We start from the raw sequence: 110,682 nt of genomic DNA on the forward strand, positions 1-110,682 counted from the left end.
TATGAATATGGAGCCCCAAGCAAAGACTAGGAAAGCCAGAGCGCCTGCGTCCATCTTCATCACCTCAGACCTTTATGAGCACCTCGTTCTTTGCAAGCTCCTCGCCGTACTTCTTCTTGATGGCCATGTATGCCTCGATGGCACCGATGATGAGGATTATGAGGATCACTATCCTCGCCCTGGTGATGAGGCTGACGACCTCAGGTGTGTAGTCGTAGCCGAGAACCTGCGTAACGTAGGCCTCTGAGACGCTGAATGCACCCATCTTGGCGTAGTTCCAGGTGTTTCCTCCAAGGAGGAACAGCATGAAGAGCGGCGCTATGTAGACCATGATTGGCTTGTACCATTCCGGCACTTTCATGAAGGCACCCTTGTGGAGCTCCTCCCAGAAGTTGTCGGGCTTGAAGAGCCAGACTGCAACGATGACGTCGAAGAGACCGAGGATGACGAGGAAGTAGCTGCCGACCCACATGTCAAGCTCGCTGAGGTATGCGAGGGTGCTGTCAAGGGCAACCGGCAGTCCGAGCAGGAACAGGAATCCAAAGACCGCCCAGGTGCCTATCTTCCTGTCGAGGTGGATGTCCTCCTCCAGCATTGCCACGAGGTAGTTGTAGGTTGCGATGGCCGAAGTGAAGCCCGCGAACCAGAGGAGCAGGAACCACATTGCGCCGAATATCCTTCCACCAGCCATGTTCATGAAGACGTTCGGCAGGGCCATGTAGGCCAGACCGACACCGGCCTTGGTGGCGGCGTCCGGACCCATGTAGGCAAAGGCTATCGGGATGGCGAGCGAGCCACCGAGAATGACCTCAGCAAACTCGTTGAGTGAGACCGTTGCGAGACCGCTGAGGGCGACGTCATCCTCGGGACCGAGGTAGCTGGCGTAGTTGTGGATGATACCCATACCGAGGGACAGCGTGAAGAATATCTGTCCTGCCGCCGCCAGGCTGATCTTGAAGAAGTTCTGGCTTAGGGCTTGGAAGTTTGGCTTCCAGATGTACTCCAGACCTTTGAGGGCGCTCCACTCGGGCTTGACCGGTGAACCAAGGGTCAGGGCCCTGATCACGAGGAGTATAGCAAACACGTAGAGGAGCGGCATCATGACCTTGACCCAGCGCTCGATACCCTTGCTGACGCCCTGTCCGACCGCTATTCCGAGGAAGAGCATCGTCAATCCCCAGAAGAACAGCACTGACTTGGTGTCAGCGACGTAGTTGAGGAAGAACTGCACCGTGTCCTTGCCGAAGTAGGCCCCCGTAAGGCTGTAGTAGGTGTACGCTGCCGACCAACCGATGATCTGGTAGTAGTATGAGCTCAGCAGCGAAGCGACCGAGAACGCCAGCATTCCGCCGATAACGCCGAATATCAATGCGGTCTTGGGCTTGACGCTCTCCCTTGCCATGAGGTAGAACATTGGGCCAATTGTACCGTGACCGTACTTACCACCGTAGCGACCGGTGGTCCACTCAACCCACATCACAGGGATTCCCAGCAGTACGAGCGCCAGGAAATATGGTATCATGAACGCTCCGCCACCGTTGCTGGCGAGCTGGTACGGGAACCTCCAGAAGTTACCAAGACCGATGGCGTTACCTGCCATCGCTAAAATCAAACCAATCTTTGTAGCCCATTGATCTCTTTGTTCCACACAATTCACCCCCGTTCTTAAATGTATGGGCTTTAGCACCCCGTGTACTGCGGCGGGGCATTATGTATAAGACAAGGCATTCTATAAAAAGCTTTCTAATAGCTTTTTTCGACAAAAGACGATTTACTCAAGCGTTAAACCCTGGTAGTCACTCTCTCGTCATTTTTTTAATACGTTAAAAAAGCGTAAGCCCCTTCTTGGCATTGTGACAATTTAACGCCTAAAATGATGCAAAATGACGAATCTTCGCCCGTTCATAATCATCAAAGTATTTAACCAAAGGCGGTTACAGTTGTAACGGTGCCCGATGATTGGAACGAGAGTGATCTGAGGGGATGATGACCGACTTCTCGCTGAGGGCGCTCGTTTCAACATCCTTTCATGCATTTATATTCAATGGTGTTTTTTTATGTGCGTCAATGTATAAAAAATCTTGGATGTACAGCCCTGTTTTTGTCCCGAAATTTCGGGAGGATTTTTCTTTTCGTCGAAAATTTCCGTACATAACTTTTTGTTTGAAATCAACCGTTCTCCTGCCTCCTTTATCGAAAGGTTTATATATGCAAATGCCTAAGAGCCTATCGCAAATTACCGAAACCCGAGGTGGTAAAGATGGTCGAGATTGACCCGTTTGAGATGGCCGTTCAGCAGCTCGAGAGGGCTGCCCAGTTCATGGACATAAGTGAAGAGGCCCTTGAGTGGCTCAAGAAGCCCATGAGGATTGTTGAGGTCAGCGTTCCGCTTGAAATGGACGATGGTTCTGTTAAGGTTTTCACCGGTTTCCGCGTTCAGCACAACTGGGCCCGCGGTCCGACCAAGGGTGGTATCAGGTGGCACCCGGCCGAGACCCTCAGCACCGTTAAGGCCCTCGCCACCTGGATGACCTGGAAGGTCGCCGTTGTTGACCTCCCCTACGGTGGAGGTAAGGGCGGTATCATCGTCAACCCGAAGGAGCTCAGCGAGAGAGAGAAGGAGAGGCTCGCCAGGAACTACATAAGGGCCATCTACGACGTCATCAGCCCGTGGACCGACATTCCGGCCCCGGACGTTTACACCAACCCGCAGATCATGGCCTGGATGATGGATGAGTACGAGGTCATCAGCAGGAGGAAGGGCCCGAGCTTCGGTATCATCACCGGCAAGCCGCCCGGAGTTGGCGGTATCGTCGCCAGGATGGACGCCACCGCCAGGGGTGCCAGCTTCACCGTCAGGGAAGCCGCCAAGGCCCTCGGCATGGACCTCAAGGGCAAGACCATCGCCATCCAGGGTTACGGTAACGCCGGCTACTACATGGCCAAGATCATGAGCGAGGAGTACGGCATGAAGGTCGTCGCCGTCAGCGACAGCAAGGGCGGCATCTACAACCCGGACGGCCTCAACGCCGACGAGGTTCTCAAGTGGAAGCAGGAGCACGGCAGCGTTAAGGACTTCCCAGGCGCCCAGAACATCACCAACGAGGAGCTCCTTGAGCTTGAGGTCGACGTCCTCGCCCCGAGCGCCATCGAGGGTGTCATCACCAAGGACAACGCCGACAAGATCAAGGCCAAGATCGTCGCCGAGCTCGCCAACGGCCCGACCACCCCGGAGGCCGACGAGATCCTCCACGAGAAGGGCGTCCTCATCATACCGGACTTCCTCTGTAACGCCGGCGGTGTTACCGTCAGCTACTTTGAGTGGGTCCAGAACATCAACGGCTTCTACTGGACCGTCGAGGAGACCAGGAAGAGGCTCGACGACAAGATGACCAAGGCCTTCTGGGACGTCTACAACACCCACAAGGAGAAGAACATCCCGATGAGGGATGCCGCCTACGTTGTCTCCGTCCAGAGGGTCTACGACGCCATGAAGCACCGCGGATGGGTGAAGAAGTGATTTCTTCTCCCCCTTTTCTATTCGTTCCTGCTCTTCTAATGAAATGCTGGAGAACGTTCTAGAGCTTTTTGCCCCGTTCCTGGTAGAGCCTCGATATCGCCTGCATCGCGGCCGCGACCATTATTCCCGTCATTATCATTCCCAGTATCGGCAGTACGAAGGCGCAGAGGAGCTTTGATATCGGTGTTGTGGGGGTTATGTCCCCGTAGCCGACGGTGAAGGCGGAGATGAAGGCGAAGTAGATTCCGTTGCCAATTTTTAGGGACTCCTGAAATGCGAGCACCACGCCAAAAGTGACTATCAGGGTAAAGAGGCCGAGGAGAATGCTTTTGACGTAGTAAAGAACCTTCAAAAATTCGTGAAGGAAGGTGCGAAAGCCTATGAGCTCGATTTCGAGTCCTTCCTCCGTCTCCTTCTCCATTCCGTCACACCTTCGCCCAGTACTCCTTCTCCTCGACCATCGCCCTTATCATCTCGTCCTCGTCCTTGAACATCGTCCTCCGCGATGGGTTCTGCATGCCGTAGAACTCCATGAACGGGCTCGGGCGGCGCTTGAACGGGTAGTAGAGATATATTGCCGCCAGCGTCCTGTACGCCTCGGCCATCTCGCTGATAACGCCGGCGGAAACGCCTTCCGCGTAGTGGTAAACCGCTATGGCCTTGCTGACGTCGACGAGGTTGAAGTCCCTCTCTACGAGCTGGCGCCTCAGTATGTCCGTGGCCTGCTCTATGTCCCCCCTGTCGAGCTCCTCCACCTGTTCCCCATCCAGGAGGTGTTTGATTTTGATGCGCGTTATCGAGGGGTCTCTGTTGACCTGCGCGTCGTACTCTGCAACCACCCACCAGTCGTCCAGTGCCCCGGGATCGAGAACCGTGAAGTGCCCGCTCAGCTTGTTGTAGAAGTCCCTCACCCTGTGGTAGTACTCCTCCTCGTGGCCGGTCATCGGGTAGCTGAGATAAACCAGCGGCTTCTCGGCCTCGTGGAATATCAGGTCGAGGAAGACCTCGTAGGGGTGCCTTATGCCGAACTGGAGGATGTAGCGAACCTCGATGCCTTCTTTCTTCAGCTCGTGTATCAGGGTCTTGACGTGGTTTATGGCGTCCTCGCGCCACATGACGAGGGTGGTGAGCTTTATGTTCTCCTGGTTCTCGCCGAAGCGCTCGAACCATTCCGGGTCGTTGATGATGCGCCTCCTGACCGAGAGGACGTCATCGAGGACTATTATCACGCGGTTCGGCCTCAGAAGCTTCAGATTGCTGGTCGTGAAGCCTATAACGCTTCCGCTTCCCCAGCGGAAGAGGCTCGGCGTTGAAACGAGATGGAACTTTTCCTCGCTTTCATCTATCTCATTTCTTATTCTATTGAAAGCCTCGTCCCGTATCTCGTTCATCAAATCCTGGTGGTTTATGGCGAAGTCGAGAACGTTCTTCCTCGTTATCTTGACGCCCAGCTCCTTTCCGACCTCCCGGATGTAGTCGAAGACGTGGTAGTAGGCGTGGCTCTCTCCGTCGGCGAGTTTCAGCGCCTCGGTTATGTACTCATCGCGCCCGTTGAGCGGCGGCCCTGTGAGCAGGATAACTTCCTTCATCGTACCACCCCACTGCGTCTAAACGTAGGCTTCGGACGAAACCTTTAAATACTATTCCCCTAAACTGGCGTTGTAGAAGTTCTTCTATTCTAAAAACATACCAGCAGGGGTGTTGTAATTGGCTGAAAAGCTAAAGGGAACGACTACGGTCGGCATTGTATGTAAGGACGGCGTCGTCCTAGCGGCGGACAGGAGGGCATCGCTCGGCAACATGGTGCTTTCAGAGAGCGTTACCAAGGTCTTCCAGATAGACGACCATCTGGCCTTGGCCGGTGCTGGGAGCGTTGGAGACATACTCTCGCTCGTTAGGCTTCTGAGGGCTGAGGCCAAGCTGTACAGGGCGAAGGTTGGGTATGAAATGAGCGTGAAAGCCCTTGCTACGCTGACTTCTAACATCCTTCACGGCAACAGGTTCATGCCGTACTTCGGGTGGTTTCTCATAGCCGGCCACGACGAGAAGCCCGGACTGTACTCGATAGACATGGCCGGGGGTATTACCGAGGATAAGTTCACCGCCGCGGGCTCTGGGATGGAGTTTGCCTTCGCGGTACTGGAGGATAGCTACACCGAGGACATTAAGCTGGAAGAGGGCGTAAAACTTGCCCTCCGGGCGATAAAAGCCGCCACAAGGCGCGATGTTTTCACGGGGGATGGAATAACCCTTGTTACTGTGACAAAAGATGGCTACCGGGAGCTGAGCAAGGAGGAGATGAAGGCTCTTCTAAAGTGAGGTGGTGACTTTGATAAGGAGAGAAACTTTCGTTGATGACATCTTACGGGACATAAAGGCTGTGATAAGCCAGATGGTTCCCAGGGAGGCTAGGATAACCGACGTCGAGTTCGAAGGGCCGGAGCTGGTCATATACGTCAAGAACCCTGAGGCCATAATGCAGGACGGAGAGCTCATCAAGAACCTTGCCAAGGTGCTCAAGAAGCGCATCAGCGTTCGCCCTGACCCGGAGGTTCTTCTCCCTCCGGAGAGGGCCGAGGAGATGATAAAGCAGCTCGTTCCGCCTGAGGCAGAGATAACCAACGTTAGCTTTGACCCATCCGTTGGGGAGGTTCTCATAGAGGCCAAGAAGCCCGGCCTCGTCATAGGAAAGAACGGCGAAACCCTGAGACTCATAACCCAGAGGGTTCACTGGGCGCCGCGCGTCATAAGGACTCCCCCGCTCCAGAGCCAGACCATCTACTCCATAAGGCAGATACTCCAGGCCGAGGCGAAGGACAGGAGGAAGTTCCTCAGACAGGTTGGGAGGAACATCTACCGCAAGCCCGAGCTGAAGAGCGAGTGGATTAGAATTACCGGCCTTGGGGGCTTCCGCGAGGTTGGAAGGAGCGCGCTCCTTGTCCAAACCAACGAGAGCTATGTTCTGGTTGACTTCGGCGTTAACATAGCCGCGCTGAGGGACCCCAAGAAGGCTTTTCCACACTTTGAGGCGCCGGAGTTCAGGTACGTCCTCGATGCCGGCCTGCTCGACGCCATCATCATAACCCACGCTCACCTCGACCACAGCGGAATGCTGCCGTACCTCTTCCGCTACAAGCTCTTCGACGGGCCGATATACACCACCCCCCCGACCAGGGACCTGATGGTACTCCTCCAGCAGGACTTCATCGAGATACAGCAGATGAACGGTGTTGAGCCGTTGTACCGCCCGAGGGACATCAAGGAGGTCATCAAGCACACCATAACCCTAGACTACGGTGAGGTCAGGGACATAGCCCCGGACATGAGGCTTACCCTCCACAACGCCGGCCACATCCTCGGCTCGTCCATCGTCCACCTCCACATAGGCAACGGTCTCCACAACATAGCCATAACCGGCGACTTCAAGTTCATCCCAACGAGGCTCTTCGAGCCCGCTGTGAGCAGATTCCCGAGGCTTGAGACGCTCGTCATGGAGTCCACATACGGTGGAAGCAACGACTACCAGATGCCTCGCGAAGAAGCCGAGAAGCGCCTGATAGAAGTCATCCACCAGACGATAAGGAGAAAGGGCAAAGTCCTGATTCCGGCGATGGCGGTCGGTAGGGCACAGGAGATAATGATGGTCTTGGAGGAGTACGCCCGCGTTGGCGGCATAGAAGTGCCCATATACCTCGATGGAATGATATGGGAAGCTACTGCAATCCACACGGCCTACCCTGAGTACCTCAGCAAGCACCTGCGCGAGCAGATATTCCACGAGGGCTACAACCCGTTCCTCAACCCGATATTCAAGAGCGTCGCCAACAGCAGGGAGAGGCAGGACATTATAGACTCCGGCGAGCCGGCCATAATCATAGCGACCTCGGGCATGCTCGTCGGCGGTCCGAGCGTGGAGTACTTCAAACAGCTCGCCCCGGATCCGAAGAACAGCATGGTGTTCGTCAGCTACCAGGCCGAAGGAACCCTCGGAAGGCAGGTTCAGAGGGGACTCCGCGAGATACCGCTGGTCGGAGAGGGCGGAAAGACGGAGGTAGTCAAGGTCAACATGGAGGTACACACCATAGACGGCTTCTCCGGTCACGCCGACAGGCGGGAGCTGATAAGCTACATAGCGAGGCTGAGACCGAGGCCGGAGCGCGTCATAACGGTTCACGGCGAGCCCCACAAGTGCCTTGACCTGAGCACCAGCATCCACAAGAAGTTCGGCCTGTCGACGAGGGCTCCCAACAACCTCGACGCCATAAGGCTGAAGTGATGTCCGATGCAGGTTCGCTGTCCGAGCTGCGGGAGGCTCCACTCCTCCCTTATTCCCTTGACCTGCTCCTGCGGTGAACCCCTTGGAATAACCTACGACTACGAGGGTGTGAACGTTTCTGCCTGGAGGGACAGGAAACCCGGTGTCTGGAGGTATCGGGAGCTTCTTCCCGATGTAAAGCAGATCATCAGCCTGAACGAGGGCGGAACGCCCCTGCTGAGAGCCAAGCTCGGCGAGGAACTCGGTCTGAACGTGTTCATCAAGGACGAGACCCGGAACCCCACGGGCTCATTCCGCGACAGGCTCATCACCGTTGCCCTCTCTTACGGCCTCCCCCATGCCGAGAACGGTTTCGTGGTTGCGAGCAACGGGAACGCGGCAGCTTCCCTTGCCGCTTACTCCGCGAGGGCAGGGGTCGATGCCTACACGGTCGTGCCCAGGCTGATAGAGTCCGGAAAGCTCAACCAGATAGTGGCCTTCGGTGCCAAGGTTATACGCTACGGCGAGAGCGTTGATGAGGGCATAAGCTACGCGGAGGGACTGGCTGAGGGGAAGGGGCTCTACAACGTAACGCCCGAGAGCAACATCATTGGCCTTGAGGGGCAGAAAACGCTCGCCTTTGAACTCTGGGAGGAGCTGAATCCAACCCACGTGGTGGTCCCAACCGGCAGCGGAAGCAACCTCTACAGCATCTACAAGGGGTTCGTTGAGCTCATGGAGGTGGGCGCCATTGAGGAGATGCCCAGGCTCATAGCGGTGCAGGCCGAAAAGTGCTCCCCCATAGCGAGCGAAATCTTGGGCGTTGAGCCGAGGGCGGAGCCGACCAAGGCCCTGGCGCTCTACGTGAAGAACCCCGTGATGAAGGAGCTCGCACTTCGGGCCATACACGAGACCGGCGGAACCGCGGTGATGGTAGGCGAGGATGAACTCGACCTCGGGCAGAGACTGCTCGCCGGCGAGGGGGTCTTCGCGGAGTACGCTTCGGCGGTAATAGTTCCCGCCCTGCTCAAGCTGGCGGAGGAGAACTACTTTGAGAGGGACGACAGGATAGCGCTCATCGTGACCAGCTCGGGCCTCAAAGGGCACTACTCCGAAACCAGGGAGAAGTTCAGCATAGGCGGGACGAAGCTCGACATCCTGAGGCTCCTCAGCGGGAAGGTGATGTACGGCTACGAGATATGGGAGGCCCTTGAGAGGCCCCTGAAGTATCAGGCCGTATACCAGCACCTCCGCGAGCTTGAGAGCCTGGGTCTGATAGGTGAATCCCACAGAAAGGGCAGACGCGTCTACTACCGGCTGACGGATAAGGGCCGCAGGTTCCTGGAGACACTGTCCGGATAGCGGAAAGGTTTTAAAAGGTCTTTTTAAAGCTAAGCGTAGGTGAAGAACGTGGAGCTGGCAATTGAACATAAGTTTTCACTCTCAGTTTACCTGTGGGGACTCATCTGTGGGCTCGCGAGTGGCGTAGCCGCCGCGAAGTTTCAGTACGGTTGGATGATAGGTATTGCCATGTTCTTGGTCACCGATAAGGTAGTCATGGCCATCATAAAGGAGCTACCGCCCGACATTGAGGAAGAGCGTCTGATACTCAGGAAAGCCTTCTGGGGCTGGTTCATGTTCTGGCTGTACTTCACGATGTTCAGCTACACCCTGATGGTCAACTTCCAGCCCCAGTTCTATTCAAACCAGAGCCTGCTGTATCAGCTCACACAGAACGGAACGGTGATGGGGTGATCCCATGGAGGAGTTCAAAAGGGCCGTCGCGAGGGAGGCGCTGAAGTTCATCGAGGACGATATGATAGTCGGCCTCGGCACCGGCTCAACCACCGCCTACTTCATCGAGTACCTCGGCAAGCTCATCATGGAGGAGGAGCTTGAGATTTACGGTGTTCCCACCTCCTACCAGGCCAGACTCCTGGCCATTGAGAACGGTGTGCCCGTTGTCGGCCTGGACGAAGTCGATGCGATTGACATCGCCGTTGACGGCGCCGATGAGGTTGACCCGCACCTCAACCTCATCAAGGGCCGCGGTGCGGCGCTCACCATGGAGAAGATAATCGAGTACAGAGCAGGAACTTTCCTCGTCCTCGTTGACGAGAGCAAGCTTGTCGAGAGGCTCGGCCAGAAGATGCCGGTTCCCATCGAGGTCATCCCGGCAGCCTGGCGCGCCATAGCCGAGGAGATAGAGGTCTTCAACGCCACCGCTGAGCTGAGGATGGCGAGCAAGAAGGACGGGCCGGTTGTTACGGACAACGGCAACTTCATCCTCGACGCCAGGTTCCACCGCATAGACGACCCGCTCGACCTTGAGATAGAGCTCAACAACATCCCAGGCGTCGTTGAGAACGGCATCTTCGCGGACATAGCAGACATAGTCCTCGTCGGCACCAAGGACGGAGTTAAGAGGATGGAGCGGTGAATTTGCCTTTCTTCCCTTTGGATTTCCCTGAGTTAAATTTATAAGCCTGCCCTGGGTTACTATTCTCGAACATCCAGCGCGGGGGTTGCCGAGCCTGGTCAAAGGCGGTGGACTCAAGATAGGCTTTTTTCGCCGAATGAAGGCCTCTCCAGTCAGAATGACAACAAAGAAGAGCCACGCGCCGATAACGTTTTTACAGGAAAGGCTTTGATAGACTCAACGGCCAAGATCCATTATGGTCGTGATAGACAGAAATACGTCGAATGGGTGAAGCGGCGCACGCCGAGCATGGCCAGGAAGTACATTCCCATGCTGGATAAGTTCCTCTGGGGGAAGAAGGCCAATACTCCCGAAGAGCTTCGCCGGATTGTTGAGTCAATTCCTCCGACTAGGAACGGCCTTCCCAACCGGCACGCTTACCTCGCGATACGGAGTTACATCAACTTCTTGGTGGATACAGGGAAGATTAGGAAGAGTGAGGCCATTGACCTGCAATGAGTTAATGAGGCTGAAGTATTTACTGATGAGGTATCAGCCAATGGACGAGAGAACGCTGTCCTTAGCGGTTTATGCTGTCGGGATGCTTGTCGGATATCGGTGTTTTAAGTCCTGATTCTTCTCTTTTTCGTCGCTTGTCGTTCTAGGCGTCACGGTCCTGGTCGAGATCTCGAAAGGACCAGAGCAAAAAGAAGGCACGAGAAGGCTTTTTTAGTGCTCAAAAAAGAGCGTTACGACAGGCGTCGAGGCTTTAGCTTATCCCGTATTTCTCCCTGATGTGCTTCAGGAACTCTCCGGCAGTGAGAATGTAAAACCAGTGTCTCTTGAGGTTGAACCTGAGCGTCTTTTCATTCCTCAGGCTCACTAAGTGCTCCGTGTTCATACTGATTAGATAGCGAGCCTTGGAGGCGTAAACTACGTTGAGGAACTTGACGTCGTCCAAGTGGCCGACGGCCTTGACTATCTTAGGATCTTCCTCGAACTTCACGCGGGGAGAAACCTTCTTAGTGTGGTTTTGGACGAGGTTGTAAATGGCCTTGGCCTTCTCAGGTTTCCCAACAAGGAGTCCAATGATTGCAAGGGTTTCCTTCATCTCCCTCAGGGTCTCCTTTGAACCGTAATTTTGAAGGGTTGAGGCCCTAAGAAGCTCAAGAATCCTGATGGCTGGACTTCGAGAGGGGTCCTTGGTCTTCAGAGCACTGATTAGAATTGAGGTGTCGAGGACGACCTTGAGCTGGACCATTCAAATCACTCCGAGTTTTTTCAGCTTCCGCTCGATGCGGTGGAACTTTTTAAGCTCTCTCCTGGCCAGTTCAAGGAGTTCCATAGTGCTTAAGTTTGCGGTTCTTTTGTCTTTCAGGATTATCTTCCAGGCCTTTTCGTCGCTCATGGGTTTGTCCATTTCACTCATTAATTCTCTCACTTGAAAGAACCAGATGATGTCCTCTGGCTTTTCCTTCGTGGCCTTGGCGAGGCCGTCAATTACTGACTCGAAGACTCGCCTATCAACGGCTTTTACCGCCATGCTCTCACCGGGTTATAGTTCGTGAGGGGATAGATTAACTTTGTGGTGGTTTCTGGCCGATTCTCCAGGGTGTCGGGGGGAAGGGTTTTTAGGCCAAAAATTTATAAAGTCTGTTGGGTGTTTTCGTCATGGTAAAATCGGGTGGTGTGTACGTACACTCCCAAGCGATCGAGAAGGAGCAGGTCGGAGCAGGGAAGCGGAGGCGTCCGAGGCGCCTTTCCCCGCGTCTGTACATTACGCTACCGCCAGAAATCTATCGGAAGGCCAAGGAGCGCTGGGATAACGTGAGCCGAATCATTGCGAGCCTGCTTGAGGTGGCTTTGTCAGAGGATTTGACGGTCGAGGAGGTCGTGACGGCCGTAACGCTCCTTAGGAGTGGCGCTTTGGTGGTGAATTCGCCTGTTGGCGCGGGGGTTGCCGAGCCTGGTCAAAGGCGGTGGACTCAAGATCCACTCCCGCAGGGGTTCAGGGGTTCAAATCCCCTCCCCCGCACCAGAGACTCTGTTTTCCCGTATTTATAACTCGGGTCAATTGGTCCTTGTGAATTTTTTAGAATTTCTGGAGGGCTGAGAAAAATAATAAAAAATCGCCGCCATATCAAACCTTAATCGGCGCGCCGAAGGCCCTGTCGCCGGCGTCTCCAAGGCCGGGAAGGATGTACCCGTGGTCGTTGAGCTCCCTATCTATGGCCGCTACGAACATCTCGACGTCCGGGTGGGCTTCCTTTATCCTGCTTATTCCCTCCGGAGCCGCGAGAACGCCAACTATGACGTAGCGCTTGGCCTTCCCGTACTTCTTGACCTCTTCGAGAACCTTGATGAGCGTTGAGCCGGTTGCTATCATCGGGTCAGCTACGATGACGGTGTCCTCCTCCCTTATCTGCGGTACCTTGACGTACCTCATCTCTATCTCGAACTTCGGTGCCTTTCCGCGGGAGGCCGAAACGATGCCAACGCGGGCATGGTCGAGAACCTTGATGAGGCCCTCCATGAGGGGTATCGCCGCGCGGAGAACGGTGATTATGACGACGTTGCGCCTGTCCTTGACTATCGTTCCGGTGGTCTCCTCAAGCGGCGTCTTTATCGGAACCTTCTCGACCTCCATCGTCTTTGTCAGCTCGTAGGCCATGTAGCGGCCGAGCTTGACGAGACCCTTTCTGAAGGCTATCGGCCCCGTTCTCTCGTCCCTCAGCTCCGTCAGAATCTCCATGATGAACGGGGAGTCTTCAAAGGAGTAGACACCTTTCCACCGCTTGTCCTCTATCATCGCTCTCACCGGTGGTTGGTCTGGGGAAGGGTTTATTAGCCTTCCGGCTGTCAAGCCGTGGCCTTCTCGGGCTCGGTTTTTGCCTTCTCTTCGATTATCCGCCTCATCCACGTTCCGCGCAGGAACCAGGCGAGGGCGACTATCGCGGCTATAAAGTTGCTCATTCCCATGCCAAAGAACACTCCCCTGCTCGTGAAGTCGAAGAGTTCCGCGAGGGGAATTCTAACCGAGATGACCCTGTGGACAACAGGTACCATCATGGAGAAAGCCAGGGCTGGAATGTAGCCGAAGGCGTAGCTGAGCGGAATCCTCAGACCCCAGAGACGGAATATGCCGAGGGCCATGCTCTTCTTGGTGTGGCCGGCGGAGCTGAAGGTTCTGTTCACGACTATGAAGATACCGTTGAAGAACGGCACCGATATGAGGAAGTACTTCATAACGACTCCGCTCTCCTTAATAACGGCTGGATCGTTGAGGAACACGCGGAATATTTCGACGCGGAAGACCCCGATCAGCAGTATCGCGAGGCTCGCTATGGCGAAGTTTATGACCATCGTCCTCTCGGCTATCCTCTTGGCCCTTTCGTAGTTCTCCGCCCCAACGTTCTGGGCTATCATTGTGCCCATGGCCATGCTTATACCGCGCGAAATGCTCGTTAGGAAGTTCACCAGTCTGGTGGTTATAACGTAGGCGGCGTAGGTGACATCGCCGAAGCCGAAGATTATCCTCGTGAGGATGACGAACCCAAAGCTGTTCGCCGACTGGCCAATGCTCGAAGGCAGGCCCACCTTGAATATCCTCCGGTAGAACTCGAAGTCGGGCTTAAGGCTCTCAAGGCTCAAGCTCAGTCCAACCCTATCGGTGAACAGGAGGTAGAGTCCGATGAGGGCTCCCACTAAGTTGGCAAAAACCGTCGCTATGGCCGCTCCGGCGACGCCCAGCTCTGGGAAGCCGAGCCATCCGAATATGAGTATCGGGTCGAGGATTATGTTTACCGCCACCGTGAGGAGGGTTATCTTGACGGGCGTTTTCGTGTCTCCCGTCGCCCTTACGAGGGCTCCGAAGGCCATGAACGTAAAGGAGAACGGGATGCCGAGGAATATTATCGTCGCGTAGGTGAGCGAGTACGGATAGACGTTCTCGCTGACCTTCATGAAATGCAGGGCGTACGGCAGGAGGAGCGTCCCGATTACGGCAGTCGCCGTCGCGAAGAACAGCATGAGCGAGTAGAGGGCTCCGGCAGAGCGGTTGGCCTTCCCGTACTCCCCCGCCCCGATGTACTGCCCGACGAAGGCGAAGCCCGCCGTCGTGAAGCCCATACCCAGGGCCATGAGGGTTCCTATTATCGGCCAGGTGACGCCCGGGGCTGAGAGCGCTTCCCTCCCGAGTTTCCCGAGCCAGAAGGTGTCCGTGATGTTATAAACAACCTGGACTAGGTTGTTGACGATAAGCGGGCCCGCCAGAACGAGGAGTGTCTTTTCTATGGGCCCGTTCAGTATCTCCTCACGCATCCTCTGGATTTTCTCGTCCCTCATGTCCAATCAGACCGCAATCGAAACGGTGATATATAAAGCTACCCCTTCTCCTCTATGATGCGGCTCATCCAGCTCCCGGTCAGGAACCACGCGAGCGCGACAACCGCGCCGAGAACGTTGCTCAGACCCATTCCCAGCCACATCCCGGCCGTGTCCTTCACGAGGATTCCGAGGCCGTAGCTGAGGGGAAGTCTCAGCACCCATAGGCGGAGCATGCTCAGCACCATGCTCTTCTTGGTGTGGCCGGAGCTCTGAAAGACGTTGTTTACCGCCGAGAATATTCCGAAGAACGGCAGCGACGCGGAGAAGTACTTGACGACCTTTGCGCTTTCCGCTATTATCGCGGGGTCGTTGATGAAGAAGCTGAATATTTCCACACGGAAGAATGCGAAGAGGAGCGTTCCGACGCTCAGGATGGCGAAGTTTATCGCCATCGTCTTCTCGGCTATGGTTTTGGCCCTCTCGTAGAGCCTTGCCCCAACGGTCTGGCCGACCATCGTGCCCATAGCCATGCTTATTCCGTCCGAAAAGGCGAACATGAAGTTGGTGAGCCTGTTGGTTATCGAATACGTAGCGAAGGCCACATCCGCCTCGCCGAACTGACCGCCAAGGGTGAAGATTATCCTGGCGAGTATGACGAAACCAAGGGCGGTGGTCGATGAACCAACGCTTGAGGGTATGCCAACGCGGAAGATGCGCTTGTAAAAGGGCCAGTCCGGCTTCAGGCCCTCAACCGTGAGGTGTATTCCCACCTTCCCCTTGAAGAGGAGGTATCCGCCAACGAGTGAGCCAAGGCTGTTGGAGAGCATCGTGGCTACGGCAGCACCGACGACTCCGAGCTCCGGAAAGCCCGCCCAGCCAAAGATGAAGAACGGGTCCAGGACTAGGTTGAGGAGTACGGTGGCTATGTTTATCTTAACGGGCGTTTTGGTGTCTCCTATGGCCCTCAGGAGGAAGTTGAAGGCGAAGAGCGTGAAGGCGAAGGGTATCCCTGCGAAGATGACGCGGGTGTAGTCGAGTGCGTAGGGGTAAACGGTCTCGCTCACGTTCATGAACTGGAGGAGGTACGGGGCGGAGATAACGCCGAATATCCCAACGCCGATGGCGAAGAACATCATGAGGGAGTAGAGCGCCCCCGCGGCACGGTTTGCCTTTTCGTACTCCCTTGCCCCGACGTACTGGCTGACGAAGGCGAAGCCCGCCGTGGCGAACCCCATTCCAATGGCCATGAAGAACCAGACGAGGGGCCACGCCGTCCCAGGTGCCGCAAGCTCCTCCCTTCCAAGCTTTCCAAGCCAGTACGTGTCGGTGAGGTTGTATAGAACCTGCACGAGCTGATTTATGATTAAAGGATAGGCTAACAGGATGAGCGTTTTAACTATCGGCCCGTTGAGTATCTGTTCGCGCATGGCATCTACTTTCTCGCCCTTCATTGAGACGGCTATCGAAACGTTGGTATAAAAAGTTTATTGTGGATAAAAGAACCATCTCAGGGAAGAACGTGAACGTCGAGATTCAGGAAATGTCTATCAAATGTGTAGATTTCGTTGATGCCCAGTTCCTTCATCTTCAAATAAGCCAGGGCGTCGTTTACGCTGATTCTCCTCTTGGATGCCACGAGGGTGGCTTTTAAGTAGTCCTCCGGAGTGACTGAAAGAATATGAACGTTGTCCGCCGTGAGCAACTCTTCAATGAAAGCCAGTGCTGTGGATAGGTTTACTTTGGCTTCTATTATGTTGGCAACCTCACTTAGATGCACAACAGTGGTAGCTACCTCCTCCCCGTCTTCAATTCTCCTCAGGATCCTCATTGCCCGCGTTTTTCTTTCAAGAACCTCTTCTGGAAGGTTCGGCCTTGACCTCAACAGGGCGTACAGGAAGACGTTGGCGTCTATGAACCTCATCCTGACACCTCAGTAGAGGCTTTCCAGGAGCTCTTTTTCAACGTCGGTTCCTTTAATCTCGGCATCAATTATGTTAAAAAACTTGGAGAGCCTTGGTTTCTTCCGGGGGATTATCTCGATCCTGTCATCAAGCTCAATTAGAATGACCTCATTTCCCCACCTCTCACGCCAGCTCTTTGGCAGGACAAGTCTTCCCTGGGGATCAATTTTTTTGACTTCCACAGTGGTCATGTAATCACCATTAGCTTATACAAACTGGGACAAAATAAGGCTTTTGGTATGGAGGAAAACTTCAACCTCAAAAACGAATGAAGAGAAAAGGGAAGAAGGCTTCACTCGAAGAGGGCCTTCCTGGCGGCCTCAAGCCTGAGCCTGGCCTCTTCCCTGGCAACGGTCTTCCTGACAAGCTCGACGGCGTCCGGGTTGGCGCTGACGCTGTCGATGCCGAGCCTGACGAGGAGCTTGACCATCCTCGGGTCGCTGCCGGCCTGGCCGCAGATGCTGGTCTCGACGCCGTACTTCTTGCAGGTCTTGATGACGTTCTCGATGAGCTTGAGCACTGCCGGGTGCTTCTCGTCGTAGAGCTTAAACACTCTCTCGTTGTCCCTGTCGATGGCGAGGGTGTACTGGGTGAGGTCGTTGGTACCGAAGCTGATGAAGTCGATGCCCTCCTTGATGAGGTCCTCGATGATGAGGGCGCTGGCCGGGGTCTCGATCATGACGCCCCACTCGACGTCCTTGTGCGGAACGAGGCCGACCTCAAGGGCGATCTCCTTGGCCTTCCTAATCTGCTCCGGGTGGCTGACGAGCGGGAGCATGACGCCGATGTTGTCGTAGCCCTCGTCGACGAGCCTCTTGATGGCCTTGAACTCGGCCCTGAGGAGCTCCGGCTGGTCGAGACCGCGCCTGATGCCTCTCCAGCCGAGCATCGGGTTCCTCTCGTCCGGCTCCTCCTCTCCGCCCGGAAGCTCGCGGAACTCGTTGGTTGGGGCGTCGAGGGTCCTGTACCAGACGCGCCTCGGGTAGAAGGCCTCGACGACGGTCCTGATGCCCTCGACGAGCTTCTCGACGAGCTCCTCCTCCTTGCCCTCCCTGATGAACTTGATCGGGTGGGCACCGATGCCGAGGATCATGTGCTCGGCCCTGAGGAGACCGACACCGTCGGCGCCGGTGGCTGCAGCGCGCTCAGCGACCTCCGGCATGGAGACGTTGACCTTGACCTCGGTGGCGGTGACGAGCGGGGCACCGGCAACGACGACCTGGCCTCCGGCCTTCTCTTCCTCCTCCTTCTTGACGAGGCTCTTGACTATGCCCTCGTAGACGACACCCCTGGTACCGTCGACGGTGACGAGCATGCCGTCCTTGAGGAGCTTGGTGGCCTCCTTGGTACCGACGACGGCCGGGATGCCGAGCTCCCTACTAACGATGGCGGCGTGGCAGGTCCTTCCGCCCTCGTCGGTGACGATTGCGCTGGCCCTCTTCATGGCCGGAACCATGTCCGGGTTGGTCATGGTGGTGACGAGAACGTCGCCCTCCTTGACCTTGTCGATCTCGCTTGCCTCGAATATGACGACAACCTTACCGGCACCAACGCCGGGTGAAGCTCCAAGACCCTTGAGAAGGACGTTCATCTCCTCGGTCATCTCAGCCTCCTCCGTCTTGACCTCCTCCTTAAGGGTGGTGATCGGCCTGCTCTGAACGATGTAGAGCTTGCCGTCGTCCTTGTCGTAGGCCCACTCGATGTCCTGCGGCCAGCCGTAGTGCTCCTCGATCTTGGCACCGATCTTGGCAACCTCGATGATCTGCTCCTCGGTGAGAACCTGCTTCTCAACCCACTCCGGGCCGAGGAAGTCGGCGACCTTGACGTAGATGGTGCCCTTGCCGGTCTCCGGGTTGCGGACGACCATGACCTCCTTCTTGGCGATGTACTTCTCCTTTATCTTCCAGGTGCCCTTCTCGACGATGTACTCGTCCGGGGAAACGCTGCCGCTGACGACGGCCTCACCGAGGCCCCAAGCGGCGTTGATCATTATCTCGCTCCTGTCGTTGGTGACCGGGTTGGCGGTGAACATGACACCGCTGGTCTCACTGTTGACCATCTTCTGGACGACGGCGCTGAGGTAGACCTTGCTGTGGTCGAAGCCCTGCTTGGCCCTGTAGAAGGTGGCTCTAGCCGTCCAGAGGCTGGCCCAGCACTTCTTGACCTTGTCTATAACGTCGTCAACACCGTAGACGTCGAGGTAGGTCTCCTGCTGGCCGGCGAAGCTGGCCTCGGGGAGGTCCTCAGCGGTGGCAGAAGAGCGAACGGCAACGTAAACGGCATCCTTGCTGAACCTCTGGGAAAGCTCCTTGTAAGCCTTCTCAATCTCTTCGGCGATCTCCGGGAGCATCGGAAGCTCGATTATCTTCTGTCTGATCTTAGCGGTGTTCTCCTGGAGCTGTTTGGAGTCATCAACGTTGGTCTCGGCGATGACGCCCATAATCCACTCCTGGAGGGTCTTACCATCCTCAAGCTTGACGTTCTCAACGAAGTACTTGTATGCCTCGGCGGTAACACAGAAGCCGGGCGGAACCGGAATACCGGCGTTGGTCATTTCCCCAAGGTTGGCACCCTTTCCGCCAACAAGAGCGACGTCGCCCTTTCCGAGTTCCTCAAACCATCTTATAAATTTGTATTCGCTCATGCGAATCCCTCCACAATCTTTTACTGCGGGTGATATATCGAGGGTTCATATTTAAAATTAACTATCCAAGGCTGTTCTCTGGCGTACATGAATGAAAAAGAAGGCAAATGTGTCCATTAGTAGAATAAGGTTACCCTAAAACTTTCTGACATAAACAATAAAGTTCCCGTTTTGGAATTCCTTTGCAATCCGATAGTTGCCGCTGCTCTCTATGTTGAGTTCTGGATCAGATTTCACGCGGACTATGACATCATAGCGGCCCTCTGAGATGCGCTCCCGCACCTGCGGGACGTCCATTATCACCTGAATGGTGGCGTCCGGATAGTAGAGGCCTGCCATTGTGTACATCTTCTGCGAGACGAGCAGCCAGTCCGCGGGATAGTTCTTGGAGGCGTACTCAAAAACCTCCACGTAGATTGCTCCCTGCTTGTCCCAATCGTCCTTGAGGGCCGAGGCGTCCCCCCAGATGGGCACTAGGAAGAGCACTAGGAGCAGGACGGCAACGTGCTTTTTGTATTCCCCTGCTCTGGTGGCTTCTGAGAGGACATTTGAGATTCCCCACAGCCCATGGGCAGCCAGGAGCGCCAGCGCAGGCGAGAGGAATGTTATGAACCTCTCCTCCTTGTGGGTCACAGTCATTATGCCGAGCAGGCCCACGAAGAGCCAGCTAATCAGGAGCCAGCCCTCTTCGTCTTTCTTGAGCAGGACGAAGCCTATGGCCGCAAGGAGGGCGATTACTCCTATGGTGTTGATGAGCATCCCGATATAGTCAAAGGCCGATACGGGGGGTGCGTTGGTCACGTACTGGGTTGCAACGCTGAAGGGTTTGAAGGCTCCGCCGTAGTGGATGTGTCCCATGTACAGCCAGGGAAGGAGCGTTATCGCCAGCAGGGCGAAGCCGATGGGGTACTCCCTCTTCTTTACCCATTCCCAGTGCTCGGTCAGGTACAGGTACGCCACCGTAACCCCGATTATTGACAGACCGGTGTACCTGGTGAGTATCGCTATTCCCGCCACGATGAAGGAGAGGTATAACCTCCAGGTGGAACCGTTTTTCCTGCCGGTGTACAGGAGGTAGATGGACAGGGTGTAGAAGAAGGTGAACTCGCTGTGGACGAGTTCCCTGGTTCCCATAGCGAACGCCAGGGGGTTGAAGATGTAGAGTGCAGCCGCCAGAATGGCCTTCACTTCATCGTTCCACATCCTGAGGGCGAAGAGGTAGGTGAGGCCGGCCGTAAGCGAGTAGAAAACTGCCGACACCAGCCGGGCGAGGGTCACGTGATGTTCCGGCGAGAAAAACCTGAAGAGTACGGTGAGGGTGTAGACGTAAACGGGCGGGCGGTACATCATGTAAACGCCCTGGTACGTGTAGTTTGTTATTCCGTGGAGGAGGTTTCTGGCAATGTCGATGTAGAGTGCTCCGTCGTAGGTTATGGTCTTTGAGGGGAGCGCTATAACTGCCAGAATTAGGGTGAAGAGTGATATCCCTGCGCTTACTAAAAACTCTCGGTTTCCCGAAATTCTCCTCATGTCAACCCCTGTTACTCATACGGGTGTTGCTATTTAAACATTTCGAAATTTAAAAAGTTAAAAGGATCAGTTAAACCTCGGCATGGGGTGGGCACTGAGGAGTTCGTTCAGCATGTCTATAGCGTCCTCCTTCCCGTAGGCGTAGCCGAAGTAGCGGTACATTGTGAGCACCGCGTCAAGGGGATGAACCTCCCTGTTGGGGTCGAACGTATCCTCAATGAACCTGAGCGTCTTCTCTTCGGCTTCCGTGAGTCCGGCCACGTGGTAGATGTAAACCATCTGAGCGTAGGTCGCCCTGGAATACGCGTATTCGTATTTCTCTGCCTTGAGCTTTCCGTTCTCCTCCTGCTCTCCAGTCATCCACTGGGCTGCCTTTTTAACGGAGTCCAGAACGCTTTCGTTGCCCGTCAGCTGATAGTACCTCGCCAGGCTGGAGGCGACCGCTATGGTTGTGCCGAGGTTGTCGTTCCAGCTCCCGTCCCCCCTCTGCTCCTTCAGCAGCTGGTTGACGATGTTCTTCTCCGTCGTGGCGTTCAATATGCCGAGATCCTTGTAAACTGGAAGCATGAGGGCGTTCGTTACCATTCCCCCGTGCTGGTCCTTGGGGGTCGTCATAAAGAAGTCTCCGCGTTCCCTGTCCTTCAGCAGCTTGAGCGACCTCTCCTTTCCGTCGAAGTTAACGTCCTTCAGGGGTTCGAGGGTGTACGAGGTGTACAGCGTGAAGTCGTTGGGTGGAACCCCCCAGGGGAACGCTCCGTTCTCCATCTCCTTGTACGAAAGCCAGCGAAGGAGCCAGTCCCTTCTTGCCTTGAAGCTCTCATCGCCGGTCTTCTTGTAAAGGCGCGAGTACAGGTCAACCATCCACGCGTTGAGGTTGAAGTACGCCTTGTATCTGCTGTCGAAGTCCGCGTAGTTGTAACCGGTCCAGAACTTCTCCAAGAAGTTCACCAGCGGGGAGTATTCGCCTGTGTAGTTAACTGGAAGCGGCTGCTCGATCCGTAGATCCGGCTCCGGGATGAAGCGGTATATAACGGAATTTCCGTTGCAGAACTCCAGCTTGAAGTGGGTGTCGTAGGGGGCGTACTCCATGAGGCCGTAGCGGATGAGGCCGTATGAATAGCGCCTCCTATCAACGAAGATGTAGCTCACGTTGTATTTTTTCATGAGGTAGTACGCCCATTCCCTCTGGTTTGAGCTGAACATCACGACGTGGTCAAAGTACGCCTGTGTGGCCTCCCGCACCGTCGGAGCCTCGCCGAAGAAGCCCTGGTAGACCTTCTTCCAGATAACGACGTCCTTCCTCTTTGTGTTGCCTATAAGCAGATACCCCATGTCCCACCAGACCAGTATCGTGGCGTTTTCCGGCGTGTTCTGGGTTATCCACTCGTAGGCCTCTTTATCGCTCACCGTGGGTGCTTCAACGTATTTATAGGCTCCGTAAACGCCCTGGGCGAGGGGGGAGACCAGAATTAGCAGAATTATGAACGAGGTGAGCCACCTCTTCTTTGACACATCCCGTATCCACTCCGCACCGAAGCCCCTGACGCCCTCGAAGGCTTTTCTGAGCGTTGGACCTATGGCAGGGAATATGACATCGATGAGGTACTCGGCGGCCATTGCGGAGAGGGGTATGGCCGCGTAGGGGTCACGGAAGCGGAAGGAGATTCCGCCGGCGAATATGAACCCCCACGCCCACAGAACAAAGCCACGTCTTATGCCCCCTCGCCTGAAGTAGTACGGACTCGCTATTGCCCCGAAAACGAGCTGAACAACTCCTATCCATTTGAAGTATCCGAGGAAGCTGACCTCGCTCCTCTGGAGCCTCAGAGCGAGCTCTCCCAGCGTGGAGTGTATGAAAGAGACCTGTGTGTACGCCAGGACCGCAACCACCGCGAGGGCCACGAAGTAGTGGAGATGCCTCTTTATGAAATCCCACCAGTACGAGACGAGCACGAGGAGCGCGGCTAGAACGAAGAATATCCATCCCCTGTGGGTTATCATGTACAAGGCAAAGACCAGGGCCAGCGGGATTAGGTCCCGGATTTTCTTCGATTTAAGGAGCCTTATCCCAAAGAGCATGCTGAGGGAGAACAGGAACAGTCCCAGGTTCTCGGGTATGTACAGGCTCGTTCTGTAGATGAAGTTCGGAGCGAACGCCAGAAGGGTCACGGCGAGGAGTGCACGCTTTTTGTCCTCCATGAGCTCCTTGAAGGCGAGATAGAAGCCCAGAACGGCCAGGGTGCCGTAGACCGCTGGGAGAACGAAGAACAGGTAGTCCGAGGGGAAAATCTTGTAGAACGCGGCCCCGATTATGTGGAACATGGGGGGGTAGCTGTATGCCCGGAGGCCGAGCAGGGATGGGATATCCTTGGATATTGAGCCCAGGCCGTAGTGGACGATTCTCAGGGTTATATCCTTGTGGAGGTATTCATCGTAAGTGGCAAGCAGGAGCGTCCTGTGAGGTATCATCCTGATGATGAAGGACGCGATAAGAAGCAGCGGGAGGTAGAGGCTCTCCTTTTTCATTCCACGACACCCCTCAAGTTTTTAAGTCCTTCTCTTAACATTAATTGGTGGTAAAGTGAGGGGGTTAAAAATCTTTAGCCTTGCCTTCTTTTCGTACCTCGCCATTTCACTGTACGCCAACTATTTCGACGGGGAGCTTGCAAGGGTCATATACTCTCGCGGTTTGGAGCCTTCAATGCTCCTTCTGGGGGCGGTTTACGCCGTTGCGTTCTTCTCGGTATTTGCTCTGGGATACGTTTCCCAGATAAAGCTCAGCCCGGCTTTTTTAGCGGTACTCTTCCTGGTGCTTTCCTTCCATGACTTTCCCGTGATTCCAGCCCTGGCGGCCCTGATTTTGACTGCCTACCGGTTGGGGATAAGCCCCTTTCGGGTGTTTCCTCACATATCCCTCCTCGTTGCCCTGCTGATTCCCATCAGCCTCTATGCTGTAATCGGCGTTCCGTTCTTCGAGCGTGCCCTCAGGTACGAGCTCGTCGGCCCCCTGGTGCTGGCCGCCATTCTGGCCGTCATAGGGATGGCGTACTCCAGGGTTTCCCTTCGATGGAAGACCATCCTGATGGTAGTTTATTCTACCCTGTTCTTTCTGGGCACGTTCCGTTCCCTCGTCCTCCTGGTGTACATCTCATACTTTCTGGTGGTCTACCTGGACTATCCAGAGCTCAGGAGATGGCTGGCTGCCCTCAGCGCGGTCCCCGTTCTCTTGATACTCTGCATGAGTGGGGGTTTGGGGGGGATGTTAATACGCATTGGTTTTACCTTCATGACTTTTCACAACCTCGTTCGCCTTTCGCTTCCCTGGGGCTTCTTCCATGGCTCGCTGCTCTTCAGCGATAACCCCCGCCATCTGGTGGCTTCCCTGTTCGGCGCTTCCACCAATTATACGTACTTCTTTTTTGGCCAGCCTATAGCGGATTTTGGCATACTGGGGATTTTGGAGGCGTTTCTGCTCGGAACCCTTCTCTACAACAGTGAACGGAGCAAAGAAAGCTTCGTGGTGGTGTTATCTCTGATGCTGTACTCCCTGGATCCCGGGGTGGACGCGTTTGTGTTACTGTTTGTAGTGGGTATCCTTTTGTTTTCGGAACTTGATAAGCGGTTAAAAGTTAATGTCGAGTAACGTCGCCTGGCGTCCTAAAACATTCTCCCTAGGTAGCCCATGTAGTGTATGGGTTGCTGCATAACTCCGCGGTGCGAAACATTTATATCGATGCCCCCGGTAGAATAAGGATGAACATTACGACCCGGAGGTGGCAGGATGAATAGGAAGGCCTTGAGTCTTTTGATTGTAGTAGTGATGTTGTTGGCAGTAGTTCCAGCGGCACTTTCAACGAGTATCCCAACACCGCCAGTTAATGCATTGAATCCTTCACTTGGAGAACAGGTTTCAGTTGATGTCCCTGGACTTCACAAGACCGGTTTAATCTGGGTATCCCCCGAGAAGTATGCTAAAGTTACGGGCATCAACTTCAAAACCCTCGATGCTAGAGCTTTTGAGGAAGCCCTCAGGAATGCTCCGTTCTATCCCGGAAAAACCGCTCCTTTGGCGGAAGGTGGCAGCCTTGCCCTGCCCGCCCAGTCTCTGCCCCCGAGGACTTTTAACAGCCTGTATCTTCCCCCAATTGGGAATCAAGGAGGCGTCGGTTCCTGTAATGCCTGGAGCTCCACGTACTACGTCTGGACGTACATGCTAAACTGGTGGAGAAACAACCCGTATCCGAGTTCCTTTGATGTCATAATGAACCCGACGTTCACTTACAACCTAATAAACGGTGGCTATGACGATGGAAGTATCCCCTACGATGCTATGAATCTAATATCCACCGTCGGTGCCGTGCCATATAACGAGTTTCCAGTTTACACCGGTGGTCCTGGGGTTGACCCAGATAACTACGCTTGGGTCTGGCCAAACCTCAGCCAGTGGATGATGGCGCCCCACAACAGCGCTGATTCTTACACATACTTGGGAGGTCATTACATTAATGTTCCGGGAGACTGGTACGTAATTGACCTGAGCAATGACACTCAGTGGGAATACTTGAAGGGACTTCTAGCCTCTGGCTACGTGGTTCAGTTTGCTTATCCAGTAAACCTCGTGTTCTACATTGCTACGGATATGGACGCCTCGTCATTTCTCAGGTGGCTCAACACACTAGCGAACAGGACTGGAAACCAGACATTTGTTGAATATGTTAAAGAGCACTTCACAGAGAATCAGACATTTGTTCAGGAGGCAAACTACTACTTCAGCTATGATAAGTACACTATAACGAACTCTATGGTGGACTGGGCATTCGATACTTGGTTTGACGTATGGGAAAAGTATTATAAAATTAAATACAACAAAACCGCCCCATTTGTCTTTGGCGGCCACGCCGTTACGATTGTTGGTTACGACGACAGTAAACAGACAACCGATGGGAATGGAGTCCTAATAATTGCCAACTCGTGGGGTTCTGACTGGGGTGACCATGGATACTTCTACATAAGCTATGATGCTGCTAGGTTTGGTAGTGCATACAGGAATTCCAACGGGAGGGCGTGGGTCTATGTTCCCAAGGCTGCAGATTACACCCCAAGTCTCATGGCCGTCGTTGGAATAGAGCACCCGATTAGGGGAGAGACCTTTGATGGGGTGACGATATTTGACGACAATGCAAGCGCTGGTTATCCTGTACTAGCAGTTCCTAAGCGTACTGGTCTTCCAGTTGGAGTTATGGTTGACGGGGAGAACTATTACATTCCGTTCATGGACTTCATGATTAATGAGTTCTGGTTCCCTATTCAGTTGCTTCCACAGGGCTTTAACTACACCAACTATACACTACTTAGCCAGTATCTCGTTGCGTTCACTCGTGCATATGCCCAGCAGAAGAATATGACTTACGAGGAGGCTCTGGAGGACCTTTGGTATCCCCATGCTCACCCCTACCCTGACAGTCCTATGGCGTTCGACGTCACTGACTTGCTGGATTACATCAGGTATCTAGTTTCGAATTCGGATGTCGCCCCAATGTATGCCACATTTTATGTTAACGTTAGTGATGGACTTCCGGACGATATTGCAGGGGATGTCTACAACTTCACGTTGCTCATTAACATCAACAACCACTATGTTCCAATTGCATCACTAAACCAGACGATCTCAATTCCAGATGGTGGAAACACCTTGGTCGCACTGAGGGTCCCGGTCGTCAAGTATGAAAACGCTCCAACCAATGTCACTGTCAACTACGGTTCCTTTGACGTTAGTGTCTTCAGCCTTGTCCCACTCCAGAATGCCACGGTCGTCATCGATGATAAGAGCTACCCGCTCAGCGCCGAGGATGGTGGCTACTACTACTACGCCACTGGAATCGCTCAGAAGCTTAAACTTCCTGCCGGAACTTACAACTACACCGTCGTCGTTACCTACCCGAACGGCAAGGAGGTTACCCTTCCACAGAGAACGGTTACCATTAAGGAGCCAGTTGTTTACATCCAGTCCCCAGAACCTAACGTGTACAACACCAGTGAGATTACGGTCTCCGTTAAAGTAGTCGATGCCCTCAACGTAGAGAACGTCACCGCTGAAGTCAATGGCAGGGAATATTCCCTCACGTACAACGCTACCCTCGGTCTTTACACCGGAATTCTGAACCTTACCAATGGTTCATACACTATGACAGTCACGGCCGTTGATGAGGAAGGTAACAGCGGTGTTGCTACTGTCCACTTTGTCATCCACACCGAAGCAAAGATCGAGGAAATCTCTGTTAACAATGAAACCAACGTAACCGTTGGAGTCGTTGGTGGAAGTGCCGACGTCAGTGTCAAAGACGGCACCATCGTCGCTGACGTCGCCACTTCAGAGGGAAGCGTTCAGGTCGAAGTTCCTGTGGTGAACAATGCCCCATCCGTGATGGTCAATGTAACCGCGGTTAACAAAGTGGCAAGTGGCGAGAGCAATGTCAGCCTTGTGGCTGGCTGGAACACCAGTGTTGAAGTATTCGAGCCCGAAGAAGAGTTCGTTAAGACCGAGGACAACAAGAAGATATACTCCGTAACCCTGAGAGCCAACGTTAGCCTTGGAGAGAACGGTGTCGCCGTTATTGCGCTGAGAGACATAAACATAAGCAAGGTGTATGTCCTGAAGAACGGTCAGAAGATTCAGCTCACCACGGACAGGGACAACCCACTTGGATATTACTACGTCCAGAATGGCATCGTTTTCGTCGTACTCAAGCAGGACCCGGTGATCGAGGCTGATGGCACTAAAGTCGTACCCGTTCCAAGGCAGGAGCAGGGAATCTCCCTGGCCGCTCTCAACTTCCTTGGCTACCGCTGGTACCACATGTACCGCGAGCAGTTCGAGGAGCTCTACAACAAGTCCCTTGAGCTGAACATCAGCAACGAAACCCTTGCCGAGGCCCTCAAGCTCCACAACGAAGCGGCGGAGTACTACAAGCAGGTGCTCGACCTCATAGGCAGCGACAACGTTTTCGACCACCTCATGGACATAAGAATCCTCTCACCACTCAGAAAAGCCTACCTGGCGGAGATAAAAGCTGTGAAGCTACTGAAAGAAGCCATTGAAGAGGCAGAGGGCTCTTGAGCCTTTTTGATTTTTTCTTTCCCCAACACTTTTAAACCATCGGACGTTTCTCCCTCCGGTGTCGCTCCATGATATACGTCAAGGTGTACAGGGTTCAGGGGGAAGTCCTCCTGGCTGCATGCGACGAGGAACTCCTGGGAAGGACCTTCAGGGAGGGCGAACTGAAGCTTGAGGTGAAGGAGCGCTTCTATAAAGGCGAACTTATTGATGAGGATGTCCTTGGCTCATTGCTTGAGGAGGCCACGATAGCAAACCTGACGGGGGAAAGGTGTGTCTCCAAGGCGATGGAGCTGGGTTACGTGGATGAGGAACGCGTCCTGAGGATTGCGGGCGTGCCCCACGCGCAGATGGCAAAGCTCTTCCTGTGATTAGGTTTTTAAACTCCCTTCCTCACTCCTCCCAGGTGGGAGGGATGAGCGAGAGGTTCTGCTACAGATGCGGGATAAGCGAGAGCGATGGAGGGCCGCTGATAGACGGCCTCTGCCAGGTTTGTTACCGGAAGGAGAATCCCGTTCTGCTCATTGAAGACGAGATAAACACCGAACTCTGCCAGAACTGCGGGAGCTACAGAAAGAGGGGCGTCTGGGTTGATCCGGCGAGTTATGACCTTGAGGAGCTTATATTCGAGGTTGCAGATAACGCCCTGCTGGAGACGGTCGGGGACTCACTGGACGGGAGGGTAAGGGAGTTTGAGATAGTCTCCTCCGAGGAGCTCGCCGAGACGGTCGAGCTTCCGGTCGGAAAGGCCCTCGTTTCCTTCCGGCCCGTTGACTGGCACATAGAGTACTTCCCGGCGATAATCACCTACGAGGTCAGGGTCAGGGCGAGGATACACGAGCTTCAGCGCGAGCTTCACGACGAGACCAAACACGTTACCGTCTATGTCCGCCAGACCGTCTGTCCGCGCTGTTCCAAGTTCCTCGGCGGCTACTTCGAGGCCATACTCCAGGTCCGCGCCGAGGGCAGGCCGCTGACTGAGGAGGAACGGAAGGCCATAGGAAAGCTCGTCGAGGAGAAGGTAGACGAGATAATGCGCAGGGACCGGATGGGCTTCATCCAGGACACGATAGAGAAGGAGGAAGGCCTGGACTTCTACATGGGGTCAACCAGCTCCGCCAGGAAGCTGGCGCAGGCGATAAGGGAGCGCTTTGGCGGAACAATAAGCGAGGCCTACGAACTCGTTGGGGTTGACAGGCAGACGAGCAGGGAAGTGTACAGGACGAGCGTGAGCGTGAGGATCCCCAAGTTTCAGAAGGGAGACCTGGTAACGGACAGGGGCGGCAACGTCTACGAGGTCGAGCGGGTTGACGGCAAGGGCATGAGCATGAGAAACCTGGCCACCCGCGAGAGCGAATACCGCGACTGGAAGACCGTTAAGCGCGAGGGCATGGATGTGGTTGAGGGCGAGAGGAGCGAGGCGATGGTGACGAGCGTAACGCCGAGAGAAGTCCAGCTCATGGACATGGAAACCTACGAGACCTACGAACTCGAAAAACCCCCAATGGAGCTCAGAGAGGGGGAGGTCTACCGCATGGTAGAGGTCAGGGGCAGGAAGTACTTCCTGGACAGGAAGGAATGACCGTTCCCTCCGCCAATCTTTTTAACCTTAGGTTTTGAACCTCTTCTGGTGATGCTCATGGAGAAGACGGTGGTCATCATAGGCGGCGGAGCGGCCGGAATGAGCGCGGCTTCGCGCGTTAAAAAGCTCAAACCCGCGTGGGACGTCAAGGTCTTCGAGGCTACGGAGTGGGTCAGCCACGCCCCCTGCGGAGTGCCCTACGTCGTTGAGGGCGTCTCGCCGAAGGAGAAGCTCATGCACTACCCGCCAGAGGTATTCATCAAGAAGAGGGGAATAGACCTCCACATGAAGGCCGAGGTCATAGAGGTCGAACAGGGAAGCGTCCGCGTCAGGGAAGAGGATGGGGAGCACACCTACGAGTGGGACTACCTCGTCTTCGCCAACGGTGCCTCGCCACAGGTTCCCGCGCTTGAGGGCTGTGGGCTTGAAGGCGTCTTTACAGCTGACCTTCCCCCTGATGCCGTTGCCATAACCGAGTACATGGAGAAGCACGACGTTAAAGACGTTGTTGTTATTGGAACGGGCTACATCGCCCTTGAAATGGCTGAGGCCTTCGTCGCGAGGGGCAAGAACGTTACACTCATTGGAAGGAGCGAAAGGGTTCTGAGGAAAACCTTTGACAAGGAGATTACCGAGGTCGTTGAGGAGAAGCTCAAAGCCCACCTCAACCTCCGCCTTCAGGAACTGACGATGCGCTTTGAGGGCAACGGCCGGGTCGAGAAAGTTATCACCGATGCCGGGGAGTACCCCGCGGATATGGTGATCGTGGCGACGGGCATAAAGCCGAACACGGAACTCGCTAGAGAGCTGGGGGTCAGGATTGGAGAGACCGGGGCGATATGGACCAACGAGAGGATGGAAACCAGCGTCGAGAACGTCTACGCCGCCGGTGACGTCGCCGAGACGAGGCACCTGATAACCGGCAGGCGCGTCTGGATACCGCTTGCCCCGCCCGGAAACAAGATGGGATACGTTGCCGGAAGCAACATTGCGGGGCGGGACGTAATCTTCCCGGGCGTTCTTGGGACGAGCATAACCAAGTTCCTTGACCTGGAGATTGGAAAGACGGGTCTAACTGAGGCCGAAGCTATTAAGGAAGGCTACGACGTCAGAACCGCGTTCATAAAGGCCAGAACAAAGCCCCACTACTACCCCGGCGCCAGGGACATATGGCTCAAGGGCGTCGTCGACAACGAGACGAACAGACTCCTCGGTGTCCAGGCCGTCGGCGCCGAGATACTGCCCAGGATAGACACTGCTGCAACTATGCTCACCGCGGGCTTCACGACCAGGGATGTCTTCTTCACGGACTTGGCATATGCACCGCCCTTCGCCCCCGTCTGGGATCCGCTAATAGTCCTCGCCAGGGTTCTGAAGTTCTGAACCTTCTCCTTCTCACTTTTTCAGCAGGGCAAGGCTTCCTCCAATCAGGGCAAGCCCGAGGCCAAACGCCGCACCAAATCCCGCCGATGATATGAGTGCCCCGCTTATGGCGCTGCCCGTGATGTATCCCGCCGAGCTGACGACGTTGTAAGTCCCCATTGCACTGCCCTTCTCCTTTTCTCCCGCCCTCTCGCTCACTATGGCAGTCGAGGAGATTCCGATGAAGGCCCAGGAGTAGCCCGCAAGGATGTAAGAGGCGAAAGCCAGCGGGAGCAGCGCCGGGGAGAGCAGGGCTCCTAGCACCATCGTAGCGAAGGCCCCGGCGCGGAGGAGCAGTCCCTTTCTCAGGACTCCCTCCTTTTCTCTCCCCATCGCGGCCCCGACGCGGGTGTAGTTCATCGCCGAGACCGCGGAGTTGGCTATGAGTGCCAGGTACACAACCTCCCTCGTGTAGCCCTCACTCGTGAGGAGCACCGGCATCTGGGGGAAGTAGATACCAGCTGAGACCCAGAAGAGCAGGAAGGCTACGTAGAACCTCCCCAGGCCCTCTGGAAGGCTGAGGTTGGTGTGGAGTATGAAGCTGGGGAAGTAGCGGGCCTTTTCGACGACGTAGTTGCCGAACGCTTTGATAGCCCGTCTGTTGATGTATATCGGAGCCTCCCGTATCATCCGCTCCCCCATGAAGAACGAGGGCAGGCCCAGGATGGCGAAGGCGAGGAACAGCTGGGGCATGGTCAGGAACCTCGACAGGCCGAAACCGAGAACCAGTCCGAGAACCCACCCCCAGCCGCTTATCTCGTTGAACTTGCCGATGGCGTGGTCCCAGCTGTGCTTCCTGACGCTCCTCAGCACGAGGGCTATGGGGACCGATAGGGTTGAGGCGAGGAAAAATGCGTATACCGTGTTTACCGCGATGAGCTGGGCGGGGGTCTTCACGAAGGCCATCGCGGTGAGGAAGAGCGGGACGCTGGCAAAGCCGAGGAGTATGAACGGCTTCCTCCGCAGTGTCCTGTCGCTCACCCTGCCCCAGAACAGCGCGCCGAGCATAGAGGCCAGGCTCCCGAGGGCGAAGGTCAGTCCAACGGTTGAGGCGTTTCCCCCGAGTTCCAGAAGGTACAGGCTAACCAGGGCTGAGCTTCCGCCGGTGGCAACCTTGAACGGCACGAAGGAGTAGAACCACCTGGGCATCTTGGGGATGTAGCGGTAGCGGTTTGCGACCGATGCGTTCCTCACCGCGACGGCAACTCTCTGGCTCATTTTTCTCACCTTGAGGCCTTCGGGAGGCCGGTTTGGCTTAAAAAGATTCGTGACGCAGGGCATACCGTAATGTCCAGAATGGTTCATTTTGGGGGCACGGAATAAAAGGAATAAGAAACCCTCATATTTCAAGGACGTATTTCCGGCTCTCGTCGGAGAAGCCCCTGAAGCAGCCGAGCTTCAGATGAAGTATCGCCCTCTCAACCTTCACGACCTTCATCGAGGCTACGTGGGTCACCCCGGTGCCCCTGAGGAACTCCGGGAGAATCTGTCCAGTGGGACCGGTCAGCAGGAAAATTCTGGCGTTTTTTGCCCTGTCGAGGAGCATGTCAATGGTTCCGTTGATTATGCAGGTGGCGCTCGCCATCACGGCGTCCACCTCCGGCAGGAGCCAGTACTCCAGGGAATCGCTCAGCGTTTCCCTGTCCCAGAGCTTCGGGTTTCTCTCGAAGACGTAGAGCTTGAAGCCCCTCTCCCGCAGGGCCCTGACTATCGGCGGCATGTTTCCGATGACCGCTACCTTTTCGATGTCGCCGTCGAGCAGTTCCACGGCGTCGATCCACTCTGCACTGCTGAGGTCAATGTAGTACTGGGAAACCGCGTTTATCGCCGCCAGACCGAGGGACCTCTCGATGACGTTGAGGCTGTCGGCCCTTTCAATGAACGCCTCCAGAGCGGGTTCCTCGATGGAGTTGTCGAACCTCTGTATCTCCTCGGGGAGGGTCATGGTGACACCGAGGGCTTTTCCCTTCTTTCCTTCAATCAGCACGTAGGTGTAGGGCAGACCGAAGGAGAAGTCCAGAACCTTGAGCTCCTCGTCGATGGCTTTCAGGGCCTTTTTCTTAAATTCGGTCAGCAGCATACGAACACCTCATTTTTCAACTTTAATCCCCTTCAGGTTGTCTATTCCCATCTCGGGTATTTTGAACCTTCCGTCTTCGTAGACCACCAGGGGGTTCTTTTCGAGGACGCTTTCCAGGGGGTACCTCATCCGTCCGTTCTCCGTTACGAAGACGATGTTTTTTGCCGTCTCCTTCATTATCGCTTTATCCAGGATGTCTCCGAGTCTTGCCGAGTTGTTCTCCCTTTTTACGATGGCGTCTACCCCTCGGAAGATATTGAGCGTTCTTGGTGAGAAGTAGAGTATGTTGAACACCTCCCCGTAGACGGAGAGACACTCTTCCTTCCGCACGAATTCAACGACGCGAATCTTTTTGATCCAGTTGCAGCGGCAGCCGTAGCTCAGGTCGACGATGAGCTTTATCGGCGCATCGTTTCCCTGGAGTGGATTTCCGTCCACGTATAGGGCCAGAATCATCTTCGTGTAATACGGGATGCTCACCAGGTACAGGTCATCGGAGACGAAGTTTATAACGTCTCCTTTTCCGAGCTTCTGGGGTGGGACGCCCCTCCACACCCTCGTCTTCCCGATGGATAGGTCTTTGTCGGTTATCTCTTCCATAGGCATCTCCCCGAGTTCATCAAGATTGTACTCAGTGACGTTCTCGCCGCTTATGACGTAGACCGTCCAGTTCGAATAGTCGCTAGTTGAGACGTTGAGGGGCACTAACGTGGGAGCCGTCGTTTCCCTGGTGTTCCCTGGGTTTATGCAGCCGAGGGAAAATGCGAGGATGATGAGGAGGATTGGAAGAACTGTTCGCTTCATGGAATCACCCTATCACGATTTCCCTCAGGTCCTTTACCCAGGTCCTGCTCGGCTCACCGGGAATTACCACCCTGAAGTTAGGGGTGAGTATTGCTTTATCGTTCCCGTAGACTTCCATGAAATCGAGCGTGGCGCTGTATCCATCCTTTGCCGTGAAGGTTATGTTCACAGCATCGTCATCGGGACGGGCCTTATCGAGGAGGAGCTTTAACGGAACGCCGCTGAAGGTTACGTTCTCTCCTTTCAGTTCTACAGTCACGTTCATCCCAAAGGAATTCATCAGCTCGGTGATGTCTTCCCGGGTCACCACAACCGTCACTTTGGTCTTTCCGTGTACCACCACTGCGCTCTCGTCCCCGATCAGCTTAATTTCGCTCAGCCATTTGAGCCACAGCTTTCCTGGTTGGTCGGGTATGACGAGCTTGATCGGGCCGCCGTTGTCCGGGCCGAGAGGCTCCCCGTTCTCCTCCCAGCAGAGGTAGGCGTTCTTTAAATCGTCCATGCTCAGCGTTATCTCGTAGCCATCCTCCGCCCTGAACCTAACCCACTTGACCCTGCTCTCTTCAATCCCCAGCTTCTCAAACACCCTTTTGAGTGGAACCCCCACGTATGTGTTGTTTATCTTGGTTCCGGTTGACTTCACGAGGGTTGCGTTGAACTTCACACCGCCCAGGGACTGGAGCTCGGCAAGGGTTATCTCCTCAGAGGTAATCCCGCTGATGTGTACTGTGGGCGTCTCCTTAGCGGGAGATGCGGGCGTGGAGGTTGTTGTCCCGGAAGTTATGCAGCCACAGGCGAGTACGACCAGGATCAGAAGGCCGAGGAGCTTCTTCATTGGAACCACCATACCCTATGCACTCCGGTTCTTATATAACATTTCTGTTTAATGATCTCGCTAACCGTTAAATAGAAATATTTTCCATCCCTGGGCAGTCCGCCACTTTTTGGGGAAGAACTATCGGTAGCCCGTCAACCTTTGAGAGCCTCACACGGAGTCCGTAGAGAAGGTTCATCGTTTCCTCGGTTATCACCTCCTCCGCTTTACCGTGTGCCAGAATCTGGCCCCCTTTCATCAGAAAAACCTCGTCACAAAAAATGAGCGCGAGGTTGGGGTCGTGGAGCGAGAGCAGGATGAGCTTTCCAAGCTTTCTCGCAATCTTCTCTATAACGGAGAGAACTACTAGCTGGTTTCTGAAGTCCAAGAACGAAGTTGGTTCATCGAATATTAGCAGCCTTCCCTCCTGGGCAACTGCCCTGGCGATTATAACGAGCCTTTTCTGGCCGCCGCTGAGTGAGGTGAACTTTCTGTCGGCTAGGTCTTCAATTCCCAGGGCCCTGAGGGCTTTCCATGCCCTTCTCTCGTCGTTCCTATCCGGCCCAGTAAACACGTTCACGTGGGGATTGCGTCCCATCAGGACGACCTCGAATACAGTGTACGGAAAGGCTATCGAGAATTCCTGTGGGGCGTACGAGACAAGCCTCGCCCTCTCTTTAAAATCCATCCTTATCATGTCTATGCCGTCCAGCTCGATGCTTCCTCTCCGCGGACTGAGAATCCCCGCGATGCACTTAAGGAGCGTTGATTTTCCTGCCCCGTTTGGCCCAAGGAGGCACCCAACACCCTTTTCAAGTTTAAACGTGATTCCTTTGAGTACGCTGTTGTTGCGGTAGGAGAATTCCAAGTCCTCAACCTTCAGCATGCTCCCTCCTCCTGGAGAGTATCGCCACAAGGATTGGTGCGCCGACCAGGGATGTTACAACTCCTACCGGGAGTTCGGCGGAGGTTAGTGTTCTGGCCACGTCGTCGCAGATTACCAGCAGTATGGCGCCTGTGAATACCGCCGCCGGAACGAGCTTCCTGTTGTCGTAGCCGACCAGAAGCCTGGCTATGTGGGGGGAGACGAGACCGACCCACCCGATTATCCCGCCGATGGCGGTTGCGGCAGAAACGGCGAGCGTTGCCAGTCCGATAATGAGCTTCTTGTAAAAAGAAACGTTTACCCCGAGGGCCTTTGCCTCATCGTCTCCGAGCGAGAGGATGTTGAAGACCCACCTGAGGGTGGTGAGGCCTATTATTCCGATGACCATTGGGATGGAGAAGAACTTCAAGTCCGCCCACCGGATTCCCGCGAAGCTTCCAAGGAGCCAGAACACCATGGTTGGAAGCTGGTCGTAGGGGTCGGCCAAGTACTTTGCCATGCCAACGAGTGCCGAGAAGAAGGCCGAGACGGCTATCCCCGCCAGCAAAAGTCCGACGATATCGTCTCCTACCAGCCTGCTCGTTCTGTATGCAATGAACACTGCGGCGATGCCGAAAACGAAAGCCAGGGTCTGAACGAGGTAGGGGTTGAACGTGAAGAGCAATATCGCGAGAACGGCACCAAAGGCCGCCCCGCTGGTCACACCGAGTATGTTTGGACCTGCCAGATGATTCCTGAAGACGTTTTGAAAGGAGAGGCCTGCGACGGATAGGGATGCCCCAACCAGGGATGCCCCGACGATCCTCGGGAGTCTCACATCAACGAGTATCGTCCTGGCTAGCCCGTTCATGTTGAGGGGATTGAATGTGAGCCTTCCGATGAGCAGGGAGATGGCCAGAACAAGGAGATAGAGAAAGATGAAACGCCTCAATCCACATCACCAACCAGTGGTACCTCTGTGATACCTATTCCGAAGAACCGCTCGTAGAAGTCGCTGGCCTCTTTTCTTACGTCCAGGTCTGTAAAGAGTTCTGGATGGAGAACCTTGGCCGTCCAGTACAGGCCGAGGATCCACTTTGGAGCGGGATAATCCCAGCTCTCGCCATCGTTTGGCATGGCGTAGATTCTTCCCTCCTTCACTGCCTTTATCTCACTCCATGCGGGGTCTTTGAGGATGTCCTCCTTTATCTTCGTGCTCGGATACGCCGGGGAGTATCCCACCACTATTATGACGTCGGGATTCCATTTGGCAACCTGTTCGACGTTAACCACGTTCCATCCGCCGGGCAGTTCCTTGGAGACGCTGATTCCCCCGGCCATCTCTATCAGCCTGTTCTGGAAGTACTCCTGCCCCGGCGCCTTGAACGCCTTGCTCTTCATGCTGTACATCAGCAGAAGAACCCTCGGTCTCTGATCCTCGCTGAGGTTTGATGTTCTGTTCGTCACTTTCTCCATGGCCTTCCGGTAGTATGTCGCCACATCCTTCGCTTTTTCCTCTTTTCCCAGGACCTTACCCATTATCTCAAGGCTTTTCAGGTAGTTTTCCACTGTTTCTAGGTCGAGGGCTATCACCGGAACGTCCAGACTCTCGATGGCGTCGTCAACCCTGCTGTCGCCCCATGCCGCAGTAAAAACGATGTCTGGGTTGAGCCTCTTGATTTCCTCGACGTTGGCGCTCTTGGGGTCGCCCGCAAGGACTATCCTGTCCTTTGCATCCGGGTCGATCAGCTGTATGAACCTGTCTTTCATGACCAGTGGCGTTCCTCCAACGACCTTCTTCCCGTCCCCCAGCAGATAGACCATCTGGGCCGCCAGTCCGTAGATGGCCACTATCCTGTCCACCGGCTGGGAAACCTTAATCTCCTTCCCTCTGAAATCCATGACCTCAATGTATCCGGTTTTCTCTCCCGGCGTCGGACCCTCCGCCGATTTTATGACCTCTATTCTGACGACTGCCTTTACCCAGGTGTTTCCGGGCGTTATGTAGCCACCCTTCCCGATGACTGCCATCTGGAGGGGGTATACCTTCCCATCAAGTTCGAACTCTATCGGTTTTCCGTTGAACTCGTAGGCGATTATTGGAGTCACGCTTCCATTTGTGGGGTTCCCGTTTTGATCCATTGTTTCTATTCCCCTTCCCGTTACGAAGTCGTGGCTTACCACGATCGAGTACCCGTCGGCGGCGACTATCCTGATACTGTATTCATCGGAGAGTCCGCCAACGAGGTTTACAAGCTCTTTCAGGGGGACTCCCTTGTAAGTGCCTACCCCCTTTATCGAGCCGAGCTTTGTTTTGTAACCTCCGGTACCCTCGACTTGGGGGAGCTTTCTTAGTTCATCGAGGGTTAGATTCTTCTCTCCCGAGGGTCCAACCAGAGTTAGAACTGCCGCCCCTTTCTCCGCTGGAGCAACGGTGGATGTTGAACTCGTCGGAGAAGAGGGGTTGCCGTTTATGCATCCGCTTGACACGATTCCAAGCAGGAGAACCCAAATCACAAGCAGTCCCGCGTATCTCCTCATAACCGTCACCGGGGGAATACACACCGTTGGGAATTTAAACATTTTGAGTAAATAATTTTGTTAAAGAAAACGGATCTGTTTTCAAAAGCGACCCAAAAGTTTAAATTTTGTTTCATATGCAACTATTATCTGTATGGAGCGGAAACTTGCCGTCGCCTTCGTCCTGTTCATCGTGTTCACATCCCTTCCGTTTCTGGTTAGGTTGGCCGAGGACAGAGTGTCCTTGTCGCCGGTATCCCCCGGCCTGCCTTCGGCTCCGGTAAACGGGACTTACATTTTTCTTTTGAAAGCCTCGCCGTTCACGGCGGGGATGCAATAAACCCCCCAATAGGCCTTTAAACAGGAAAGCAATCTTTTTTTAAAACCCAAAAACCATACCATACTTTGAAATGAAGCGGACAGTAACAGTCAAACTCCAACCCTCAAAGGAGCAAGCAAAAATCCTCTTCGAATTAGCCGACACTGGAGCTAAAGTCTGGAACAGAGTAAACTACCTAAGGAGACAACAATTCTTCCAAGAGCAAATCGTGGACTTCAACACAACAGAGAAAACCGTTTATGAAGAGTTTAAACGGGAAATCGGCTCTGCAACCGTCCAGCAAATAGCGAGAAAAAACTCTGAAGCATGGCGTTCATTCTTCTCCCTCCTCCGGAAAAAGCGGAATGGTGAACTCCCCTCTTGGCTTAAGCCAAAACCACCAAACTATCTCAAAGAAGACGGAAAGAGGAAACCCTTAATCGTTCTCAGAAACGACCAATACAAGATTGAAGGGAACAAACTTATCCTCAAAGGCCTCGGCAAGTTCAAACGCCTTGAAATCCAATTCAAGGGTGGAATTCACCTGAAGGGGAAGCAAGGTCGCTTAGAAATCACTTATGACACCGTTAAGAGAAAATGGTATGCTCACGTAAGCCTCACAGTCGAGGAAAAACTCGAAGGTGTGGAGTGGATTAAACTTCCGAGAACTCCTAATGGAGACCTCTCCGCTGGAATAGACTTGGGAGTAAACAATTTGATGGCCATTTATGTGGAGAATGGAGAAAGCTCCCTCGTGAATGGAAGACCGTTAAAGTGCATTGATTTTTACTGGAGGAAAAAGATTGCCGACTACCAGTCAAAACTCAATAAGAGCGGGGCCAAAACGAGTAGGAAACTCAAAAGAATGCATGAGAAGGCTAAACTTCAGGCAAAGCACTACATTAACACGGCGGTAAGACAAACGGTTAAGAAGCTCTACGATTTGGGAGTTAGTAGAATTGTCGTTGGTTATCCAAAAGGTATTGCCAGAAACTCCGAGAGAGGAGCAAAACAAAACTTCCTCCTTTCTCACGTCTGGCGTTTTAATTACGTTATCAAACGCCTCACAGAGGTTGCGGAAGAGTATGGTATTCAAGTTGTGCTTGTTGGTGAGGCTTTCACTTCTAAAACGTGCCCTGTTTGCGGGAAGCCCCACAAGGGGGCTCGCTTCGTTCGTGGATTATTTAAGTGTCCCGCAACGGGGCTTGTTTTTAACGCGGACTTGGTTGGAGCGTTTAATATCTTGAAGAAGGTTGTTAAAACCATAACCCCGAATTTGAGCGGTCTTTACGCTCAGAGGAGGGGTAACGGGGGGAAGGCCCTCCCCGAGGGGCTGAAAAGCCCATTTTTATTGGGTTTTGGTGAAACCCCCTCAAACCTCTCCACCCTTGAGTTAGGGGGTTCCTCGTTGGAACCCCCGCCCTTCAGGGCGGGGAGGAGGTCAGCGGCACTGTGACTGCCGTGGATGAGGTTTCCAGGGTGGTGGTCGTTGACAACTACACCATTGAAATCCGCGGGAAATGGACGGGGCCGGATGGGCTCACCTACAACTGGCGCGAGATGCTGGCCCTTTTGAAGCCGGGAGAGAGCGTTGAGATACTAGCCAGCGAGGAGGAGGGCTCGCTCAAGGCTGACGTGATAATCATCGATGGGAAGAGGTTCACGAGGGGATGAAGATGGGGCACGGCCTGAGAATGTGGGTCTCGCTGGTTCTCTTCGTCCTCTGGCTGGTAACTGGGATAACCGGTGTTATACTTCTTGTGGCTCCCCTGGCGGCCGAGCTGGGAGTCACCCTTCCCGTATCGCTGGCGGACACGCTCCACATATACCTCGGCTTCGCTTTCTTTGGCCTATCCTTCGTCCATATCGCCCTCAACTGGAGTGCAATGAAGGCGTACTTCCGGAGGCTCAGGGGTTAGGCAAAACCTTATACGCCTTTAGGTTAACCTAATTCTGGTGGTGACATGATAGCCTTCGGTCCGGTTCCATCGAGGAGGCTCGGTAAGAGTCTCGGGGTGAACAACATACCCGACAAGGTCTGCTCCTACGCCTGCGTCTACTGCCAGATAGGCAGAACCCTGAGAATGGAGGTTGAGAGGAGGGCGTTCTACGAGCCGGAACTAATCTTCGAGGATGTTTCGCGGAAGGTCGAGAAGGCCGAAGCGGCCGGGGAAAGGATAGACTACATCACCTTCGTTCCCGACGGAGAGCCTACGCTCGACGTAAACCTGTCCAGAGAGGTGGAGATGCTGAAAACCCTCGGGATAGCCCTGGCGATACTCACGAACTCCTCGCTGATATGGCGCGAGGACGTGAGGGAGGAGCTTTTTGAGTTCGACTTCGTCTCACTTAAGCTCGACGCAGTGAGCGAACCCCTCTGGCGCAGGGTGGACAGGCCCCACAGGAGCCTCTCACTTGAGAAAATCCTCGACGGCATGCTGACCTTCGCGGACGGCTTCGAAGGAAAGCTCGTTACCGAGACCATGCTGATAAACGTTGATTACGACGGAGAGCTTGAGAAAATTGCTGACTTTCTGGCGGAGCTCAAGCCGGACAGGGCGTACATAGGAATCCCCACGAGGCCTCCTGCCGAACCGTGGGTCGAACCTGCGGGCGAGGAGACGATACACGTCGCATACCAGCTGTTCAGCGAGCGCCTTGGGGAAGAGCGCGTCGAGTACCTAATAGGCTATGAGGGGAACGCCTTCGCCTCAACCGGAAACGTCGAGGAAGACCTGCTGAGCATAACCGCCGTGCACCCGATGAGGGATGAAGCCGTGAGGGAGCTTCTGAGAAAAGCTGGGGCCGGCTGGGACGTTGTGGAAGGGCTTATCCGGGACGGAAAGCTGATCGAACTCGAATACGGGGGAAGGCGCTTCTACATGCGCGCCCTCCCGAGCAGGAGAAAACCTTAATTATCCGGCGGAAGACTCCGAGTGGGGAGAGCATGTGCGAGTACGTCTATGAAAACGGAAGGAAATGCAGGCTGAAGCCCGTCGAGGGCTCGGCCTACTGCCCCCTCCACATCCCCTACGACGAGGGTGAGAGGCTTTTGGGGGATGAAATAAAGAGGGTGAAGGAGGAGGCTTTTCTTAAAAGGCTCAGGGCGGGCCAGACCTATTTTGAGGGCGTTTACCTCTACGACGTCAAAATAAGTGATTTCAAAGCCGAGAAGCCGATAGTCTTTAAAAACTCTCAGGTCAGGACGGTACTCTTCGACGGCGTTAGCGTGCCGGGTGTAACCTTCTACAACTCCACGGTGGGCAGGCTGGTCGTCTTTGAGAGCGAGCTTGGAACGTTCACCGTTCACGGCTCCCACGTTTTCGGTCTGAACCTGCTCCGCGTTGGGTTCTCCAACTCGGTCTACATCAGAAATTCGAGCGTTCGCTACGTCATGATAAACTCAACCGAGTACACAGGCAGGGGGGAGGAGGGCGAGAGGGAGTACGGGGAGCGCAGAACAGCCACCGGGAGGATAGAGCTGAGCGACCTGAGCGAAGTCCGCAGGATTGGAATAAACGTCCGCTATCCCCTCCTGCGGAAAATCCTTGAGGAGCACGGTGTAAAGCCATTCGAATCGCGCGAGAGGGCCGTTAAGGCCACCACCCTCGTTCTCAGGGACATAGGCTTCGACCAGTCGGCGCGCTTCAAGAGGCAGGTCAGGCTCAGCATAAGGCGGTTCCACGGCAACCTCGTGCTCGAAAACCTCAACGTCTTCGGCCACGCCGAAATCCTGGGGAGCTGGCTCAGGAATCCCGAGTTCGTGCACACCCGGGTCATGGGCAACCTGATATTCCGGAAAGTATCTTTCCACGGCGACTTTGCCTGGAACTCCACGGTTCTGCCCAACATCCCGGTGGAGCTCAACGTCGAGGGCTTCGTTGAAGTCGAGGACTGCAGGTTCGGCAACCACCGCGCGGCGGAGGTGCTCTACCGCCTCGCCAGGATAAGCTGGGAGCGGAACGGGGACTTCGAGAGGGCCGACCGCTACTACTACCTGGAGATGGTGGCCAAGAGGAACTCCCGGCTGAGCGGCAGGAGGAAGGGGATTAAGAGGCTCTTCGTGAGGATGGAGTCCGCCTTCGAGTGGCTCTTCGCGGATTTGACCTGCAAGTACGGCACCGACTGGAAGAGGCCCATACTCATCTGGCTCGGCGCGGTCAACGTCTTCTTCCCTCTGCTATTCTTCCTGACGCGGAGCGTCGAAGGCATCTCTGGAACCCTGAGCTTCCTCGACTACGAATACTTCAGCGTTGTTACCGCGACGACCCTCGGGTACGGCGACTACCACCCGATAGGGGTGGGGAGGGTTATAGCCTCGGTCGAGGCCCTGTTTGGCATGTTTATGTGGGCGGTCTTCCTGACGGTGTTCGCGAGGAGGTACATGAGGTGATACCATGCGCGTTGGACTGATAATCAACCCCATAGCTGGAATGGGCGGGAAGGTGGCATTGAAGGGCACGGACGGTGTCGTTGAGGAGGCGATAGAGCGGGGAGCAAGGCCCATCGCGGCCGACGTTGTGAGGCTTTTCCTCCACGAGCTGAGAAACTGCGCGGAGGTAAGGGATGTCGAGTTCTTAACCGGCCCCGATGGTCTGGGGGAAGAGGTTCTGGCGGAGTTCGATTTTCCCCACGAGGTCATCAGACACAGGGATGTACGCTACCGCGAGGTTCTCGGCGTTAGGATTCCTGATACGAATGGCGACGACACGAAGGAACTCGTGAGGAGGATGCTTGGACGGGTTGAGCTGATAGTCTTCGCCGGCGGCGACGGAACCGCGAGGGACGTTTTCAGCGTCGCGGGAAGGGAGGTTCCGCTACTGGGCATTCCAACCGGCGTCAAGATGTACTCCGGAGTTTTTGCGTATTCACCGGAGGATGCCGCGAGGGTCTTGGTGGAGTTCCTCAGAGGGAACGCCAACCTGGGGGAGAGGGACGTGAGGGACATAGACGAGGATGCCTACAGGCACGATGAAGTTAAGGCGAGAACCTACGGAAGGGCCCTCGTCCCGGTGGTCGAGGCCCTGATCCAGGGCAGTAAGGAGAGGGTTCCCTTAGATGAAGAGGACGAACTTGATGCGATAGCGGAGGCAGTGATTGAGGAAATCCTTGAGAACGATGGAGTATACTTCCTCGGTTCCGGCTCAACAATAAAACGAATAAAAGACGGGTTGGGCGTCAATGGAACGCTCCTTGGGGTCGATGTTGTGGAGGTCAGAAACGGTGAGGCCAGGCTCCTCGTTAAAGATGCCGCGGAGAAAGACCTGCTGAGGTTCGCGGGAGAGAACGCCAGAATCGTTGTAACAGTAATAGGTGGTCTTGGATTCCTCTTCGGCAGGGGGAACCAGCAGTTCTCGGCGGAGGTTCTGCGGAGGATTTCCAAGGAGAACATAATCGTCGTGGCGACACCCTCCAAGCTCAGGAACGGCCTCGTCAGGGTTTACACCGGCGACCGGGAGGTTGATGAGAAGTTACGCGGCTACATCCGCGTCCGCGTCAGCCCCTGGATGGAGAGGATGGTGAAGGTCGTTTAGACGGGCGAACCAGAAGCCGTTTATAGAACCTTCCCCTATTCTTCACAGGTGAACCGTATGAAGTACAGCAGTATAGCGGTTAGGCTCTTTGAGCGAAAGGGGGAGGAGGCCTTCTACGACCCCGTTTACCATGGAAGAACCCTCAAGATATTTGGCATGGATGAGTGGCCGGGAAAGGCGCTGAAGTACTTTGCGGATAGATACCGGGAGATTGATTACGGGGTCGTTATCTTTGACACCGAGGGAGACTTTCCAGAGGAAGGATTCGATACCATCATCAGGGTACGGGACGGCCAGGGAACGGGTCTCGACCCCATAGTCCTCGCGAGGGAGGGCATTCTCGACGGCTACACCGCGGCGACGATAGTTCAGACCGTTTACGGGCTCGACAGAACCCTGACGGAAAGGCTCTACGCCGATTTCCTTGCCGGAAAGGTGAAGAGCGTTCCCGAGGCCATGAAGTCGGACGGAAAATACGCCGAGGTTATCCGGGAGAGCTACACACCCCTGGATGAGGCGTTCTATTCCGGAAAACCCCCTGAGTTCGGAAAGAACATCCTGGTGGGACTGGGAGAGACCTACAGCATAACCCTCGCGGGCATAGTGTTTCTGGTTGTGAGCGCGGTGGTCAGGCACAGGAGGAAGGCGATGATAGGCGTCAACGATGCCGCCGTCCTGGCCTACACCACGGCGGGCGGTGCTGCCATACCGCTGATAACCCGGCCAATGAGGGCGAGGGTTACGGTTCTCGCGACGCAGTACGCGATAGAGTCGATAATGAACCTGGCCGGCCCGAGCCTGGTCCTCTACCACGACCCGGATACCCAGAGCGTAATCTACGAGACGAACGGCGTCCCACCGGGCCCGATGAGGAAGCACGTCCACAAGGGGGAGGCGGCTTTCATCTACCGCACTCCGGAGACGATAAACGTCGAATGGGGAGAGTTTCCCCTCTGATTTACCTTTTCCAGAACGGCAGTCGTTCAAAAGGGAAAATAGGAAAATCACCTCAGGCTCTTCACGAGTTCCTCCATGACGCCGAGGAAAGTCTCGACCTCTTCCACGCTGTTGTAAACGTGGAACGAGGCCCTAACCGTGCCGTTTATCCCGAGTCTCTTCATGACCGGCAGGGCACAGTGGTGGCCGGAGCGGACCATGATGTTGTGGTTGTCGAGAACCGCGGCAACGTCGTGGGGGTGAAGGCCGGGGACGTTGAAGCTCACCACACCGGCGTGCTTCTTCAGGTTCCTCGGCCCGTACCAGGGCACTTCAAGCTCATCAAGGCCCTCTGTTATCCTCTTGACCAGCTTGTGCTCCTGTCTCTCGATTTTGTCTATCCCTATTTTCTCGATGTACCTTATTCCCGCGGCGAGGCCTACCGCACCACCTATGTTGGGCGTTCCGGCCTCGAACCTTTCCGGCGGCTCGGTCAGCTTGTAGCCCTCCAGCCCAACGTCCTCTATCGTTCCCCCGCCTATCAGAGGAGGCTCGAAAGCCTCGAAGAACTCCTCGTTGATGTAGAGAACGCCTATTCCCGTCGGTCCCATCGGCCCCTTGTGGCCGGAGAGTCCCAGGAAGTCCGCGTGGAGCTTCTTCACGTCCACCTCCATGTGGCCGGCGCTCTGGGCGGCATCGACGACGAATATCGCCCCCGCTTCCTTCGCCATCTTTCCGAGTTCCTCGACCTCGTGGATAACGCCGAGGGCGTTGGAGACGTGCTGAACCGCCACCAGCTTCGCCCCTTTGATCTTCTTCTCAGCGTCGCTCAGGTCGAGGTTGCCCTCGTCGTCGCCTTCTATGTACTCAAGCTTGAGGCCGAGCTTTTTCGCTAACCTCTGCCAGGGGAGCAAATCAGAGTGGTGCTCGTAGGGAGTCGTCACTATCTTGTCGCCGGGCTTGAAGAGATGCTCAAGGCCGAGAGCAACTAAATTGAGGCTCTCGCTCGTGTTCTTGGTGAAAACTATCTCCTCGAACTCCGCGTTGAGGAAATCGGCCGTCACCTTTCTGCTCTCCTCGTACTTGTGGGTCGCCATCTGGGAGAGCCTGTGTATCCCCCTGTGGACGTTGGCGCGGTACTTGAGGTAGTACTCGTCCATCGCCTCTACAACCGGCCTCGGCGTGAGCGAAGTGGCCGTGTTGTCGAAGTATATGACCTCCTCGGTCAGCGGGATGTCCTTCCTAACGTCCTCCGGAATCCTCATGAAACCACCTCCAGAACTCCAGCGCAGTCGTAGATTATTCGAGCGAGCTCCTCACCCTTCTTTGAGTCCTCAAGGAGCTTGATTATTATCTTGCCGCTCGGATAGACGCTCGTTTCGTAACCATCCATTTCGAGAATGAGCATCATCCCCGGCAGGAGCTTCTTCACGGTGTAACCCTTCTCCTTCAGGCACTGGGCGGTTCTCGTGAGGTCAACCTTCACCTTCCTGTCCCACGAGTAGCCGCTTATGACGACTCCCTTCATCGTTACACAGGGCTTTGCGATTATCATCTCCCCCACCGGTCGAAATTAGAAAAAGAGCCTTATACGGCTTTCCCAAACCGAAGGTTAAGGACAAAAGTGGGAATTGTGAAAAGGGGCTCAGCAGACCCTCGGAACCGGGTCTCCGGCCGGCGGCTCAAGGAAGCGCTTTCCGCCTATGCCCGTCTCCACGAGAACCTTGCCCCTGTAGTCCCCTATGACATCGCCGATTATCGCCGCGTTCTTCCCCCGCTCCGTGCTCCTCATCGCCTCCAGCGCTTTCTCCGCGTGCTCCCTTGGAACGATCATGACCACTTTGCCTTCGTTGGCGACATCGAAGGGGTTTATGCCCAGCATGTCGCTCGCCGCCCTGACCTCCGGCCTCACGGGCACGTCGGCCTCCCTTATGAGTATCCCGACGTCGGCCTTCCTCGCCATCTCGTTGAGGGCGTTGCTTAGTCCACCCCTCGTGGGGTCCTTCATGGCGTGTATGTTCTCCCAGCCGATTGCTTTAGCTACCGCCTCGACGACCTCCCATACCGGTGCAACGTCGCTTTCAAGCTCGGTTTCGAAGGCTATACCCTCCCTGTGGCTCATCAGCGCTATCCCGTGGTCTCCGACCGTCCCGCTGACGAGAACAACGTCGCCCACCTTTGCCCCTGCATCGCTCACCGGCCTCTCCGCGATTCCGATTCCGGCGGTTATGACGAAGATGCCTATCCCGTCCTCGACGACCTTGGTGTCGCCGGTGACGATGGGAACCGGCACCTCTTTGGCAGTCTCATCCATCGAGCGAAGGATTCTCTTCAGGTCCTCACTGTCGAAGCCTTCTCCAATTATCATGGAGTTGGCCAATGCTAAGGGCTTGGCCCCCATAACGGCCAGGTCGTTCACCGTTCCGCTTATGGCCAAGCGCCCGATGTCTCCTCCAGGGAAGAAGAGCGGCCTGACCGTGTGGCCGTCTATTGTAAACACAAGGTGCTTATCGCCGAGGGGTATCGTCGCACCGTCATCGAGCTGGTCGAGCCCTATCCCTCCAGCCGATTTTAGGCTCAGGTTCTTCAGTATGACATCCCTGAGAAGTTCCTCCATTATTTCTCCACCGGCTCCGTGTTCGAGCTTTATCTTCTCAACCATAACTCATTCCTCCAAAAAGCCCTTGGATGAGAGGTAGTGCCTCGTAAATTCGAGGAATTCTTCGGCGCGCCTTATGTTCTCGCGCGCCTCTTCCTCGGTTATATCAACCACGAAGGAGTAATCCGCCGTCTGCCTAAGGTTAAACGCGGTTCTCAGATGCGTGAAAAACCTGTGAGGAACTTCTCCCGTCTTGACGAACTCCCTTCCGAAGAGGGCTATGAGAGCGGAATGCTTTGAAACGCTGATGTCTTTCGTCAGCAGAATGGCCTCCGCACAGTAGAACATTGTGTAGTAGGCTCTTGAGAGGGCGAACCCATAGAAACCCCTTTCCAGCAGGGTTTTAGCCGCTTCAATGCTCTCCTGAGCTTTTTTTAGCATCTCTTCGTATCTGTTCATACCTTAATACCCTCCACGTGAACGTTCTGAATCAGCGGGTCGTGCTCCATTCCTGGACTGATTGGATAAACGATGAGCGAAATAACGAGTCCCCTCTCCATGATGTACTTCTCCGTGACCTCGTTAAGCCTGTCGTGTTCATCGATTGTCAGCCTTCTTCTAACCACGACCAGCACATCAACGTCGCTGTCTTCCCTCGCCTCCCCCCTCGCATAGGAGCCGAAGAGGATGACCTCCACTAGGTCATCGCCCAGAATCTCCCGGAGCCGGGACTTCACCTCCTGGAGTATTTTTTCGAGGTCTTCCCTCTGGAGCGCCGGCATTCACTACACCGTTTACATAGTTGTGTTTTTGGGTTAAATCCTTTCCTCACAGCATCAGGTCCTCCCTCGTGAGGTATCCCTCAAGGTACAGGCCGCCGAGGAAGGCCTGCCCGACGTTTATTCCGTTGTCCCCGCGCGGAACCTCGTGGGTCGTGTGGAACTTCAGGCCGGCAGCCTCGACGATCTTCCTGGCGGTCTTGACTATGAGTTCATTGAAGGCGACGCCGCCGCTTATTCCAACGTTCTTAACCCCAAACTCCCTCGCCCTATCTATGGCCGTCTCCGCGAAAACCCGTCCGATGGCAAGGTGGGCCGAGTAGGCTATGTCCGCCGGACTAGCGGTGTCGATGACGTCGAGTGCCTGGACGAAGAGTTCCTCCACCCTTATTAGCTCGCCGTCGACTGGAACTTCGAACTTCAGGTCGTTCTTCCCGCGCATCGCGAAGCTCTCCAGCTTCATTGCCGGCTCGCCCTCGTAGTGCCTTCTGTAAGCCACGTTGAGGAGAACAGAGATGGCGTCGAGAACCCTGCCGGTTGAGGACGTGTAGCTAGTGTTGACCTCCTTCGCCAGCTGGGTCAGCACGACGTTGAACTCCACCCTCCCGTAGCGGAGGCTCTCGATGGCCTTTGGACAGCACCTCTCGATGATTCCTTCGAGCTCTTCGACGCCGTAGACCTTGCTCAGGATGCCCATCAGGGCCCTCAGCGGGTAGTAGCTGGCCAAATCGCCGCCCGGGAGCGGGTAGTAGTCTATGTGAGCTAATCTCTCGACGTCCTCGTAGCTCAGGTATATTACCTCGCCGCCCCAGGTGTGGCCGTCCGCCCCGTAGCCGACGCCGTCAACGGCTATGCCTATCATCTCGTCCAGCTTTCTCTCAGCTAAAACGCTCGCTATGTGTGCGTAGTGGTGCTGCACCTGGAGGAACTCCACGTTTAGCTCATTTGCCATCTCCATGGCGAGCTTTGTCGTGTTGTAGCTCGGGTGGAGGTCTGCAACGATGAGGTCGAACTCGCTCACGCGGAGGATTCTCTTGAAGTGCTCTATGGCCTCCCCCATGAATTCGAGGACTTCAACCTTCGAGGTGTTTCCGATGTACTGGCTGGGGTAGACTTTCCCGTTTTTGGCGACGCCAAAGGCGTTGAGAAGCTCCGCCCCGACGGCTAGGCCGCGGTAGTTGAAGGGTATCTCTATCGGCAGCGGCACGAAGCCGCGGGAGCGCCTTATCACCGCCCTCCTTCCGTTGACGAACCTGATGACGCTGTCGTCGGCCCTGTTGAGTATCTTCCTGTTGTGAAGGAGGAAGTAATCGGCGACATCCTTTAACTCCTCGAAGGCCCGGTCGTTGTCCTTGACCATCGGCATTCCCGGGTAGTTCGCAGAGGTCATGACGTAAACCCTGCTCTTGCTCCAGTGGAAGAGTATGTAATGAGTTCCCGCGTAGGGCAGCATAACGCCTATGGTATGAAGCCCCGGCGCGAGGCTCTCGGGGAGGGGGAAGGGTTCCTTCTTGCGGAGGGTTACTATCGGCCTCCTGTAGGAAGTCAGCTCCTCAAGTTCTTCTCTGCTTAAGAAGGCGAACTCCTCCACTGTCTCGACGTCCTTCGCCATTATCGCGAATGGCTTCTGCGGCCTGTGGGTTCTCCGCCTCAGCTCTGCAACAGCTTCCTCGTTGGTTGCGTCGCAGGCGAGGTGTATTCCTCCTATTCCCTTGATGGCGACGATGTAGCCCTTGTCTATCAGCTCTGCCGCCCTCTTCAGCGGGTCGCCGATGATCTCCTCTCCATCGTTCGTGTAGAGGCGGTAGCTCGGCCCGCAGACCGGACAGCAGACGGGTTCGGCGTGATACCTCCTGTTGAGCGGGTCTTTGTACTCGCTCTCGCAGTAGTCGCACATCGGGAACTCTCTCATCGTGGTGTTGATTCTATCGTAGGGCAAATCCTCGATGATTGTAAACCTGGGCCCGCAGTTGGTGCAGACGATGAATGGGTACATGTAGCGCTTGTCCGTCGGGTCAAAAAGCTCCCTCAGACAGTCGTCGCATATAGCTATGTCGGGCGGGATTATCGAATCCCCTCCTTCCCCGCCCTGGGAGCTCTTCTCGATGTAGAAGCGGTCGAAGCCCTGGGGTGGAAGCTCCTTCTTCTTTATCATCTCTATCCGCGCGAGCGGGGGGAGCTTCTCCCTGAGGTCTCGCAGAAAAGCCGCTATATCCTCCTCCCTGCCCTCGACTACTATCTCAACTCCAGCATCGCCGAGGTTCTTGACGTAGCCCCGCAGGTTGTTTTCGTGGGCGATTCTGTAGACGAAGGGCCGAAATCCGACGGCCTGAACGATGCCCTGAACGTGAAGTCGGTAGGCCTTCATTCCTCTCACCGGATTTTTTTCACACTCCAAAGCCTTTATAGATTTCCAAAACCAAAAGTTAAAAACGGGAGTGGAGTTTTCAACCTTTGGTGTTAGAACAAAGCTCCGTATTTGTAGAATATTGAGCACGTTCCCTCGTAGGAGACCATGCACGGCCCTATCGGACTCCGCGGCGTGCAGGTCTTGCCGAAGTGCGGGCACTGCGGGGGTAGCGCCAGACCGCGAAGGATGGCGCCGCAGATGCAGCCCTTTTCGAGGTCCGGGAGCTCGGGAACCTCCGGGTCGTAGTACGTCCTTATCTCCAGGTCCTTCCACTCCTTCCTAAGCTCAAGTCCGCTTTCGGGTATGGTTCCGAGGGCGCGCCACTTGGCATCCGTAACTTCGAAGAACTTCTCAATGAGCCTCTGGGCCGTTACGTTGCCTTCGTACCGGACGGCGCGGGTGTACTCGTTGAGTATCTTCACTTCGCTGTTCTTAACCATTCGTATGAGGAGCAGAACCGCCATCAGCATGTCCACCGGCTCGAAGCCCGCTATGACCTGAGGTATGCCGTAGTCGGTCGTTATGTACTCCCAGCCCCTCACGCCGATTATTGTGGAGACGTGTCCGGGGTCGATGAGACCGTGGAAGCGCGTTCCGGCCTTCACGAGGGCCTCAACGGCAGGGGGAGTCAGGCGGTGGACGGAGTATATCTTGAAGTTTTCAAGCCCTTCTTCCACGACGGCGTTCAGCATTCCGGCCGCGGGGGCGGTGGTGGTCTCGAAGCCGGGGCTGAAGTGAACGACGGTTCTCTCCGGGTTCTCTTTGGCTATCTTGTAGGTGTCGAATATGGAGTAAACCACTCTCACGTCGTAGCCCTCGCCCCGCAAATCCGCGAAGCTCCCTAGGGGAGTCGGGATTTTGTACATGTCGCCGAAGGTGGTCAGGATTATCCTGTCTCCCTCAGCGTAGGCCTCCTTCATAATCTCGCGCATCTTGACGATATCCTCGACGGGGGTTATACAGACCGGACAGCCCGGACCGCTAACTATCTTGACGTTCTCGGGCAAAAGAGAGCGTATTCCGGAGCGGGTTACGGTGTCCTCGTGGGTTCCGCAGACGTGCATGAAGCGAAGCTCATCGAGGCCCTTCGCCTCCTCGCGTATCTTCCTCACGACCTTCTGGGCCAGCTCCCTGTCCTTGAAGGCGTTCAGGACGTCGGTCACGTTCATCCCTCCAGCGCCCGCTCGACCTCTGCCCACGCCTCTAGTATCTCCAGCGCCCTCTCTTCGTCGAGTCTCTCTATTGCAAAGCCGGTGTGGACTATGACGTAGTCCCCGACCCCGACCTCTGGAAGCAGGTCGAGGCGGACTTCCCTTCTCACGCCTCCAAAATCAACGATCGCGACTTTTCCATTTATTTCGATGATCCTTCCGGGTATCGCCAGACACATTTCTTTTCACCAATGATACTTCAGCGGGTGCTTTTTTAGGCCTTTCCGGAACCATAGGTTTCCAACCGTCAACCCTAAAAGCCTGGAATCCAACGGGTATCATGCTCGGGGTGGTTCTTGCAGGGGGTAGGAGTAGGCGCTTTGGGGGCGACAAGCTCCTCTTTCGGATAGGTGGGAAGCCGCTCATCTCGTACACTCTTGAGAGAATCGAGTCGGCGTCGCTGATCGAGGAAGTCGTTATCGTGGCATCGTCCGCCAACGCGGAGAGGCTTAGAAACCTCGGCTACTGTGTGGTGGTTGATGATCTCTCCATCGGACCCATGGGCGGGGTATATACTGCGTTGGATTTCGGCGATGCGTTCGTCGTCGCGGGGGACATGCCGCTCATCGTCCCGGAATTCGTTGACTTCATAATCCGGAAATTCCTCGGAAGTGGAAAGCTCGCCTGCGTCCCTCGCTGGCCCAATGGATATCTTGAACCCCTTCACGCGACCTACTCAAAGGCATTTCGCCGGATCTTTGAGGAAAGAATACGCTGCGGGGACTATTCGCTGAACGGTGCGGTACGCTCCGCCGATGTATGCTACCTGGATGTGGGGAATCTGCCCCCCCTCTGGAAGGAAAGCTTCTTCAACGTCAACCGTCGGAGCGACCTCAGAAGACTCCTCGGACGGGGCCAGGGTGACTTCCTCTTTCCACAATCCCACTCTGAATGAGGGTCAGTTTTCCCTAACCTCGATTTCATTGAGACCCTCGGCCAGCGATTCTGCGAGTGTTTTCGCCCGTTCGATTATAACATCGCTCGGCTCCTGGAAGAGGCCCAGAACGGCAGGCTGGCAGCCAATGAGAACGAACTCCGTGTTGAGGCGCATCTTCAGGTATCCCACTAGAACCTTGAGCGGCAGGCTGTGTGTCGAGACAGCCTCTCCGAGAGTCCCCTCTGGGTCGGCGATTATGACCTCTCCGTGTTCCCCTCCGAAGTCAACCGCATCCACGAAGACCACCAGATCAGGCTCGAATTTTGTTATCCTCCCTGTGTAGCTCTCCGGGACCTCGCCGCAGTTGAGGATGAGAACGTTTGGGTTGTTCACCAGTTCCTTCAGCCTCTCGGCGACTATGACGCCGAAGGCATCGTCCCCCCTAACCTCGTTCCCTATTCCGCAGACGACGACCCGTTTGGCCCTTCTGAGGAGTTCGAGGAGTTCCATAGTTTCACCTTTGGCCGTTTTAGAATGAAGAAAAGAAAACCCTTCGCTAAATCCTCTCCGCGACCTCCCGTATCCTCTCCGCGAAGGCCGTCCTCAGGAGCTCATCGGGCTTTCCTATCTTGTCTTCCAAGTCCCTGTACATCGGTATGCCGGTCAGATATGGCACGCCGAACCTCTTGGCCAGCTCCTCTATGTCTTTCTCCTCGTCCAGCTTGAGGTTCTCGACGATTCCGAGGATTCTGTATTCCCTCTCCCTCAGAACCTCGATGAGCTTTCTGACGACGTTAATGGCCAGCTTTGACGGTGTTGCCACCACAATGAATTCACCCTTCTTGAGGAAGCGCATGACGTCGAGGAACTGGTCGCCGAGGCCGGGCGGCATGTCTATGATGAGGTAGTCCAGATCGTCCCAGCGGGTTATCGTGAGGAGTTCTATGAGGGCGTCGCTGACCTCCATACCCCTCATGGGCGTCGGCTTGTCCTCGGAGTAGTAGACGATGCTCATAAACTTTATCCCGTGAACCGTCGGCGGGATTACGCCGTACTCCTCCTCGGGGAACTCCTTTGGCTCGAAGCCGAGGATGACGTGGTCGCTCGCTCCGTGGAAGTCGAGGTCAAGGAGGCCGACCTTGTAACCTTTCTCCGCCAGAACGAGGGCGAGGGTTGTTGAGACGAGCGACTTTCCAACCCCGCCCTTCCCGCTGACGACGGGGATTATGCGCTTCACCTTCTCAAGCCTGCCCTCTATGCCCTTGACGCGCGGGTCAACTATCATGCCTCTCCCTCCTTCTCGATCTTTATGCCGCTTATGTAGACTCCCCTCCCTTGGACGACTTCGAAGTCCCTGCTTCCGCACTTCGGACAGGCGAGGAAGGCGTGCACAACCTCAGGAATGAAGTGTATGTCCTCCTTTATGCGCTCGTCGAAGTTCCCTTTGACTTCCTTCAGCTTCCACTCGTGGCCGCAGTCTCGGCACTTAAAAACTGCCTCCTCCTCGATGAACTCTATCTTTGCTCCCTCTCCAATGGTCCCTTTTAGAAGCTCCTTCATTGCGAACTCAACTATCTCGGCGTTGACGTCCTGAAGTTCGCCGAGAACGACCTGAACGGCGAGGAGCTTGGATGCGCCCTCTTTTTGCGCGTAATCCAGGGCTGTTCTAACTATCCCATCGGCGAGTGCCCACTCATGCATGAGTATCCCTCCGTTCAGATTTAGGTTCATGGAGCTTAAAAATGAACGGGTTTCAAACCTTGGGTTCACTGGCTTTCATTTTCCTCAGCTTCCATGCGAGAAGGGCGAAGGTGGCCACGCCGAGGAGGGCCTCGCCTCTCACGCCGTTGAACTCCAGGATTATGTCGTAGGGCACGAACCAGAAGGCTAGAAAGCCAATGGCGAGAGCGTACTTCCCCCTTTCGTCCAGGCGGGCCGGCGTGGAGTAGAAGTGGAGGGCCCCCAGAAGCCCGAGGATAGAAGGCACGACGGGATGCACCGGGGAATGGGGGAAGGCCGTGAATATAAAGAACAGCGCGAAGGAAACCGCGAAGCCGTAAACGAAGGGATGGCCCCTCGGAATGCTGCGCTTGAAGAGGGCCTCCCTTTTTACCCGCCTTGCGAGGAGCAGCAGGAGTACCGTGAGGACGATGGTGAGGGAGTACTGGACTGCCGGCGGACGGTAGGGAACGAGGAAGACGAAGAACACCACCGCGGAGACGCCGAAGGCTAGGAGTGCTGTCGTTGTCCCCCTCCTTCCCAGGAGCCTTTCATTTGAGAACTCCGGGTAGAGGGCATCGACGACCATTATCGGTATCGCTATGCTCATAAGGGAATGAAATATCGTCAGCCACACCGCCCAGACTGCGTTCACGCCCCAGACGCGGCCGTAAACGCTGAAAACATCCAGGTCCGGCCACTCTGGGTTGAACCAGGACTTTATGACGAGTCCCTCCTCCACGATGCCGTAGACGAAGCCGAGGAGCATGAGCCTAACGTAGTTCCTCCCCCACCGAACCCACGCCTCCCTGACAAGGAGAACACCGGCACCGTAGTAGGCCCACAGGAACGGAAACGAGAGGGGGTTCGTGAGGACTTCAAGCGGTGGAGTCGAACCGCTCAGCACTTCGGCGAAGAAGGGCGAGATTAGCGAGAGGATTAAAGCCACCTTGGTCTTTCTCTCCATGCTTTAACTTGGAGGGATAGGCATTTATACCTTGTCCCTGAGGGGATATGGGGTTGCACATGAGAATATTTTCAGCCGTGGTCGTCCTCATTCTCCTGGTGTTCCTGTCCGGGTGCATCGGCTCGGGCCAGTCACAGACCACTACCCTGAGTCCCGACCGGCTTGCCTCAATCCCCCGAGGGGCCGTTAAAGTAACGCCCAAAACCGACGTTTTTCCCCCGGTCATCCATTCCGACGAGTGGGAGAAACCGGTGCCACTGGAAGGTCCCATAAACACTGCCGGCGCCGAGGATTCGCCCTTCGTGACGCCGGATGGGAAAAATCTCTACTTCTTCTTTACGCCCGATGTCAACGTTCCGCCTCAGAAACAGCTCGTGGACGGGGTCACGGGGGTATGGTGGTCGCGAAAGGTCAACGGGAAATGGACGGAGCCTGTAAGGGTTGTGCTGGGGAGCACGGAGTCCCTCGACGGGGCGGTCTTCATACTGAACGACACGATGTGGTTCGCCTCGGTCAGAAAGGGGAACTACGGGGAGGTGGACATCTACACGGCGAGGTTCAAGGACGGCCGGTGGACGGACGTAAAAAACGCCGGTGAGCTTTTGAACAAAATCTACGATGTGGGGGAGCTCTGCATCAGCCCCGACGGCAGAACGATGTACTACGGCTGCGGTGGCGACATATGCGTGATGGACTACGTAAACGGTTCGTGGGTGAACCCCAGGAAGGTGCCGAACGTAAACAGCGAGCTGAACGAGGACCAGCCCTTCATAACGCCCGACGGCAGGGAGCTATGGTTTACGGGGCAGAGCAGGCTCGGTTATCCGGGTCCAGCGATATTCCGCTCGGTGTGGAACGGCAACGGGTGGGGCAAACCCGAGGAAATCATCTCGAACTTTGCCGGGGAGCCGGCACTGGACGCCGAGGGGAACGTATACTTCGTGCACCACTTCTTCACGAAGGACATGAAGATGATAGAGGCGGACATCTACGTTGCCTACAAGAAGAAAAGCTGAGGCGTGAGGAGGTCAGCCCAGGAGGAAGTGCCTCACCGTTTTTACCCCCGTGACCAGCCATATCGCCAGGAGGAGCCAGTAGAGGACGAATCCAAAGTCGGTGATGGCGTTTATCCCGAATGTGGTCCCCACGTTGAAGGTCGCGCTGACGTAGGCCCCGAGCGGGAATATGAAGGCCCACCAGGCGAGGCTGTAGGGGAGGTTGAGCTTCCTGACGTAGTGGAGCGTCATCAGGATTGCCATGACGAGCCACCACACGCCGAAGCCCCAGAAGAGCAGGCCAAAGGCCAGGAAAGGCTCCTTCACCGTTATGAAGCCGCTCGCCTTTATTAGCGCGTAGAGCGTGCTCGTTCCAGCTCCGATGGGTCCGAGGTTTATCCATATCGAGGGGGCTATTCCGCAGGGCATCGGCTCGTGGCGAATGAAGCGGAACATCACCAGTGCGAACAGGGCCAGGTAGAGGAAGAAGCCGGAGCCCCAGGCGAAGATGTTGATGAAGGCAATAATTTCCCTCGCCGTTCCGCTCGCCAGCGTCATCAGCTTGGCGCCGCTTATCGGGATGACTATCAGGCCCACGGGCGGGATGAACCACGCTGGGGTTATGGCCTTGGTGTCTATGCCTTCGCAGGTGAAGAAGAGGTACGGGATGAGGAACGCAAAGAATACCGTTAGCGGAACGCCGGCCAGCCAGAACACCCACGCGAGTGCGGTGTTTTTGAGAACCAGGAGGTAATCCGCGGAGAGAATCAGCATGGCTATCGCGATGGTGCCGTAGAAGTTGCCGAGGACTGGGTGGTGGAGGTCCCTGAGGGCGTCTTCCCTATATTTGAGCCACCTCAGAACCCAGGGCACCAGCAGGACGAAGAACAAAACCGTGTTGAGGTAAGTCAGGAACTCTGCAAAGTTTCCGAGGATCGGGAGTTTGCCGGAGTAGGCCTTGCTCACGAGGGTCAGGGCGCCCGTTCCCATAACGCTCGCGAACCAGCTCGGCGCGAAGTCTTTGATTCCCATACGACCACCAATTAAATGAAAAAAATTTCATTTAAAAACTTTTTCACTTGTGTTTAGTCGCCTCTATCCTCTCCCTCCAGTGGGGGTCGACCTCAAGAACCTGGTGTATGAAGGCCTCAACGACGTCTTTGACCCTTCCGTAGGCCCCGGTAACGACGGTTATCCCGAGGCTCTCGAAGTATGCCATTGCCTTCCTGCCCATGCCGTAGGCAAGCACAACTTCCCCACCGTGCTCCTTCACGAAGTTTGGAATGTCACCCGGGCCGTGCTCTTCGAAGGGAACCTCGACGACTTCGGCGCCCTTGATGGTGCCGTCATCAACCTCAACGAACGCGAAATATTTCGCCCGGCCGAAGTGTTCGCAGACCTCGCTCTCCAGCCCTCTCCCATCCTTCAGGGGAACCGCGATTCTCATGGGATCACCACTATTATGAAAAAGCGTTCAAATATAAAGTTTGTGCATATGCACACTTTTTCTTGGACACCAAAGGTTGATAACACCTAGCTTAAAAAAGCGTTAAAAACGTGTTACTTAATTCCGGTTTGGTGATACAATGCTCGCTCTCAAGGGGCTTGTGAAGGCAGGCGACGCCAGGGGAATCCTGGAGTACGGGAGGGAGTTCCACGGTCACGTGTGTCCATACCTGGCGCTCGGGATTCGAGCGTCGCTGGTGGCTATGGACGAACTCGGTGTCGGGAGGCTCGACTATTCGGGAAGCGTCGACGAGTCCATTCTGGCTATAGTCGAGGTCAACAGTTGCTTCACCGACGGCGTTCAGGTGACGACGGGTTGCACCCTGGGAAACAACTCACTGGTCTACCTCGACCTCGGAAAGACCGCCCTCACCCTCGTCAAGCGCTCCGACTGGGAAGGCGTCAGGGTCTACGCCGACGCCGAGAGGCTGAGGAAGTACTACCCTTCCGGAGCCACTGAGCTGTTCAACAGGGTCGTAAGGGAACGAAAGGGGACTGAGGAGGAGCGGAGACGCCTCTGGGAACTCTGGGAGGAGATAGCATACACCATGCTGGAACTCCCGAAGGAGGAGTTCAAGATTGACCGCGTTAAGGTTCCCCCGATAGAGCAGGCGCCGATAGTGGAAAGCGTCCGCTGCTCGAAGTGCGGGGAGCTGGTTATGGAGACAAGGGCTGTTTACATAAACGACGAGCCCTTCTGCCTCCGCTGCGCGGGAGAGTCCTACCGTGCGGTAATCGGGAGGGGAATAGTGAAGGTCTCGCCGAGGGGGTGCTGAGATGAGGAGGTTCCTTGCCCTGTTTCTAATCCTGCTGGTGGTTTCAATAAGCGGCTGTATCGGGAGCAGCACTGGAACTGGGGAAACCGGAAAGGCCACGATAACCGTCACGGACGCCCTCGGGAGGAGCGTCGAGGTTCCGGCGAAGGTGAGCCGGATCGTTGCCGTTGGCCCCGGTGCGCTGAGGCTCGTGGTTTATCTGAACGCGAGCGATATGGTGGTCGGGGTTGAGGACTTCGAGAAGCGCTACAACTTCGGAAGGCCCTACATAATAGCCCACCCCGAACTCAGGGAGCTGCCGACCGTCGGGCCGGGCGGGCCGGGCAAGCTGCCGGACTTCGAGGCGCTCATAGAGCTGAAGCCCGACGTTATCTTCATAACCTACGTGGACAAGAAGACGGCCAACGATATACAGGCCAAGACCGGAATCCCCGTCGTCGTCCTCAGCTACGGCCAGCTGGTGACCTTCGAGGACGAGGAACTCTTCAAGTCCCTCGAACTGGCGGGCAGGATACTCGGAAGGGAGGATAGGGCTAGGGAGGTCATAGACTTCATCAATGCCACCCAGAATGACCTGATGAAGCGCACGGCCGACGTTGAACCGAAGACGGTCTTCGTCGGTGGGATAGGATACAAGGGCGCCCACGGAATTGAGAGCACGAAGGCCAGCTACCCGCCATTCATCGTCGTTCACGCCAAGAACGTTGCCGACGAGCTTGGAACCGGCCACCAGTTCATCGACAAGGAGAAGCTCCTGGAGTGGCAGCCTGAGTACATCTTCATCGACGAGGGCGGCCTTAAGCTCATCCTCGACGATTACTCGAAGAACCCGGACTTCTACGCCTCCCTAAAGGCCGTCAAAGAGGGCAACGTCTACGGCATACTCCCATACAACTTCTACACCACAAACGTTGGAACTGCCCTGGCCGATGCGTACTTCATCGGAAAGGTGCTCTATCCCGAGAGGTTCAGCGACGTCGACCCTGCGAAGAAGGCCGACGAGATATACTCCTTCCTGCTCGGAAAGCCGGTTTACGGCACCATGAAGGAGCAGTTCGGCGGCTTTGGAAAGATAGACCTCTCCAACGGAACGGTTAAATACTCACTGCCGACCTCACCGTGATGAAAATGGACTACGAGGGCTACGTAGCCAGGAAACTGTCCATCGGCCTTTTCATTCTTCTTTCCATCCTCGCGGTTAGCCTTTACTCCCTCTCCCACGGTGCCTACTTCCTCTCTGTGAGGGAGGTCGTTGATGCGCTCCTCGGCGGCGGAACGGACAGTTCCAGGCTGATAGTCTGGAACATACGGATGCCGAGGATAGTTGCAGGCATTCTGGTCGGTGCCTCCCTGGCGGTGGCGGGTGCCGTCATGCAGGGCTTTCTGAGGAATCCCCTGGCCACTCCGTTCACTATGGGCGTCTCCCATGGGGCGATGTTCGGGGCTTCCCTCGCGATACTCCTGGGGGCAGGCTATGCAGAGAGTTCCGGGAGGATTTCGCTTGACAACCCCTACACCGTTGTGCTCTTTGCCTTCATCGGCGCCATAAGCGCCACGGCGGTGATTCTTGCACTGGCGAGGCTGAAGGGACTCAGTCCGGAGGCCATAATTCTGGCGGGAGTTGCCATGAGTTCACTCTTCGTTGCGCTGACGACCCTCGTTCAGTACTTCGCCGACGAGCTTCAGCTTTCCGCCATGGTCTACTGGAGCTTTGGAGACCTTGGGAGGGCCACCTGGCGGGAAAACGCGATAATGCTCGCTGTGTTTGTTCCGGTTTTTGCCTACTTCGTCGTTAAGCGCTGGGATCTCAACGCCTCGGTCATGGGGGACGACGTCGCCAAGAGCGTTGGGGTTGAGGTTGAGAGGGTTCGCCTTATCTCGACCTTCCTGGCGGCGCTGATAACCGCCGTGAGCGTTGCTTTCGTCGGTGTCATCGGCTTCGTCGGCCTCATAGCGCCCCACGCCATCAGGCTCGTCGCCGGTGGCGACTATCGCTTCCTCATCCCCCTGTCGGCCCTCGCCGGCGCCCTGCTGCTGGTGGCCGCGGATACGATTGCCAGGCTGGTGCTGTCCCCGATGATTCTCCCGGTTGGTATAGTGACCTCTTTCCTCGGTGCTCCCACCTTTATATACCTCCTGATGAGGATGGAGGGACGGAGATGAAGGCCCTACGTGTGAGGAATCTCCGCTTCACCTACAACGGCTCCGAGGTTCTTAGGGGCATTGACCTTGAGGTGGAGGCGGGCGAGTTCGTGGCGATACTAGGCCCGAACGGTGCCGGAAAGTCAACCTTCCTCAAGTGCATCGGGGGCATTCTGGACTGCGGCACCGTTGAAGTGTTTGAGCGCCCCGTGATGGAGTATCCGAGGGATGAACTGGCGAGGGTTCTTGCCTACGTGCCCCAGAGGTACGAACCGGGTTTCATGACGGTTTTTGACACCGTTCTGCTCGGCAGGAGGCCCTACATGGGGCTGAGGCCATCGAAGCGGGACGTTGAGACCGTGAGAAGAATCCTCAGAAAGATGGGCATAGAGGGCCTTGCGCTGAAGCCAACCAACAGGCTGAGCGGCGGCGAACTCCAGAAGGTGAGCATCGCGAGGGCCCTGGCTCAGGAGCCCAGAATACTCCTAATGGACGAGCCGACCAACAACCTTGACATCAGGAGCCAGCTGGAGGTAATGGAAACGGCGAGGACGTTTGCGGAGGAGGGGGGAACGTCGGTCGTGGTCATGCACGACGTCAACCTCGCCCTTCGCTTCGCCGGAAGGTTCGTCTTCATGAAGAATGGGAGGGTCGTAGCCGACGGCGGGAGGGAGATACTGGAGCCTGATCTCTTCGAAGAGGTCTACGGCGTGAAGGTTATGATAGAAGAGGTGGGGGGAATCCCCGTCGTGGTTCCCCTCTCACATCTCGGCCTCGCCGAGGAACTCAAGCAGGTCGAGTAGGCGCGGATCTTTGACGCTTTCTATGGCCTTCCCTGCCTCCTTCGCCTCAATCTTGCCGTCCTTGTAGAGTGCTATCGCCTTTACGGCTTCAAAGAAGTCGCTCAGCTCAGGGAGCGCCCTGGCGAACATGTCCATGTGCAGGTAAACCGTCTCGAAGTCGTCCTCAAGGAACAGCTGCCAGAGGACATCCATCAGGGAGCCGAAGGCTACCTCCTCGTAGTCGCTCCCCTTCGCGTGGACGAGCGCGTAGAGGCACTCCTGCAAAGCCGCATCGTAGTTCTCGTCCTCCTCGAATATCTCCTCAAAGCTGAGGTGTATCTCAACGAGGAGGTCGCTCTTGTCCAGAACCTTCGGGAGGAGGCCTGCGAGCATGGCCTTTGCCTCGTAGGTCTCCCCGGATTCAAAGAGAACGTATGCCTTGTGGATGGCTATCCTCAGAACCTCGTCCTCGTTTCCGAGTTCGCGGTGTATCTCCTCGGCCTTCTCCATAAGTTCGATGGCCTTCTCGTACTCCTGAAGTTCCTCGTGGATGAGCGCCATGGCGTAGTAGATTTTCGCTATGTTTCCCCTGTTGCCCTTCTCCGTCTCCTCCTCCAAGAGGGCTCGGTAGAGTTCGAGGCTCTTCTCCAGCTCCCCTATGAGGTAGTAGAGGTCGGCCAGCTCGAACTTTACGTCGAATGTGTCCTTCTCCTCGGCCATCTTCTCGAACTCGCTCAGCTTCTCCACACCGAGGAGTTCGTGGGAGTAGTAAACGGTGAGCTTGTACAGTTCGAAATCACCACACTCCAGGGCGAGCTTTTCGGCCTTTTCGAGGACCTCCTTAAGCTCCTCGTCGCCCAGCTCGTCAACCCTGTGGTACAGAAGGGTTGCAACCTTTTTGCAATCCTTTTCCTCGATTGCCTTCAGAATCTCCTCCATCTCAGAACACCTCAGAATAATAACAGTTTCAGAGTATTTAATGCTTTGGCAGAAATTAAATGGAGAAGACTAGCGCCTCCTCCAAAGGACCAGGATTGCGGCCAGAACGACGACTATTCCCGGTCCGCATGTGCCCCCCGACTCGGTCGGGGATGGCTGGGTGCTGGAGGAACTCGTCTCTGAAGGGCCCGTTTCCTCGCCCGGCGTGCTTGACGTCGTTCCTGATGGTGTGGCAGTTGGGGCTTCGGTTGATGTCGTTTCCGTTGGCGAGGGGCTCTCCGCGGCTCCAACCGTTATGGTGATCCTCCTGACGTCCTCTCCTCCCAGGTTGTCCCTCACCTTCAGGGTCACCGTGTAGTTGCCGGCGCTTGAGTAGGTGTGAACGGGTTCGGCCTCGCTGGAGGTGCTCCCGTCTCCAAAGTCCCAGCTCCAGCCCACTATATTCCCGTCCCTGTCGTAGGACTTGTCCGCGAAGCTTATCTCCTCCCCGGCCTTCGGTTCCTTTGGCAGGAACGTGAAGTCAGCCGTCGGCGGATAGTTCCGCGGCTCCACGGTTATCTCCTTGTAGTAGGTTCCCTTCAGTCCGCTTTCGTCTTCGACTGTTAGCATTACCGTGTACGAGCCAGGGTTTGTATACGTGTGCCTCGGATTCCTTTCGGTTGAAGTGCTTCCGTCGCCGAAGTTCCAGCTCCACCTGGCAACGCTTCCGTCCGGGTCTATGGAGCTGTCCGTGAAGCGCACCTCGTCTCCTGCCTTAATCTCTGCGGGCGAGTAGCTGAAGAGCGCCGCTGGCTTCTCGTTCGGTTTGACGTTTACCGATGCCTTGCAGGTGGCGTTGGCATTCAGGGGGTCGTAGACGGTCAGGGTGACCTTGTAGTTCCCCTCCTCGCGGTAGATGTGCTTTGTCTCTGTGCCGTTGCCCTCTGTGGAGTAGCCGTCTCCAAAGTCAATCTCCCACCTCATGGAGCCGTTCTCCGGGTCGTTTAGATCCAGGTCGAAGTCAACTTCAAGCGGAAGCTTTCCGGAGCTTGGAGAGGCTGAAATCGAACACTCCGGCGGCTTGTTCATGAGCAGCAGGGCATGGTAGTCTATCGTGAAGAAGCCGAAGTTTATCAGTATCGGGCTTCCGCTCCTTGTCTCGTAGTGCTCCCCCTTGCTGGGCACGAGGAAGTCGAGAACCAGATGTCCGTCCTCGCTGTCGAGGTAGATAACTCCGGTTGCGTTGTACCACATGCTCGGGTCGCTTATGCCGCCCTTGTAGACAACCTTGACGCTGGTTTCGTTGGAAACGGTCACCTCATGAGTCGTTACCCTCTCATAGCCGTAGCTGCCTTCAATTTTCATATCGAGGCTTGAGGTGGGTGAGGTGTAGCCCCCTCCGATGCCGATGGAAACGCCGACGTTGAAGGTGTTCCTGCTCTTCGTCCAGCCCAGCTCCTTGACTGCCCTCTCGTAGGAGCTACCCACCTGACCGACCTCCATGGTGAAGGTGTCGAGGAGGTTCCCGGGCTCGTAGTTCTTCAGCTCGTTGAGGTTCTCAGGGTAGGTGTTTATATCCCCAATCTCGTGCAGGTCCGACTTGTAGTTCTGGAAGTGGACGTGGGGCGGCCCCTTGGGAACAGTCACGAGTATGTACTGCTGCTCGCCGTTCACAACAGCAAGCTCCGGCGGGCTTATTATCGGGAACTCGTAGACGTCGTAGTCCGTGGTCACGTAAAGCGCTCCGTCGCCCATATCGGACGTCAGTCCATAGGTTATGCTCTCCTCGTAGCTCTGCCCTCTCTCCCGCTGGAGCTGGAACCCCATGCTCACCTTAAGGTTGACCTCCGCGTAGGCGACCTTCTTGTTGCCCATGACCGCCTTCATTCCGAGGCTCATCTTGATGTCGTGGGTGGACTTCACCGAGAACTTCGTTGCGTGGGTTTTTTCGGTAGTGAACTCCGAGTAGAATACCCCCGTCTTGTTTATGACGTCGTAGTCAACCGGTGGGGCGTTTATAACCGCTATAACGAGGTTTTCAACGTGCATTCTCCCTTTCCTTGGAGGTCCGACAATTATTGAGTTGCCATCCACGTCGCCAACCGCGAGGCCCGCTCCGTAACTGAACTCCGTCTTCAGGCCCTTCGGCCCGTTCAGCAGGTCTCCTCCAAGGTTGTAGACCTTCACGTAGCCGTCCTGGGAGGCCCAGACTATCTCGTCGAGGCCGTCTGTGTTAACGTCCCCAACGGTCATCCTGTCCCCCTTCTGGAAGGGCATCACAAAGGTCGCTAACTCTCTCCCCTCCAGCTGGGCGCCCTTCTTTGAGAAGCCAAAGACGTGTACGCCCCTCTCCTGGTAGTCGTCCGAGTCCTGGGTGGCCACGACCAGTTCGTTCAGTCCGTCGAGGTTGACGTCCCCAATCGCCATCTCGTCCCTCGACGTCAGCTCAAAGTAGTCCTCTGTTGGCAGACTCCCGATGACGTTGCCGTTCATATCGTAGAGGGTTATGATGTTTGCACTCACGTCAGCGTGCACGATCTCGGCCTTTCCGTCGCCGTCGAGGTCGCCGACGGCTATTGAATCGCCATTCGCGAAATCATCGACCTTGAACTGGTTCAGAAGGTTGAAGTTCTCGTCGAATACGTGCATCCAGTTGTTCCTGTCGGCGTGGACGATCTCGGCCTTCCCGTTGCCTGTGAGGTCTCCGCAGGCCAGGTCGTCCCCGGCCTCAAAATTTACGTCGTGTTTGCCCAGTTCGGTACCGCCCGCACTGTAGATGTATATCTTGTTCGTGCTCCTGTCGCCCTGGATTATCTCGGCTTTTCCATCGCCGTTAACGTCACAGGCCGCCATCTCATCCCATTTTTCATACCCTGTGTGGAATTTCCCGATGACGTCTCCACTCTCGTTCTCATAGGTCCAGAAGTAGTCCCCGCGATCGCCTATGATTATCTCCTCGTCCGCTATAACCATACCCCCCGAACCGTCAACGAGGTCGGATTCCTCCGCGGTGACCCGGTGACCCGGCAGGGTGAATACCGAAACCGTCAGAAGCATAACAATAAACAGAGCAGTATTCCGTTTCATACAAATTCCCCCTCAAGCTGAGTCCACGGAGGTTCCCAGAATGGCAACCTACGTAAACCTAATACTTGTTATATTTCAAAATATAAAATGGTTTTCATGACTTTACCTTACATTTTTGGTGAATAACTAGAGGGATTTTCGGAAAGTCCGCCTGGTGGAGGCTCCGGGAGCTTTTTAAACTTCTCCTCGGAGGTGATAGCATGCTTGAAGTGATTTTCCTCGGCACGGGCGGCATAATGCCCACCAGGGAGAGAAACGTTCCAGCGGTGGCTCTCCGCTACAAGGGTGAGATCATACTCTTCGACGTCGGAGAGGGCACGATGAGGCAGATGAATGCGGCAAAGCTCAGCCCGATGAAGGTGGAGAAGATATTCATCACGCACTTTCACGGCGACCACTACCTCGGCCTGGCTGCCCTGATACAGACGATGAACCTCTGGGACAGGGAAAAGCCCCTTCACATCTACGGTCCCAAATACACCTTCGAGTTCGTTCAGAACTTCCTCAACAGCGGCTTCTTCAGGCCGGGGTTTGATATACACGTCCACGAGCTGCGAGAGACGAGGCTGAAGTTCGGGGACTACGAAATCTGGAGCTTCAAGGTCGAGCATGGGATTCCGGCTCTGGGCTACGTATTTAAGGAAAAAGACCGGCGCGGGAAGTTCCTGCCGGAGAAGTTGAGGGAATACGGCCTGAGAGAGGGGCCGATACTCGGGAAGCTTGAGCGTGAAGGTAAAATCGAGTGGAACGGGAAAACGATTTACCTTGAGGACGTCACAGGGCCAAGGAGGAAGGGGGTCAAGGTCGTCTACACCGGCGACACCGAGCCCGCTGAAAGGGTCAGGCTCTTCGCCGAGAGGGCTGACCTTCTAATCCATGAGGCCACCTATCTGAATCCAGCCGACAGGGGCGATAGCTACCACTCGACGGTCGCGGAGGCCTGCGAGGTCGCCAAGAGGGCCAAGGTCAGGCTTTTGGCACTCTTCCACAGGGCCTTCCGCTACACCTACGATGAATACCTGAGCGGGGCCTCTCGGATATGCCGCGATTTTGGAGTAGATTTCATAGTTCCGAGAGATTTCGACATTTTGACGTTTAAATCCGACGAATTCAGTGTGAGAAACCTTCTGGAGGAGAAAAGATGAGCTATCTCCGCTACGTTAAGCTCATAGGCACGATGCACGTTTCGCCAAAGAGCAGGGAGGAGGTAATCAGGACGATACTGGAGGAGAGGCCACACGCCGTTGCGATAGAGCTCGACAGGGCGCGCTTCCTTTCCATGAACGGGAACAGGAAGATGACCCTTGAGGAAGCCCTCCGCTTCGGCAGAAAGGGGCTGATAAACTATGCGCTCGCAAAGGTTGAGGAGAAACTGGGGGAGGAGTTTGGGATGGCACCGGGGGAGGAGATGAAAGCGGCCGTAAGCGCCGCCCAAGCCCTCGGCGTTCCCCTCTACCTCATAGACGAGGACATAACCGTCATACTCTCCAAGATAGCCGCCGCCCCGGGGAGGGAGAAGCTTCTCATGGCCCTGGAGGCCCTGGGGATATTCCTGCCCGTTAGGCTCGGCGAGCCCTCCGACCCAATGGCCGAGTACAGGGTCATGATGGTGGAGTTCAAGCGCCGCTATCCCTACCTCTACCGCGTTCTGGTCGAGGAGAGGAACGAGGTAATGGCGAGGAACCTCGTGTCCATAGTCGAGAACCTTAAGCTTCATGGGGTTAAGAGGCCACGGGTTATAGCCGTGGTTGGCCTCGGCCACAAGCCGGGGATAGAGCATCTCCTGGACAGGGGGAAGGAGAGATTCCTCTCGCCCTACTGGACAGCGGGGGTGATGTGATGGAAAGGAGACAGCTGGTCTGCCCGCTCTGCGGCGGAACGGATTTTAAGGTTGAAGAGGGGAAGATAGACAGCAAATGGGGCTTTACGGCGCACAAGGTGAAGATAGTCATCTGCAGGAACTGCGGCTACATTATGATGTTCCATAAGGGGAGAACCATCTGGGACTTTGACTGATTCGTTACTTTTATATTTAGAACCGCCACAGCATTCTTGGGGATTCACCATGAAGGACAGACTTGAAAAGATGCTCAACGTCAAGATCCTTGAAATCGAGGAGCTTGAGGACAAGATAGTTGTTTACGTTCCGGAGGATCAGGTGAGGATAGCGGTGGGGAGCGGCGGTGCCGCCGTTAAAGCCGCCGAGCTTGTAATCGGCAAGAAGATTGAAGTAAAGGGCAAGTGAGCCTCCCCGCGGGGCGTTTCAATGCACTACGGACAGTGGAAAGGAACTCACAGGGCCGGCATGGGACGGAGGGAGATCAAGGATTTACTGATTTCTTTTCTAGTCCTTGCTCTGCTGTTTTCCAACTTTGACCCCTATGCGATTCCATATTCCGTCATCGCCGTTCTGACGGCCTTCATCTTCCACGAACTTGCCCACAGGCAGATGGCGCGGCACTACGGTTACAGGGCGTACTACAAACGCTGGGACACGGGGATACTCTTGGCGCTTCTCGTGGGCATAGCGACGCGCCTTCTCACCGGAACGACTTGGATATTCGCCGCCCTCGGTGCCGTTCAGGTCTACGCCCCCTACGCGGTGGATTTCAGAGAGGCCTTCGGAAAGATAGCCCTCGCGGGTCCGCTGACCAACATAGCCGTCGGCGCTGCCGCACTGGTAGCCCTGAGGGCAGTGGCTCCGTTCACGTCCCTCTGGTGGGTCATCAAGATGACGGCAACGGTCAACCTGTGGCTGGCGTTCTTCAACCTGCTCCCGTTCCCACCTCTGGACGGCTCCAAGGTCGTCCGCTGGAACGCCGGCTACTGGGCGGTCTCCATCGGCGTCGCCTACCTCCTCTTCAGACTGCTGTAACACTTTCGGTGATACAAAAGGGAAAGGTTAAATAGCCCCATCCTCACTTCTATTACGGTGGTTCCAATGGAGTACAAGAATCCGCTGGGTGTTGATATCGACCTCGAAACCGGGATTATACCAGGTGCCAAAAAGCTCGTCAGAAGGCTCAGCGACCTGAAGGGATACTTCGTCGATGAAAACGCCTACGAAGAGCTTCTCAAGGAAAACCCGGTTGTCTACGAGGTTTACGCGATTGAGCAGGATGAGAAGGACGGCGACCTCAACTTCGCGACCACCGTCCTCTACCCGGGTAAGGTCGGAAGGGAGTTCTTCTTCACCAAGGGGCACTATCACTCCAAGGCGGACAGGGCGGAGATATACTACGGCATCAAGGGGAAGGGCGGAATGCTCCTCCAGACGCCCGAAGGAAAGGCCGAATGGATAGAGATGAAGCCCGGAACGGTTGTCTACGTTCCCCCCTACTGGGCGCACAGGACAGTCAACACTGGTGACGAGCCGTTCATCTTCCTGGCGATATACCCTGCCGACGCCGGCCACGACTACGGCAGCATAGCCGAGAAGGGCTTCTCCAAGCTGGTCATTGAGGAGAACGGCGAAGTCAAGGTTGTGGACAACCCGAGATGGAAGGAGTGAGCCTTTGATTTCCCTTTTTCTCACCGTAACCCTTATTAACTTTCAGCGGTTACATCACTCCCGGTGATATAATGTCCTGGGACGCTCTCTACTCATCGGCCTTTGATAAAGTTCGCGAAAACATCGGGAAAATCGGTGGGGTTCTCCTCGCGTACAACACGAACATTGACGCCATAAAGTACCTTGACCCCACGGACCTGGAGCGGCGGATAGAGCGGGCCGGAAAGGACGAGGCTCTGAGGTACTCCGATGAGCTTCCAGAGAAGATAACCTCCGTTGAGCATCTCCTCGGCGGAATTCTCTGGAGCATCAGGCGCGGAAAGGCGGCGGAGCTTTTCGTGGACAGCTGCACCGTCAGGTTCTACATGAGGCAGTGGGGCTGGGACGAGCTGAGGATGGGCGGCCAGGTGGGGATAATGGCCAACCTCCTCGGCGGTGTTTACGGCGTTCAGGTCATAGCCCACGTTCCCCAGGTTTCGAGGCTTCAGGCGGAGCTCTTCAAGGATGGGCCGATTTACGTCCCCAAGGTCGAGAACGGGAAGCTTAACCTCGTTCATCCGAAGGAGTTCCGGGCCGACGAGGAGAACTGCATCCACTACATCTACGAGTTCCCTCGCGGGTTCGGGGTTCTCGGCTTCGAGGCGCCCCGCGAGAACCGCTTCATTGGCGCCGCCGATGACTACAATCCGAACGTCTACATAAGGCCCGAGTTCACCGAACATTTTGAGGAGATAGCGAAAAAAGCCGAGCTGGGAATCATCAGCGGCCTCCAGACTCTAACGAGGGGGAACTACCGCGAGCCTTTTGATGAGATGGTGCGCCACCTCGAAATCCTGAACGCGAGGGACGTTCCAGTTCACCTTGAGTTCGCCTTCACCGCGGATGAGACCGTCAGAATGGCCCTGATTGACGTCCTGGGCAATTTCCACAGCGTCGGCCTCAACGAGGTCGAGCTCGCTTCGATAATGGAGGTCATGGGTGAGAAGGGCCTCGCCGGAAAGCTCCTCGCCGACGACCCAGTGGACCCAATCGCGGTCACCGAGGCCATGCTCAAGCTCGCCAAGAGAACCGGCGTTAAGAGGATACACTTCCACACCTACGGCTACTACCTCGCCCTGACCGACTACAAAGGGGACTTCGTCCGTGACGCGCTGCTCTTTGCGGCCTTAGCGGCGGCCGCCAAGGCGAAGCTCGGCGACGTCCGCTCGATAGACGACGTGGTCAAGGCCATGGACGTCCCGGTGAACGAGAAGGCTGGGACGGTGGAGGAGAGGCTTGCCGGGGAGTACGGCATGAAGGACGGCATCGCTGAGATAGACGGCTACCAGCTCTCCTTCGCCCCGACGAAGATAGTGGCGAGGCCAAAGAGCACCGTCGGAATCGGCGACACCATATCGAGTTCGGCCTTCGTTGGTGAGTTCGCACTGCGCCCGTAAAACAAACCTTTTTATTTTCGCGCTCCCAAATTTTTTACGGGGTTCCCTTTTCATCTTCGAAAATTATCAAGGGGTGGTTGAATTGCTTTTGGAGGCTCCGGTTTACAAGGAACTGTTTGGAGCGGTTGAGATTTACGAGGTTCAGAAGGTTATCAAACTGGACACGCAGACGCGAGACGTGGGGAGCTTTACAGTCACGAACGTGCCCCGCGAGGACATCTACGGGACTCTTGAAGACATCGCGATAGTCGTTCCGATGAAGAACGAGAAGCTCCAGCTGGTCGATGGTGTTCTGAAGGCCATACCGCACCAGTGTCCGATAATAATCGTCTCGAACAGCAAGAGGAAGGGGCCGAACCTCTTCAAGCAGGAGGTTGACCTCGTAAAGCACTTCTACAACCTCACCCACTCGCGCATAGTAATGGTCCACCAGAAGGACGTGGGGGTCGCTGAGGCCTTTCGCGAGGTGGGATACACGGACATCCTCGATGAGAACGGAAGCGTGAGGAGCGGAAAGGGTGAGGGGATGCTGATAGGAATCCTCCTTGCGAAGGCCATAGGGGCCAAGTACGTGGGCTTCGTCGATGCCGACAACTACATCCCCGGTTCCGTCAACGAGTACGTGAAGGACTACGCGGCTGGCTTTCTGATGAGCGAGAGCGAATACGCAATGGTTCGTCTGAGCTGGCGCCACAAGCCCAAGGTCAGCACTAAGGGACTGTACTTCAGAAAGTGGGGCCGCGTGAGCGAGATAACGAACCGCTACATGAACGCCCTCTTCGGCGTGGCCACGAACTTTGAGACGAGCATTATAGTGACGGGAAACGCAGGCGAGCACGCGATGAGCATCAAGCTGGCCGAGATAATGCCGTTCTCGACGGGCTACTCAATAGAGCCCTTCGAGCTGGTGTACCTCTTTGAGACTTTCGGGAGGTGGGGGGAGGATCCCCACACGGACGTTTACGACCAGGGGGTCGAGGTGTTCCAGATAGAAACGCTGAACCCCCATCTGCACGAGGACAAGGGACAGGAGCACGTCGTTAACATGATTCTCAGCTCCCTGGGGACGATATACCACTCCAAGCTGGCGACGGAATCCATGCGGAACCAGATACTGAAGGAGCTTCGCCTTCACGGTCTCCTGGGCAAGAACGAGGAACCGCCGAGTCCGAGGATCATGCCACCCATAGAGAACATAGACGTGAACCGGTGGATGGAGACCCTGGAAGACAACGCCGAAACGCTCCTGCGCTTCGAGGTGTGACGATGAGGGTGCTCTTCCTTGACCTCGACAGAACAGTGCTCGGCGACGACTACTCCCCAGAACCGGCCAGACCCCTCCTTAAGGCACTCCTGAGGGCGGGCTTTGAGGTTGTGCTCAACTCCTCCAAGACCCTCGCGGAGCAGGAATACTACCGTGAGGCCTGGGGGTTGAATGGCCCTTTCATAGTCGAGAACGGAAGCGCCATCGTAATTCCCGAGGACTACTTCCCATTCGAGGTCAACGGAAGGAAGCGGGGGAAATACGTTATCGTTGAGCTGGGGGAGGAATACGACCGGATAAAGGCGGCCCTCGATGCCCTGGCACGGGAATACGGCCTCAAGTACTACGGCAACTGCACGCTTGAAGAGGTCACGGCCTTCACGGGACTCCCGGAAAACCTGGCGAGGCTGGCGGTGGAGCGCGATTACAGCGAGACGGTGTTCAGATGGGAACGGTCAGGTTTCGAAGAAGTCCTTAAGAGCATGGGCCTGAGGGTGTCGAGGGGCAGCAGGTTCCTCGGCGTTACCGGGAACACCGACAAGGGGCGGGCCGCGGTGGAGTTGCTGAACCTTTATTCCCGCCTGGAGCGGGTTGAGAGCTACGCTTTGGGGGATGGGGAGAACGATTTCCCCCTCCTGGACGTCGTTGACCATCCGTTCATCGTTGGGAGCCTCAGGCATAGGAGGGCTAAAAATATAAGCTCGGTCGCAGAACTACTGGAGGTGGTGTTATGAAGACGCTAATCCTTGCAGGGGGAAAGGGGACGAGGCTCTGGCCCCTGAGCAGGGAGCTGATGCCCAAGCAGTTTATAAGGATGTTCGATGAGTACTCCCTCTTCCAGAAAACCGTCCAGAGGGCGCTTGTCTTTTCAAAGCCCGATGAGATTTTCGTGGTCACCAACGATATGTACCGCTTCCGCGTTCTCGACGACCTGCGGGAGCTCGGCCTGGAGCTGCCCGAGAACAACATCCTCCTTGAGCCTCGGGGAAGGAACACCCTGCCGGCTATATTCTGGGGGATAAAGAAAATCGAGGAGGCCTTCGGGGACTCTATAGTCGCGGTGCTTCCCTCCGACCATCTGATAGAGGCCAATGAAAACTATGTGACGGCGTTCAGAAACGCCGAAAGGCTGGCGAAGGAATACCTCGTGACATTCGGAATAAAGCCGACCAGACCTCACACCGGTTACGGCTACATAAAACCCGGGGAAAGGCTTGAGGGCGGCTACCTGGTGGCCGAGTTCAAGGAGAAGCCTGACCTTGAGACCGCGAAACGCTACGTTGAGAACGGCTACTACTGGAACAGCGGCATGTTCATGTTCGACACGGAGATTTTCGCCGAGGAGGTGAAGAGGCACGCCCCCGACGTCTGGGAGGCCTTTGAAACCGGGGAGAGCATCGAGAGGGCCTACGAACTGGTTCCGGAGCTGTCCGTCGACTACGGAGTCATGGAGAAGACGGATAGGGCCGCAGTGGTTCCCCTGAACGTCTACTGGAACGACCTGGGCAGCTTCGACGCCATCTACGAGGTGATGGAGAAGGACGAGGACGGAAACGCCGTCAAGGTGGGCGGTAAAAAGGGCTACCACATCGGGGTTAACTCGCGCAACAACCTCGTGATGACGAGCCGATTAACGGCCACTGTCGGTGTGGAGGATTTGATAATCATAGACACCGACGATGCTCTACTCGTTGCCCACCGCGGCGAAAGCCAGCGCGTTAAGGAAGTTTACAGGCGCCTCAAGGAGATGAACGATGAGCGCGTCATGGTCCACAAGACGGCATACAGACCCTGGGGAAGCTACACGGTTCTTGAGGAGGGCGACCGCTACAAGATAAAGCGCCTCACCGTTCTGCCCGGCAAGAAGCTCTCCCTCCAGATGCACTACCACCGCTCGGAGCACTGGGTGGTGGTCAGGGGCACCGCAAAGGTTCGCGTCGGGGAGAAGGAAATCCTCCTCCGGCCGGGCGAGAGCACGTTCATACCCTCCGGCGTCATCCACAGGCTTGAGAACCCGGGCAAGGTCGTCCTTGAGGTCATCGAGACCCAGATCGGGGAATACCTCGGTGAGGACGATATAGTCCGCTTTGCGGACGATTTCGGGAGGGAGTGATGATGTCTGAAGAATCTGGGAAGAAGGAAAAGAAGGAGAAGGTCAAGAACTGTGGGGATGAGTGGGAGCGGTTCAGCAGCTCGATATCTTCCCTCTCGCTCAGCCTCCTGCCCACGCTGCTCTTCGTGCTCATAATGTCCTACATAATCGTCGTGGGACTTCAGAACGCGGATATAACGTTCACGGTTCAGGGACAGGAGGTCACCATAACCTACCCGCAGATAGACATACCGGTGGACTACTCCGCCCTAAAGAACGCGGTGGTTTATCTCTTCGCCGCGATAGTGATTGGCATTCCCGTGCCCCTGCTTTCCGGCAGGTTGAAGCCGCTGAAGATACTCGTCTCGCTGATCCAAGCTGGAGCGTTCATCTACGGTCTCTACATCTTCGTGACGATAATACTCAACTTTGCCAGTGCTCTAATGTGAGGTGATTGCAATGGGAAGGCTGTTCGGTACCTTTGGTGTCAGGGGAATAGCGAACGAGGAAATAACCCCGGACTTTGCCCTCAGGATGGGCATGGCCTTTGGAACGATGCTCAAGCGCGAGGGGAGGGAGAATCCCCTCGTAGTGGTTGGCATGGACACCCGCGTCAGCGGGGAGATGCTCAAGGGCGCGCTTATAAGCGGCCTTCTCAGCGTCGGCTGCGACGTTATAGACGTCGGAATAGCCCCAACCCCCGCGATACAGTTCGCGACGGCACACTTCAAGGCCGACGGAGGGGCAGTTATAACCGCTTCCCACAACCCGCCCGAATACAACGGCATAAAGCTGCTCGAACCCAACGGTATGGGACTGAAGAAGGAGCGCGAAGCCGTCGTGGAGGAGGTTTTCTTCAACGAGGACTTCGACAGGGCTAGGTGGGGCGAGATAGGCAACGTCAGGAAGGAGAACATAATCACACCATACATCGAGGCGATAAAGAGCAGGGTTGACGTTGAGGCGATCAAAAGGCGGAGACCCTTCGTTGTTGTTGACACGTCCAACGGTGCAGGCAGTCTGACGCTCCCCTACCTGCTCAGGGAGCTCGGCTGCAAGGTTGTCAGCATCAACGCTCATCCGGACGGTCACTTTCCGGCCAGAAACCCGGAGCCGAACGAGGAGAACCTGAGGGGCTTCGTGGAGATTGTAAAGGCCCTAGGTGCCGATTTCGGGGTTGCCCAGGATGGCGACGCCGACAGGGCGGTGTTCATAGACGAGAACGGCAGGTTCATACAGGGCGACAAGACCTTTGCCCTGGTTGCCGATGCCGTTCTGAGGGAGAACGGCGGTGGACTGCTTGTCACCACCATAGCCACCTCCAACCTGCTCGACGATATAGCAAAGAGGAACAACGCGGAAGTCATGAGAACCAAGGTCGGCGACCTGATCGTTGCGAGGGCTCTCCTTGAGCACAACGGGACGATAGGGGGAGAAGAGAACGGCGGTGTTATTTTCCCGGACTTCGTCCTCGGCAGGGACGGGGCGATGACCACGGCAAAGATAGTCGAAATCTTCGCAAAATCCGGCAAGAAGTTCAGCGAGCTGATAGATGAACTGCCGAAGTACTACCAGTTCAAGACGAAGAGAAAGGTGGATGGAGACAGGAAGGCCATAGTTGCCGAGGTCGCCGAGCTTGCCAAAGCGAGGGGCTACACTGTTGACACCACGGACGGAACCAAGGTGCTGTTCCAGGACGGCTGGGTTCTCGTAAGGGCAAGCGGAACGGAGCCGATAATCAGGGTCTTCAGCGAGGCAAAGAGCGAGGAGAAGGCCGAGAAGTACCTCAATCTGGGACTTGAGCTTCTGGAGGGGGTAATTAAGGGTTGATTTCCTTATTTATTTTCCATATCGAACTCGATGGAAGTTGAGCAGAAAAAGAAAACCAACTCAGCCGCTTTTCACGTAGAATCCTATTGGAATCTCCGCGGAGCAGGAGCTAAACCAGCCCGTCTTGAACTTGTACTTCTGTGAACTCTTGAAGGCGTGTAGTGTTGTAGGGGATCCGCAATTCTGAACTCCTCCATCGACCGTAACGCTACCTGCCTTCTCGTACTGGATTGAAGCTACAAGCCCTGCAACCGGGGCCGGCGCCCCAAAGGCAACTGCAATTGCACCTACTGGAACTCCAATGCCAAACTTAACGCCGCACTCTCCGCTAACTGCCTGGAAGAGGTACGCCAAACTTATGCCCTCCTCCCTGGGTAGGGGGTGTTGAAGGCCATCTTTGGTAAACTTGTAAAACCTTGCGTCGAGTTGCGGGGATCTAAGCTCATGGCCTCCTTCCATTATGTATCCGTTGACACCTTTGAGTGCCTTCACATCGTATATTCCAACGTCTATTCTTTCCCTCCCGGTTTCGCTACAGCCGTAGGCACCCATTCCCCAGGCGCAGACGTATTCCTTTTCGTGCCTGTAGTATGGCTTGGCCCAGATGTATATGTAGCCCATTTTACCCTTGGATACATCCATGGAGCGGTAAAAGTAATAGTGACCCTCAACTGGAACCCATTTCTTTCCGTATATCTTTACTGATGATGATAGAGCTTTAACCGGATCACTATTCCTGAACTTCACCTCCAGATCGGTTCCATACGCTAAAGTCGCCGAGAACTCTGTTTTGTAGTCTGCCTTAATCGATATCGAAGCCTGAAGTTTTCCTTTTCCCTTCCTGTTGTCTATTATGAGAATGGGAACCTTAATGTAGTTCTTGGCCTCCCACGAGTCCTCCGCGGCCCTCCACTCATAATGGTATCCTCCTTCACGGAGGAGCTTGGGCAGGGGATCTTTCTCAAGAATTGTGACCGCAACCCTCTTGGAGGCTCCTTCTAAATCCTCCGTCGAGAGAAGGGTCGAACCCATGCCTCTGTAGAGGGTACCCTTTTCCCTGTCTATAATCCACACAGAGACCCTGACTCCATAGCGTTTCTCCTTGCTTATTCGTGGTAGAGATTTCCGGAGGTTCGCTATCTTCACAATGCTCCTCGTTGTGTCAAGCTTCCAAAAGCCTGAGCGTTTGATTCTGTAGTGGCCGAGGGTTTTGATGCCAGAGGGAGTGGCGATATCAACTTGAACCTGAATCTCATAGTCTCCTGAGAAGCCCCTGAGAATTCTACCCTTCTCGTCGGTCAGAACTATGGTCGTTCCATCCTTTGGGGGCACCCATTCTGCCGATACTGACGTTGCCATTAGAAGTGTTATTAATATCAACACGATAAAGGTTCTTATTTGTTTTATCATCTAACATCACCATAATGACTTATACTAATAGTGTTTTTAAGATTTGCAGCAACTTGCCAAGTTAAGGGGTTTGATTTTGACATAAAAAAGTCAATAACTCCAGTTGAGCTTTTCGACCTTCCACTCTTCCAGCAGTTTTCTTCCCTCTTCTACGCTCCTTGGAACCGGCAGGCCCAGGCTCAGGAAGAGCTCGGCCAGGGGTGGAACATCCAGGTTGTGTTTCCTCAGAAGCTCCGGGTTCCCGAGTATCTCCTCGGGTGTTCCGACGGTGACTATCCTCCCCCCGTCCATTAGGGCTATCCTGTCGCACAGGGCCAGGTAGTCCGCTTCGTGGGAGGCCAGTATTACCGTCTTCCCCTCAGCCCTAAGCTCCGTTATCAGTTTCCTCATAATCTTCTTGCCTTTAAAGTCAAGGTTGGCGAAGGGCTCATCGAAGGCTATCACCTCTGGCTCCATAGCCAGAACCGTGGCTATCGCTATCCTCTTCTTTTCGCCGAAGCTCAGCTCCTTGGTTTCCCTCTCAGCGTATTCGAGCATTCCGACCTTCTCAAGCGCCCACATGACGCGCTCCCTCAGCTCCTCCCCCCTCAGGCCCAAATTGTAGGGACCGAAGGCGACGTCCTCGAACACCGTCGGGGAGAAGAGCTGGTCGTTGGGGTCCTGAAAGACTATCCCGACCTTTCTCCGTACTTCCTTCGGCTTTTTTGTCGGATCAAGGCCGTCTACGATGACTCTGCCCTTCTTTGGCTTGAGTATGCCGTTGAGGTGCAGCATGAGGGTGCTCTTTCCGGCACCGTTCGGCCCTAGGAAGCCGAACAGTTCTCCCCTCTCAATCCTGAGTGTTATCCCCCTGAGCACTTCCCTGCCGGAGTAGGAGAAGTGGAGATTCTCCATCTCTATCATACCAGCAGTCCCCCCAAGGCGAGCAGGGCTAGCATCGTGGTCTTCGCGTTGGGTCTCGGCTCTTCTAAGCTCGGAAACTCTCCAAAGCCCCTGGCGAGCATGGCCCTGTATATCCTCCCGTTTCTGAGATACGCCCGGACAAACACCTCACCGATGAGGGAGCCGAGCTTCCTATAGTACTCTCTCTTTCCCACACCAAACGCCCTTGAGTCCAGGGCGCGCTTCATCCTCGCTGCCTCGTCCGTGAAGAGGTCAAGGTAGCGGTAGGTGAACGCCAGGGTTAACGTGAGTATCCGCGGGAACCTCAGCGCTTCCATCTCGGCGAGGAGCCTTGAGAATCCCACCGAACTCGTCACGACGACGGCCGTTCCCGCGGAGAGGAACGCCTTTCCGAGGAGCATGAAGAACGAGTATATCCCCTCGTGGGTTATCGGACCAATTGGTGTTTCTAGGAGAGGCTGTCCAGGATTAAAGAGCGCCATGATGAACAGAAGTCCCTCAAAGCCGAGGAGGAAGCCGAGCTTTTTGAAAACTCCTCTCTTTGGCCTCATGGTGAGGATAACCATCAGGAAAAGGAGTCCAAAATAGGCCAGCTCCGTTAGGCTCTTTCTCGTCACAACGCCTATTGCATAAAGGAAAATGAAGGGCAGGTACACCTCAGGCACCCTTGGCGAGTTTTGCTAGACCGTAGCCAACCCCGAAGGTCAGGAGGATTCCGAGCAGTCCCATGACCACGCTCTGACCCCAGGTTTCACCGTAATCGAGGGGAGCGTGGTAGACCGGGTTCTCCTCAAGGCCGACCTTTTCCATCGTTGCTTCCAGCCCATCGGGGTTGCTCGATGCGAGGGGCAGCACTATGGTCAGCACGAGGGCTATAATTATCAGGCCTTTAAAAATCGTCCTCATGCGGGCACCCCCTCAATTGATGGAAGCCTTGCCCTTACGGCGTAGACTATCAGGACGGTGAGTATCGCCTCGCCGATTCCGATTATCGAGTGGTAGCCGACCATCAGGGTGAGGACCTTGAGGAACGGAAGGCTGTGGCTGAGGCCTATCTCGACCGATGCGAGGGCAGCTCCTAGAACGACGGAGAGCCAGGCGGCAAACCCCATTGCAACGGTCTCGTTGATGCGCTTGAGCTTCGTGTAAACGGCGTAGCCTATGAATGCCCCTATAAGCCCCATGTTGAGGATGTTTGCGCCGATTGCAGTTATCCCTCCGTCGCCAAAGAGGAGAGTCTGTATGAGCAGAACCGCGGTCATTACTATTACCGCCGCGTAGGGTCCGAGCATTATCGCGACCAGCGTTGCCCCCAGCAGGTGTCCGCTTACTCCTCCTATTATCGGGAAGTTGACCATCTGCGCCGCGAAGATTCCGGCCGCGAAGAGGCCTAGGAGGGGTATCTTCTCCTCCGGGAAGTCCCTCAGCTTCCGTACCGCGTAGGCTATTCCTGCTATCGTTATCGCGTAGGTAATCACTATTACCGGCGTGCTCAGCAGTCCATCAGGGATATGCAACCCAAACACCTCCGGTGGTTTTGTTGTGCCATCGATTGGATAAAGAGTAACACAGGATAAAAGCGTTTTTTAAACCGCGTATTACCAACCAAAGGTTGAAAAGGTGATTGTGCGGCTTCGTTACATTTTCTCTCGAAAGCCCTGCCCTTTAGGGCGGCGCTGCGAGCGCTGTAAAACAACCCGATGAGATGAGGGGTTTCACGTTGCCCTCTGGCATTGGAGGGGGTGACGCTGGTAAGCGTCTTTCAAGGACGCCCGTTGAGGCAGTCTAAAACCTGGTCAGAGAAAAGAAACGAACGGGGCTCAGAGGTAGCCCCTGTCTTCCTCCTCCGGGGCAGGGGGCATCCCCTGCTCCAGCATGGCCCTCTGCATCTCCTGGACCTTCCTTAGTATCTCCTCCGTCTCCTTGGCGCGCTCTTCAAGGGCGGTCATGTCGAGCTCAAGACCGAGGATTCTGGTCACCGCTAAAAGGACGGACTTTGCGGCCTTGGCATCGACGATGTAGCCAAGGCTCTCGCCGAGCAGGCTCACCCCGTACATCGAGCGGAGCTTGCCCATGCCCAGCAGGAGACCTGCGGCACCGACTATGGCTCCGCCCTCGTCCTCGCGCCAGATAACCTCGACCTCACAGCCCTCCAGCCTTTTCTGGTAGTGCTCAACAAGCTCCTCGTGGGTCACGGCAGCGAGAACCCTCGGCTCCCCCTGGAGTTCCGGCACCTGGTAGCCGCCCATCGTGATTATCTCGCGAACGCCGAATTCGTTGACGAAGTCCAGCATCTTCCCGACGACCTCGAAGTGGCCGGGGCTGTCTGTGGGCGGAACCTGCTGGTCGCCGGTGATGATTATGATGTCCCTGCCGTTCTCGTCGGGGTTCTTCCAGTAGTAGAACTCGTTCTTCATCAGCTCGACGACGGAGTTCTTCTTGATGAGAACCTGATGCATGAAGTGCGGTGAGTAAAGGTCTGCGAACTTGACCGCGTTGAGCTCCTGGATGAGGTGCTCGGCGGCAAGCTTTCCAACAAGGCCTATGCCAGGCAGTCCCTCGATAAAGACCGGATCCCTGAGTTCCGGTCTCTCGTAGACATGAATAACTGACTCCTTCATCTCAATCCCTCCCGGCGATGCCCAGCTGCTCGCGCTTCAGCCTTCTCCTGTACTCGCCGTACGGGTCTTCCGGCGAGAAGCGCGGCGGATGGGCTACCTTTGTTTTAGCTCCGCAGATTGGACACCTCTCCTTCATCGTGTAGCGCCCGCACTCGGGACACTTCCTTATGCGGAACCTCATGCCCCTCTCCTCTTTATCTTCTTGATCCTCTTCTCCTTCCTGATGAGCGTCGCTTCGCCGCCCGCGTCCTTTATGACGCGCAGTATCTCCTCGGCTATGTCCTCAAGAACCTCTTCGGCCTTGTAGTAGTCTGGGGCGGTGATGTCTATCCTGTACCTCGGCGCCCCCTGGTAGGAGAACTTGACGTCTATTTCCTTCTCCTCGTTGGCCCTGTCGCGGGCCCTTATTAGGGCTTCCCTTATTATCTCGACCCCGTTCGGGCTGGGCACGGTTATCTCAAACTCGGCGTCGATAGTAACGGTTGGAATCTCGACGTAGGCCTCGATTATCGGCCTCAGTGCCTCGGTCCACTCATCGCCGATGAGCCCCCTGAGAACGTCCATCCCGTTCTGGGCCGCGTCCTCGAAGGCGGCGTAGACCTCTCCGTACTCCTCTTCGAGCGGAACCCAGACCTCCCTCCAGGCCGTCTCGAAGTCCTTTCCTATCTTCTCGGCCGCCATCTTCAGCAGGTTCTCGGCCTTCTGGGCGCGCTTGTACTCCTGGAGCTTGGCCTTCCTCTGCTGCTGATTCACCCTCTTGAGGCTCAGGTCAATGTGCCCCTTGCTCGGGTCGACGCGGATTACTTTGGCCACTATCTTCTGGCCCTCCTTCACGTAGTCCCTGATGTTCTTGACCCAGGTGGAGGCGACCTCGCTTATGTGCATGAATCCTTCCTTGCCTGGATACTCGTCAAGCTTGAGGAACGCACCGTAAGGGTGAATGCTCTTGACGGTAGCAACCACAAACTCTCCCTCTTCGGGGTACTCCTTGGCTTTCCTCGGCATTTTAACCACCTCAAAATTTTCTCTGCCGGGGTAAGTTACGAAAAGAGGTATTTAAAGTTTAGCAGAAGCCTCCGGGCACGGAGGCAAAGGAAATGGAAAGGTTCACTCAAGAACCTCAAGTATCTTGGCCTTGATGACGCCCTTTCCGCCGGTCGGCTCGACGAGGGTCGCGCCGCAGACGAGGCAGCGGACGGTGGTCGCCGGGTTGCTGAAGACGATCTGCTCGTTGCCGCAGTCAATGCACTTGACGCGGAGGAACCTGCTCCTCGGCATCGGGATGAGGTTCTTCGGGAGCGCCATGCTTCACACCTCCACCAGCTCGAACTTCTTAACGCGGAAGCCCTGTCCCCTGGTGTGGGCTTTGCCGCAGACGGTGCACCTAAAGCGGAGGTCGAGCTTCTTGACCGGCTTCTCCCTTCCGGCCGGGTTCGGCCTCGGGAAACCGCGGTAACCCTTCATTATCCTGCGGAAGCGCCTCTGACCCTGGCTGAGCTCGCTCCTCGGTCTCTTCTTGACCTTCTCGACCTTGTGGATGGTGTGCTTCTTACAGTAGGGGCAGTAAGTCCTTATCTGCTTCGGATACTTCATTCTCTCACCTCCACGCAGAGGCCCGGTGGGTTCCTACTCGCCCCAGCCTCGGACACCCCCGAGCCGTGAGGCATGATAGTGCCTGCAGGCATCGGTAAGCGTGAGGCTTTAAAAAAGTTTTGCGGTTGAACCAAAAATTTTAAATAACAAAATGTTATTAAATTGTTCGGGGGGTGGGGGCCATGGAGGGAATGATAACCACGGTCGAGAAGCTGAAAAGGCTGGAAGAAACGGCTGAGAAGGAATACAGGAAGCTCCTTAAGAAGCTCAAGGACCCGGAGTACGCCGACCTGAGGGCCCTCATCCTTAGGATGGCCATAGACGCGGCTTTTCACAGACATCTGATGGAGGCCCTTGAGAAGGCATACCATGACTCCGTGAGGCTGGTCGAGGAGTACGGAACCGATGAAGGTGCCGAAGAGGTGGCCCTCATCCCTGGTCTGCCAACGATGGTGATGCCCCTGGGCTTTGGCGCGATTGGTGCCAGAGTCCCGCCTGAGGAGATAATCGAGGAGTACCTCAAAGACTTCCCGACGGAGGTCGTCCTGCCGGAGGACGGTGATGGGAGGATTGGAGAGTTGCTTAGGGACTACATTGAGCTTGAGGAGGACATGCTGAAACTGTACGACAGGCTCTCAAGAAGGGCGTTCCATCCGGTGGTTAGGGAGCTCCTCAGGGAGATAAAGAGGAACGAGGAACAGCATGAGGCCATCCTCAAAAAGCTCAGCGAGAAGTATTATCACTCCGCCGGAGCATAGTAGCAGCGCTTCGGCGAGATGATTTTGCCCTCCTTTTTGAGCACTTTTATGGCCTTGTCCACTTCCTTCTTGTCAATACCGGCGAGTTCTGCTATCTCCTTGCTCTTGAGGGGTTTTCCAGCCTCTTTCAGAACCTTGAACACAACCTCAACCTCCGTCATCTTCCTCACCCCTTAGGTTTGTTCACAGAACTTAGAATGTTTGAACTTAAAAGATTATTGGTTAGAATTGAAGGATAAATGGGACAATGAAGGGCACCAGTGCGGTGAGGACGAAGCCGTGGACGAAGGCTATGAGCGCGACCTCGCTGCCCCCGAACTTCGTCATTATGGGCAGGGTTGTGTCCATCGTGGTTGCACCGCCCATGGAAACCGCCAGCTCCTTTCGCATCCTCCGGATGGCAACTGGGTACAGGAGAACGGTGAATATCTCCCTGGTGAGGTTAGCCAGGAAGCCAAGGGTGCCGTAGACGGCGGAGTACTGGGCGATCAGCGGTCCCGCGAGGCTGTACCAGCCGCAGCCAGCGGCGACGGCAAGCCCCCACCTGAGTTCTATTCCCAGGAGCAGGGAGGCGGCGAGGCCACCGAGAAGCGACCCCAGGAGGGTGCCGAGGGGCAGTTTTATGGCGAGCCTTCCGAGCTTTCTAATCTCCCCTAGGCGAAAGCTCTGGCCGAGGTCTATCCCGATTACCAGTATCAGCAGGTAGAGCATGACCTCGTAGAGGTTGCCGAATTCCGGGGCGTAGAAGTGCCCGGTGAGTATGCCTGCAATCAGCGCGACCAGAACGTAGGCCAGAAACCTCATCCCCTTCCCCCCACGAGGAGAGCGATTCCAACGCTTCCCGCTATGGTGAGGGCCGCGAAGACAATGGATGAACTAAGGAGCCACAGGGCGTCTATCTTCACCTTCCCCGCCTCGACGCCCATGAAGAATATCAGGAGCAGGAGTGCAATGCTCATGGGGGTGTCAACGTTTACCCTGTGCTCTTTCCTGCGGAGAACGTAGCCTATGAGAACACCCGCGATTAGTGGAATAAAGATGTTCATGTAAAAACCTTCCTCTGAAGGTTAATAAACGTATCGAGGGGCTCGGAGGGTGTTCACGTCATCATCCGTAAACTTTCAGTTTGCTTGCTAATCGTCATCGCCCCGAAAAACTACTCGACCGGCTTTTTAAACCTCCCGGGCAAAGGTTTTTACGATGAATCTCACCTCATTCAAATGGTGATGTACATGATTCGCGCATCCAGACGTGCCATGGGTATTGAGTACGCCATCAGGGACGTTGTTCTTCCAGCAAGGGAGCTTGAGAAGAAGGGGATAAAGGTCATCCGCCTGAACATAGGCGACCCCGGAAAGTACGACTTCCAGCCGCCGGAGCACATGAGGGAGGCCTACTGTCGTGCCATAAAGGAAGGCCACAACTACTACGGTCCGAGCGAAGGCCTCCCAGAACTCAGGGAGGCTATAGTTGAGAGGGAGAAGAGGAAGAACGGCGTGGAGGTAACGCCGGAGGACGTTCGCGTCACCGCCGCCGTTACCGAGGCGCTTCAGTTCGTCTTTGGCGGCCTCCTCGACCCGGGCGACAACATCCTCGTTCCAAGCCCCAGCTATCCGCCCTACGTCGGCCTCGTCAAATTCTACGGCGCCGAGCCGAGGGAGTACATGACGGTCGAGGAGGACGGCTGGCAGCCGGACATCGATGACATAAGGCGGAACATAGATGAGAAAACGAAGGCCATAGCACTCATAAACCCGAACAATCCAACGGGAGCGCTCTACGAGAAGAAGACCGTGAAGGCGGTTCTCGACCTTGCCGGCGAGTACGACCTGCCCGTAATCAGCGACGAGATATACGACCTCATGACCTACGAGGGGAAGCACGTTTCTCCGGGTTCACTCACCAAGGATGTTCCGGTTATAGTCATGAACGGCCTCTCGAAGGTTTACTTCGCCACCGGCTGGCGCCTCGGCTACCTCTACTACGTTGACCCGGAGGGCAAGCTCGAAGAGGTCAGGGAGGCAATAGACAAGCTCGCGCGCATAAGGGTCTGTCCGAACACACCCGCCCAGCTTGCGGCGATAGCGGGCATGACGGGTCCGATGGACTACCTCGAAGAATACATGAGAAAGCTCCGTGAGAGGAGGGACTACGTCTACAAGCGCCTCCAGGAGATACCTGGCGTGAGCACCCAGAAACCGCAGGGTGCCTTCTACGTCTTCCCGCGCATTGAGGAGCGTTCGAAGTGGAAGAGCGACAAGGAGTTCGTCCTCGACGCACTCAACGAAGCCCACGTACTCTTCGTCCACGGCTCCGGCTTCGGAAAGGCCGGGGACTGGCACTTCAGGATAGTCTTCCTGCCGCCGGTTGAGATACTGGAGGAGGCCATGAACAACTTCGAGGCCTTCATGAGGAAGAGGCTTTCCGAGTGAGCCCTTCTTTTTAACCTTCTTGAGCCGCTAAAAATTTGGATTTTGGACGTTTCACCCTCCCGACACCACGGGGATTACCTCGACCTCGACCCCGTCATCGATCCTCTCGTCCTCCAAGGCCACCCTGCCGTTAATCCTCGCTATTGCACTCTCTGTGTTGAAGCCGACTTTGTGGAGTACGTCCGTGACCGTCATGCCCTTTTCCCACTCAATCTCCCTCTCGACGCCCCTGCCGAGAACCTTTACCCTGATCATCATTCACCACCGGCTCGGTGTTGCCCCTCCTCCTTTATAAATCGAGCGGCACTTCGCCCGGCCCTCCCCTCCAAAAAACTTAAAAACCCTCCCCGGCTCATATAACCTGGGCACGGGAGTGCCGCGGTAGCCTAGCCTGGTAGGGCGCCGGCCTGCTAAGCCGGTGGCCGTTGGCCACAGGGGTTCAAATCCCCTCCGCGGCGCCAAAATCTTTCTGGGGTTCAATGCCGGGATAGCCTAGAGGTGAGGCGGTGGACTGCAGATCCGCTTTACGGGGGTTCGAATCCCCCTCCCGGCTCCACAACAAATCTCTTATGCGGAGGATAAACGGCTCAGTGCTGTATTCTCACGGTCTCATGATTCTATCTGCGAGCGCTTTCTGAACGTCCCGAGCCTTGAACCTGATCACATGAGAACTTGCACTGGAAGTTCTTTTTTTGGGGTTCTGTGTTTGAAAAGTAGCGGGGGAATGATTCCAAAGAAAAGTTGTTGGGTGTCCGCCCGGGGGCGGACAAAAGGGAAGAGAGGTTCAGCCGAAGAGGGCACCGAGACCGGCGAGGGCCTCCTCCTCGCTGGCCTCCTCTTCCTCTTCCTCCTCTTCCTCAGCGGCGGCCTCAGCCGGGGCCTCGGCAGCCGGAGCAGCGGCAACGGCAACCGGGGCGGCAACCGGCATGGCGGCCTTCTCGATGACCTCGTCGATGTTGACGCCCTCAAGGGCGGCAACGAGGGCCTTTATCCTGGCCTCGTCCGGGCTGACACCAGCGGCCTCAAGGATGGCCTTGAGGTTCTCCTCGGTTATCTCCTTACCAGCGGCGTGGAGCAGCAGAGCGGCATACACGTACTCCATTTTTCGCACCTCCAATCATCTTCATTTTTTTCATTCATTTCACACGGATTTGTTCAGGGATACGAGGGAAATGGAAAGTTCAGCCGAAGAGCGCGCCCAGTCCTGCGAGCGCGTCCTCCTCGGAGGCTTCCTCTTCTTCCTCCTCTTCCTCCTCAGCCTCTTCAACCTTCTCCTCCTGAGGCTGAGCGGCAACGGCTATTTGTGCCTGTTGGTTTAAAAGCTCTTTGGTCTTCTCGTCGAGCAGGTCCTCAGGCAGCTCCTGGGCTATGAGCAGGACTGCACGCAGAGCCCTGCCAAAGATGTCCTCGACTGTCTCTGGGGTGACGTAGCCAGCCTCCACAGCGACGTTCTTCGCGCCGAGGAAGGCCTTCTGGATGATAGCCTCGATGGTCTGGCTCGTCGGGTAGGCGGTGTTGACCGACAGGTTGAACGCGTGCATGTAGGCCTGCTGGAGCAGGTTAATGTACTCGCTCTCGTCGATCGCTAGAACGTCCGGGGTGTAGACGATTCCGTCCTCGTAGGCCGCGAGCAGGTTGAGACCGACCTCAAGCGGCTCGATTCCGAGCGCGTTGAGGATTCTCGCGAGCTGGTCGGTGATGACCTCACCGGCCTTGAGGACGGTGTAGTCCTTCTGGATGCTGACCTTACCCTTCTCGATTCTCGCGGGTATGCCAAGAGTCTGCATCTCACCGACGAGCGGGCCCGGTGAGATTGAGGTCGGACCGGCTGGAATCACGACGTCCTTGGGAACCGCGACGCCTGGCTTCGCTGGAGCCGGGGTCTTGCTCTCCTCAAGGAGCTTGTAGAGCTTGAATGGGTTCATCTCGGTGGCGAGGATTCCGGCTCCGCCCTGGATGTGGTCGATGAGCTTCTCAAGGTCAGGATTGTTGAGCTCCTGTGCGGCCCTCTTTATGGCGAGCTCTATGAGGGTGTTCCTGCTGACCCTGAGGAGCGCCTTGCCCCTGAGCTTCTCACGCATCTTGCTGAGCGGGTAAGCCGGGACGTTGGCGACGTCAACGAGAGCTATCACTGGGTGGCTCTTGATGATGTTGGCGAGCTCTTCAACTTCCTTCTTCTTCCACTCGGCAACGTGGGCCATCTTCCTCACCTCTCCACCTTAACTGCCGGTCCCATGGTGGTCTTGACGTACACTGACTTAACTTGGTTCTCGCCGCGCTCCAGCTTGTTGATGATGGCGTTGAGAACGGCTTCTGCGTTCTCCGCCAGCTTCTCGTCGTCCATGTCCTCGGTTCCGATCCTGGCGTGAACGACCGGGTTGTTCTTGAGCTGCAGCCTGACGGTCCTCTTGAGCCTGGCAACTATCGGTTCGAGGTTGGTCATGGTCGGCGGAACTACCTGCGGCATCTTGTTCCTCGGACCGAGGTACCTACCGAGGTACCTACCGATCTTCGGCATCAGCGGGGCCGCCGCTATGAAGAAGTCGTAGTTCTTCGCGAGCTTCCTGGCTTCCCTTGGACTCTTGGCAAGTTCCTCAAGCTGCTCTCCACTAATCACATCAAGCCCGAGCTTTTTAGCCGCCTCGGCAACGGCACCATCAGCGATGACCGCGATTTTGGGCTCCTTCCCACGACCGTGGGGCAGCACAACCTCAAGCTTAAACCTGTTCTCCGGCTTGCGGAGGTCGATATCCTTGAGGTTGACTGCCATCTCGACGGTCTGTGTGAAGTTGCGCGGCTTAGCCCGGGCCTTCGCCTCCTTCACCGCTTCCACGATTTTCTGCCTGTCAAAGGCCATTTACAGCCCTCCTTTCGTTTTTGATTTAAGCAACGAAAAGTCAAAAATGCGTAAAAAGAGGGATTTTTAAACTTTTCCCTCACTCCTCGGCGTTGGCGAAAATCTCGTCGTAAACGCCTTCGTCAATCTCCTTCTGGACTTCCCGGGGGTCCTTGCCCTCGACAGTGACGCCCATGCTGAGGGCGGTGCCGATGACCTCCTTCGCCGCGGCCTTAATGTCGGCCGCGAGCATCTGCTCCTGCTTGGCCTTCGCTATCCTGATGACCTGCTCCATGGTCAGGTTCCCGACCGGGCTGTGGCCGGGCTCGCTGGAGCCCTTCGGAGCGCCAAGCTCCTTCTTAATGAGCTGGCTGACCGGCGGGACACCGACCTCGATCTCGAAGGTCTTCTTCTTCGGGTCGGTGACGATGATCTTGACGGGAACCTGCATTCCCTCAAAGTCCTTGGTGGCCTTGTTTATCTCGTCAACGACCTGCTTGACGTTGAGTCCGAGCGGACCGATGGCGGGACCGAGCGGGGGTCCGGGTGAAGCCTTTCCTCCCTCAACGAGCACCTCAACAACCTGTGCCATTTTTCTCACCTCTGTCTGTTGACCGTTCACTCCTTCTGGCGTTTGCTTATAAGTCTAACGTATTCGCCCCTCACCGTGACCGGAATCGGGACGATTGAGCCTATGAGTTCGACGACTATCTCGTCCTTGGCTTCGTCGACCCTGACGACCTTAGCCTTCTCCCCCTTGAACGGTCCTGCAATGAGCTCGACTATGTCGCCGGGTTCGAAGCCGCTGACGGCCGGTTTCTCCTCAAGGAAGTGCTCTATCTCCTCAAACCTGACCTCGCCCGGAAGGGTGCCCTTCGCGTGGCGTATGCCCTTTATGGCCTCGTCGACGGCGCTCTTGTTGGGCGCCTCGACGAATATGTAACCCTTCACCTTGGACGGGGCGAGTATAGCGTAGACGGGCAGGTTATACGTTTTAATCTTGCTGTATATCAGCTTGGCCGTGGTCTCTTCCTGGCCTACGGTGACGCGTACTGTAAATATCCTGCTGTCGCTCATCTCTATCACCCGTTGCTGGCTCAAGAGCCAGTGATAAGGTAGCCGAACAGACGAATAACAAGGCCGATGAGGCCGATTAGGATCATTCCGATGCCGGTAATCTTTGCCGCCATCTTAAATTCCTTCATTCCCGGCTTTTTTGTGACCATCAAAACCCTCCGCGACTCCGCGAAGAAGCTTTTAAGCTTTTCCGTGGTTGTTGCCACTCCCGTCACCTCGCTAAATTTTGAAAATGAAAGGGTCATCAAAGCTCCTCAAGGTCGAGCTTAATAACTTTTCTCTCCGATTCCTCTGGATAGTAGACGGTCTCCTCCTCGGCAACGGCGTAGGGTGAGCTGACTCCTGTGACAACTATTAGGATTCTTATCATCTTCCCCAAGTCTTCATCGAGCTGGATGCCCCAGATGACCTGCGCCTCGGGGTCGAGCTTGCTCGTGACGAGCTCAATAATCTGCTGGGCCTCCTCAAGCTTGACGTCGCTTCCGCTGATGCTTATGAGGGCACCCTTGGCGCCGCTTATGTCGACGTCGAGGAGCGGGCTGTTGAGGGCCTGCTGGGCGGCTTCCAGGGCACGCTTCTCGCTGTCGCTCTCGCCGATACCGATCATGGCGACGCCGCCGTCCTTCATAACTGCCCTGACGTCGTTGAAGTCGAGGTTGACGAGGCCCGGCTTGGTGATGAGTTCGGTTATGCCCTTGACGGCCTGGACGAGTATCTCGTCGGCGACCTTGAAGGCCATGTGGATCGGCAGGTTCGGGGCAACCTCCATGAGCTTGTCGTTCGGGATGACTATGACGGTGTCGCTGTTCTTTCTGAGCTTTTCAAGGCCGTACTCGGCGTTCTTTATCCTCCTTATGCCCTCAACGGTGAACGGTAGGGTGACGACGGAGACCGTGAGGGCTCCCATCTTCTTGGCTATCTCTGCAACGACCGGAGCGGCACCGGTGCCGGTACCGCCGCCGAGACCGCAGGTGATAAATACCATATCTGCTCCTTCGAGGGCCTCCCTGATGTCCCTCTCGTTTTCCTTGGCGGCTTCCTCACCCATCTTGGGATTGTTTCCAGCTCCAAGACCCCTGGTTAGCTCCTTACCGATGAGTATCTTCTTATGAGCGCGAACCTTGAGAAGGTCCTGAGCGTCGGTGTTGACCGCGATGACCTTCGCGCCTTGAATACCAACCTGCATCATCCTGTTAATGGTGTTACAGCCGGCACCGCCGACACCAACGACATAAATTTTGGCTTGTATCTGCTCAAGAATCCTCTTAAGCTCCTCATCAATGTCCGTCTGAGGAATTTGGGCCTCAGAGGCCTTGTTAAGGTCCGCAGAGGTTCTTTCAATAGCGTCTTCAATCAGCTTCAGCATCCTTTCACCCTCCGGGCAATTTAACATCTGTTTCACTTTGTAGACAGGTAGTATATAAATTTAGCTAAGGGCGAGTGCTGATTTTAAAATCCCGCTCAACATCTTTAAAGATTTCGATTGTTCAGTCACGTATGAACTCCAAGCCCAGTTCCTCGGCCAGTGCCCTAGCCATCTGCCTTGTTTCGCCCTTGCTGCCCTTCCAATCAACGTATATGGCGTCAACGTTCCCGGAGGTTCTCTCTATCGCCTTCAGCAGGAGTTCCCTCTTGAGCGGGTGGGTGTACTTGGGGGCTATGTGGCCGAACGCCAGGTCGGTTTCGAGGGCCCTCTTCGTCTGCTTTGGCGCGTAGTGCCCGCCGCCTATTCCTATGGCAACCGGGAACTTGGTCCTCTCGTAGTTCTCAAGCACGTGGATTATCGTTTCGGCTATTATCTCGCCGGCCCTGTCGACCACCCATTCCTCCTCGCTTGAGCCTATCTCTATGAAGAAGCTTGGAACGTCGAGCTCGCTCGGGCCGTGGTGCGTTGCCTCGTAGCAGACCGTCCAGCCGAGGTCGTTGAGTTCGTTCATCTTCAGGAGGGCCAGCTTCATGGCGGCAGGCTGCGCGACCGCGAGGCTCTCATCCTTCCCGCCGTATATCCCCTCGCCCCAGTTCCCCGTCACGTGAACCGTGAGGGCGGGCAGTTTCTGCCTGCTCGAATGCCTGGAGGCGAAGGCTATGATTTCCGGTACAATGCCCAGCTGCTCCTCAATGGCCCCGTCGAGACCGTCGTAATATATCATCTCGTCGTTCGTTGTCAGTATTAGGGTATCCCCCTTCCCGTACACCGGATTTCCATCGAAAACCTTTCCCGTCTCCGCAAATCCGAAGTTCTCGATGAGCTTGTTCATGATGTTCATCGACGCAAGATCGATTTTGGTCGTCATAACCACCTTCATTTTGCAACCCCAGATGGGGTATGCGTCCCGATTAAAAGGCTTTGCCCGGGTTTGTCTGGCCTCCTCCGTCCAAAATGATGAAGCTTGTGAAAATAGAAAGGTCGGTCTCTGTATGCCACGATGTTGTGCCTCTTCCGGAGGCCCCTAAAACGGTGTCAGTAGAGCATGACCTCGAAGCCAAGCTCGCTCAGCAGGTCCGCCAGCTCCTCGCTGTCGACGTAAACGAGCAGGTGGTGGTTGCCGAGGGTTCCGTCTATGAAGTCCCCCGCGTCCTCAACGCGGAGCTTCACCTGCGTCCTGCACCTGAAGTCACTGTGCTCCTGGCCGACGACTTCAACGCCGGCAACAACCGCCTTTCTCCCGCGTATCTTCATGAGGCTTGCCCTTCCCTTCGGCAGCTGGACGTCGACGCCGACGCCCATACCGCTCTCAAAGTGCGACCTGACGATGTACTTTCCGATGAGTGGTGCGGTGCAGTGGGCTAGGATTATGTGGCTCTCCCCGTAGTCAGCGATGTTGCCCATGAATGCCGGCTTGTCGAAGAAGCGCCTCGCTATCATCATGCCGAGGAGCGCGTTCAGCTCACCCTCGCAGGCGGCAGGGATTCCCTCCGCGTTGAACATCGCCAGGGCCAGGCAGGGCGTCGCCTTAAGCTTGCCTATCAGGTCGAAGCAGCCGATGGTAAAGCCGTCGAGCCTGTAATCCTCCAGTATTCTCTTTATGGCGAGGTATATCCTCCCGGCCTTTACCAAGTCCTCCCTGCCGGGCTCCTTTATCTCGATGGCCTTTCCGACAATTTCCTCCACTACTTTCCAGCCTTCCGCCTCGGTGGTGGCCTCGTAGTACTCGTAGAACTTCTTGAGGCTGATGCTGGTGTAGGGGAGTTCAAACTTCTCGTTGATGAGCCAGGGCGAGACCCTGCCGATTATGCCGATGCGCATCTTGAGGAACTTATCCAGGACGTCCTTCATGTCGTCATAGCCCAGAAGCGCCGCCTTCAGCTCGTTGAAGTCCTTCACCAGGGTGGACGGCACGAGTCTGTCCCTGAAGTACTCCCTGAGCTCGATTCCGGCTGCGAGGGAGTTGTTGAACGGGTCGCCGTAGATGACTATCGGCCGCCTGTAAACGAAAAACTCCTTCAGCGGGCCTTCGGTGCCGCCGGTCAGAGGATAGAGAACTATGGCATCAACCTCGTTGAAGTTGACCTCCTCCTTGGCCTCCCTGAAATCCCTCTTCGTCGAGATGAAGAAGCCCCCGACGACATCGAACTCCTTTGCGAGGCCCGTTATGAACTCCGAGGCCTTTTTCTCGAACGCCTTCGGGTTCGCAAGCTCGCTGACTCCAAAAACGACTCCAACCTTCATGCTTTCACCTAATCGTTTTAAACTTCCGCGCTTAAATAAGCTTGTGGTGGTAGCGTGGCAATGCGGTTCGTCCTCGACACGAGCATCTTCGTCAACCCCGAGATACGGAACAGGTTCGGCGACTCTCCAACCGAGGCAATGAGGACTTTTCTGGGCTATGCGGAAAGGCTCTTCGGGAAGGTGGAGTTCTACATGCCCCCCGGCATCTACCGGGAGGTTATGCACTTCGTTGATGAGGAGGAGCTCCTTCCCGAGGTCGAGTTGTACATAATCAAAAAGCCCCCCAACGTTCACGACATCAAGATTCCCGCCTTCGTCATGTATGAGCTGATAGACGATGTCAGAAGGAGGATAGACAAAGGACTCCGCGTCGCCGAGAAAGCCGTCCGCGAGAGCGTCATTGAGACTGACAACGTGGACAAGGTAATCCAGAAGCTGCGGAGAAACTATCGAAAGGCACTCCGCGAGGGCATCGTTGACAGCAAGGAGGACTTTGAGCTTATCTTGCTGGCAAAGGAACTCGACGCAACTATAGTTTCCGCCGATGTGGGCATACTCACGTGGGCGCAGAAGATGGGCATCAAATGGATCGACGCGGCCAACTTCAGGGACGTCCTGGAGGGCCTCGTTGAGAAACTGGGAGAGAAAAATTTATAAATGCTGGTCTGCATGGTATCATCGACGCCCCGGTGGCTCAGCCTGGTGGAGCGGCCGCTTGGTAAGCGGCAGGCCGCGGGTTCAAACCCCGCCCGGGGCTCCACAACAAACTTTTCTGGCGAAAGCTTGACCAGAAGTTCGTGATTCCTGTTGGGTAGCTTTATGTGGGTTTTTCGTGGTTAGTGAGGACTCATCAAACTGCCCGCATTTCTCCAGGACGTTCAGGGAACGCCGGGATAAGAGTGGTGGGTTCATTAAGATAAGCATCGAAAAGTTAATATGGGAGTTTCACGATTTTCATTCCAGGTGAGACCATGAACCCACTCGACGAAGCCCTGAGGATTAAGAACGAGATAATAGCCTGGAGAAGGGACTTCCACATGCACCCGGAGCTCAAGTACGAGGAGGAGAGGACTTCGGGGATTGTGGAGGAGCACCTCCGCGAATGGGGGTACAGAATAAAGCGCGTCGGAACCGGGATAATAGCAGACATCGGAGAAGGGGAGAAGACGATAGCCCTCAGAGCGGACATGGACGCCCTGCCCGTTCAGGAGGAGAACGACGTCCCCTACAAGTCCCGCGTTCCCGGAAAAATGCACGCCTGCGGACACGACGCACACACGGCCATGCTCCTCGGAACTGCAAAGATAATCTCGGAGCACATCGATGAGTTCAACGGCAGGGTGAGGCTAATCTTTCAGCCGGCGGAGGAAGGCGGCAACGGAGCGGTGAAGATGATCGAAGGTGGCGCCATTGAGGGCGTGGATGCGGTGTTCGGCCTCCACGTCTGGCACGACCTCCCGAGCGGAATCATCGGCATAAAGGAAGGGCCGTTCATGGCCGGTGCGGGCATATTCAAGGCACGGATAATCGGGAAGGGAGGCCACGGGGCATCGCCGCACCAGACCGTTGACCCCATCCCGATAGCGGCGGAGGCAATACTCGCACTCCAGACCATAGCCAGCAGAAACATCTCCCCGATTGAGACTGGAGTTGTAAGCGTCACTGCCGTACAGGCGGGAACGGCCTTCAACGTGATTCCAGAGGAAGTCAAGATGAAGGGGACGATACGGTTCTTCAAGCACGAGATAGGCGAGCTGATTCAGAGGCGCATGAGGGGGATACTCGAAGGCGTAACGAAGGCGCACGGGGCTTCCTACGAGCTGTCAATAGAGGAGCTCGTCCCGCCGACCGTTAACGATAAGGGTATGGCGGCTTTTGCCAGAAATGTGGCCGAAAAGTACGGCCTGAGGCATGACGATGTTGAGCCGACCATGGGCGCCGAGGACTTCGCATTCTACCTCCAGAAGGTTCCCGGAGCGTTCCTGACGCTCGGAATATACAACGAGGAAAAGGGGATAACCTACCCGCACCACCATCCCAGGTTCGACGTTGACGAGGAGGTTCTCCATCTCGGAACGGCGATGGAAGTTGCCCTGGCCATGGAGTTCCTCAGGTGAGTTCCTTAGCGAGTATCTTAATTTCTCCCACCTTTTCAGCGCCGAAACTCTCAACGCTGCCCGGCAGGAGTGTGAGAACCCGCTCGAACCCGAGGACCTTCGTCCTGCCAAGAACCGCCTTCAAATCCTCAATCCTGCCCCAGAGCAGGAGCGCAACGCCCTCTCTCCCCGGAAGGTTTTTCAGCGCGTAGTAAGAGCCGCCGCCCCTTCCTGATTCTACGGTATAGTGAATCCCGGCGATGTTGTCCTTAAAGGCCGAGAAGAACATGCTATAGGAGCTTTGGAAGCGGCCAGCGACCAGTTCGAGGTTCTTAACGTCCTTCCAGCCAAATTCCAAGAGCTCCACGGTTCCCCTCCCCTTCGCGGGCACCCACAGGGTCGTTCCCTTGAAGAGTTCAACGTTAAAGCCGAGCTTTCTGTAAAATCCTTCCGCATCTTTATCCGGCTGGACGGTCAGCATCTCGACCTTCCGCTCCTTAGCGACCTCCTCAACGAACTCCATCAGAAGTCTTCCGATTCCCATGCCCCGGTAGTCGGGGTGAACTTCAATAACGTCCACGTGCCCTATCCGCCGTACATTTCCACCAATGGGCTCTTCGGAGAACAGAACCTCAACCTCTCCAACGACGGTGCCGTTTAGCTCGGCGAGGGCAACAAGCTGGTTATCCAGCAGGAGGTTGTTGATATGAATCGCGAGCGTCTCGGCACTCATCCAGGGCCCGCCCATAGAGTAGCGCCGGTAGAGGTCTCCCGCAGGTTCCTCTCCTGCGGTGTGGAGCTTCACTATCCCTCCAACGTCGTCAAGGGTCGCCAAACGGATCCTCATCGTCCTCACCCAGGTAGCCGAACTCTTTAAGGATGTGGACTATGCCCTCAGCTCCCCCATCACCGTAGGTTCTTTTCGTCACGTAGTCGGCTTCCCTTTTCAGGCTCTCCGGAGCCTGGCCAACGGCAACGCGGTAGCCAACGACTCGGAAGGCATCCAGGTCGTTCTCCCCATCGCCGACGTGGGCAACTTCACCGGGACTTATCCCGAGTATCTCACAGGCCTTTTCAATCCCCGTACCCTTGTTGATCCAGGGCTTCTTGATGTGTATCGCGAAGCCGGAATCCACGGCAATGAGGTTCAGCCCAAGCTCCGTTATAATCTCCCGAACAGCCTCGACTGGGATGGTTCTCATAACAACCAGCCCTGCCTTTCTCTCCGGCATCGAGAAGCTCATGACGGCCTCAGGGTAGCGCCTCTTTATCTCGCTCCAGAGAATCCACTCTTCGTCCATCTTCGTCAGGTAAACTCTCTTCCTCAGCCGTCCGTCCTTTATGGACAGCGCGCCCCCGTCCTCCGCGACAACCGGCCCGCTGGTGCCTATCATTATGGCCATAGCTTCCGCGAACGGCACCGAGTTGCCGGTGACGAGCATGACCGGAAGGCCCAGACTCTCGGCGAGCCGTATTGCCCTCAAAGCGTTCTCACTGAGCCGCCTGTCGGGATAGGTTATAGTGCCGTCTATGTCAAGCGATATTGCCCTCACCCTCACTCACACCACCGGAAGAAGTTGAGAAAACCCGATAAAAGGGTTGCTGGACATCAGTGGTCCTTCATTATCTCCCTGAGCACGCTGGTTGCGTAAACCCCCTTCGGCAGGAAGAAGCGGAAGCACATCCCAGTTCCAGGGACGTAACCGTAGGTGAGGCCCAGGGGCCGTATCAGAAGCTCCCTCCTGCCGCCCGGTTCGGCCATCGGTTTCGGGAGCTTTCTGAAGGTCTCAAGCGTTATACCCTCATCCCCGAGAATCTCCCCCTCAATCCTTCCCGGAAGCCCCAGGGCTTTTCTCATCGCAAAGCCGAAGAGCGGGCCGCTGAGGGCGGCCTCGCCGCGCCGTATCTTTTCGTTCACAAAATCGATGTTCGTCTCGGTGACGCGGTACGTTCTGTCGCGGTAGGGAATTCCCCCCTTGACCTGAACGACGATATCGCCGACGAGGGCCTCGTTCAGAGGAATGCCCATCTCAATCCTCCTGGAGATGTAGAGGTTGAAGAGGTAGCTCTGATAGGCGTGGATGAAGATGCGCATTATTGGGAGGGGCAGCGAGAGGAAGGCCCTTCTCCAGTTCCCCGTCTCCTTGTAGCGGTAGAGGAGCGTTCTCTCATAGCGCAGGAAGTTCGGGAACTCCTCTAATGCCCTGTCAACGTCGCCCGTCTCCCAGAAGTGTTTCCTGGCTTCGTCGCCCTCCATACCACCCTCGTACGCTCCGAGGAACAGCCTCGCGGCACCCTCGAAGTCTCCCTGGAGGAGGAGCTTTCCGATGAGATGGTTAGTGACGCGCCGCTCTCCAAAGCGCTGGTAGCCGAAGTAGTTCGGGAAACCCCCCACACCGCGGAGCTCCCGGATTATCTCCCGACTCCGCTCGAAGGCCTTTTCATCAACGTCTCTCACGATTATCCTGAAGCGGTTTCCAATGAGGTGGCCGAGCTTGATAAACCTGCCGTAGGAAACGAAGCGGAGCTCAACGTCTCTGATTTGAACGTTTTCAACCCTCTCCTTCGCGTCTTGGGGCACGCTTATGTACTGATAAGTCACCGCGTGCCTGTCCTTCGTTCCGGCAAAGCCGATGTCCCTGTAGTTAATCCCGGCACGCTTTGCTATCTCCTTCACCGCGCTCATCGTGTCCCAGTTCCTCTTTTTAAGGAGGAAGATCGCGTGCTTCCTGCCCTCGAAAATCGAGGGAAGTGGGTCCTCGATAACCACGAAATCCTCCGGCTGAACCTTTATCCTGCCCCTGATGCCGGGTTCTTTGCTTAGATACCTGAACTGGGAAAAAAACTCGCGGTAATCCATCTCTCACACCAGCTTCAGATGACCGGTAACCTTGTCGACAAGTTCCTCCGGGGCAGGACCGACCGCAAGGACGGTTATCGTACCTGGGGGTATCTCCGTCAGACCGGCGTCCCTGATGAGCGCCGTTGGGATTCCCAGCTTCTCTGCGTGGGCCTTCAGTTCGAAGAGCTCCCTCTCGTTTTCAGCCTTAACGACGACCTTCTTCTGCCCCTCATGGAACCATGCTTTGAACCATTCGGGTTTCTCCTTCTGGGCCTTCAGCGCAGCGGTAACCGCTCCGTGGGCAACCTGGACGGCGAACTTACCCTTGCTGAGCTTCAAATCCTTCCTCGCAACTATGACCTGCTTGTACCTGAACATGTCCCATCCCGAAGGGAATGAGAAAAGAAGCTTATAAATTTAAGGAGGGAAAGTTAGAGTTCTCCTATCTCCGTGCTTTCCTTGTCCTCTTCTTCGACTTTTTTCGGCAGTCCTCCTGGGCGCCTGCTCTTCTTTCTCTCAAGTCTCTTTCTGAGCTTCTCGGACTCATCCCAGTACTTGTAGGCGACTCCACCAAGCACGATGGCCGCTAGGATGAAGATTATCGCAAGCGGCTTCCAGGGGTTGCCGGCCGGGCTGTAGATTTCGGCCACTCCCTTGAGTTCCTTGGCGAGGGGGGTAGGGTCGCTCATCTTGGCAAGGGTCTGGTTGACGTAACTCGGTAGCTCCTCCGGGCTCGGCCAGACCTTGACCTCCTCAACGACCACCTTGGGCGGGATGCTGTTGATGGTAACGAGGTTGCCGAGCTTAAGCCGGTGCTCGTTTCCGAGGGGGTCGAGGTAGACGAGCGTCGCCCTCACGTTGGTGAGGTTCTCCTTCAGTACCTTCAAGTCCACCTGGACTGTCTTGGTCTCGCCCGCCTTAATGGTTCCTATCTTAATGGAGGACTGTCCGTCGAGGCTGGCCGGCAGGTCGAGGAGGAGCGTGGCGTTCGTTACGAACTCGTAGTCCGGATTGCCCTTGGCGGCTGAAAGCGTGAACCTAGCCTTGAGGGTATCGCCGACCTTCGCGTTCACGTAGCTGCTCCAGGTACCGTTGTAAGCCTGGGCGGTGACGTCTATGGCCGGCACGTTGTAGACTTTGATGCCACTGAGGCTCTGGGAGTATATCGTTCTCTTCTTTCCGGTTTCGAGGCTCTGGTCGTCGTAGAAGGTAACGATGGCCTTGCCAATCTCAAACTCACCGACCTTGGTGGGCTTGAGGACGTAGATGAGCGCCGGCATGCTGGTGAATGCCGGGAAGGTCTTGAGGGTCCAAGTTTTGGTCATACTCACGAGCTCGAAGTCATTGGGTATCGGTGCCGCGACGCTCACGTCGTAGGCGTCCCCCTTTCCGTTGTTCTTAACAGAGATAACTATAATGAGGTCATCGTTCAGCATGACTTTCTTGGGAACGGTGTCTATTGACGCCACCACATTGGCTTCCCTTAGTATCGGGGTGACCTGTGCATCCTCTGGTCCGTAGAGCGTCACCAGCGCCCTCTCGTATTTGGACTCAACCCTGTTGAGGAACAGCTTGAAAGGTGTTCCCGAGAGTTCGGAGCTCTCACCGACCTCAACCAAGTACGTTCCAACCAGGGACGTGCCCTTGTAAAGCTTAAACGTGGCCTTGACTGAGGAAACTGAAACCAAGCTGAGGTAGTACTTTGTTTTGTTCACCTTAATCGGAAGCTTCTCGTTCTTGTAGAGCACGTCCTTGTAGAGGAGGGTGGTTTTAACCTCCCCCGGCTGGGTTTCTTCTCCCTCCTTTCTGATTATCTTAAAGTCAATTGAAGCCACTCTGGGCGCGTAGACCTCGACCTCCACGGGGCCGCCTTTTGTGGTTTTCAGGAGTTTGATGTAGATGTAATCCTCATAGGAGTATATGCCGCCGAGCTTGTAGTCGACCCCCCTTGCGTTCCCCTCGTATACAGTAACCCTCGTCGACGAACCTGAGGGGTATGTGACGGAAAACACCGCTCTGTCATCATAGGCGTCGATTAGTTTTATTGAAACGCGTGGATACCCCGCGGGCAACCATATCCTGTCTCCTTCATCCATGCGGTTTTCATCGGCGACTTTTATGAGGGGGGATTCAAGCTCCAGCAACACGCTTTTCGTATCGGACTTCATCCAGAGCAGGTTGATCTTCAGGTACTCTTTGTTCTTGGAGGGGTAATACGCGGACTGTCCCGTGGACAGTATGAACGTCTGGGAACCGGATTTGGTGCTGACGGTTATCTTCGCGCTGCTCCAATATTTGTCAACGTCAACGAACTGAATCTCAAAGGGCCCGAGTACGACCTTTTCACCTATTTTAAGGGCGATATTCGATATCGATGCATATTCGGTGCTTCCACCGCTGACGAGAGAGAACGCAGGAAGCACCGGGAGTAAGAGCAAACCCGCAAAGATTAAAGCGACTGCCTTTTTCATGCCTCCAACCTCCAAAGGATAGTTAACTAATCACCAAAAGGAAAAGGTGATATAAAGATGTTACGGTGTCAGCCTCTTTCTGTCCCTTGGGAACAGGATGACTTCCCTGATGTTGTTGAGGTCAAGCATCTGTTTCACCAGGCGCTCGGCGCCGAGGCCGAAGCCGCCGTGCGGGGGCATTCCGTAGCGGAAGGCCTTGAGGTAGAACTCGAAGCTCTCCGGGTTAAGTCCCTTTTCCTTAATCTGCTCGATAAGAACGTCAATCCTGTGCTCTCTTTGGCCGCCTGAGGTTATCTCTATTCCTCTGTACTCAAGGTCGAAGGAGCGGCTTATCTCTGGCCTGTTCTTGTATTTCATTATGTAGAACGGCTTTGCCTCGCTGGGGTACTGGTAGATGAAGTACAGCGGTGCCTCCTCGTTCTCAGCCATGTACTTTCCGAGGAGCCTCTCGCCTTCGGTGTCTATATCCTCGCCCCAGGGGATTTCCCTGCCCAGATCCGCGAGTATCTCCAGGGCCCTGTCGTATGTGACGCGCGGGAAGGGCAGTTTTGGCTCCTCAAGCTCGAAGCCGAGGATCTGGAGCTCCTTGGCGTTGTGCTCGCGGACGTATTCAATGGAGTGGGCAACGAGCCTCTCTAGGAGGTTCATTACCTCCTCTTCGCTCTCGATAAAGGCCATCTCCGCGTCAATGCTCCACGCCTCGTTGAGATGTCTCGTTGTGTTGTGCTCCTCCGCCCTGAAAATCGGCGCTATCTCGTAAACCCTGTCTAAGCCTGAGGCCATCATTATCTGCTTGTAGAGCTGCGGGCTCTGGGCGAGGAAGGCGTCCTTCTCGAAGTATTTCATGGGGAAGAGCTCGGTTCCGCCCTCGGTGGCGGTGGCGATTATCTTGGGTGTGTGCACCTCGATGAAGCCCTCGCTGTGGAAGAAATCGCGAACGGCCTTGAATACGCTTGAGCGTATCTTGAATATGGCCATTACCTCGGGCCTTCTAACGTCCATGAACCTGTTGTCGAGCCTCGTGTCGAGTTCGGCCTTGACCTTGCCGGTTGGGTCGAGTGGGAGCGGGCTTTCCGCCCTGCTGAGAACCTCAAGCTTTTTGGGGAGAATCTCGAAGCCGAGCTTTGCCTTCGGGGTGAAGTTAACCACGCCCTCGACGGCAACGACGTCCTCGGCGTTCAGCTTGGGTATGAGCTTGAACAGCTCCGGGTCGACCTTTTTCTTGGGAGCGGTGACCTGAACTATGCCCTCGCGGTCCCTTATCCAGAGGAACTTTATTCCACCGAGGTCCTTAATCTCCCAGACCCAGCCGGCAACCTTAACGTGCTGGCCGTTCAACTCTTCGGTAATCTGGCTTGAGTAGTGCGTCCTGTACATGGTCATCCCCAGAAGGAGTAGGGACGAGCTTTTAAAGGTATTCGGCCCGGGGAGTACGACGTCTAGGAGTATTTTAACGACAATTGTCCCAAACACTACCTCGAACGACTCCTAAGTTACCCTCCGGCGTTGGAGGGTTGGCGCTGTTAAGCGTCCTTCCAAAGACTGTTCATTGTGGCAGTCAAAAACTCAAAACGTGGCCTTTAAGCAATAACCCCAATCCGCTCTGCGGTGGGGGTAATGGGCCGAAGACTCGGCCTGTGGGCTGAACCGAAACTGGCGACGGGAGTAGGGGATGAGTGCCCGTAAACCGAACCGCCCGTTAGCGAGGGGTTAACCCGTTGGAACATCGCCGTTCACGGCGGGGAGGAGGTCAGAAACAGAGATGGAATTACAAGACGTATAACGTTCACACTAAATCCCTACATACTAGAGAAACAAACGAAGGGTAGAAATGGTCACTCAAATGAAGAAAATTTTGACTTCCCTGCTGGTTATCTGGGAGAGTATGCTCTCCAGCACCTCTGCCTTTTCAGGAAGCTTTCTCCTGTCCCTGTTGAGCACGAGAACCTTGTAATAGGTTCCCCCACCGGGCTTGTAGACCACGTTCACGCCGAAGACTCCCGCCGGGTAGAGGAGGTCGGTGGCGAGTTTTTTAACGTCGTCGGTTCCCTTGACTTCCACAGCCTCGATGACGCGTATCCTCTTGCCGAGCTCCCTCATGAGGGCCTTGATGTTCTTGCCTCCCTTGCCGATGGTTATCGGGACGTCGCCCTCCCCAACCACGATGACTATGAGGTCACCGGCTTCGACTGCCTTCTTAAACTCCATGTCAGCGTCGCCGATAAGCTTGTACAAGAGTCTCGCGACTTTAACATCCAGCTCGGAGATAACCCCATCCTGAAGTTTTTTCTCGTCGGCCGGGCACAGAATATCGTCGGTCTTCAAACACACCTCACAGATTGGCGCCTTCATCTCCTCACCTCCCCTTTTGCCTGAAGAATGAACCTAAAGGGCTAACCCTTAATTCTAGAAGTCATTTAAAAACCTTATTATGGGGGAAAGAGAAGGAAGAAGTTCAGATTTCGCCCTCTATCTCACGCCTTATGCGCTCGATGAACCCCTCGGTGAAGCGGTGCCGCTCCTCAGCCATCCTTCTCGCCGTTTCGGTGTACATCAGGTCCTTGAGCCTCAGTATCTTCTCCTCGAAGTGCCTCAGCGAAGCATCTATGTCCCTCCCGTGCTCGCCCGAGTACATGAAAACCCTGGCTATCCCTACCGCGCCTATCGCGTCGAGCTTGTCGGCGTCGCTGAGTATCTTAGCTTCAAGCGTTTGCGGCTCGGGCCCGCGGGAAAAGCGGTGGGCCTCTATGGCATGGGCGACCGCCTCGATTTTATCCTCGGCATAGCCAAAGCTCCGGAGATACTGCCGCGCTATCCGCGCGCCCTCAACGGCGTGGTCCTCCACCCTGCCAGAGCTTTCGAGGGGTCGTGCTATGTCGTGGAGCAGTGCCGCCAGCGCCAAGACCTCAAGGTCCGCCCCTTCCTCCCTTCCGATGTGCATGCAGAGGTTCAGAACCCTCTCAACGTGGCTGAAGCCGTGAGTTCCCTCCCTCTCGAAGAAGTGCCGCGCGTATACGCGGGTTCTCTCTATGAGTTTGAGGCTTTCTTCGTTGGTTATGAACCCGTTGAGCTTCATCCCATCACCTTAAGGCCTCATTTACCAGGGCGTTTAAAAGTTCAACGATTCCCTCGTGGATGTCGAGGCTTATTCCATCGACCGTCGGCGTCTGGGTTTTGGAGACCCCGTCTATCAGACCCAGCTTTGAGATGGCCCTCACTATCATCCTCTCGTCCCAGCCCGGGAGGAGTTTTCGTCCGAACTCTATCGACGCCTGGGCCACGAGCCCGTAGGCCCCCCAGTTGGAGACGGCTGAGAGGACCAGCTCATCGGTTCCAACGGTGCTTGCTATCATCTTCCCATTGGGCACGTGTCGGGAGACGAGGTTCCTTATGTTCCCCATGCCGGCCTCGTTTCCGCCGTCGCCTATCCCTATCGTTGGCACCCCGAGATCTCTGGCCCCCAGAACCGCCCAGTCGAAGGTCTCCCTCTTTATCTCCATGCCGCTCATTGAGTAGTACCTCCCATCGGCGGCCCTGCCCGGGGTCTCGACCGCTATCACGAGGGAGTAGTTCCCTATCTCCGGTGCGTCCGTGAACCTGATGCCGAAAGGCTCCAGGGCGGTCTTTACCTCCGGATACGTAAGCACCTCGGCGGTGCCCCCCAGGGTCTCGACGGCCTTCGCAAGTGCCAGCGCTCCCGGGGGGCCGTCGGTTTCTGCCCTCATCTCCGGGGGTATGGGGAAGCCAGTGACGATGAGAACGCGTTCATAATTATCCAAAAACAGTTTTGCAGAATTATGTAAAAAATTTGGATTCTCCCTGCGGTAGTCGAGGTAGACCCTCAGCACTCCCCTGCTGCCAACGTCCGTGTTGATTAGGTGGGCTATCATGGCTCATTCGACCTCATAGACGGTTATCCTGACCCTCTTGCCCTTTATCGCCTCCTTGAGCTTCCACCAGAGCTCCGTTGGCTCCTCGCTCCTGTGAACCAGTTCGTCCCCGTTTTCGAGCTTGACCCTCTTCTCCCGGTACTTGACGAAAACGCCTTCCATATCGAATATCTCCTTCATTCCCATCCCCCCAGGATTTTTCTAAGTTCATAAAGGGTCCCGATTTCATAGTCCGCCATGTTGTAACCCGCCTCACCGTCGCGGTTTATCCAGACCGCGGTCATCCCGACGTTTTTGGCGCCGTAAACGTCTTGACTGAGGGAATCCCCGACCATCATGGTCTCGCCGGGTTCCACGCCGAGCCCTTCAAGCGCGTAGAGGAATATCCTGGGTTCGGGTTTTATGGCGTTCACGTCGTCTCTGGTGACGACGACCTTGAAGTAGTCGATCAGCCCGGCAAGCTTGAGCTTCAGCCTCTGGTACTCCGGGCCGCTCGTGATGACCCCCAGGAGGTAGCCCTCGTCCCTCAGCCACTCCAGGGTTGGAACCGTGTCGGGATAAACGTGGAGCTTGTGGGGGTATGTCCTGAGCAATTCCTCGTACTCCAGGTCGAGGTCGAAGAGCCTGAAGAAGAAGTTCCAGTCGTGCCAGTCGTAGGTGTCCCTCCTTTCGAATATCTCACCGAGGAACCGCTCCCTCGCCTCATCCCTGCTTATTCCAAACCTCTTTGAAAGCTTATCGTAGACCTGTGGAAGAAAGAGCTGGATGAGCGGCATCTCGGTTAGTATTGTGCCGTCTATGTCAAAGAGAACCGCCTTCATTTTACCACCTCTTGACCAGCAAAGCCAGTATCTCCACTTCCCTGGTGAGGCTCTCGTCCATCACGACGCCCCATATCACGTCCTTCTCGGCCAGTATCTCCTGGAAGTGCCCCAGTATTCCGTGCGCATCCTTCAGCGGGAACTCCCTTCCGACGAGTATTCCTATTAATCCCCTGTCCCAGATGCCCCAGTGCCAGCCGAAGTCGACCTCCCGGAGGAGGCGCAGGATTCCGACGTTGCCGCCGCGGATCATGTTGAACAGGTCAGCGTAATCGATGTTGACGAGCATCTGCGTTTCAAGGTAGTAGTAGAGCCTGCTGAACATCTCGGCGATGTTCCTCGATGCTCCCTGGAACGCGGCCGAGATCGAGACGTCATCACCCCCGAAGAAGTCCCAGAGGGAGTCGTAGAAGACGGTTTCAAAGTCATCCGCCCAGGGGGGCTTTTTCTCGGCGACCAGTTCTTTTTTCGGCGTCAGGACGTAGGCGAGCTTTATCGTGTCCTTCGGGGCGCTTTCCGTTATTATCCTCCTGAGTTCGTGGTTTATCTCCTTGTCGTCGAAGACGAGCCACAGAAAGGTGTTCTTGGGGAGGCCCGAGAAGAAGTTCCTGAGCCTTTCCTCGTATTCATCAAAGCGGGGCAGGAGGTAGTAGGCGGGGTTGACGGTCACCTTAACGATGCCGTCCGCGGTTATGCTGTTGACTATCCTCGCTCCCGTGTTCCCGATTCCGACAAAAAGATGGGTAAAAGACCCCATGGCGACCCCTTACTCAAGGGTCGCATGCTTTTTCTTCATATCCTTTTCGGTCTTCTGGAAGGTTGCCATGAGGAGCGCTATGACCCCGTCGAGGAATATCATCGTTGAGTCCTCGAAGAGCGTTCCCATCGGGGCTATCCACTTGTACTTGGTGAGCATCTGGCGCGCTATGTAGTCCGTCGGAATGTCGGTCTTAGCCCTTCCGGGTATCTCGACCACGACGTCGGAGAGTCTGCCGAGGGTGGAGTTGGCGTAGGAGGTTATCGCCACTATCTTTCCGCCCTGCTTCTTGGCGATCTCCGCAGCATCGACTATGCTGTTGGTCTCACCGGAACCGCTGATGGCTATGAGCAGGTCGCCCGGCTCGAAGGCCGGCGTTATGGTCTCGCCGACGACGTAGACGTTGAAGTCGAGGTGCATGAGCCTCATCGCGAAGGCCTTGCCGACGAGGCCGCTCCTTCCGGCGCCGTAGATGAAGATCTTGTTCGCCCCAATCATTGCATCGACGAAGCCGCGAACCTGCTCTATCTTGAGCTTCTCCGCCACGTTGCCTATGTGCTCCACTATATCCGCCATGGCCTTCCTTATCGTCATCATGTACTCTCCCCAGAAGAGGTCGATTATTTTCCTAGTAACTCCCTCGGGATTCTTGGCCTTGGTTATCGCGCCGCCGACTATTATGATGGTGGCGCCCAGTTCGATGACCTTCGGGATGGTCTCAAGGTTCAGTCCTCCGGCGACGGCAACGGGAACGCTGACGGCTTTGACGACCTTTTCAAGGTCTTCCAGCGGGCTCTTGCCCTGAACCTGCTCGTCTATGCCGGTGTGAACGAGTATGTAGTGAACGCCCATCTTCTCAAGTTCCTTGGCGCGCTTGACCTTGTCCTTAACGCCGATTAGATCGACCATAATCCTGATTCCATAGCGCCTTGCAACTTCGACCGCGTCTTTTATCGTTTTGTCATCCGCCACGCCGAGGATGGAAACGACGTCGGCACCGTGTCTTGCTGCCATCTCGACCTCCAGAGCGCCGGTGTCCATTGTCTTGAGGTCCGCCACTATCTTCCTGTCCGGGAAGCGTCTCTTGAGAAGCTCAACCGCGCGCATGCCCTCCTTCTTAATGAGCGGAGTCCCAACCTCCAGCCAGTGAGCGCCGCCGCGAGCGGCCTTCTCCGCGATAGAAATGGCCTGTTCAACGTCAGTTAAGTCAAGAGCGACCTGAAGTATCATCTCCTCGCCTCCAAGGAGTTTTCGTTTTAATCTTAGGGGGCTACTTTTTAAACTTTGGCGTCATAATTTGACAAAATTGTGTTGAAGAATCCAGCCAAGGTTTAAAAAGTGAATGGGCAATTCCGGATGGGTGGAATCAATGGTAACGTTCATCCCCTTCGGCGAGAAGCCCAACAGGGACGGGGTTCTCTACGTTCTGCAGCTCTTGAAGCGGAACAAGCTCATCGAGGATTACATGATAGTCGAATCCAGCCGGGTGGAGCTCCTCCCTGAGAGGATTCCCCTCGACAGCGCCTACATAGTCGGGGAGCACCTCGCAACGTACGGCATAATTGAAAAGCTCCACCCCCCTTCGCTGCTGAGCATCGATGCACACACCGACCTCATGCACGACTACCTCGACCACGGCTCGTGGCTCGCCTACGCCCTGGAGGAGCGCCTCGTGAACCGCGCGGTGGTTCTGGCGCCGGTTCTCATGATACCAACCACCGAGAGGACCCAGCTCTGGACGAGGCGTGTGAAGGTCTTCCCTGCCCTGCTGAGGAGCAGAAAGATTCGCGGAAAGTGGAGGGCGTACAAGAACCTCCAGACGAACTCCCTCGACGAGATAATCTCCGAGGCAAAGAAATACCTGGGTGAAGAGGTGTACCTGACGGTTGACCTGGACGTTCTCAGGCCGGAATACAGGATAGCGCGCTTCCAGCACGGGGAGCTCACGCTTGAGGAGCTTCTTGATCTCCTGGAGGCGGTAAAGAAAAACTTCAAGATAATCGCCTTCGACATAGCCGAAGTTTCAGATAAGATTCGCCGCTCAAGGCTGGGCAAAAAGGCCTTTGTGGAGGTCTTCCAGCTGCTGATGGGGTGATGGGATGGCGCCCAAGGGACCCACTGAGGAGGAGATGAGAACGATCCTCATGCCCCTCATGCTTTCCGGGGCGAGGATGCTGGACAGGCACTGCCCCAAGTGCGGTTCGCCGCTCTTCGAGAAGGACGGCAGGGTTTTCTGCCCGATATGCGAGCACAGGAAAAGGCAGAAAGCGGGCGAGATGAAAGGCGTTGAGGAGCGCCTCATGGAGAAGCTGAACGAACTTGCAAACTCCCTGCCGGACGAGGTTGACCAGCTTGAGAAACACTTAAGGGTAATGGAGAAGATAATAGAACTGCTGGAAAGGTATAGGAAACTGGAGGGAGAGGAATGAAGAACGTCAGGGTTTTGAAGGCTCTGGAGGATGGTCCGAAGACCATCGAGGAGATAGTTGAAATCACAAAGCTCCCCGCCATGGAGGTCAGGCGCTACCTTCTCCGCTTCGTCGAGCAGGGTAAGGTCGAGAGCTATCAGAAGGAAGGAAAGCTTTTCTGGAAGATTAAAGAGACGAGCGAAGCCGAAGAAGAGTTCAAATACGTCTGAACCCTTTCTTTTCTATATTCCTATCGTCGAACAAAGGAAAAGGGAGAAGGGCATCAGGCCTTCTTGGCGGCCTTCCAGTATTCGTTGAACTTGCCCTCGAACAGAGCCTTGACGCGGAAGTCCTTGATCCATATCTGGGTCTCGTAGTTGAAGTAGCGAGCTGCCATGTCCTCCAGGGCGAAGAAGACCTCGTCATCGCAGATGAGCATCGGGAGTTCGAGCTTGTCTATGACCTTGAGCTCAAGCTTGCCGGCCTTGTAGTAGTCCATTATCTTTGAGGTGCCGAGCCTGTGGAACACGGTCTCGGTGACTATTATCTTGGCCTTGGCGCCGTTGTCTATTGCCCTGATGATGTCGCTCTCCAGGTTAACCGCGATGTAGCCGTCGTCGGCGAGGAGTATCTGCTCCTTGACCTCCTCGAACATCTCCTTGGTCTTGAGGGTGGCGTTCCTGATTCCGCGGACGACCCAGACCTTCTCGACGCCGTACTTCGGAATCTCAGTCTCGATGAGCGGGCTCATGAGCTCAAGGAGTTCCTCCTTCGCCTTCTTCTTGGCCTCAAGTTCCTCTGCGACGCGCTCCTGCCACTCCTCGATGAACTTTTCGAGGATGTTCTGCGGGTGAACCGGCCTGTACTTGTTGACCTTGCCCGGCTGGCTTATGGCGAAGCCCTTCTTCTCCAGGCTCCTGAGAACGTCGTAGGTCCTTGGCGCCGGAACCTCGGAGACGCTGGCCAGCTCTGCGGGGGTAAGGACCCCGAAACCAACCAGTGCCACGTACGCCCTTGCCTCGTAGAGGTTCAACTCAAAGTGCTCCTGAAGGAGCTCTACCATCCTGTCCTTAACCATTTCTTACCACCACCCAATTTTCTATTTTTTGTTTGGATTTCATTCCCTATAAATTTTTTCCACAGACTATTAGTGTCCCTGGTTATGTTTTAAAGATTATTCTAAGATGACTTCCCTGGATATTATTGCCATTGTGTATACATGCAAACCTATTACTACCTTATGATTTTAAAAATTTTTGGTTTTACTAAGAAGCAAAATTCAGCTGAAACTTTATGTAACCCTCCCGGGCGATTGATTTGGATGATCATACTTGGTGTTCACGTCAGCCCGAAGTATATATCACCTTAAGTGTTATAAAATCAAAGACTTCAGATTGCAATGAAAGAATAATATCATAATGTTATGTGGGGTACTTTTCACCGAGATACCTAATGAGCTCTTCATGGAGTCTCCGGAGAACCTCTTGGTAGTCGATCTTGTTTTCCTCGATCATGTCCATTATCTCCTCAAGCTCCCGGGTCTTCTCCTCACTGACGAGTTCTTTGTATTTACTTATGAGATAATGGTAGACCTTGATGCCCTGGTCAGTGGGCACCAGCTTTTTCCTTCCGCGGGTCTCAATGACATAATAGCGCTGGAGCAGGGTCTGGACGATTTTTGCGTACGTTGAAGGCCTTCCTATCTTGCGCTCCTTCATCAGGGAAATTATGTCTCCCTGGGTGTAGAGGGAAACCTTCGGCGCCTTCCACTTCTTGGACTCGACGACCTTCAGCCTCGCCCCCTCCTCAAGCCTCGGGAGCTCTCTGAAGGGCGGGCCCCTCAGTTTAGTCCATCCGTCCTCGATTACCTCAACGTAGCCCTCTATCTCGGCCTTTCCAACGCCCGCGTCGATGACTGCCCTCTCGTGGAGTATCTTAGCAGCTTTCATCTGGCTCGTCATGAAGCGCCTGAATATCATATCGTAGAGCCTGTAGTGGTTCCGGGTGAGGTTCTTGGGGAGCTGGATAATCCCGTCGCGGACGAGTTGCATGAGCCTGCCCGTGTCTATCGGCCTCGTTGGCCTTATGGCCTCGTGGGTTCCCTCCTCGCCCCAGGGGCGCGGTTTAAAGTACTCCTCACCGAGTTCCTGGGTGATGTACTCCTTGGCGATTTCTATGCCTGTACTACTTACATGAGTTGAATCAGTCCTATGATAGCTCGTAAGTCCTGCCTCGAACAGGTCCTGCGCCAGCCTCATGGTCTCTGGAGCGGACAGCTTGAGGAAGGTCGAGGCGTCCTTCAGCATGGCGTCGGTCGTGTACGGCGGCATCGGGTTCAGCTCGCGCTCCTCAAGCTGAACATCCTTGACGGTGACGTATTCGGGCGGTTCAACGTTTTTGCCGTCTTTTCCGAGTTCTACCGTGACCCGAAGACCGTTCTCAAGGCTCAGCCCCATGAAGTACGTCTCGCTCTCGGTGAACTCCTTGTATCGCTCAATCACCCAGCCCAGAACCGGCGTCTGAACCCTTCCGGCTGAGAGGTTGCGGTTCT

At 55.6% G+C, this 110,682-nt stretch carries 119 protein-coding genes and 4 tRNA genes (1 of these 123 only partly in view); 49 read left to right on the top strand and 74 right to left on the bottom strand.

Annotation, left to right across the window (positions count from 1 at the left end):
- Positions 1 to 64 precede the first annotated feature (64 nt).
- The gene (locus tag E3E51_RS10825; RefSeq protein WP_167913139.1) at positions 65 to 1,648 is read right to left on the bottom strand and encodes a sodium-dependent transporter; all 1,584 of its coding nucleotides are present in this window, start codon (positions 1,646 to 1,648) and stop codon (positions 65 to 67) included.
- A 612-nt stretch (positions 1,649 to 2,260) separates the two neighbouring features.
- Here E3E51_RS10825 and gdhA point away from each other — a divergent pair.
- On the top strand, positions 2,261 to 3,520 hold the full coding sequence (gdhA, locus tag E3E51_RS10830) for a glutamate dehydrogenase (RefSeq protein ID WP_167913140.1): 1,260 nt from the start codon (positions 2,261 to 2,263) through the stop codon (positions 3,518 to 3,520).
- Positions 3,521 to 3,578: 58 nt separating this feature from the next.
- Here the strand turns inward: gdhA and E3E51_RS10835 are convergent, their stop codons facing one another.
- Both E3E51_RS10835 and E3E51_RS10840 read right to left on the bottom strand, forming a co-directional pair.
- Positions 3,579 to 3,941 carry a potassium channel family protein gene (locus E3E51_RS10835; protein ID WP_167913141.1) on the bottom strand — a complete coding sequence of 121 codons (363 nt, stop codon included), beginning with the start codon at positions 3,939 to 3,941 and terminating at the stop codon, positions 3,579 to 3,581.
- A 4-nt stretch (positions 3,942 to 3,945) separates the two neighbouring features.
- On the bottom strand, positions 3,946 to 5,109 hold the full coding sequence (locus E3E51_RS10840) for a hypothetical protein (RefSeq protein ID WP_167913142.1): 1,164 nt from the start codon (positions 5,107 to 5,109) through the stop codon (positions 3,946 to 3,948).
- Positions 5,110 to 5,227: 118 nt separating this feature from the next.
- Here E3E51_RS10840 and psmB point away from each other — a divergent pair, with 118 nt between their 5' ends.
- From psmB to E3E51_RS10870, 6 genes are all read left to right on the top strand, one after another.
- Complete coding sequence (gene psmB / locus E3E51_RS10845; protein WP_167913143.1) at positions 5,228 to 5,839, top strand: archaeal proteasome endopeptidase complex subunit beta; 612 nt, start codon at positions 5,228 to 5,230, stop codon at positions 5,837 to 5,839.
- Positions 5,840 to 5,849: 10 nt separating this feature from the next.
- Positions 5,850 to 7,796, top strand: a complete 1,947-nt coding sequence (locus tag E3E51_RS10850) for a beta-CASP ribonuclease aCPSF1 (RefSeq protein ID WP_167913144.1) — start codon at positions 5,850 to 5,852, stop codon at positions 7,794 to 7,796.
- A 6-nt stretch (positions 7,797 to 7,802) separates the two neighbouring features.
- Entirely contained in the window at positions 7,803 to 9,137 is a 1,335-nt protein-coding gene (locus E3E51_RS10855) for a pyridoxal-phosphate dependent enzyme (protein WP_167913145.1), read from the top strand.
- A 39-nt stretch (positions 9,138 to 9,176) separates the two neighbouring features.
- Complete coding sequence (locus E3E51_RS10860) at positions 9,177 to 9,530, top strand: hypothetical protein (protein WP_346765967.1); 354 nt, start codon at positions 9,177 to 9,179, stop codon at positions 9,528 to 9,530.
- A gap of 4 nt (positions 9,531 to 9,534) precedes the next feature.
- A complete protein-coding gene (rpiA, locus tag E3E51_RS10865; protein ID WP_167913146.1) occupies positions 9,535 to 10,215 on the top strand; it encodes a ribose-5-phosphate isomerase RpiA in 681 nt (226 codons plus the stop codon).
- Positions 10,216 to 10,482: 267 nt separating this feature from the next.
- A complete protein-coding gene (locus E3E51_RS10870; RefSeq protein ID WP_167913147.1) occupies positions 10,483 to 10,713 on the top strand; it encodes a hypothetical protein in 231 nt (76 codons plus the stop codon).
- 250 nt (positions 10,714 to 10,963) lie between these two features.
- On the opposite strand, the gene E3E51_RS10875 is transcribed toward E3E51_RS10870, so the two are convergent.
- Positions 10,964 to 11,455, bottom strand: a complete 492-nt coding sequence (locus tag E3E51_RS10875) for a putative toxin-antitoxin system toxin component, PIN family (RefSeq protein WP_167913148.1) — start codon at positions 11,453 to 11,455, stop codon at positions 10,964 to 10,966.
- Positions 11,456 to 11,737, bottom strand: coding sequence for a hypothetical protein (locus E3E51_RS10880; RefSeq protein WP_167913149.1), 282 nt, complete (start codon positions 11,735 to 11,737; stop codon positions 11,456 to 11,458).
- 407 nt (positions 11,738 to 12,144) lie between these two features.
- Between E3E51_RS10880 and E3E51_RS10885 the strand changes: the two genes are divergently transcribed.
- Positions 12,145 to 12,232 (top strand) — tRNA-Leu (locus E3E51_RS10885).
- Positions 12,233 to 12,334: 102 nt separating this feature from the next.
- Here the strand turns inward: E3E51_RS10885 and upp are convergent.
- From upp to E3E51_RS10925, 8 genes are all read right to left on the bottom strand, one after another.
- Positions 12,335 to 13,003 (bottom strand): uracil phosphoribosyltransferase, encoded by a 669-nt coding sequence (upp, locus tag E3E51_RS10890; RefSeq protein WP_167913260.1) that lies wholly within the window; start codon positions 13,001 to 13,003, stop codon positions 12,335 to 12,337.
- Positions 13,004 to 13,053: 50 nt separating this feature from the next.
- Entirely contained in the window at positions 13,054 to 14,538 is a 1,485-nt protein-coding gene (locus E3E51_RS10895; RefSeq protein WP_167913261.1) for an MATE family efflux transporter, read from the bottom strand.
- Between the two features lie 38 nt (positions 14,539 to 14,576).
- Complete coding sequence (locus E3E51_RS10900; RefSeq protein WP_167913150.1) at positions 14,577 to 15,971, bottom strand: MATE family efflux transporter; 1,395 nt, start codon at positions 15,969 to 15,971, stop codon at positions 14,577 to 14,579.
- A gap of 56 nt (positions 15,972 to 16,027) precedes the next feature.
- Complete coding sequence (locus tag E3E51_RS10905; protein WP_167913151.1) at positions 16,028 to 16,441, bottom strand: type II toxin-antitoxin system VapC family toxin; 414 nt, start codon at positions 16,439 to 16,441, stop codon at positions 16,028 to 16,030.
- A 9-nt stretch (positions 16,442 to 16,450) separates the two neighbouring features.
- Positions 16,451 to 16,672 (bottom strand): AbrB/MazE/SpoVT family DNA-binding domain-containing protein, encoded by a 222-nt coding sequence (locus E3E51_RS10910; RefSeq protein ID WP_167913152.1) that lies wholly within the window; start codon positions 16,670 to 16,672, stop codon positions 16,451 to 16,453.
- Positions 16,673 to 16,773: 101 nt separating this feature from the next.
- Complete coding sequence (gene ppsA / locus E3E51_RS10915) at positions 16,774 to 19,125, bottom strand: phosphoenolpyruvate synthase (RefSeq protein ID WP_167913153.1); 2,352 nt, start codon at positions 19,123 to 19,125, stop codon at positions 16,774 to 16,776.
- A gap of 135 nt (positions 19,126 to 19,260) precedes the next feature.
- Positions 19,261 to 20,655: a glycosyltransferase family 39 protein gene (locus E3E51_RS10920; protein ID WP_167913154.1), complete on the bottom strand. Its 1,395-nt coding sequence runs from the start codon at positions 20,653 to 20,655 to the stop codon at positions 19,261 to 19,263.
- A 66-nt stretch (positions 20,656 to 20,721) separates the two neighbouring features.
- Complete coding sequence (locus E3E51_RS10925; protein WP_167913155.1) at positions 20,722 to 23,181, bottom strand: glycosyltransferase family 39 protein; 2,460 nt, start codon at positions 23,179 to 23,181, stop codon at positions 20,722 to 20,724.
- Positions 23,182 to 23,236: 55 nt separating this feature from the next.
- Between E3E51_RS10925 and E3E51_RS10930 the strand changes: the two genes are divergently transcribed.
- The 5 genes from E3E51_RS10930 to cdr all read left to right on the top strand — a co-directional run bounded on the left by E3E51_RS10930 (position 23,237) and on the right by cdr (position 30,734).
- Positions 23,237 to 24,298, top strand: a complete 1,062-nt coding sequence (locus E3E51_RS10930; RefSeq protein WP_167913156.1) for a hypothetical protein — start codon at positions 23,237 to 23,239, stop codon at positions 24,296 to 24,298.
- 138 nt (positions 24,299 to 24,436) lie between these two features.
- Positions 24,437 to 27,772: a C1 family peptidase gene (locus E3E51_RS10935; RefSeq protein WP_206204563.1), complete on the top strand. Its 3,336-nt coding sequence runs from the start codon at positions 24,437 to 24,439 to the stop codon at positions 27,770 to 27,772.
- A 68-nt stretch (positions 27,773 to 27,840) separates the two neighbouring features.
- Positions 27,841 to 28,140 (top strand): DUF424 domain-containing protein, encoded by a 300-nt coding sequence (locus E3E51_RS10940; protein ID WP_167913157.1) that lies wholly within the window; start codon positions 27,841 to 27,843, stop codon positions 28,138 to 28,140.
- Between the two features lie 44 nt (positions 28,141 to 28,184).
- Positions 28,185 to 29,351, top strand: a complete 1,167-nt coding sequence (locus E3E51_RS10945) for a 60S ribosomal export protein NMD3 (protein WP_167913263.1) — start codon at positions 28,185 to 28,187, stop codon at positions 29,349 to 29,351.
- A gap of 51 nt (positions 29,352 to 29,402) precedes the next feature.
- Positions 29,403 to 30,734, top strand: a complete 1,332-nt coding sequence (cdr, locus tag E3E51_RS10950; protein ID WP_206204570.1) for a CoA-disulfide reductase — start codon at positions 29,403 to 29,405, stop codon at positions 30,732 to 30,734.
- A 12-nt stretch (positions 30,735 to 30,746) separates the two neighbouring features.
- On the opposite strand, the gene E3E51_RS10955 is transcribed toward cdr, so the two are convergent.
- From E3E51_RS10955 to E3E51_RS10985, 7 genes are all read right to left on the bottom strand, one after another.
- Entirely contained in the window at positions 30,747 to 31,991 is a 1,245-nt protein-coding gene (locus E3E51_RS10955; protein ID WP_167913265.1) for an MFS transporter, read from the bottom strand.
- A gap of 121 nt (positions 31,992 to 32,112) precedes the next feature.
- The gene (locus E3E51_RS10960; RefSeq protein WP_167913158.1) at positions 32,113 to 32,853 is read right to left on the bottom strand and encodes a DUF364 domain-containing protein; all 741 of its coding nucleotides are present in this window, start codon (positions 32,851 to 32,853) and stop codon (positions 32,113 to 32,115) included.
- A 9-nt stretch (positions 32,854 to 32,862) separates the two neighbouring features.
- Positions 32,863 to 33,657, bottom strand: a complete 795-nt coding sequence (locus E3E51_RS10965) for a hypothetical protein (RefSeq protein ID WP_167913159.1) — start codon at positions 33,655 to 33,657, stop codon at positions 32,863 to 32,865.
- Positions 33,658 to 33,661: 4 nt separating this feature from the next.
- Positions 33,662 to 34,492: a molybdopterin-dependent oxidoreductase gene (locus E3E51_RS10970; protein ID WP_240924334.1), complete on the bottom strand. Its 831-nt coding sequence runs from the start codon at positions 34,490 to 34,492 to the stop codon at positions 33,662 to 33,664.
- Between the two features lie 67 nt (positions 34,493 to 34,559).
- Positions 34,560 to 35,357: an ABC transporter ATP-binding protein gene (locus tag E3E51_RS10975; protein WP_167913161.1), complete on the bottom strand. Its 798-nt coding sequence runs from the start codon at positions 35,355 to 35,357 to the stop codon at positions 34,560 to 34,562.
- Positions 35,344 to 36,288: an iron ABC transporter permease gene (locus E3E51_RS10980; protein ID WP_167913162.1), complete on the bottom strand. Its 945-nt coding sequence runs from the start codon at positions 36,286 to 36,288 to the stop codon at positions 35,344 to 35,346. The genes E3E51_RS10975 and E3E51_RS10980 overlap by 14 nt, the downstream gene beginning before the upstream one ends.
- On the bottom strand, positions 36,285 to 37,877 hold the full coding sequence (locus E3E51_RS10985) for an ABC transporter substrate-binding protein (RefSeq protein WP_167913266.1): 1,593 nt from the start codon (positions 37,875 to 37,877) through the stop codon (positions 36,285 to 36,287). The genes E3E51_RS10980 and E3E51_RS10985 overlap by 4 nt, the downstream gene beginning before the upstream one ends.
- Before the next feature lie 133 nt (positions 37,878 to 38,010).
- On the opposite strand from E3E51_RS10985, the gene E3E51_RS10990 reads away from it, so the two are divergent.
- From E3E51_RS10990 to E3E51_RS11025, 8 genes are all read left to right on the top strand, one after another.
- Positions 38,011 to 38,196: a hypothetical protein gene (locus E3E51_RS10990; protein ID WP_167913163.1), complete on the top strand. Its 186-nt coding sequence runs from the start codon at positions 38,011 to 38,013 to the stop codon at positions 38,194 to 38,196.
- A 70-nt stretch (positions 38,197 to 38,266) separates the two neighbouring features.
- Complete coding sequence (locus E3E51_RS10995; protein WP_240924328.1) at positions 38,267 to 39,631, top strand: transposase; 1,365 nt, start codon at positions 38,267 to 38,269, stop codon at positions 39,629 to 39,631.
- A complete protein-coding gene (locus tag E3E51_RS11000; RefSeq protein ID WP_167913164.1) occupies positions 39,628 to 39,849 on the top strand; it encodes a hypothetical protein in 222 nt (73 codons plus the stop codon). Before E3E51_RS10995 ends, E3E51_RS11000 begins: the two co-directional genes overlap by 4 nt.
- Positions 39,846 to 40,094: a DUF4405 domain-containing protein gene (locus tag E3E51_RS11005; protein ID WP_240924329.1), complete on the top strand. Its 249-nt coding sequence runs from the start codon at positions 39,846 to 39,848 to the stop codon at positions 40,092 to 40,094. Before E3E51_RS11000 ends, E3E51_RS11005 begins: the two co-directional genes overlap by 4 nt.
- Positions 40,095 to 40,139: 45 nt before the next feature.
- On the top strand, positions 40,140 to 41,090 hold the full coding sequence (locus E3E51_RS11010; RefSeq protein WP_167913165.1) for a radical SAM protein: 951 nt from the start codon (positions 40,140 to 40,142) through the stop codon (positions 41,088 to 41,090).
- A gap of 32 nt (positions 41,091 to 41,122) precedes the next feature.
- Complete coding sequence (locus E3E51_RS11015; protein WP_167913166.1) at positions 41,123 to 42,568, top strand: potassium channel family protein; 1,446 nt, start codon at positions 41,123 to 41,125, stop codon at positions 42,566 to 42,568.
- A gap of 4 nt (positions 42,569 to 42,572) precedes the next feature.
- The gene (locus E3E51_RS11020) at positions 42,573 to 43,709 is read left to right on the top strand and encodes an ATP-NAD kinase family protein (RefSeq protein WP_167913167.1); all 1,137 of its coding nucleotides are present in this window, start codon (positions 42,573 to 42,575) and stop codon (positions 43,707 to 43,709) included.
- 57 nt (positions 43,710 to 43,766) lie between these two features.
- Entirely contained in the window at positions 43,767 to 44,666 is a 900-nt protein-coding gene (locus tag E3E51_RS11025; protein WP_167913268.1) for a hypothetical protein, read from the top strand.
- 47 nt (positions 44,667 to 44,713) lie between these two features.
- On the opposite strand, the gene E3E51_RS11030 is transcribed toward E3E51_RS11025, so the two are convergent.
- The 8 genes from E3E51_RS11030 to E3E51_RS11065 all read right to left on the bottom strand — a co-directional run bounded on the left by E3E51_RS11030 (position 44,714) and on the right by E3E51_RS11065 (position 51,823).
- Positions 44,714 to 45,910 carry a cysteine desulfurase gene (locus tag E3E51_RS11030; RefSeq protein ID WP_167913168.1) on the bottom strand — a complete coding sequence of 399 codons (1,197 nt, stop codon included), beginning with the start codon at positions 45,908 to 45,910 and terminating at the stop codon, positions 44,714 to 44,716.
- Positions 45,907 to 46,200 (bottom strand): hypothetical protein, encoded by a 294-nt coding sequence (locus E3E51_RS11035; RefSeq protein WP_167913269.1) that lies wholly within the window; start codon positions 46,198 to 46,200, stop codon positions 45,907 to 45,909. Before E3E51_RS11035 ends, E3E51_RS11030 begins: the two co-directional genes overlap by 4 nt.
- Positions 46,201 to 46,290: 90 nt before the next feature.
- A complete protein-coding gene (gene hypE, locus E3E51_RS11040; RefSeq protein WP_167913169.1) occupies positions 46,291 to 47,307 on the bottom strand; it encodes a hydrogenase expression/formation protein HypE in 1,017 nt (338 codons plus the stop codon).
- Positions 47,308 to 47,310: 3 nt separating this feature from the next.
- On the bottom strand, positions 47,311 to 47,703 hold the full coding sequence (locus E3E51_RS11045; protein ID WP_167913170.1) for a HEPN domain-containing protein: 393 nt from the start codon (positions 47,701 to 47,703) through the stop codon (positions 47,311 to 47,313).
- Complete coding sequence (locus E3E51_RS11050; RefSeq protein WP_167913171.1) at positions 47,700 to 48,026, bottom strand: nucleotidyltransferase domain-containing protein; 327 nt, start codon at positions 48,024 to 48,026, stop codon at positions 47,700 to 47,702. The genes E3E51_RS11045 and E3E51_RS11050 overlap by 4 nt, the downstream gene beginning before the upstream one ends.
- Positions 48,027 to 48,072: 46 nt before the next feature.
- On the bottom strand, positions 48,073 to 50,391 hold the full coding sequence (gene hypF, locus E3E51_RS11055; RefSeq protein ID WP_167913270.1) for a carbamoyltransferase HypF: 2,319 nt from the start codon (positions 50,389 to 50,391) through the stop codon (positions 48,073 to 48,075).
- 92 nt (positions 50,392 to 50,483) lie between these two features.
- Entirely contained in the window at positions 50,484 to 51,602 is a 1,119-nt protein-coding gene (gene hypD, locus E3E51_RS11060) for a hydrogenase formation protein HypD (protein WP_167913172.1), read from the bottom strand.
- Positions 51,599 to 51,823, bottom strand: coding sequence for a HypC/HybG/HupF family hydrogenase formation chaperone (locus E3E51_RS11065; RefSeq protein ID WP_167913173.1), 225 nt, complete (start codon positions 51,821 to 51,823; stop codon positions 51,599 to 51,601). The genes hypD and E3E51_RS11065 overlap by 4 nt, the downstream gene beginning before the upstream one ends.
- A gap of 101 nt (positions 51,824 to 51,924) precedes the next feature.
- On the opposite strand from E3E51_RS11065, the gene mobA reads away from it, so the two are divergent.
- A complete protein-coding gene (mobA, locus tag E3E51_RS11070; protein ID WP_167913174.1) occupies positions 51,925 to 52,539 on the top strand; it encodes a molybdenum cofactor guanylyltransferase MobA in 615 nt (204 codons plus the stop codon).
- Positions 52,540 to 52,542: 3 nt separating this feature from the next.
- On the opposite strand, the gene E3E51_RS11075 is transcribed toward mobA, so the two are convergent.
- Genes E3E51_RS11075 through E3E51_RS11090 form a run of 4 tightly spaced genes read right to left on the bottom strand, consistent with a single transcriptional unit; the run spans position 52,543 to position 55,207 of the window.
- Entirely contained in the window at positions 52,543 to 53,031 is a 489-nt protein-coding gene (locus tag E3E51_RS11075; RefSeq protein ID WP_167913175.1) for a hydrogenase 3 maturation endopeptidase HyCI, read from the bottom strand.
- A gap of 46 nt (positions 53,032 to 53,077) precedes the next feature.
- Positions 53,078 to 53,806: an Mrp/NBP35 family ATP-binding protein gene (locus tag E3E51_RS11080; RefSeq protein ID WP_167913176.1), complete on the bottom strand. Its 729-nt coding sequence runs from the start codon at positions 53,804 to 53,806 to the stop codon at positions 53,078 to 53,080.
- On the bottom strand, positions 53,803 to 54,222 hold the full coding sequence (hypA, locus tag E3E51_RS11085) for a hydrogenase nickel incorporation protein HypA (RefSeq protein WP_167913177.1): 420 nt from the start codon (positions 54,220 to 54,222) through the stop codon (positions 53,803 to 53,805). The genes E3E51_RS11080 and hypA overlap by 4 nt, the downstream gene beginning before the upstream one ends.
- 52 nt (positions 54,223 to 54,274) lie before the next feature.
- Positions 54,275 to 55,207 carry a hypothetical protein gene (locus E3E51_RS11090; protein ID WP_167913178.1) on the bottom strand — a complete coding sequence of 311 codons (933 nt, stop codon included), beginning with the start codon at positions 55,205 to 55,207 and terminating at the stop codon, positions 54,275 to 54,277.
- Between the two features lie 53 nt (positions 55,208 to 55,260).
- Between E3E51_RS11090 and E3E51_RS11095 the strand changes: the two genes are divergently transcribed.
- Entirely contained in the window at positions 55,261 to 56,223 is a 963-nt protein-coding gene (locus E3E51_RS11095; protein WP_167913179.1) for a PD40 domain-containing protein, read from the top strand.
- A gap of 12 nt (positions 56,224 to 56,235) precedes the next feature.
- On the opposite strand, the gene tdt is transcribed toward E3E51_RS11095, so the two are convergent.
- A complete protein-coding gene (gene tdt, locus E3E51_RS11100; protein WP_167913180.1) occupies positions 56,236 to 57,234 on the bottom strand; it encodes a tellurite-resistance/dicarboxylate transporter in 999 nt (332 codons plus the stop codon).
- Between the two features lie 43 nt (positions 57,235 to 57,277).
- On the bottom strand, positions 57,278 to 57,649 hold the full coding sequence (locus E3E51_RS11105) for a NifB/NifX family molybdenum-iron cluster-binding protein (protein WP_167913181.1): 372 nt from the start codon (positions 57,647 to 57,649) through the stop codon (positions 57,278 to 57,280).
- 139 nt (positions 57,650 to 57,788) lie between these two features.
- Here E3E51_RS11105 and E3E51_RS11110 point away from each other — a divergent pair, with 139 nt between their 5' ends.
- From E3E51_RS11110 to E3E51_RS11125, 4 genes are read left to right on the top strand one after another with little or no spacing between them, the layout of a single operon-like run.
- Entirely contained in the window at positions 57,789 to 58,484 is a 696-nt protein-coding gene (locus E3E51_RS11110) for an FmdE family protein (RefSeq protein ID WP_167913182.1), read from the top strand.
- Position 58,485: 1 nt separating this feature from the next.
- Positions 58,486 to 59,607: an iron ABC transporter substrate-binding protein gene (locus E3E51_RS11115; protein WP_167913183.1), complete on the top strand. Its 1,122-nt coding sequence runs from the start codon at positions 58,486 to 58,488 to the stop codon at positions 59,605 to 59,607.
- Between the two features lie 5 nt (positions 59,608 to 59,612).
- Entirely contained in the window at positions 59,613 to 60,647 is a 1,035-nt protein-coding gene (locus E3E51_RS11120; RefSeq protein WP_167913271.1) for an iron ABC transporter permease, read from the top strand.
- Positions 60,644 to 61,429: an ABC transporter ATP-binding protein gene (locus E3E51_RS11125; protein ID WP_167913184.1), complete on the top strand. Its 786-nt coding sequence runs from the start codon at positions 60,644 to 60,646 to the stop codon at positions 61,427 to 61,429. Before E3E51_RS11120 ends, E3E51_RS11125 begins: the two co-directional genes overlap by 4 nt.
- Here E3E51_RS11125 and E3E51_RS11130 read toward each other — a convergent pair.
- Together E3E51_RS11130 and E3E51_RS11135 are read right to left on the bottom strand one after the other, a co-directional pair.
- The gene (locus tag E3E51_RS11130; protein ID WP_167913185.1) at positions 61,388 to 62,347 is read right to left on the bottom strand and encodes a tetratricopeptide repeat protein; all 960 of its coding nucleotides are present in this window, start codon (positions 62,345 to 62,347) and stop codon (positions 61,388 to 61,390) included. The genes E3E51_RS11125 and E3E51_RS11130 overlap by 42 nt on opposite strands.
- A 69-nt stretch (positions 62,348 to 62,416) precedes the next feature.
- Positions 62,417 to 65,413 (bottom strand): PKD domain-containing protein, encoded by a 2,997-nt coding sequence (locus E3E51_RS11135; RefSeq protein ID WP_240924330.1) that lies wholly within the window; start codon positions 65,411 to 65,413, stop codon positions 62,417 to 62,419.
- A gap of 200 nt (positions 65,414 to 65,613) precedes the next feature.
- Between E3E51_RS11135 and E3E51_RS11140 the strand changes: the two genes are divergently transcribed.
- The 12 genes from E3E51_RS11140 to glmM all read left to right on the top strand — a co-directional run bounded on the left by E3E51_RS11140 (position 65,614) and on the right by glmM (position 75,546).
- Positions 65,614 to 66,558 carry a ribonuclease Z gene (locus E3E51_RS11140; RefSeq protein WP_167913186.1) on the top strand — a complete coding sequence of 315 codons (945 nt, stop codon included), beginning with the start codon at positions 65,614 to 65,616 and terminating at the stop codon, positions 66,556 to 66,558.
- Positions 66,555 to 67,253, top strand: a complete 699-nt coding sequence (locus E3E51_RS11145) for a TraB/GumN family protein (protein WP_167913187.1) — start codon at positions 66,555 to 66,557, stop codon at positions 67,251 to 67,253. Before E3E51_RS11140 ends, E3E51_RS11145 begins: the two co-directional genes overlap by 4 nt.
- Positions 67,253 to 67,429, top strand: a complete 177-nt coding sequence (locus E3E51_RS11150) for a hypothetical protein (protein ID WP_167913188.1) — start codon at positions 67,253 to 67,255, stop codon at positions 67,427 to 67,429. The genes E3E51_RS11145 and E3E51_RS11150 overlap by 1 nt, the downstream gene beginning before the upstream one ends.
- Positions 67,430 to 67,478: 49 nt before the next feature.
- Positions 67,479 to 67,658, top strand: a complete 180-nt coding sequence (locus E3E51_RS11155) for a KH domain-containing protein (protein ID WP_058939157.1) — start codon at positions 67,479 to 67,481, stop codon at positions 67,656 to 67,658.
- 21 nt (positions 67,659 to 67,679) lie between these two features.
- Positions 67,680 to 68,288, top strand: coding sequence for a site-2 protease family protein (locus E3E51_RS11160; RefSeq protein WP_240924331.1), 609 nt, complete (start codon positions 67,680 to 67,682; stop codon positions 68,286 to 68,288).
- A 66-nt stretch (positions 68,289 to 68,354) separates the two neighbouring features.
- Complete coding sequence (pgiA, locus tag E3E51_RS11165) at positions 68,355 to 68,924, top strand: glucose-6-phosphate isomerase (RefSeq protein ID WP_167913274.1); 570 nt, start codon at positions 68,355 to 68,357, stop codon at positions 68,922 to 68,924.
- 68 nt (positions 68,925 to 68,992) lie between these two features.
- A complete protein-coding gene (locus E3E51_RS11170) occupies positions 68,993 to 70,360 on the top strand; it encodes an ADP-specific glucokinase (RefSeq protein ID WP_167913275.1) in 1,368 nt (455 codons plus the stop codon).
- An 82-nt stretch (positions 70,361 to 70,442) separates the two neighbouring features.
- Complete coding sequence (mpgS, locus tag E3E51_RS11175) at positions 70,443 to 71,624, top strand: mannosyl-3-phosphoglycerate synthase (RefSeq protein ID WP_167913189.1); 1,182 nt, start codon at positions 70,443 to 70,445, stop codon at positions 71,622 to 71,624.
- Positions 71,625 to 71,626: 2 nt separating this feature from the next.
- Entirely contained in the window at positions 71,627 to 72,358 is a 732-nt protein-coding gene (gene mpgP / locus E3E51_RS11180) for a mannosyl-3-phosphoglycerate phosphatase (protein WP_167913190.1), read from the top strand.
- Entirely contained in the window at positions 72,355 to 73,737 is a 1,383-nt protein-coding gene (locus E3E51_RS11185) for a mannose-1-phosphate guanylyltransferase/mannose-6-phosphate isomerase (RefSeq protein ID WP_167913191.1), read from the top strand. Before mpgP ends, E3E51_RS11185 begins: the two co-directional genes overlap by 4 nt.
- A complete protein-coding gene (locus E3E51_RS11190) occupies positions 73,737 to 74,165 on the top strand; it encodes a hypothetical protein (RefSeq protein WP_167913192.1) in 429 nt (142 codons plus the stop codon). The genes E3E51_RS11185 and E3E51_RS11190 overlap by 1 nt, the downstream gene beginning before the upstream one ends.
- A gap of 10 nt (positions 74,166 to 74,175) precedes the next feature.
- Positions 74,176 to 75,546, top strand: a complete 1,371-nt coding sequence (glmM, locus tag E3E51_RS11195) for a phosphoglucosamine mutase (protein ID WP_167913193.1) — start codon at positions 74,176 to 74,178, stop codon at positions 75,544 to 75,546.
- A gap of 60 nt (positions 75,547 to 75,606) precedes the next feature.
- Here the strand turns inward: glmM and E3E51_RS11200 are convergent, their stop codons facing one another.
- The 10 genes from E3E51_RS11200 to E3E51_RS11245 all read right to left on the bottom strand — a co-directional run bounded on the left by E3E51_RS11200 (position 75,607) and on the right by E3E51_RS11245 (position 82,073).
- Positions 75,607 to 76,956 carry a hypothetical protein gene (locus tag E3E51_RS11200; RefSeq protein WP_167913194.1) on the bottom strand — a complete coding sequence of 450 codons (1,350 nt, stop codon included), beginning with the start codon at positions 76,954 to 76,956 and terminating at the stop codon, positions 75,607 to 75,609.
- A 90-nt stretch (positions 76,957 to 77,046) separates the two neighbouring features.
- On the bottom strand, positions 77,047 to 77,859 hold the full coding sequence (locus E3E51_RS11205) for an ATP-binding cassette domain-containing protein (RefSeq protein ID WP_167913195.1): 813 nt from the start codon (positions 77,857 to 77,859) through the stop codon (positions 77,047 to 77,049).
- The gene (locus E3E51_RS11210; RefSeq protein ID WP_167913196.1) at positions 77,856 to 78,515 is read right to left on the bottom strand and encodes a CbiQ family ECF transporter T component; all 660 of its coding nucleotides are present in this window, start codon (positions 78,513 to 78,515) and stop codon (positions 77,856 to 77,858) included. Before E3E51_RS11210 ends, E3E51_RS11205 begins: the two co-directional genes overlap by 4 nt.
- 1 nt (position 78,516) lies before the next feature.
- A complete protein-coding gene (locus tag E3E51_RS11215; RefSeq protein WP_167913197.1) occupies positions 78,517 to 78,765 on the bottom strand; it encodes a PDGLE domain-containing protein in 249 nt (82 codons plus the stop codon).
- A complete protein-coding gene (locus tag E3E51_RS11220) occupies positions 78,762 to 79,376 on the bottom strand; it encodes an energy-coupling factor ABC transporter permease (protein WP_167913198.1) in 615 nt (204 codons plus the stop codon). The genes E3E51_RS11215 and E3E51_RS11220 overlap by 4 nt, the downstream gene beginning before the upstream one ends.
- Positions 79,377 to 79,679: 303 nt before the next feature.
- On the bottom strand, positions 79,680 to 80,480 hold the full coding sequence (locus E3E51_RS11225) for a proteasome assembly chaperone family protein (RefSeq protein ID WP_167913199.1): 801 nt from the start codon (positions 80,478 to 80,480) through the stop codon (positions 79,680 to 79,682).
- A gap of 1 nt (position 80,481) precedes the next feature.
- Positions 80,482 to 80,661 (bottom strand): RNA-protein complex protein Nop10, encoded by a 180-nt coding sequence (locus E3E51_RS11230; RefSeq protein WP_167913200.1) that lies wholly within the window; start codon positions 80,659 to 80,661, stop codon positions 80,482 to 80,484.
- Complete coding sequence (locus E3E51_RS11235; RefSeq protein WP_167913201.1) at positions 80,658 to 81,485, bottom strand: translation initiation factor IF-2 subunit alpha; 828 nt, start codon at positions 81,483 to 81,485, stop codon at positions 80,658 to 80,660. The genes E3E51_RS11230 and E3E51_RS11235 overlap by 4 nt, the downstream gene beginning before the upstream one ends.
- Positions 81,486 to 81,587: 102 nt before the next feature.
- Positions 81,588 to 81,785: a 30S ribosomal protein S27e gene (locus E3E51_RS11240; protein ID WP_012571194.1), complete on the bottom strand. Its 198-nt coding sequence runs from the start codon at positions 81,783 to 81,785 to the stop codon at positions 81,588 to 81,590.
- 3 nt (positions 81,786 to 81,788) lie between these two features.
- Positions 81,789 to 82,073, bottom strand: coding sequence for a 50S ribosomal protein L44e (locus E3E51_RS11245; protein ID WP_014012391.1), 285 nt, complete (start codon positions 82,071 to 82,073; stop codon positions 81,789 to 81,791).
- A 182-nt stretch (positions 82,074 to 82,255) separates the two neighbouring features.
- Here E3E51_RS11245 and E3E51_RS11250 point away from each other — a divergent pair, with 182 nt between their 5' ends.
- Complete coding sequence (locus E3E51_RS11250; RefSeq protein ID WP_167913202.1) at positions 82,256 to 82,831, top strand: hypothetical protein; 576 nt, start codon at positions 82,256 to 82,258, stop codon at positions 82,829 to 82,831.
- On the opposite strand, the gene E3E51_RS11255 is transcribed toward E3E51_RS11250, so the two are convergent.
- The 3 genes from E3E51_RS11255 to E3E51_RS11265 form a co-directional block, all read right to left on the bottom strand.
- Entirely contained in the window at positions 82,813 to 82,992 is a 180-nt protein-coding gene (locus tag E3E51_RS11255; RefSeq protein WP_167913203.1) for an HTH domain-containing protein, read from the bottom strand. The two genes, E3E51_RS11250 and E3E51_RS11255, sit on opposite strands and share 19 nt — an antisense overlap.
- Positions 82,993 to 83,053: 61 nt before the next feature.
- The gene (locus E3E51_RS11260) at positions 83,054 to 83,635 is read right to left on the bottom strand and encodes a lysine exporter LysO family protein (protein ID WP_167913204.1); all 582 of its coding nucleotides are present in this window, start codon (positions 83,633 to 83,635) and stop codon (positions 83,054 to 83,056) included.
- Complete coding sequence (locus tag E3E51_RS11265; RefSeq protein ID WP_167913205.1) at positions 83,632 to 83,877, bottom strand: LysO family transporter; 246 nt, start codon at positions 83,875 to 83,877, stop codon at positions 83,632 to 83,634. The genes E3E51_RS11260 and E3E51_RS11265 overlap by 4 nt, the downstream gene beginning before the upstream one ends.
- A gap of 186 nt (positions 83,878 to 84,063) precedes the next feature.
- Between E3E51_RS11265 and E3E51_RS11270 the strand changes: the two genes are divergently transcribed.
- Positions 84,064 to 85,263 carry a pyridoxal phosphate-dependent aminotransferase gene (locus tag E3E51_RS11270; RefSeq protein ID WP_167913276.1) on the top strand — a complete coding sequence of 400 codons (1,200 nt, stop codon included), beginning with the start codon at positions 84,064 to 84,066 and terminating at the stop codon, positions 85,261 to 85,263.
- 51 nt (positions 85,264 to 85,314) lie between these two features.
- Here E3E51_RS11270 and E3E51_RS11275 read toward each other — a convergent pair whose 3' ends face one another.
- Positions 85,315 to 85,518 (bottom strand): MoaD/ThiS family protein, encoded by a 204-nt coding sequence (locus E3E51_RS11275; protein ID WP_167913206.1) that lies wholly within the window; start codon positions 85,516 to 85,518, stop codon positions 85,315 to 85,317.
- Between the two features lie 120 nt (positions 85,519 to 85,638).
- Here E3E51_RS11275 and E3E51_RS11280 point away from each other — a divergent pair.
- Both E3E51_RS11280 and E3E51_RS11285 read left to right on the top strand, forming a co-directional pair.
- A tRNA-Ser gene (locus E3E51_RS11280) sits at positions 85,639 to 85,724 on the top strand.
- Positions 85,725 to 85,744: 20 nt separating this feature from the next.
- Positions 85,745 to 85,819 (top strand) — tRNA-Cys (locus E3E51_RS11285).
- A gap of 228 nt (positions 85,820 to 86,047) precedes the next feature.
- Here the strand turns inward: E3E51_RS11285 and rpl12p are convergent.
- The 9 genes from rpl12p to E3E51_RS11330 form a co-directional block, all read right to left on the bottom strand.
- Positions 86,048 to 86,365: a 50S ribosomal protein P1 gene (gene rpl12p, locus E3E51_RS11290; RefSeq protein WP_014012337.1), complete on the bottom strand. Its 318-nt coding sequence runs from the start codon at positions 86,363 to 86,365 to the stop codon at positions 86,048 to 86,050.
- Positions 86,366 to 86,444: 79 nt separating this feature from the next.
- Complete coding sequence (locus E3E51_RS11295; RefSeq protein WP_167913277.1) at positions 86,445 to 87,464, bottom strand: 50S ribosomal protein L10; 1,020 nt, start codon at positions 87,462 to 87,464, stop codon at positions 86,445 to 86,447.
- 5 nt (positions 87,465 to 87,469) lie between these two features.
- Positions 87,470 to 88,120: a 50S ribosomal protein L1 gene (locus E3E51_RS11300; RefSeq protein WP_088180032.1), complete on the bottom strand. Its 651-nt coding sequence runs from the start codon at positions 88,118 to 88,120 to the stop codon at positions 87,470 to 87,472.
- 79 nt (positions 88,121 to 88,199) lie between these two features.
- The gene (locus tag E3E51_RS11305) at positions 88,200 to 88,691 is read right to left on the bottom strand and encodes a 50S ribosomal protein L11 (RefSeq protein WP_167913207.1); all 492 of its coding nucleotides are present in this window, start codon (positions 88,689 to 88,691) and stop codon (positions 88,200 to 88,202) included.
- A 26-nt stretch (positions 88,692 to 88,717) separates the two neighbouring features.
- Positions 88,718 to 89,176: a transcription elongation factor Spt5 gene (locus E3E51_RS11310; protein WP_167913208.1), complete on the bottom strand. Its 459-nt coding sequence runs from the start codon at positions 89,174 to 89,176 to the stop codon at positions 88,718 to 88,720.
- Positions 89,177 to 89,196: 20 nt separating this feature from the next.
- Positions 89,197 to 89,382 carry a protein translocase SEC61 complex subunit gamma gene (locus tag E3E51_RS11315; RefSeq protein ID WP_167913209.1) on the bottom strand — a complete coding sequence of 62 codons (186 nt, stop codon included), beginning with the start codon at positions 89,380 to 89,382 and terminating at the stop codon, positions 89,197 to 89,199.
- 38 nt (positions 89,383 to 89,420) lie between these two features.
- On the bottom strand, positions 89,421 to 90,542 hold the full coding sequence (ftsZ, locus tag E3E51_RS11320) for a cell division protein FtsZ (RefSeq protein ID WP_167913210.1): 1,122 nt from the start codon (positions 90,540 to 90,542) through the stop codon (positions 89,421 to 89,423).
- 121 nt (positions 90,543 to 90,663) lie between these two features.
- Positions 90,664 to 91,482 (bottom strand): D-aminoacyl-tRNA deacylase, encoded by an 819-nt coding sequence (locus tag E3E51_RS11325; protein WP_167913211.1) that lies wholly within the window; start codon positions 91,480 to 91,482, stop codon positions 90,664 to 90,666.
- 155 nt (positions 91,483 to 91,637) lie between these two features.
- Positions 91,638 to 92,846: a hypothetical protein gene (locus tag E3E51_RS11330; protein ID WP_167913212.1), complete on the bottom strand. Its 1,209-nt coding sequence runs from the start codon at positions 92,844 to 92,846 to the stop codon at positions 91,638 to 91,640.
- 60 nt (positions 92,847 to 92,906) lie between these two features.
- Here E3E51_RS11330 and E3E51_RS11335 point away from each other — a divergent pair, with 60 nt between their 5' ends.
- The 3 genes from E3E51_RS11335 (at position 92,907) to E3E51_RS11345 (ending at position 94,963) form a co-directional block, all read left to right on the top strand.
- Positions 92,907 to 93,503, top strand: coding sequence for an RNA ligase partner protein (locus tag E3E51_RS11335; protein ID WP_167913278.1), 597 nt, complete (start codon positions 92,907 to 92,909; stop codon positions 93,501 to 93,503).
- Between the two features lie 26 nt (positions 93,504 to 93,529).
- Positions 93,530 to 93,606 (top strand) — tRNA-Thr (locus E3E51_RS11340).
- A gap of 211 nt (positions 93,607 to 93,817) precedes the next feature.
- Positions 93,818 to 94,963: an amidohydrolase gene (locus E3E51_RS11345; RefSeq protein WP_167913213.1), complete on the top strand. Its 1,146-nt coding sequence runs from the start codon at positions 93,818 to 93,820 to the stop codon at positions 94,961 to 94,963.
- On the opposite strand, the gene E3E51_RS11350 is transcribed toward E3E51_RS11345, so the two are convergent.
- The 13 genes from E3E51_RS11350 to hxlAB form a co-directional block, all read right to left on the bottom strand.
- The gene (locus E3E51_RS11350; protein ID WP_167913214.1) at positions 94,956 to 95,789 is read right to left on the bottom strand and encodes a GNAT family N-acetyltransferase; all 834 of its coding nucleotides are present in this window, start codon (positions 95,787 to 95,789) and stop codon (positions 94,956 to 94,958) included. The genes E3E51_RS11345 and E3E51_RS11350 overlap by 8 nt on opposite strands.
- Positions 95,764 to 96,501: a phosphoglycolate phosphatase gene (locus E3E51_RS11355; protein WP_167913215.1), complete on the bottom strand. Its 738-nt coding sequence runs from the start codon at positions 96,499 to 96,501 to the stop codon at positions 95,764 to 95,766. The genes E3E51_RS11350 and E3E51_RS11355 overlap by 26 nt, the downstream gene beginning before the upstream one ends.
- 50 nt (positions 96,502 to 96,551) lie before the next feature.
- Positions 96,552 to 97,802: a tRNA pseudouridine(13) synthase TruD gene (gene truD / locus E3E51_RS11360; RefSeq protein ID WP_167913216.1), complete on the bottom strand. Its 1,251-nt coding sequence runs from the start codon at positions 97,800 to 97,802 to the stop codon at positions 96,552 to 96,554.
- 3 nt (positions 97,803 to 97,805) lie between these two features.
- Positions 97,806 to 98,162 carry a peptidyl-tRNA hydrolase Pth2 gene (gene pth2 / locus E3E51_RS11365; RefSeq protein WP_167714500.1) on the bottom strand — a complete coding sequence of 119 codons (357 nt, stop codon included), beginning with the start codon at positions 98,160 to 98,162 and terminating at the stop codon, positions 97,806 to 97,808.
- 53 nt (positions 98,163 to 98,215) lie between these two features.
- Entirely contained in the window at positions 98,216 to 100,255 is a 2,040-nt protein-coding gene (locus E3E51_RS11370; RefSeq protein WP_167913217.1) for a hypothetical protein, read from the bottom strand.
- 60 nt (positions 100,256 to 100,315) lie between these two features.
- A complete protein-coding gene (gene aspS, locus E3E51_RS11375; RefSeq protein WP_167913279.1) occupies positions 100,316 to 101,632 on the bottom strand; it encodes an aspartate--tRNA(Asn) ligase in 1,317 nt (438 codons plus the stop codon).
- 462 nt (positions 101,633 to 102,094) lie between these two features.
- Positions 102,095 to 102,607 (bottom strand): KH domain-containing protein, encoded by a 513-nt coding sequence (locus E3E51_RS11380; RefSeq protein ID WP_167913218.1) that lies wholly within the window; start codon positions 102,605 to 102,607, stop codon positions 102,095 to 102,097.
- A gap of 103 nt (positions 102,608 to 102,710) precedes the next feature.
- Complete coding sequence (locus E3E51_RS11385; RefSeq protein WP_167913219.1) at positions 102,711 to 103,331, bottom strand: HD domain-containing protein; 621 nt, start codon at positions 103,329 to 103,331, stop codon at positions 102,711 to 102,713.
- Positions 103,332 to 103,335: 4 nt separating this feature from the next.
- Complete coding sequence (locus tag E3E51_RS11390; RefSeq protein ID WP_167913220.1) at positions 103,336 to 104,145, bottom strand: glutamate cyclase domain-containing protein; 810 nt, start codon at positions 104,143 to 104,145, stop codon at positions 103,336 to 103,338.
- A gap of 3 nt (positions 104,146 to 104,148) precedes the next feature.
- Positions 104,149 to 104,331, bottom strand: coding sequence for a hypothetical protein (locus tag E3E51_RS11395; protein WP_167913138.1), 183 nt, complete (start codon positions 104,329 to 104,331; stop codon positions 104,149 to 104,151).
- Positions 104,322 to 104,966, bottom strand: coding sequence for a TIGR02253 family HAD-type hydrolase (locus tag E3E51_RS11400; RefSeq protein ID WP_167913221.1), 645 nt, complete (start codon positions 104,964 to 104,966; stop codon positions 104,322 to 104,324). Before E3E51_RS11400 ends, E3E51_RS11395 begins: the two co-directional genes overlap by 10 nt.
- A gap of 1 nt (position 104,967) precedes the next feature.
- Positions 104,968 to 105,723, bottom strand: coding sequence for a hypothetical protein (locus tag E3E51_RS11405; RefSeq protein WP_167913222.1), 756 nt, complete (start codon positions 105,721 to 105,723; stop codon positions 104,968 to 104,970).
- 9 nt (positions 105,724 to 105,732) lie between these two features.
- On the bottom strand, positions 105,733 to 106,953 hold the full coding sequence (gene hxlAB, locus E3E51_RS11410; RefSeq protein WP_167913223.1) for a bifunctional 3-hexulose-6-phosphate synthase/6-phospho-3-hexuloisomerase: 1,221 nt from the start codon (positions 106,951 to 106,953) through the stop codon (positions 105,733 to 105,735).
- 139 nt (positions 106,954 to 107,092) lie between these two features.
- Here hxlAB and E3E51_RS11415 point away from each other — a divergent pair, with 139 nt between their 5' ends.
- Genes E3E51_RS11415 through E3E51_RS11425 form a run of 3 tightly spaced genes read left to right on the top strand, consistent with a single transcriptional unit; the run spans position 107,093 to position 108,361 of the window.
- Complete coding sequence (locus E3E51_RS11415; RefSeq protein ID WP_167913280.1) at positions 107,093 to 107,818, top strand: arginase family protein; 726 nt, start codon at positions 107,093 to 107,095, stop codon at positions 107,816 to 107,818.
- A gap of 4 nt (positions 107,819 to 107,822) precedes the next feature.
- A complete protein-coding gene (locus tag E3E51_RS11420) occupies positions 107,823 to 108,152 on the top strand; it encodes an Sjogren's syndrome/scleroderma autoantigen 1 family protein (RefSeq protein WP_167913224.1) in 330 nt (109 codons plus the stop codon).
- On the top strand, positions 108,149 to 108,361 hold the full coding sequence (locus tag E3E51_RS11425; RefSeq protein ID WP_088180065.1) for an ArsR family transcriptional regulator: 213 nt from the start codon (positions 108,149 to 108,151) through the stop codon (positions 108,359 to 108,361). The genes E3E51_RS11420 and E3E51_RS11425 overlap by 4 nt, the downstream gene beginning before the upstream one ends.
- Positions 108,362 to 108,414: 53 nt before the next feature.
- On the opposite strand, the gene trmBL2 is transcribed toward E3E51_RS11425, so the two are convergent.
- Both trmBL2 and rgy read right to left on the bottom strand, forming a co-directional pair.
- Positions 108,415 to 109,209: an HTH-type transcriptional regulator TrmBL2 gene (gene trmBL2, locus E3E51_RS11430; protein WP_167913225.1), complete on the bottom strand. Its 795-nt coding sequence runs from the start codon at positions 109,207 to 109,209 to the stop codon at positions 108,415 to 108,417.
- A gap of 343 nt (positions 109,210 to 109,552) precedes the next feature.
- Positions 109,553 to 110,682, bottom strand: the final stretch of a protein-coding gene (gene rgy, locus E3E51_RS11435; protein ID WP_167913226.1) for a reverse gyrase. 2,551 nt of this gene lie beyond the right edge of the window; 1,130 of the gene's 3,681 nt are visible here — the last part of the coding sequence; its start codon lies off the right edge, out of view; its stop codon occupies positions 109,553 to 109,555.

It is taken from the genome of Thermococcus sp. 21S7, assembly GCF_012027615.1.
Classification (GTDB): Archaea; Methanobacteriota_B; Thermococci; order Thermococcales; family Thermococcaceae; genus Thermococcus.

Bases quoted from the DNA above. Each gene is read 5' to 3' on its own strand.
- hxlAB (WP_167913223.1), bottom strand. From the start codon at position 106,953: ATGATACTTCAGGTCGCTCTTGACTTAACTGACGTTGAACAGGCCATT.
- E3E51_RS11335 (WP_167913278.1), top strand. From the start codon at position 92,907: ATGCGGTTCGTCCTCGACACGAGCATCTTCGTCAACCCCGAGATACGG.
- E3E51_RS11145 (WP_167913187.1), top strand. From the start codon at position 66,555: ATGAGCTATCTCCGCTACGTTAAGCTCATAGGCACGATGCACGTTTCG.
- E3E51_RS11250 (WP_167913202.1), top strand. From the start codon at position 82,256: ATGGAGGGAATGATAACCACGGTCGAGAAGCTGAAAAGGCTGGAAGAA.
- E3E51_RS11080 (WP_167913176.1), bottom strand. From the start codon at position 53,806: ATGATAGTTGACCCGCGCGTCAAGGGCATAGAGGGCAGGCTTGAGAAG.
- E3E51_RS10965 (WP_167913159.1), bottom strand. From the start codon at position 33,657: ATGAAGCGAACAGTTCTTCCAATCCTCCTCATCATCCTCGCATTTTCC.
- E3E51_RS11090 (WP_167913178.1), bottom strand. From the start codon at position 55,207: ATGGAGAGAAAGACCAAGGTGGCTTTAATCCTCTCGCTAATCTCGCCC.
- E3E51_RS11020 (WP_167913167.1), top strand. From the start codon at position 42,573: ATGCGCGTTGGACTGATAATCAACCCCATAGCTGGAATGGGCGGGAAG.
- E3E51_RS11015 (WP_167913166.1), top strand. From the start codon at position 41,123: ATGTGCGAGTACGTCTATGAAAACGGAAGGAAATGCAGGCTGAAGCCC.
- E3E51_RS10835 (WP_167913141.1), bottom strand. From the start codon at position 3,941: ATGGAGAAGGAGACGGAGGAAGGACTCGAAATCGAGCTCATAGGCTTT.
- E3E51_RS11380 (WP_167913218.1), bottom strand. From the start codon at position 102,607: ATGAAGGCGCCAATCTGTGAGGTGTGTTTGAAGACCGACGATATTCTG.
- ppsA (WP_167913153.1), bottom strand. From the start codon at position 19,125: ATGAGCGAATACAAATTTATAAGATGGTTTGAGGAACTCGGAAAGGGC.
- hypF (WP_167913270.1), bottom strand. From the start codon at position 50,391: ATGAAGGCCTACCGACTTCACGTTCAGGGCATCGTTCAGGCCGTCGGA.
- E3E51_RS10970 (WP_240924334.1), bottom strand. From the start codon at position 34,492: ATGAAGAAGCTCCTCGGCCTTCTGATCCTGGTCGTACTCGCCTGTGGC.
- E3E51_RS11395 (WP_167913138.1), bottom strand. From the start codon at position 104,331: ATGGGAATGAAGGAGATATTCGATATGGAAGGCGTTTTCGTCAAGTAC.
- E3E51_RS10900 (WP_167913150.1), bottom strand. From the start codon at position 15,971: ATGAAGGGCGAGAAAGTAGATGCCATGCGCGAACAGATACTCAACGGG.
- E3E51_RS11230 (WP_167913200.1), bottom strand. From the start codon at position 80,661: ATGAGGTTCCGCATAAGGAAGTGTCCCGAGTGCGGGCGCTACACGATG.
- E3E51_RS11275 (WP_167913206.1), bottom strand. From the start codon at position 85,518: ATGATCAGGGTAAAGGTTCTCGGCAGGGGCGTCGAGAGGGAGATTGAG.
- E3E51_RS11300 (WP_088180032.1), bottom strand. From the start codon at position 88,120: ATGGCCTTTGACAGGCAGAAAATCGTGGAAGCGGTGAAGGAGGCGAAG.
- ftsZ (WP_167913210.1), bottom strand. From the start codon at position 90,542: ATGCTGAAGCTGATTGAAGACGCTATTGAAAGAACCTCTGCGGACCTT.
- E3E51_RS10935 (WP_206204563.1), top strand. From the start codon at position 24,437: ATGAATAGGAAGGCCTTGAGTCTTTTGATTGTAGTAGTGATGTTGTTG.
- E3E51_RS11400 (WP_167913221.1), bottom strand. From the start codon at position 104,966: ATGAAGGCGGTTCTCTTTGACATAGACGGCACAATACTAACCGAGATG.
- gdhA (WP_167913140.1), top strand. From the start codon at position 2,261: ATGGTCGAGATTGACCCGTTTGAGATGGCCGTTCAGCAGCTCGAGAGG.
- E3E51_RS11225 (WP_167913199.1), bottom strand. From the start codon at position 80,480: ATGAAGGAGTCAGTTATTCATGTCTACGAGAGACCGGAACTCAGGGAT.
- tdt (WP_167913180.1), bottom strand. From the start codon at position 57,234: ATGGGAATCAAAGACTTCGCGCCGAGCTGGTTCGCGAGCGTTATGGGA.
- E3E51_RS11390 (WP_167913220.1), bottom strand. From the start codon at position 104,145: ATGATAGCCCACCTAATCAACACGGACGTTGGCAGCAGGGGAGTGCTG.
- E3E51_RS10925 (WP_167913155.1), bottom strand. From the start codon at position 23,181: ATGAAAAAGGAGAGCCTCTACCTCCCGCTGCTTCTTATCGCGTCCTTC.
- E3E51_RS11200 (WP_167913194.1), bottom strand. From the start codon at position 76,956: ATGATAAAACAAATAAGAACCTTTATCGTGTTGATATTAATAACACTT.
- E3E51_RS11265 (WP_167913205.1), bottom strand. From the start codon at position 83,877: ATGAACATCTTTATTCCACTAATCGCGGGTGTTCTCATAGGCTACGTT.
- E3E51_RS11405 (WP_167913222.1), bottom strand. From the start codon at position 105,723: ATGGGGTCTTTTACCCATCTTTTTGTCGGAATCGGGAACACGGGAGCG.
- E3E51_RS11185 (WP_167913191.1), top strand. From the start codon at position 72,355: ATGAAGACGCTAATCCTTGCAGGGGGAAAGGGGACGAGGCTCTGGCCC.
- E3E51_RS11130 (WP_167913185.1), bottom strand. From the start codon at position 62,347: ATGGAGGAGATTCTGAAGGCAATCGAGGAAAAGGATTGCAAAAAGGTT.
- E3E51_RS10960 (WP_167913158.1), bottom strand. From the start codon at position 32,853: ATGCTGCTGACCGAATTTAAGAAAAAGGCCCTGAAAGCCATCGACGAG.
- E3E51_RS11030 (WP_167913168.1), bottom strand. From the start codon at position 45,910: ATGAGGATTCCGGAGGACGTTAGGAAGGACATCCCGCTGACCGAGGAG.
- E3E51_RS11155 (WP_058939157.1), top strand. From the start codon at position 67,479: ATGAAGGACAGACTTGAAAAGATGCTCAACGTCAAGATCCTTGAAATC.
- E3E51_RS11150 (WP_167913188.1), top strand. From the start codon at position 67,253: ATGGAAAGGAGACAGCTGGTCTGCCCGCTCTGCGGCGGAACGGATTTT.
- hypE (WP_167913169.1), bottom strand. From the start codon at position 47,307: ATGGTTGAGAAGATAAAGCTCGAACACGGAGCCGGTGGAGAAATAATG.
- E3E51_RS11425 (WP_088180065.1), top strand. From the start codon at position 108,149: ATGAAGAACGTCAGGGTTTTGAAGGCTCTGGAGGATGGTCCGAAGACC.
- E3E51_RS11205 (WP_167913195.1), bottom strand. From the start codon at position 77,859: ATGATAGAGATGGAGAATCTCCACTTCTCCTACTCCGGCAGGGAAGTG.
- E3E51_RS10895 (WP_167913261.1), bottom strand. From the start codon at position 14,538: ATGAGGGACGAGAAAATCCAGAGGATGCGTGAGGAGATACTGAACGGG.
- mobA (WP_167913174.1), top strand. From the start codon at position 51,925: ATGCTCGGGGTGGTTCTTGCAGGGGGTAGGAGTAGGCGCTTTGGGGGC.
- E3E51_RS10905 (WP_167913151.1), bottom strand. From the start codon at position 16,441: ATGAGGTTCATAGACGCCAACGTCTTCCTGTACGCCCTGTTGAGGTCA.
- E3E51_RS11075 (WP_167913175.1), bottom strand. From the start codon at position 53,031: ATGGAACTCCTCGAACTCCTCAGAAGGGCCAAACGGGTCGTCGTCTGC.
- E3E51_RS11050 (WP_167913171.1), bottom strand. From the start codon at position 48,026: ATGCCGGCGCTCCAGAGGGAAGACCTCGAAAAAATACTCCAGGAGGTG.
- E3E51_RS11190 (WP_167913192.1), top strand. From the start codon at position 73,737: ATGATGTCTGAAGAATCTGGGAAGAAGGAAAAGAAGGAGAAGGTCAAG.
- E3E51_RS11120 (WP_167913271.1), top strand. From the start codon at position 59,613: ATGGACTACGAGGGCTACGTAGCCAGGAAACTGTCCATCGGCCTTTTC.
- E3E51_RS11115 (WP_167913183.1), top strand. From the start codon at position 58,486: ATGAGGAGGTTCCTTGCCCTGTTTCTAATCCTGCTGGTGGTTTCAATA.
- E3E51_RS11370 (WP_167913217.1), bottom strand. From the start codon at position 100,255: ATGAAAAAGGCAGTCGCTTTAATCTTTGCGGGTTTGCTCTTACTCCCG.
- cdr (WP_206204570.1), top strand. From the start codon at position 29,403: ATGCTCATGGAGAAGACGGTGGTCATCATAGGCGGCGGAGCGGCCGGA.
- rpl12p (WP_014012337.1), bottom strand. From the start codon at position 86,365: ATGGAGTACGTGTATGCCGCTCTGCTGCTCCACGCCGCTGGTAAGGAG.
- E3E51_RS11160 (WP_240924331.1), top strand. From the start codon at position 67,680: ATGCACTACGGACAGTGGAAAGGAACTCACAGGGCCGGCATGGGACGG.
- E3E51_RS11110 (WP_167913182.1), top strand. From the start codon at position 57,789: ATGCTCGCTCTCAAGGGGCTTGTGAAGGCAGGCGACGCCAGGGGAATC.
- E3E51_RS11305 (WP_167913207.1), bottom strand. From the start codon at position 88,691: ATGGCACAGGTTGTTGAGGTGCTCGTTGAGGGAGGAAAGGCTTCACCC.
- pth2 (WP_167714500.1), bottom strand. From the start codon at position 98,162: ATGTTCAGGTACAAGCAGGTCATAGTTGCGAGGAAGGATTTGAAGCTC.
- trmBL2 (WP_167913225.1), bottom strand. From the start codon at position 109,209: ATGGTTAAGGACAGGATGGTAGAGCTCCTTCAGGAGCACTTTGAGTTG.
- E3E51_RS11255 (WP_167913203.1), bottom strand. From the start codon at position 82,992: ATGACGGAGGTTGAGGTTGTGTTCAAGGTTCTGAAAGAGGCTGGAAAA.
- upp (WP_167913260.1), bottom strand. From the start codon at position 13,003: ATGATAGAGGACAAGCGGTGGAAAGGTGTCTACTCCTTTGAAGACTCC.
- E3E51_RS11235 (WP_167913201.1), bottom strand. From the start codon at position 81,485: ATGCCGAGGAAAGCCAAGGAGTACCCCGAAGAGGGAGAGTTTGTGGTT.
- truD (WP_167913216.1), bottom strand. From the start codon at position 97,802: ATGGATTACCGCGAGTTTTTTTCCCAGTTCAGGTATCTAAGCAAAGAA.
- E3E51_RS11005 (WP_240924329.1), top strand. From the start codon at position 39,846: ATGAAGATGGGGCACGGCCTGAGAATGTGGGTCTCGCTGGTTCTCTTC.
- E3E51_RS10875 (WP_167913148.1), bottom strand. From the start codon at position 11,455: ATGGTCCAGCTCAAGGTCGTCCTCGACACCTCAATTCTAATCAGTGCT.
- E3E51_RS11310 (WP_167913208.1), bottom strand. From the start codon at position 89,176: ATGAGCGACAGCAGGATATTTACAGTACGCGTCACCGTAGGCCAGGAA.
- E3E51_RS10990 (WP_167913163.1), top strand. From the start codon at position 38,011: ATGGAGCGGAAACTTGCCGTCGCCTTCGTCCTGTTCATCGTGTTCACA.
- E3E51_RS11325 (WP_167913211.1), bottom strand. From the start codon at position 91,482: ATGAAGGTGGTTATGACGACCAAAATCGATCTTGCGTCGATGAACATC.
- E3E51_RS11260 (WP_167913204.1), bottom strand. From the start codon at position 83,635: ATGAGGTTTCTGGCCTACGTTCTGGTCGCGCTGATTGCAGGCATACTC.
- E3E51_RS11135 (WP_240924330.1), bottom strand. From the start codon at position 65,413: ATGAAACGGAATACTGCTCTGTTTATTGTTATGCTTCTGACGGTTTCG.
- hypD (WP_167913172.1), bottom strand. From the start codon at position 51,602: ATGAACGTGACCGACGTCCTGAACGCCTTCAAGGACAGGGAGCTGGCC.
- pgiA (WP_167913274.1), top strand. From the start codon at position 68,355: ATGGAGTACAAGAATCCGCTGGGTGTTGATATCGACCTCGAAACCGGG.
- aspS (WP_167913279.1), bottom strand. From the start codon at position 101,632: ATGTACAGGACGCACTACTCAAGCCAGATTACCGAAGAGTTGAACGGC.
- E3E51_RS10840 (WP_167913142.1), bottom strand. From the start codon at position 5,109: ATGAAGGAAGTTATCCTGCTCACAGGGCCGCCGCTCAACGGGCGCGAT.
- E3E51_RS11125 (WP_167913184.1), top strand. From the start codon at position 60,644: ATGAAGGCCCTACGTGTGAGGAATCTCCGCTTCACCTACAACGGCTCC.
- E3E51_RS11105 (WP_167913181.1), bottom strand. From the start codon at position 57,649: ATGAGAATCGCGGTTCCCCTGAAGGATGGGAGAGGGCTGGAGAGCGAG.
- E3E51_RS11065 (WP_167913173.1), bottom strand. From the start codon at position 51,823: ATGTGTCTGGCGATACCCGGAAGGATCATCGAAATAAATGGAAAAGTC.
- E3E51_RS10995 (WP_240924328.1), top strand. From the start codon at position 38,267: ATGAAGCGGACAGTAACAGTCAAACTCCAACCCTCAAAGGAGCAAGCA.
- E3E51_RS10855 (WP_167913145.1), top strand. From the start codon at position 7,803: ATGCAGGTTCGCTGTCCGAGCTGCGGGAGGCTCCACTCCTCCCTTATT.
- mpgP (WP_167913190.1), top strand. From the start codon at position 71,627: ATGAGGGTGCTCTTCCTTGACCTCGACAGAACAGTGCTCGGCGACGAC.
- E3E51_RS10945 (WP_167913263.1), top strand. From the start codon at position 28,185: ATGAGCGAGAGGTTCTGCTACAGATGCGGGATAAGCGAGAGCGATGGA.
- E3E51_RS11035 (WP_167913269.1), bottom strand. From the start codon at position 46,200: ATGATAATCGCAAAGCCCTGTGTAACGATGAAGGGAGTCGTCATAAGC.
- hypA (WP_167913177.1), bottom strand. From the start codon at position 54,222: ATGCATGAGTGGGCACTCGCCGATGGGATAGTTAGAACAGCCCTGGAT.
- E3E51_RS11270 (WP_167913276.1), top strand. From the start codon at position 84,064: ATGATTCGCGCATCCAGACGTGCCATGGGTATTGAGTACGCCATCAGG.
- E3E51_RS11295 (WP_167913277.1), bottom strand. From the start codon at position 87,464: ATGGCCCACGTTGCCGAGTGGAAGAAGAAGGAAGTTGAAGAGCTCGCC.
- E3E51_RS11420 (WP_167913224.1), top strand. From the start codon at position 107,823: ATGGCGCCCAAGGGACCCACTGAGGAGGAGATGAGAACGATCCTCATG.
- rpiA (WP_167913146.1), top strand. From the start codon at position 9,535: ATGGAGGAGTTCAAAAGGGCCGTCGCGAGGGAGGCGCTGAAGTTCATC.
- E3E51_RS10975 (WP_167913161.1), bottom strand. From the start codon at position 35,357: ATGCTGAAGGTTGAGGACTTGGAATTCTCCTACCGCAACAACAGCGTA.
- E3E51_RS11345 (WP_167913213.1), top strand. From the start codon at position 93,818: ATGAACCCACTCGACGAAGCCCTGAGGATTAAGAACGAGATAATAGCC.
- E3E51_RS11240 (WP_012571194.1), bottom strand. From the start codon at position 81,785: ATGGCGCTCCCGAAGAACCTCATCCCGATGCCGAGGAGCAGGTTCCTC.
- E3E51_RS11045 (WP_167913170.1), bottom strand. From the start codon at position 47,703: ATGAACAGATACGAAGAGATGCTAAAAAAAGCTCAGGAGAGCATTGAA.
- E3E51_RS11330 (WP_167913212.1), bottom strand. From the start codon at position 92,846: ATGAAGGTTGGAGTCGTTTTTGGAGTCAGCGAGCTTGCGAACCCGAAG.
- E3E51_RS11010 (WP_167913165.1), top strand. From the start codon at position 40,140: ATGATAGCCTTCGGTCCGGTTCCATCGAGGAGGCTCGGTAAGAGTCTC.
- E3E51_RS10955 (WP_167913265.1), bottom strand. From the start codon at position 31,991: ATGAGCCAGAGAGTTGCCGTCGCGGTGAGGAACGCATCGGTCGCAAAC.
- E3E51_RS10880 (WP_167913149.1), bottom strand. From the start codon at position 11,737: ATGGCGGTAAAAGCCGTTGATAGGCGAGTCTTCGAGTCAGTAATTGAC.
- glmM (WP_167913193.1), top strand. From the start codon at position 74,176: ATGGGAAGGCTGTTCGGTACCTTTGGTGTCAGGGGAATAGCGAACGAG.
- E3E51_RS10910 (WP_167913152.1), bottom strand. From the start codon at position 16,672: ATGACCACTGTGGAAGTCAAAAAAATTGATCCCCAGGGAAGACTTGTC.
- E3E51_RS11385 (WP_167913219.1), bottom strand. From the start codon at position 103,331: ATGAAGCTCAACGGGTTCATAACCAACGAAGAAAGCCTCAAACTCATA.
- E3E51_RS11245 (WP_014012391.1), bottom strand. From the start codon at position 82,073: ATGAAGTATCCGAAGCAGATAAGGACTTACTGCCCCTACTGTAAGAAG.
- E3E51_RS10940 (WP_167913157.1), top strand. From the start codon at position 27,841: ATGATATACGTCAAGGTGTACAGGGTTCAGGGGGAAGTCCTCCTGGCT.
- E3E51_RS11415 (WP_167913280.1), top strand. From the start codon at position 107,093: ATGGTAACGTTCATCCCCTTCGGCGAGAAGCCCAACAGGGACGGGGTT.
- E3E51_RS10985 (WP_167913266.1), bottom strand. From the start codon at position 37,877: ATGAGGAGATACGCGGGACTGCTTGTGATTTGGGTTCTCCTGCTTGGA.
- E3E51_RS10920 (WP_167913154.1), bottom strand. From the start codon at position 20,655: ATGAGGAGAATTTCGGGAAACCGAGAGTTTTTAGTAAGCGCAGGGATA.
- E3E51_RS11025 (WP_167913268.1), top strand. From the start codon at position 43,767: ATGAAGTACAGCAGTATAGCGGTTAGGCTCTTTGAGCGAAAGGGGGAG.
- E3E51_RS11350 (WP_167913214.1), bottom strand. From the start codon at position 95,789: ATGAGGATCCGTTTGGCGACCCTTGACGACGTTGGAGGGATAGTGAAG.
- E3E51_RS11140 (WP_167913186.1), top strand. From the start codon at position 65,614: ATGCTTGAAGTGATTTTCCTCGGCACGGGCGGCATAATGCCCACCAGG.
- E3E51_RS11215 (WP_167913197.1), bottom strand. From the start codon at position 78,765: ATGAGGACGATTTTTAAAGGCCTGATAATTATAGCCCTCGTGCTGACC.